Consider the following 104,016-nt stretch of genomic DNA (forward strand, 5'->3'; position numbering starts at 1 on the left):
GTGGGGGCAGATGATGCTGCGCTGCATGGAGCGTCCTTTGTGGAAGTTAGGGGCGCCGGAGCAGAACATGATGTCGTGTCTGCCCCCGGTAGCAGTAAATCTGCCTGCCGAGGGAAAGGAATTGGGGGGATTTCGTCTAGGAAAAGTACGAATCCGAGCGGAACGTGAAATGGATTCGGATACGAATGATGTTCAGAGCGTGGCGGCAATGTGCCGAAGGGAGATCGCACAATCAATTGGCCGCCAGATCGGGTCGTATACGACACGTCGAGCAGCAATCGCATGCAACGCCGCGCCCCGAACTCCGGACATGAAAAAACCCGCTTGCGCGGGTTTGATCATTGTCTGAGTCATGGTGCCCAGGAGAGGACTCGAACCTCCACGAAGTTGCCCCCGCTAGCACCTGAAGCTAGTGCGTCTACCAATTCCGCCACCTGGGCGACTCAGGAGGAGAATTTTGCAGGAAGCTTGGATATGTGTCAACACCATTTCACACATTTTTTTCTGCACCGGCTTCCGCGTCCACATCCAGATGCAGCAGCAGGCTGCGCATCGGCGGCGAGAGTGTTTTCCAGTCGGCAAACGCGGCGCACAGCCGGCGCTGTGCCCACGTGTTGCCGAGTGCAACGGCGACGATGCCGGTGGCCCGTCGGTGCTGCCGTGCGATCGTGCGTGGCGCGATGCCCACGCCGATGCCATGGCCCACCATCGTGCACAGGCCTTCGAAGGTCTTCATGCGGATGCGCACGTCGAGCGTGCGTCCGGCCTCTGCCGCCAGTTCTTCGATATAGGTCTGCAGTGCGTTGCCGTCGGCCAGCGCGACGAAGGTCTCGCCCAGCACATCGCTGAAGTCGAGTGAGCGCCGCGCGGCGAAGCGATGGCCGGCCGGCAGCAGCATCATCAATGGGTCTTCGGCAACGACATGACGGCGCAGCCCATCGGCGGGGACGGCGTCACTGATGATGCCGGCCTCTGCCTGGCCGGCACGGATCGCACGCACGACTTCATTGCTGGTGCGTTCGTGCAGTTCCACGCGCAGGCGAGGGCGTTCGGCTAGCCATGGGGCCAGTCGCGCGGGCAGATAGTTGGTCAATGCCGCGGTGTTGGCATACAGGTGCAGCGTACCGCGCGCGCCGTGGGCGAAGGCCTGCAGTTCGCCGCGCAGCTGTGCCTGCTGCTGCAGGATCAAGCGCGCGTGATGGGCCAGTGCGGCGCCCGCTTCGGTGAGGCTGACGCCGCGTGGGTGACGGGTCAGCAGCGCGGTGCCGGCGTCGGTCTCGATCGCGCGCAGGCGTTCGCTGGCCGAGCCCAGTGCCAGATTCGCCTCTACGGCGCCGGCGGTGATGCTGCCGGCGTCGGCCACCGCCAGGAACAGGCGCAGATCGGCAATGTCCAGGCGCATGTCGTGACCTCGCAACGCGGCCGCTGCCTTCGGAGCAGCCGAAGGGTATGGCGGGAATGCCGCATTGTGCGCTGATCGGCCGCCGGCTCCAATGAAGGCATGAACGAAACGATCTACTTCTATGGATTGCTGGCGGGGGTGTTCCTGTTGGCCGGGGTGGTCAAGGGCGTGACCGGCATGGGCCTGCCGACCGTGGCGATGGGGCTGCTGGGCGGCGCACTGTCGCCGGTTGCGGCGGCCTCGATGCTGTTCATTCCCACCTTTGTCACCAATGCCTGGCAGCTGCTGTCCGGGCCATCGGTGGGGCAGATCGTGCGGCGGCTGTGGCCGATGATGCTGGCGGTGGTGATCGCCACCCTCGGCGCCGCCGCGCTGCTGGTGCGGGTGGATCGTGATGTCTCGCGTGCCGCGTTGGGTGTGGCGCTGGTGGTCTACGCCGGGTACGCGTTGCTGGCGCCGGTGTTGCGGGTACCGGCTCGGCGCGAGCGCTGGCTCGGACCTCTGGTGGGCGCGATGTCCGGTGTGGTGACCGGCGCAACCGGCGTGTTCGTGATGCCGGCGGTGCCCTACCTGCAGTCGCTGGGCTTGCAGCGCGACGAGCTGGTGCAGGCGCTGGGGCTTGCATTCACGGTGTCCACGATCTCGCTGACCACAGGCCTGGTGCTGCACGGCGCTTTCGGCGTGCAGCAGCTCGGCCTGAGCGCGTTGGCGGTGGTGCCGTCGCTGGCCGGGATGTGGCTGGGGCAGGTGATCCGCCAGCGCATCAGTGCACGGGTATTCCGTGCCTGCTTCCTCGGCTTCCTGTTGCTGCTGGGCCTGGAGCTGGTGCTGCGTTCGTGGTGGTGATGCCGGCCGGACGCCAGACAAGAAAAAACCCGCTTTCGCGGGTGTTTTTCATTCTCGACATGGTGCCCAGGAGAGGACTCGAACCTCCACGAAGTTGCCCCCGCTAGCACCTGAAGCTAGTGCGTCTACCAATTCCGCCACCTGGGCGTCGAGGAGGAGAATTATGCGGTGCCGTGACGGAGGTGTCAACACCCTTGCGGATCCGGGGTCGGATCCTGTTTCGCATGCGAAACAGGCTCCGACCCCATGGGTCTCGCGCTGGGGTCAGAGCCCTTTCCTGTGGAAAGTGATCCGACCCTACTGCCGGCCGTCCCCCGGATCGCAGGCAAAAAAAATCCCCGCCGAAGCGAGGAGTTTTTTCGTTGGTGCCCAGAAGAGGACTCGAACCTCCACGGTTTTACCCGCTAGTACCTGAAACTAGTGCGTCTACCAATTCCGCCATCTGGGCGTTCCAGAGGCGCAATTGTGAAGATGAACCGGGGGGCTGTCAACGATTTCCTGAAAATTCTTAATGGGGAGGCTTCAACCGGTCTGCTGACCCGTTCTGCACGCCCGCAACGGCTACCATGGAGGGCGATGACTACCAAAAAACCAAGCAAGGGCGGGAGCAAGTCCCGCAGTGAAGCCCCCAACAAGGGCACCAAGCAGGGCACTGCCCGCAACAACAAGCCGGGCAAGCCGTTGCCGGGCTGGCTCCCCGCACTGGCCGAAGGCGGTGCACCGCCTCCAGGGCCTGGCCGCCGCAACGCAGAGGCACCTGGCCCCGCGCCGGGCCGCAAGCTGCCGCCGACGGGCAAGGTGATCGACGATCCCTATGCGTCCCGCGAAGCAGAAAAGTACGAACAACCCATCGCCAGCCGCGAGGCCATCCTGGCCCTGCTGGAGCGCTGCGAAGGGCCGCAGACCGCTGAAGAACTCGGTGCGCGCCTGGGCCTGACCGCACCGGACCGTGCCGAAGCGCTGTCGCGCCGGCTCGGCGCGATGGTCCGCGATGGCCAGCTGGTGCAGAACCGCCGCGGCGGTTTCGCGCCCATCCAGACCTTGAATCTGGTCACCGGCGTGGTGATCGCCAATCCGGAAGGGTTCGGCTTCCTGCGCCCGGTTGAAGGCGGCGACGACCTGTTCCTGCCGCCGTACGAAATGCGCAAGGTGATGCACGGCGACAAGGTGTTGGCCCGTGTCACCGGCATCGATCACCGCGGTCGTCGCGAAGGCAGCATCGCCCGTGTGCTTGAGCGCGGCATGACGCGCCTGATCGGCCGCTTCAGCGTCGAGATGGGCATCAACTACGTGGTGCCCGATGACAAGCGCATCCAGCGCAACGTGCAGGTACCGCCGGACCAGACCGGCGGCGCGCGCGATGGCCAGCTGGTCGTCTGCGAACTGACCCAGGCACCGGACAGCCGCCGCCCGCCGATCGGCCGCATCATCGCCGTGCTCGGCGACAAGCTGACCGCATCGCTGGTGGTGGAGACTGCGATTCACGGCCATGAGCTGCCGTTCGAGTTCCCGCAGGAGGTGCTGGACGAAGCCGCCTCGGTGCCGCTGGTGGTCGAGCCGGCGATGATCGGTGACCGCGTCGACCTGCGCAGCACGCCGCTGGTCACCATCGATGGCGAGGACGCCAAGGACTTCGACGACGCGGTGTACTGCGAGCCGAACGCCGATGGCTTCCGCCTGGTGGTCGCCATTGCCGACGTCTCCAACTATGTCCGTCCCGGCACGCCGCTGGATGATGAAGCGCAGAAGCGCGCCACCTCGGTGTACTTCCCGGGCTTCGTGGTGCCGATGCTGCCGGAAACGTTGTCCAACGGCATCTGCTCGCTGATGCCGAAGGTCGACCGCATGTGCTTTGTCTGCGACATGCAGATCGACCGCGAAGGCGTCGTCACCCACTCGCGCTTCTACGAAGCGGTGATGAATTCGCACGCGCGACTGACCTACACCCAGGTGTGGCAGGCGGTAGGCGAGGATGATGCCGGTGCCAAGGCGTTCATCGGCGACCTGCTGCCGCAGGTGCAGCGCTTGCACCAGCTGTACAAGGTGCTGTCCAAGGCGCGCACCAAGCGTGGCGCGATCGAGTTTGAAAGCAGCGAAGTCCGCTTCGTGCTCGACAATCGCGGCGAAGTCACCCAGGCCGGCATGCTGGTGCGCAACGATGCGCACAAGCTGATCGAAGAATGCATGATCGCGGCCAACGTGGAGGCGGCGAAGTATCTGTTGTCGCGCCATGTGCCGGCGCCTTACCGCGTGCATGAGAAGCCGCCGGAGACCAAGTACGCCGATCTGCTGGAATTCCTCAAGGAGTTCAAGCTGAGCCTGCCGCCGTGGTCGAAGGTGCGCCCGGGCGATTACACCAAGCTGCTGAAGAAGATCCGCGACCGTCCCGATGCCACGCTGCTGGAATCGGTGCTGCTGCGCAGCCAGAGCCTGGCCGTGTACAGCCCCGACAACAATGGTCACTTCGGCCTGGCGCTGGAGGCGTACGCGCACTTCACCTCACCGATCCGTCGTTACCCGGATCTGCTGGTGCATCGTGCGATCAAGCATGCGCTGTCGGGCAAGCCGCTGGACAAGTTCACCTACAACGCCCGCGAGATGGCCGCATTGGCTCTGCAGTGCTCTGAGCGTGAGCGTCGTGCCGATGAAGCCGAGCGCGAGGTGGATGAGCGTTACCGCGCGGCGTGGATGGAAAAGCACGTGGGTGGCCAGTTCGACGGCGTGATCAGCGGCGTGACCAGCTTCGGCCTGTTCGTGGAGCTGGCCGACTCGAAGGTACAGGGCCTGGTGCACGTGACCCAGCTGCCGCAGGACTATTACAAGTTCGACGCGACCCGCAAGACGTTGACCGGTGAGCGCCGTGGCAGCAGTTATCGGCTGGGGGACCAAGTGCGCATCCTGGTACTGAAGGCCAGCATGGAAGAGCGCAAGATCGACTTCCGTCTGGTCGAGCACAAGGGCGAGGAAGAAGAGGCAAGCCCGGCTCCGTTGCCCGAGCGTGGCAAGCCGGCCAAGCGCACGAAAAAGCAGTATTGAAAGGTGTGCCGACCAACGGTCGGCACCCACCTCACCCGGTAGGTGCCAACCGTTGGTTGGCACGACGTTTCGGAGGAAAGCTGCAATGCAGGGCCAACCCGAATACAGCGGCGGCTGCCAGTGCGGTGCGATCCGCTTCCAGGTGCGTGGCGTGCTGACCGACAGTTCGATCTGCCACTGCCGGATGTGCCAGAAGGCCTTCGGCGCGTACTACGCGCCGCTGGTCTCGGTGCGAGGCGTGCAGTTCAGCTGGACCCGCGGCCAACCGCGTTATTTCCAGTCGTCCAACGTGGTGCGGCGCGGGTTCTGCGCCGACTGCGGCACGCCGTTGACCTACGAAGCACCCGATGGCGTGGCGGTGGCCGCCGGTGCCTTCGATCAGCCTGAGCGCCTGCCGCCGACCATCCAGTATGGCGTCGAGCGCAAGCTGCCCTTCGTTGACGGGCTGGGCAGGCTGCCGGCACGCCGCACCGAGGAAGATGTCGCCGCGCTGGAGTTCCTGGCCACGATCGTGTCCCACCAGCACCCCGACCACGACACCCCGCACTGGCCGCCGCGCACGCGCGGGTAGCGCCGGGCCATGCCCGGCGGGGGCGTCGGACAACGGTCGCCGGGCATGGCCCGGCGCTACCGGCGAGCCGCCGCAGCGCCCGGCCCGCCGATGCTCTACCATAGCCACCCCCTTTCCGGTCCTGCCCGCATGAGCAAGAACAGCCAGTGGATCGTCGGCGTCAACGCCGTCGCCTCCTCCATCGAGAACGACGCCGAGAACGTCCGCGAAGTGCTGGTCGAGGCCGGTGCGAAAAACCCGCGCCTGACCGAGATCGAGGAAAACGCCCGCCGCAAGGGCATCGACGTGCGCAAGGTCAACAGCCAGGCGCTGGACGGCGTGGGCGGTTCGGTGCGCCACCAGGGCGTGGCCGCGCGTTATGCCGCCGCCCGCACCTACAACGAGAACGAGCTGGAAGGCCTGGTCACCGCTGCGGAAGGCAAGGCGCTGCTGCTGGTGCTGGATGAGGTGCAGGACCCGCACAACCTCGGCGCCTGCCTGCGCTCGGCCGCTGCGGCCGGTGCCACCGCCGTGATCATCCCCAAGGACAAGTCGGCCACGGTCAACGCCACCGTGCGCAAGACTTCGGCCGGCGCCGCCGACCGCATCCCGGTGGTGGCGGTGACCAACCTGTCGCGCTGCCTGAAGGACCTGCAGAAGCAGGGCGTCTGGATCTACGGCCTGGCCGGTGAGGCCACCGCGTCGCTGTACCAGCTGGACCTGAAGGGCAACATCGCCCTGGTGCTGGGCGGCGAAGCCGATGGCCTGCGCCGCCTGACCCGCGAGAACTGCGACGGTCTGGTCAAGATTCCGATGCCGGGCGAGATCGAGAGCCTGAACGTTTCGGTCGCTGCCGGCGTCAGCCTGTTCGAGGTCGTGCGCCAGCGCGGTTGATCGGCATCGCCGCAGCGTGATCGGGGGCAGATTCCTTTCCCTTGGGAAAGGGATCTCGCCCTTTCTTCTGCCGGACCCCCAATCCACGCATGGCGGGGATCTACCGTGTCGACCAAGGTCGACACCTACCGGGCAGGTGGTAGCCGCCAACCTTGGTTGGCGCTCCTGGTGCCTTACCCCGCGCTGCCGCCCAGTGCCTTGAACAGCGTCACGTCGTTGTTCAACTGGCTCTGCCGCACCCGCGCCAGTGACAGTTCCGCATCGCGCCGGGTCTGCTGTGCTTCCAGCCAGGTGCGCAGGTCGGTGGCGCCCACGCGATAGCGCACTTCCTGCGCGCGCTCCACTTCCACCGCTTCGTCATAAGACGCCTGCGAGGCAGTCACCTGGCGCAGCAGCTGCTCACGTGCGGACAGGGCGTTGTCCACCTCCGACAGCGCGGTGTACAGCGTCTTGCGGAAGTTGGTGGCAGCGATCTGGTAGTTGGTACCGGCCACGTCCGTATCCAGCTGCGCGCGCTGCAGGTTGAGGAAGGGCAGCGACAGGCCAGCGCCGAGCGTCGCCACCGGATTGCGCAGTAAGTCGCCCAGCGAGGTCGCGCTGGAACCCAGGCTGCCGGTAAGACTCAATGCCGGGTAGTACTGGGTAGCGGTCACCCGGATCGTCTTCAGGCTGTTGCGCAGCCGCAGTTCGGCTGCACGCAGGTCGGGCCGGCGACCGAGCAGGTCGGCCGGCAGGCCTTCGGCAATGGTCGGGCTCTGCGCCTCCAGCAGGTTCTGCGGTTCGTCCTGCTGCGGCCACGGCGTGCCATCCAGCAGCACGGTCAGCGCATTGCGCACTTCCACCCGCTGTTGCTCCAGCGCGCTCTGCGCCGAACGCTGCGACTGCAGGTTCTGCAGTGCCTGGCGTACTTCCAGCCGCGATACCGCACCGGCATCGAAGCGTGCCTGCACCAGTTCATGCGTGCGTTGCAGCCGCTCGAGGTTGGCCTGGCCGGTGGCGATGGACTGGTTGAGATAGGCCAGTGCCCAGTACTGGTTGATGACATCGCCGATCACCAGCAGGGCGGTGTTCTGCCGGTCTTCTTCGCTGGCGTCGGCTTCCCAGCGGGCGATGTCGCGCTGGGTGCGCAGGCGGCCCCACAGGTCGATTTCCCACCCCAGCGACACTCCGGTGGAATAGCTGCGGCGCCAGTCGTCGGCCTGGTCGGTGGCGCGGCTGCCACTGCCGCTCACGCCGGACGACGAAGGCTGCGGCCACAGCGCGTTGCTGGCCAGCCCGGCCTGCAGGCGTGCACGCTGCACGGCCAGGCCGGCAGCGCCGAGGTCACTGTTGGCGGTCAAGGCCTGCGCCACCAGGCGGTCCAGGCGCGCATCGCCGAAGCCGGTCCACCAGTTGTCGTTGCGGATGTCGCGGGCCGGGGTGTCCAGGCCACTGCGCGGGTCGTCGGCCGGCGCGTTGAGGGTCGCATCGCCACGACCATAGGTGGCGGCAACGCTGGGGTCTTCAACCGGATAGCGGCCTACCGAAGCGCAGGCGGAGAGTGCAAGCAGCACGGCGCCGGCCAGCAGCAGGCGCGAGGGAGTGGGGAAGGGCAGTCGGGTCATCATCTTCATTCGCGGGCCAGGGCCTCCACCGGGTCGAGCTGGGCGGCACTGCGTGCCGGCAGGAAGCCGAACGCCACGCCGATCAGGGTCGAGCAGGCGAAGGCGGCAATGATGGAAGCGGTGGAGAACAGCACCTGGAAATCGCTGGCGAAACGGCCGATCAATACGCCCATCAACAATGCCAGGCCGATGCCGAGCAGTCCGCCGAGCAGGCACACCAGCACCGCTTCGATCAGGAACTGCTGGCGGATATCGCTCTGCCGCGCACCCACCGCCATGCGCACGCCGATCTCGCGGGTACGCTCGGTGACCGAGACCAGCATGATGTTCATCACGCCGATGCCACCGACCAGCAGCGCGATGGCGGCGATGGCGCCGATCAGCAGGGTCATCGTGCGCGTGGTCTGTTCGATGGTGTCGCGGATCTCGGCGCTGTTGCTGAGGAAGAAGTCCTCGGTGCCGTGGCGCATGGTCAGCAGCCGGGTGATCGCTTCCTGCGCCGCATCCATCGGCGTTTCATCGTTCACCCGCACGGTGATGCTGGAAACGTGGCTCTGCCCGAGCATGCGCGACATCACCGTGGTGTAGGGCACGAACACGCTCAGGCTGGTGCTGCCGCCGAAACCGAAGCTCTGCTTCTTGGCCACCCCGACCACGCGCACCGGTACGTTGCCCAGCAGGATCACCTGGCCGATCGGGTCGCTGTCAGGGAAGAACTGGGTCCTGGTGTTCTCATCGATCACCGCCACCTGGCCGAGTCCCTTCACCGCATCGGTGTCGAAGAAGCTGCCGCTGAGCAGGCTCACGCCCTTCACCCGGAAGTACTGCTCGCCGACGCCGCTGATCTGCGCGGTGGCCGACTGGTTGCGGTAGCGCGCGGTGACCGAGCTGGACACGCTGGGGGTGGCGCTGTCGACGTAGCTCTGCCGTGACAGAGCATCGGCATCGCTGGCCTTGAGGGTCTGCACCCGCGCCGAACGCATGTCGCCGAATCCGCGACCGGGGTAGACGTCGATGGTGTTGGTACCCAGTGCGCTGATGTTCTGCAGGATCTGCTGCTGCGAGCCATTGCCCAGCGCCACCACCGATACCACCGAAGCGATGCCGATGATGATGCCGAGCATGGTCAGGAAGGTACGCAGGCGGTGGGCGTTCATCGCCAGCAGGGCCATCCGGAACGCTTCGGTGAAGCGGTCGCGGGCAGCCTGCCAGCTGCTGCCATGGGCGACGCCCGCGCTTGGTTCGCGCTGCGCACGGTAGCTGGGCGCGGCCGGATTGGCGCGGTCGGCGATGATCTCGCCGTCGCGGATCTCGATGATGCGCTGTGCGTGCTCGGCCACGCTCATGTCGTGGGTGACGATGATGATGGTATGACCTTCGGCATGCAGCTCGCCGAGGATGGCCATCACCTCTTCGCCGGATTTCGTATCGAGGGCGCCGGTCGGTTCGTCGGCCAGGATCACCTCGCCACCGTTCATCAACGCACGCGCGATCGACACGCGCTGCTGCTGGCCACCGGACAGCTGCCCGGGCTTGTGGTGCATGCGGTCGGCCAGGCCGAGGCGCTGCAGCAGCTGCTCGGCACGCGCGGTGCGCACCGGGCCGGGGCTGCCGGCATAGACCGCCGGCACGGCCACATTGCCGCGCGCGTCGAGATCGCCCAGCAGGTGGTAGCGCTGGAAGATGAAACCGAAGTGCTCGCGGCGCAGCTCGGCCAGCTCGTCGGGCGCCATTTTCCCGGTTTCGCGGCCCGCCACCTGGTAGCTGCCACGGGTCGGGCGGTCCAGGCAGCCGAGGATGTTCATCAGCGTGGACTTGCCCGAGCCGGACTGGCCGACGATGGCCACCATCTCACCAGCATGGATGTCCAGGTTGACGTCGCGCAGCACGGCGATGACGTCCTCGCCGGCCGGGAATTCGCGTCGCAGGTCGCGCAGGCGCAGCAGCGGCGCCGTCGTGCTCATCGGCGCCCCATGCCCGGGCCGCCGACCCGCATCTGCATGCCGCCACGGTTGCCGCCGCCCGCGGCCGCTGCAGCGCCGCCTTCGCCGACCACCACGCGCTCGCCTTCCTTCAGGCCGGACAGGACCTCGACGTTGGCGCCGTTGTTGATGCCGACCTTGATCTTGCGCGGCTGCGGCTGGCCCTTGTCATCGACCACCCGCACGATGCGCTCGCCGTCGCGCGACTTCGGGCCCAGTGCAACGGCCGGCACCATCAGCACGCCCTTGGCCTGCTTGAGCAGCACCGATACCTGTGCGGTCATGTCGATGCGCAGGGTGCCATCGGGGTTTTCGACGTCGAACAACGCGTTGTAGTAGACCGCGCTGCTGGAGCTGGAACTGGACGAACTGCTGGAACTGGACGAGCTCTCGTTGGCGATCGACGCCGGCGCCGGATTGATCTGCCGCAGCGTGGCGTGGTACTTGCGGTCCGGGTCGCCCAGCGTGGTGAAGTACACCGGCATGCCGGCCTTGATCTTGACCACGTCGGCCTCGGAGACCTCGGCGTTGACGGTCACCACGTCCAGCCGCGCCAGCATCACGATGGTCGGTGCGGTCTGGTTGGCGTTCACCGTGCGGCCTTCCTCGGCCACCACCGCCACCACGGTGCCATCCATCGGCGCGACGATGCGGGTATAGGCCAGGTTGGCACGGGCGGTGCCCAGCTCGGTTTCGCGGCCCTTGATCTGCGCCTCGTAGGACTGCAGCTGCGCACGCGCGGTCTTCAGCTGGGCCTCGGCGGCATCGTATTCCTGGCGCGAGGTGGCCTCGGCCGCCAGCATCTGCTGCTGGCGTGCGAACTCCAGCTCAGCCTGGCGCAGGGTGGCCTGCTGCACCGCGCGCTGCGCGGTCACCTGGTCCAGCGAAGCCTGTGCGTTGAGCACCTGGTTCTGCTGGGTGGTGGCGTCGATCTCGGCGATCAGGTCGCCTTCCTTCACCGTATCGCCCAGCTGCACCTTCAGCGACTTGATCTGGCCGGAAGCCTGCGCACCGACGCTGACCAGCTTGTAGGCGTCGATCACGCCGGTCGCTTCCACCGTCTGCTCGATGTCGCCGCGGCTGACCGGGGTGGTCGCCAGGGCCGGTGCGGCCGGCTTGCGCAGCAGCCACCAGGCGGACACGGCGGCGATCAGGACAAGCAGGGCGATCAACATCAGGCGACCCTTGCGGGTCGCGGGCAACAGGCGGGAGATCACGTGGCGGCTTCACTCTGGGGGCCGCAGTGGCGGCGTTGGCGGGCATTGTGAAGATCGAGCGACGCTGTGCTCAATCCTCGGGGTGTGTCTCTATGTAACACTGTCTGCGAGACGGCGTATCAGCAGGTATCCCGCACTGCGGGGGATACAGTGGTACGCATTGGCCTGGATGCGGTTCAGCTGCCGACACGGGATGATTCGCGACATGGAGACTGAAAACCCGATGCACCGTTTGCTGATCGTCGATGACGACAACGATATCCGCACGCTGCTGGCCGAGCAGCTCGGCCGCGCTGGCTACCAGGTCAGCACCGCCGCCGATGGCACCAGCATGCGCCAGCTGCTGGAACGCGAGCACGTGGACCTGATCGTGCTCGACCTCAACCTGCCACGCGAAGATGGCCTGACCCTGTGCCGCGACCTTCGCGCGCGCTCGAACACGCCGGTGATCATGCTCACCGCGCGTGCCGAGCCGATCGACCGCGTGCTCGGCCTGGAAATGGGCGCCGATGACTATCTGGCCAAGCCGTTCGAACCGCGCGAACTGCTGGCGCGCATCCGCAACGTGCTGCGCCGTACCGAAGCGCTGCCGGCCAACCTGGAACCGCTGGCGGTGCGCCGTGCGCGTTTCTCGCGCTGGATCTTCGACCTGGAGCATCGCCACCTGGTCGACCCTGACGGGCGCGTGGTGGTGCTGTCCGGCGCCGAGTTCCGCCTGCTGCGGGTGTTCATCGCCCATGCCAACAAGGTGCTCTCGCGCGAGCAGCTGGTGGCCCTCAGCAGCGGCCGCAACTATGAAGCGCAGGACCGGGCGATCGACCTGCAGGTCAGCCGGCTGCGCAACAAGCTGGCCGACGATGGTGGCCCCGACGGCCTGATCAAGACCGTGCGCAACGAAGGCTACGTGCTGGCCTCGGCCGTCAACCTGGAATAAGCCGCGATGAAGCGCCTGCGCCACTTCCTGTCCTCGATGGTCGGACGGCTGTTCGTGATCCTGCTGCTGGGCATGAGCGTGGCCGCGATCGGCGCGACAATGCTGGCCAGTTCCAAGCGGCAGCAGGAATTCGAGCGGCAGAACCTGAACCGCATCGCCGACCGCCTGCAGGGCTACATCAACCTGCTCGACGGCAACCCGGAACTGCGCGAGCGGCTGTTGGAGATCGGTGGCCCCAGCGTGCGCGCACTGCAGCCCGGCGCGCGCATCGGGCGCGCCGACAAGGCGCTGATGGAAGTGCTGGAGGACCGCCCCGGCCCGGTGTCACGGGCACATGTGCACTTTGCCTCGTTCCGTTCGTGCATTCCCAAGCTGCAGGACCTGCTGCCACCGCCACCGCCGGGCCACCACAAGCCGCCACGCGAGCGCGATCCCACCTTCATCCCACCCAAGTGCCGGGCGGTGGACGTGGTGCTCAACGACGGCACGCTGCTGAAGCTCGCCCTGGATTCACCGGCGATCGCGCACAACGGCATCCTCGCCGTGGACCCGCTGTTCCTGACCCTGCTGGTGCTGGCCATTGCCGTGTTGGCGTACGTGGTCGCGCGCATGGCCAGCGCGCCACTGCAGGAGCTGGCGGCAGCGGCCGAGGACCTGGGCGATGACCTGCAGCGGGCGCCACTGCCACTGCGCGGGCCACGCGAGGTGCAGCGCGCCGCCGAGGCCTTCAATGCCATGCAGCATCGGCTGCAGCGCCACCTGGCCGAACGTACGCAGATGCTGGCGGCGATCACCCACGACCTGCAGACGCCGCTGACCCGGCTGCGCCTGCGTTTGGAAAACGTGACCGACGAGACCCTGCGCGAGCGCCTGATCGGCGACCTGGCCGCGATGCAGGCGCTGGTACGCGAGGGTCTGGAACTGGCCCGAAGTGCGGAGAGTGCCGAACAGCGCGCCGCGCTGGACCTGGATTCGCTGCTGGAGAGCATCGTCGAGGACACTGCCGAGGACGGCGCCGACGTCGTCTTCGAAGGCCGCAGCGGCGCTGTGCTGATGCTGCGCCCGTTGGCGATGCATCGCCTGTTCTCCAACCTGGTGGACAACGCGGTGATGTACGCACAACGCGCCCGGGTACGTGTCGAGCGCGGCGAGGGCACGATCACGGTGGTCATCGCCGATGACGGTCCTGGGCTGGCGGATGACCAGCTGGAAGCGGTGTTCGACCCGTTCGTGCGGGTGGAGACCTCACGTTCGCGCGAGACCGGCGGTGCCGGCCTGGGCCTGACCATCGCCCGCGCGCTGGCCGAAAAGGATGGCGGCCGACTGTGGTTGCGCAACCGCCCCGAAGGTGGGCTGGAAGCGGTGGTGCAGTGGTCCACCAGCGCCGAGGCGCGGTAGCAGCGGCAATCCCTGTCCAAGGCCCGGTTGCGCCGGGCGCGGTGACGCCGAAGACAGGGTTTGCCCTATCATCTGCGTACTTCCCCATTCTTCGTCCGATGAGCCTGCCCGTTCCTGCCGGCATGCCGCCCTGTGCGGTGCGGCCATTCCTGTTCGCGTCTGCCGGCACCACCGGCATCCGCAGCTGGCCGCCGCCGCTGCGCTGATGGGCGGACAGGGGGCGGAAAGGCGCCGGGCGGGGCGCCACGCGGAACGGATCGGTCGCCTGCTGCGACGGGGCATGCTGTGGCTGCTGCTGGCGATAGCCGCGCCGCTGGCCGCGCAGAGTGGCGCACCGCCGCTGCGCGACTACGCCATCGATGTGTGGACCTCGCGCAATGGTCTTCCGCACAACTCGCTGCGCGACATCGCGCAGACCCCGGAAGGCCACCTGTGGTTCGCCACCTGGGAAGGCCTGGTGCGCTACAACGGCCTGGATTTCACCGTGTTCGACCGCAGCACGCGGCCGGGGCTGCGCGACAACGGCATCGGCGCGCTGCTGGTCGACCCGCATGGCGGGCTGTGGATCAGCGACTCGCGCGGCAATGTCAGCCACCGCGGCAATGATGGCCAGTGGCGGGTCTGGGAGCATCAACCGGATACGCCGCAGGTGCTGATCCAGTCCATGCAGATGGACAGCCAGGGGCGCCTGTGGCTGCTGTATGAAGGCAAGGGCATCGGCTATCTGACGCCGGACAAGGGCATCGTCTACCAGCGCCCACCGCCGGACCTGCCGCTGGCGATGAGCTTCACCAAGATGGCGGTCGATGCGCAGGACCGGGTCTGGATCGGCACCCTCGACGGCCTGGTGCTGCGTGACAACGACGGCGTGCTGCAGCGCGCGCCGGCGGCGTGGGGCGTGGACAAGGGCCTGTCGTGGCCCTACCGCGCACCCGATGGCGCGCTGTGGATTGTCGCGGGCGAGCGCCTGTACCGGGTGGAGGATGATCGCCTGGTGCTGGTGCACCGGCTGCCTGGCCAGCTGCACTTGACCGCGATGCTGCAGGACCGCCATGGCGACCTGTGGCTGGGCACCGAGAACCAGGGCCTGCTGCGCATTTCGGCGCATGGCCTGGAGCGCCTGCCGGCCGGTCTGAACCTGCCCGGCGGGCGTGTGGTCAGCCTGCGCGAGGATGCCGAGGGCAGCATCTGGGTGGGTGCCAACGGCGGCCTGTACCGTCTGCGCGAAACCCTGTTCAGCAGCTACACCGAGCGCGATGGCCTCAGCGGCGACTACGTGCGCACGGTGCTGGAAGACCGTGACCGCCACCTGTGGGTGGGCAGTGCCAGCGGCCTGGACCTGCAGACTGCTGACGGTCGATTCCGCGCGATGCCGCTGCACAACCGCGGTGGCAAGGCGCCCTCGGTACTGAGCCTGGCCCAGGATGCCGGCGGCGATCTGTGGGTGGGAACCTTCGGCGACGGCATCTACCGGTTGCGCGCCGACGGACGGCTTCGCCACAACTACGCTGCGGCCGATGGCCTGCCCGGCGGCAACATCCGCGCGATCAGCATCGCCCCTGACGGCGTGGTCTGGGCGGGGACGCAGAAGGGCGTGGTCCGCATCGAGGGTGACGAGGTAAGTGTGCCCACGGTTCCCGGCATGCCGGCGGGCCTGACCACCGCGCTGGAACACGATCACCAGGGGAATCTGTGGATCGGCACCATCGAAGGCGTCCGCGTGCTGCGTGGTGATCGCGTGCAGTCGATCGACCTGGCGCCGCTGGGCGGTGGCCGCAGCGTGTTCGGCTTCCACCAGATCGGCGATGCGATGTGGATCAGCAGTGACCGTGGGCTGTACCGCTGGCAGCGCGGCACGCTGGCGCGCGTGGGCCTGGAGCAGGGCATGCCGGTGGATGCGGTGTTCCAGCTGGTGCCCGACCGGCTGGGCAATGTGTGGATCAGCAGCAACCGCGGTGTGCTGCGTACCGATATGGCAACGCTCAACGCCGTGGCCGACGGACGCGCGCCGCGGGTAACCGTGGAGCGTTACAACGAAATCGACGGCATGGCCAATGCGCAGGCCAACGGCAGCTCCGGACCCTCGGCGATCCTGCGCCAGGACGGCACGTTCTGGGTGGTGACCGCCGGTGGCCTGAGCACGGTCGATCCGCAGCGGCTGCAGCGCTTCCGCGAGCGTCCGGCGCCGCCTGCGGCGATCGAGAACGTACAGGTGGACGGTGCGCCGGTGCACTGGGAAGGCCGCGAGCGCAACCTGATTCCCGGTGGGCGACGGCTTGCGGTGAGCTACGTGGGCCTGAGCTATCTGATGTCCGACCGCATCCGCTACCGCACGCGGCTGGAGGGTCTGGACAACGGCTGGGTGGAGCGTGGCCCGCAGCGCAGCGTGGAGTTCGTCGGCCTGCCGCCGGGCGACTACACGCTGCACGTGGCCGCTTCGCACCCGGGCGGCAGCTGGGGCCATCAGGAAGCGGTGTGGAGCTTCACTGTCGAACCGTTCTGGTGGCAGCGGCGCAGCGTGCAGGCGCTGACCGGGCTGGTGCTGCTGGCCGCGCTGGTAGCGCTGTACCGCTTCCTGCTGCAGCAGTACAAGGCCAGCAACCTGCGCCTGGCACGGCGCGTGGATGAGGCAACCTTCGACCTGCAGGCGCAGACCGTGCACCTGCAGGCGTTGAACCAGGAAAAGACCGAGCTGGCCGAGCGCCTGGCGCGGCAGGCCGAGGCATTCGAACGACAGGCCCGCGAGGACGCGCTGACCCGGTTGGCCAATCGTCGCGGTTTCGACGAGGCGCTGGCCCGCGATTTCGCCCGCGCCCAGCGCAGCGGCCACCCGCTGTGCCTGGTGGTGCTGGACATCGACCACTTCAAGGACGTCAACGACCAGCACAGCCACAGCGTTGGTGATGCGGTACTGGTGGAAGTGGCCCAGGTGATCGCAGCGGCCAGTCGCGATTCGGACCTGCCGGCACGCACCGGCGGCGAAGAATTCGCGCTGCTGCTCAACGACACCCGGCTGGAGGAGGCAGCGCAACTGTGCGCGCGCCTGCGTGGCCTGTTCCATGACCACCCGGACTGGGCCGGCATACCGGGCCTGCGGGTGACCTTCAGTGCCGGCCTGGCGGAACTGGATGGCGACGACCGCACCCCGGCGCTGCTGTACCAGCGCGCCGACCGTGCGCTGTACCGCGCGAAGAGCGACGGCCGCGATCGTACGAGTATCGGTTGATCAAGTGCGAAGCATCCACGCATGGCGTGGATCTACTGGAGTGCCGTACCAACGGTCGGCACCCATCGAGCGCAGCGACCCGCTGTTGCCCCCGCTTTTATGATCTTTCCGTGGCGCCCAGGAAACTGTCCTTGGCCGGGCGGGTGGGCTGCGCAGGGGCGTGAGCCGCATGGATGCGGCGACCGAGCTTACAGGGATGTACTTGCAGCGTCCCCTGCGCAGTCCACCCGCCCGGCCTTGCGCCGAATCGCTGTCAGCCCGCCACGAGGGGCTCCGCCGTTGGCCGCCTTACCGCGGCCAGGCGTTGGCGATCGTGCAGAACAACCGCGCCGTCTGCTCGGTGTCGTACACCGCGCTGTGCGCCTCGTTGGCATCCCAGCCCAGCCCGGCCGCCGTGGCCGCGCGCGCCAGCACGGTCTGACCGTAGGCGATACCCGCCAGGGTGACCGTATCGAACACGCTGAACGGATGGAACGGATTGCGCTTGTGCCCGGTACGGGCGACGGCCGCGTTGACGAAGCCCAGGTCGAAATGGGCGTTGTGGCCGACCAGGATCGCGCGCTGGCAGCCGTACTTCTTCATCGCCGCACGCACCGGAGTGAAGACATGATCCAGCGCCGCCTTCTCTTCCTTGGCCAGCCGGAACGGATGGTCGAGGATGATGCCGGTCACTTCCAGCGACTTCGGGTCGATCTCCAGCCCTTCGGCCGGCACCACGTGGGCGCTGGCGGTCTGGCCGGGGTAGAGCAGGCCGTTCTCGTCCATCTCGATCGGCACGGCGGCGATTTCCAGCAGTGCATTGCGCTGGCTGTCGAAGCCGCCGGTTTCAACATCCACCACCACCGGCAGGAAGCCGCGGAAGCGTTGTGACATCGCGCGCTGCGCCTGGGGTACGTCGGAAACAGGGGCGGCGGCAGGTGCGGAAGTGGGGTCAGTCATGTGCGGATTCTAGCAGAGCGACCCTGAGCGCCCGGGATCCTGGTAGGTGCCAACCTTGGTTGGCACACTGTGCGCCGACCAAGGTCGGCGTCTACCGGACCGCGGGCTGCGCCGTGGGGGCCGACGGATACCACCGCTGCAGCACGGCATCCACGCTCAGGCGCCCGGCGCCGGTGAACAGCAGCGGCAGCAGCATCGCCATGAACAGCAGCGGCAGTTTGAAGTTGCCAAAGCCCTGGTCGCTGATCGCGTAGCCCATCGCCAGATCGCCCAGCGAGCCCCATTCGGCCGGCCAGTGCACCGCGTACGTTGCCACGACCGTCAGCACCAGCAGGCTGGCGGCGGCGAAACGGGTACCGAAGCCGAGCAGCAGGCAGGCTGCGCCCAGCAGCTCGAACCAGGTGGCCAACTGCCAGTTCAGCGCAGCGGGCAACTGGTCGAAGGGGAACGGGAACGCGCCCTGCAGGTCGGCGAACCAGTTCTCGCCGTGCAGCTTCTCGCGCCCGGATTCGAAGAATTCCCAGGCAAGCAGCAGGCGCAGGCCAAGCGGGGCCAACCACGGGGCGAAACGGTCCAGCTGGCCGCGGGTTGCGGCCAGGATCGGGGTCTTCATCGGTGAATCTCCTGGAAGGGGCGTCAGGGTGAAGCGGAGAGCGGACCGATCACGCCGGCACGCAGGAACTGCTGCAGCAGTTGCGCACCCGGGGCGGCCAGGGTCTCGGGATCGAGGTGGTGCAGGACGGCCAGTTGCTGCAGCTGTTGTTGGCCGGTGGCCCCGGGCGCCTCGCCGATCAGCGTCAGCAGATGCACCGCCAGGCTGGTCAGGGTGGCAAAGCGCACTGCGCCATCGGCATCGCGCCGTACCAGCAGGCCGGTGGGCTCTGCTGGCGGTTGCGACGCTGCATCGTCGTTACCCAGTTGATGCACCGGCCAGCGATACAGCAGCGGCCAGGCCAGTGGCGAGCGCTGCAACGGTACTTGCAACGGATCGATGTCGCCCGGTTCCGGCAGCGGATCAGCCTGCAGCTGGTACAGCGCAGTCTCCACCCACTCGTAATGGGCCAGCTCGGCCAGTGCCGGATGCGGCAGTTCCGGTTGCACCTGCAGCCACTGCACGAACTCGGCAGCCAGCTCGGTGAACAACGGGGTGTGGCAACGGTGGCTGGCGAAATAGTGGCGCACCAGCGCACTCCAGGCCGGTTCGCCCAGCAGGCGCACGCAGACCGGGAAGCCGTTGCTCAACAATCCCAGCAGATTGTTGAACAGCAGGCGTTCGTACACCGCCACCCGGCGCGGGTCCATGCCGGGCGGCGCCGGCACCTGCGCCGGATCGCGCAGGTGTGCGGTGAACGCGTGCTGCTGCGCGCGCAGTCGTTCGGGAGCATCAGCCATGGGCGGCTCCAGCATGCACGGCCTGCAGGCGGTGGATGGTCTGCAGTTCGCCGCGCAGCTCGGCGTAAGGCGGGAAATTGAAGTCGCGTTCGAGCAGGGTAGGGCGTGGGCCGATGCGCGCGTAGGTGCGCGCCAGCAGATCCCACACCGGGTCGATCACCGGGCTGCCGTGGGTGTCGATCTTCAGGTCCGGAGCTTCGTCCAGATGCCCGGCCACGTGCAGGCAGACGATGCGCTGCGCGGGCAGGCCGGCAATGAACGTATCGGCGTCGTAGCCGTGGTTGCAGGCATTGACGTACACGTTGTTGACGTCCAGCAGCAGATCGCAGTCGGCTTCGGCCAGTACCGCATTGGTGAAGGCCAGTTCATCCATCATCGGCTCCGGCGCCACGTAGTACGACACGTTTTCCACGGCGATGCGGCGGCCGAGGATGTCCTGCACGCGGGCGATGCGTGCAGCGGTGTGGCGTACCGCTTCATCGGTGAATGGAATCGGCAGCAGGTCGTACAGATGGCCCTCGTCGCTGCAGTAGCTGAGGTGTTCGCTGTACAGCGGCACCCGGTGTTGCTCAAGAAAGGCACCCACCTGTGCCAGCAGCTGGGTATCCAGCGCTGCGCTGCCACCCAGTGACAACGACAGGCCGTGGCAGCTCAACGGATGGCGCGTGGCCAGTTCGGCCAGCGCGTCACCGGCGGGGCCGCCTACACCGATCCAGTTCTCCGGCGCGCACTCGAGGAAATCGAAATCGCCGGCGGGTGCGTCGCGCAGGTCCTGCAGCAGGGCGCGGCGCAGGCCCAGGCCCACGGCCGCCGCGGGAAGCGGCGACCGCGGGTGGACGACGCCGGCGCGGAGGTCAGTGCTTGCCACCGCACTTGCCTTCGCCGCACTTGCCTTCGGCCGACTTCTTGTCGCCGCCGGTCTTGGCCTTGGCATCGCCAGCCTTGCCCTTGTCGGCGCCACACTTGCCTTCACCACACTTGCCTTCGGCGGTTTTGCCTGCCGCAGCATGATCGCCGGCCTTGCCCTTGTCGGCGCCACACTTGCCTTCACCACATTTGCCTTCGGCGGTCTTGCCGGCCGCCTGGCCAGCTACCAGGTAACCCTGGGCGAGGTCGCTCATGCTCAGCGCCGAGGCGCTGGAAGCCATGCCCAGGCCAGCGGCCAGGGCGGTAGCGGTCAGCAGGGACAGGGTCTTGTTGGAACTGCTCATCGGTCGAACTCCTTGGGTGGTGGGCGGGTGCCCGTGGTGAAGCGATGGTGCAGCGATCCTACTCAACGAATCCTCGCCGGGAATTCAAATTTTCGTGAGAAGTATTACAACGCCAACAAAAAGGCCGCTGTCGCGAGGACAGCGGCCACCCTGGAGTCGAATCCGGTGTTGCAGTGCAGTATCAGATATCGCCGGCGCTGGAGGTCTCGTCGCGCTTCTGGCGCGGCGGCAGCGGCTGCTCGCCGTGCACCAGGAACCACACGTTCTCGGCGATGTTGGTGGCGTGGTCGCCCACGCGCTCCAGGTTCTTGGCCATGAACAGCAGGTGGGTGCACGGGGTGATGTTGCGCGGGTCTTCCATCATGTAGGTCAGCAGCTCGCGGAACAGCGCGGTGTACTGCGCATCCAGGCGGGCGTCGTCCTCGCGCAGTTCCAGCGCGGCATCGGCATCGTTGTCGCGGTAGGCGGCGATGGCGCGGCGGACCTGCTGTGCGGCCAGACGGCCCAGGGCACGCAGGCCCTGGATCTGCGGCAGCGGCGGCACCTTGCCCAGTGCGATGGAGCGCTTGGCGACGTTGGCCGCGTAGTCGCCGATGCGTTCGATGTCGGCTGGAATGCGCAGGCCGGCGAGGATCTCGCGCAGGTCGCGTGCCATCGGGCCACGCAGCGCCAGGCGCATCACGTCGTGGCTGATCTGCTGTTCCAGCGCATCGATCGCTTCATCGTTGGCGATGATGCGATGGGCGGCGTTCTCGTCGCGCTTCTCGATGACGTCCATCGACGCCTCCAGCTGGGCGACGGCCATCTCGCCCATGCGCACGATTTCGGCCACCAGGCGCTGCTGCTCTTCGTCGTAGCTTTTGACGATGTGGTCGTTGGGAAGGTTCATGTTCTGCAATCCAGGTAGAGCCAGGCCGCGCCTGGCTGGGACATGTGGCGAAGCGTCAGCGCCGATCAGCCAAAGCGACCGGTGATGTAATCCTCGGTCTGCTGCTTGGACGGCTGCGAGAAGATCACGTCGGTGCGGTCGTGCTCGATCAGGTCGCCCAGGTACATGAAGGCGGTGTAATCGGACACGCGTGCGGCCTGCTGCATGTTGTGGGTGACGATCACGATGGTGTACTCGTGCTTCAGTTCTTCCACCAGCTGCTCGATGCGGCTGGTGGAGATCGGGTCCAGCGCCGAGGTCGGCTCGTCCAGCAGCAGCACCGACGGGCGCAGGGCCACGGCACGGGCGATGCACAGACGCTGCTGCTGGCCACCAGACAGGCCCAGCGCGCTCTGGTTGAGCTTGTCCTTCACTTCGTCCCACAGTGCGCCCTGGCGCAGTGCGTGCTCGACACGGTCGGCCATGTCCGCCTTGGACAGTTTTTCGTGGTGGCGGATGCCGTAGGCCACGTTCTCGAAGATGGTCATCGGGAACGGCACCGGCTTCTGGAACACCATGCCGACCTTGCTGCGCAGGCGGTTCATCGGGTACTTCGGCGACAGGATGTTCTCGCCGTCGAGGATCACTTCACCGCGCGCTTCCAGCTTCGGATACAGCGCGTAGATGCGGTTGAAGATGCGCAGCAGGGTCGACTTGCCGCAACCGGAGGGACCGATCAGCGCGGTCACGCGCTTTTCCGGGATCTCCAGGTTGATGCCCTTCAGGGCGTGGAACTTGTCGTAGTAGAAGTCCAGTCCACGCGCGGCGAGCTTGACCGGTGCCGGAGCGTGCAGGTTCTCGTGCGAGGCCGGCACCACGATGCGCTGCATCGGCACGGCGTTGGAAAGGTCGTTCATGGCGGTATCCACGGAAAGGTCAGTCATGGGAGATACGGTTGCGCAGCAGGATGCCGCGCGCAGAGAGGCTGACCAGCAGCACGAACACGGTCAGCACCAGCGCGCCGGCCCAGGCCAGCACCTGCCAGGATTCATACGGGCTGCCGGCGAACTGGTTCATCACCACCGGTACCGAGGCCATCGGCTGGAACACGTTGCTGTTCCAGTACTGGTTGCCGAAGGCGGTGAACAGCAGCGGTGCGGTCTCGCCGGAAATGCGTGCCAGTGCCAGCAGGATGCCGGTGATGATGCCGGCCGACGCACTGCGGTACAGCACCTGCACGATCACCTTCCACTGCGGGATGCCCAGCGACAGGGCGGCTTCGCGCATCTGCGAAGGCACCAGGCGCAGCATCTCGTCGGTGGTACGCACCACCACCGGCAGCACGATGAAGGCCAGCGACAGCGCACCTGCGAAGGCGGAGAAGCTGCCGCCGGTCTGCATCACGTACAGGGTGTAGACGAACAGGCCCAGCACGATGGACGGCGCCGACAGCAGGATGTCGTTGACGAAGCGGACCACGGTGCCGGCCTTGCGGGCGTTGCCGTACTCGGCCAGCCAGGTGCCGGCGAGCACACCCAGCGGGGTGCCGATGCCGATCGCCAGCGCACACATCACCGCACTGCCGAAGAAGGCGTTGGCCAGACCGCCTTCCTGCATCGGCGGCGGCGTCATCTTGGTGAACAGATCCAGGTTGATGCCGGCCAGGCCCTTGGAGGCCAGGGTGAACAGGATCCAGCCGAGGAAGAACAGGCCGAACAGCGCAGTGACGCAGGACATCGCGATGGCGATGACATTGCCGATGCGGCGGCGCAGGTACAGGGAGTCAGCGGTGCTGGACATCAGTTGCCCTCCTTGCGGGACAGGCGCATCAGCATCAGGCGGGCGATGGCGAGCACCACGAAGGTGACGATGAAGAGGACGAAGCCGAGCAGCAGCAACGCCGAGCGGTAGGTTTCAGTGGCTTCGCCGAAGTCGTTGGCGATCAGCGCGGCGATGGTGGTGCCCGGTTCCAGCAGCGACGGCGACAGGCGCACGCTGTTGCCGATCACGAAGGCCACCGCCATCGTCTCGCCCAGTGCGCGGCCGAGGCCGAGGAACACGCCACCGATCACCGCCGAGCGGGTGTAGGGCAGCACGATGTCCCAGCTCACTTCCCACTTGGTGGAACCCAGCGCGTAGGCCGATTCCTTCAGGCGGGTCGGCACGGTCAGGAACACTTCGCGCATCACCGAGGAGATGAAGGGGATGACCATGATCGCCAGCACGAAGCCGGCGGTGAGCATGCCGATGCCCAGCGGCGGGCCCTGGAACACCGGGCCGATGATCGGCCATTCGCCCAAGGTTTCGTTGAGGAACGGGGTGACGTACTCGGTCATCACCGGCACCAGCACGAACAGGCCCCACATGCCGTAGATGATCGAGGGAATGCCCGCCAGCAGTTCGATGGCGGTACCGACCGGGCCCCGCAGCCAGCGCGGTGCCACTTCGGTGAGGAAGAAGGCGATGCCGAAGCTGACCGGCACGGCGATGACCATCGCGATCAGCGCGGTGACCAGGGTGCCGTAGATCGGGGCGAGGGCGCCGAACTTGTTTTCGACCGGATTCCAGTCGGAAGAGAAGAAGAAGCTCAGGCCCTGCATCTGCAGGGCATGGCGACCACCCCACAGCATCGACAGTGCGGCGCAGGCCAGTGCGATCAGGACGAAGATGACGGTGCCGACCAGCACCCATCGGAACAGTTTGTCGTTGCGGGCATCACGCGTATCACGCGTGGACGGGGCGGCTACAGGCTGGGCGATGGCATTCATGGGGACGGCAGGGCCAGGAAGGGGCGGGGCAGCACGATGTTCAGGAGACGGTGCCCGCACGTGGCGGGCACCGTCGGGTCCATCACTTCAGTTCGGTCGCCCAGTAGGCTTCGATCTGCTTGACCAGCTCGGCCGGCAGCGGCACGTAGTGCAGTTCGTTGGCCTGGGTCTGGCCGCTTTCGAAAGCCCACTTGAAGAAGGCCAGTGCATCCTGGTTGCGCTTGGCATCCTTCGGCTTCTTCTGCATCAGCATGAAGTTGGTGGCAGTGATCGGCCACGCCTGCTCGCCCGGTGCGTTGGTGATGACCAGGTTGAAGTCCTTGGCGCTGGCCCAGTCGGCGCTGGCAGCAGCGGCGGCGAAGGTTTCAGCGTTCGGCTGCACCCAGGTGCCGGCGGCGTTCTGCAGCGAGGCGTACGGCATCGCGTTCTGCAGGGCGTAGGCCAGTTCGACGTAGCCGATCGAACCCTTGATCTGCTTCACGTACGAGGCGACGCCTTCATTGCCCTTGCCACCCACGCCGTCCGGCCATTGCACCGAGGTGCCTTCGCCGACCTTGCTCTTCCACTCCGGGCTGACCTTGGACAGGTAGTTGGAGAAGTTGAAGGTGGTGCCCGAACCGTCCGAACGGTGGACGATGGTGATCTTGCCGTCCGGCAGGGTCACGCCCGGGTTGGCGGCGACGATGGCCGGGTCGTTCCAGGTCTTGACCTTGCCCAGGAAGATGTCGGCGAGCAGGGCGCCACTGAGGCGCAGCTTGCCGGCTTCCAGGCCGTCGATGTTGACCACCGGCACCACGCCGCCGATGGCCGACGGGAACTGGGCCAGGCCGGCCTGGGCCAGCTCGTCGCTGCTCAGCGGCTTGTCGGACGAACCGAAATCAACGGTACCGGCCTTGATCTGGGCGATGCCACCACCGGAACCGATCGACTGGTAGTTGATCTTGGCGCCGGTGGCGGTGTTGTAGTCGGCCGACCACTTGGACACCAGCGGGAAGATGAAGGAGGCGCCAGCACCGGAGACCTCAGCGGTCACCTTGTCGCCGGCAGCGGCCGGAGCAGCGGCGCCGTCAGCGGCCGGCTGCTGTGCGGCCTGCTTGTCGCCACCGCAGGCAGACAAGCCCAGGGCGATGGCCAGGGAAAGGGCGGCAAGGCTGGCCGAGTGCAGTTTCATGGTCACTCCATAGCGGGGTAGAGCCGACGGTGTCGGCGGATGCGGCTATGAAATGATGTTTTTGTTACAACCGTATGACGTCCATGACAGAGGTGTCCTGGATCACGTTCTGGCAAGGGTTTCGGGGGATTCACGGTTGGCCGCCGGGCCGGCTGACGGCGCCAACTGCGCGTCTGCGCGGTTCCCGGGCCGTTGCTCTTGCTCCTGCTCCTGCCTTCCATGACCCCACCGTGCCCCCGATGGACTGTCGGAAGGCGGTGGGCCGGGCTGCGCAGGACCGTCCACGGCATGGATGCCGTGGCCGAGCCCCCACGGACGGGTTCACGGCGTGTCCTGTGCAGCCCGGCCCATCGCCGCAACAACACATCAACGCAGGCGCAGCGCCTTTCACGACCAACCGCACAAAAAAGAAGAGCGCCAGACCCCGAAGGATCCAGCGCCCGGTGGGGCCGGCGGGGGAGAGAGGACCCGCCGACCCCGTTCCTGCGGGGGAACGCCTTGCAACGAAACTCAGTACTTCAGGTTCTGCGTCCAGTAGGTCTCGATCTGGCGCACCAGTGCGTCCGGCAGCGGCACGTAGTCCAGCTGCTTGGCCTGCGCATCGCCATTCCTGTAGACCCAGCGGAAGAACTCCTGGGTGGCCTTGGCGCCAGCCACGTTCTTCGGCTGCTTGCGCACCAGGATGAAGTTGGTGGCGGTGATCGGCCATGCGTCAGCGCCCGGGGCGTTGGTCATCACCAGGTAGAAGTCACGGGCGTTGGCCCAGTCGGCGCTGGCCGCGGCGGCCGAGAACGAGGCGTCCGACGGCTGCACGATCTTGCCAGCCGCGTTCTTCATCGCCGCGTAGGACATCTTGTTCTGCAGCGCGTAGGACAGTTCGACGTAGCCGATGCCGCCCTTGATCTGCTTCACGTAGGCAGCAACGCCTTCGTTGCCCTTGCCGCCGATGCCGGCCGGCCACTGCACCGAGGTGCCTTCACCGACCTTGCTCTTCCACTCCGGGCTGACCTTGGACAGGTAGTTGACGAAGTTGAAGGTGGTGCCCGAGCCGTCCGAACGATGGACAATGGTGATCTTGCCGCTGGGCAGGGTCAGGCCGCTGTTGAGGGCGGCGATGGCCGGGTCGTTCCAGGTGGTGATCTTGCCCAGGAAGATGTTGGCCAGGGTCGGACCGTCCAGCTTCAGCGCGCCCGGGGCGACGCCCGCGACGTTGATCACCGGCACCACGCCGCCGATCACCGACGGGAACTGGGCCAGGCCGGCGGCAGCCAGCTCTTCCGGCTTCAGCGGCGCATCGGACGAACCGAAGTCCACGGTCGCGGCCTTGATCTGGGCGATACCACCGCCGGAACCGATCGACTGGTAGTTGACCTTCTTGCCGGTGGCGGTGCTGTAGTCGGCCGACCACTTGGACATCACCGGGTAGATGAACGAAGCGCCCGCGCCGGTGACATCGGCGGCGTTGGCGGCGAACACGGACGACGCGGCCAGAATGGCGACGGCGGCGCGCGACTTGAAGGCGTGGATCACGGGAGAGACTCCTGGGGTGGTCGAGGGGCGGCTGCCCGACGTTTCGGTGCACATTCCATAACGGTTCCATGACACGCCCGCGTCTGTCATATGACGCGGACGTGACAGCCGTCATGGCGGTGCTCCGGCCTCCCTTTCAGAGCCCGCGCAACGCCTCCGGAACGGCATAGCGGCCGTCGCTGGGCAGCAGTGTCCAGCGCTGCGCAGGAGCCGTCGTGTCGGTTGCATGGCAGTCATCACCCGCAGCGACGCTGATCGTATCGGTGCGCTTTTCGCGCACCAGGATCGGTGCCAGGCCAGGGCGAGTGCTACTGCCCATTTCCAGCGTGCGCTCGAAGCGGCTGAACTCGCCGGCGCAGCGCGTATCCCATTCGCCGCGACTGCCGCTGACGGCCAGCGGGGCAAGCACCCGGCGCAGCTGTCGGCCATTGCGCACGAACAACTGCAGTTCGGTCTGTGCGAACGGGTTGGGGCCTGAGCTGCCGCTGTAGTCCATGCGCACGCCAAACGCGCGGGTGGCCGGATCCAGTTGCCAGCGTGCGGTGTCCAGGCTGAGTCCGGTGAAGCGCAGCGCATCGCTGCTGACCGCATCGGCCACGCGGGTCCAGGCCAGCGGCTGGCCACTGGCGGTGTCGATCAGCAGCAGGTCCAGGTCGCCACCGCGCACGTCTTCCGAGGCGGGCTCGGTCCATTGCGCGACGGCCAGCAGGGTCGTGCCGGGTTGTGCGGGCCACGCACGGCAGGCGCTGCTGTCGGCATCGGTGAAGCGTGCCGTCACTGGCAAGGCGCCAGCCGGCAACTGCCGATACGCGGCCTCGCGCACGGCCTCTGCATCGTCACAGGCGAGCGCGGTGACGGGCAGCGCGGTGAGCAGGGCAGCGCACAGCAGGCGGCGCAGGCGGAGGGAAGGGGGCATCCCGAAGGTCCATGTCGACAGGGCAGGGCATCATCGCGCGCCTACCGCCTGCCCACAACGACGAAGGCACGGCCGGAGCCGTGCCTTCGTTCGAACGCGTGCTTCCGGTCTTACCAGAAGAACTGCGCGCGGGCTTCCAGGATGTTCGGATCGTCGTTGACGAAGCCACGGGCGGTCGAGCTGTACTTCTTGCTGTCGACCATCACGTAGTTGAGCATCAGCTTGAAGTTCGAGCGCCAGTACCAGTTGGCGCCGACGGTCCAGATGTCCATCTTGCCGCCGAGCACGCCATCGACGATCGGCGGACGGCCGGCCACCGGGTTGGCGGCGAGGTTGCCGTCGTTCAGATCCATGTGGTCATAGCGCACGCCCAGCTGCCACTGGCCACCGGCCGGGTTGTTCGGCAGGCCGGTGCCCGGGGTGCCGCCCTTGTAGCTCCAGGTTTCGCCGGTGACGTTCCACACGCCGCTGACGTAGTAGCCGTCACTGGTGTAGTTGTCGTTGGCCATGCGCTTGGCCTTGCTGGTGTAGTACTCGGCCTGGGCCTTGAACGGACCCTGGAAGTACATCGCTTCGGCACCGATGGTGCTTACCCGGTCGGTGTCGACCAGGTTGCCGCTGTCGACCAGGCGCGCGGTGGCCAGGTCAGCGTTCGGGCGGGCACGCACGCGCAGGGTGTCTGCGTCGGTGTCGTAGTTCACGTAGCTCAGGCCGAAGTGCAGGACCTGGCCCTTCTCGTTGATCGGGGCCCAGGTACCACGTGCGCCGTAGCCGCTGCCGTGGGCCAGGTTGCGGGTCAGTTCGCGGCCGAAGGCGCTGGCGGTGACCGACCAGTTGTCCTGGCCGTAGCTGTACGCGCCGCCGAGGCGACGGGCGATGGCATAGGTGTTGGTGACCGCAGCCTTGGAGATGAAGTCGTTGTTCTTGGTGCTGGACAGCTCTTCCAGGCTGTTGGGCTGCTTGAACTGGCCGACCTGGATGAAGTGGTTGGCGTTGCCCAGCAGCTTGTACTTCACGTTGGTGTCGAGGAACTTGTCGGCCTTGGCGTCATAGCCGACCACCCACTCCACGTTGCCCGGGCCCTTGCCCTTCAGCACCAGCTCGGCGCGACGCAGTTCGAACTCGCTGTTCTTGCCGTTGCCGGCGTCACCGCCGTTGAGGTCCACGACGTCATTGTCGTACCAGTTGCCGTCGGCCTGGACCAGGCCTTCGAAGGTGATTTCCGAACCGCCGATCACATCGATGGCGACTTCGGCGTGGGCGGCCGGCACATACAGCGCAGCAGCCACGGCGACCGTCAGGAGTTGGTGATGCAGTTTCATGGAGAGGAGCCTTGCAGGCAGGTGGGAAGATGCGCGCAGGCTAAAACGTGAAGATTGCGTAAATGTGACAGTTCGCGCACGGCCGCGATCCGCCGCAGGCCCCGTCACGGCTGGGCCTGCCATTGAAACCGGTTACGTATGACGCCCGGATTGCGCCCCGGTTGCAGTAGATCCACGCCATGCGTGGATGGTTTTTCCGTGCATCCACGCCATGCGCGGATGCCGCCATCACTCGGCGAGGGTCTTGTCCTTGAACCGGCAAAGATCGGCAATCACGCACCCAGGGCAATCCGGTTTGCGTGCTTTGCACACGTACCGTCCGTGCAGGATCAGCCAGTGGTGCGCATCCAGCAGGAACTCGGCGGGAATCGCTTTGACCAATCGGTCTTCGACCTCGCGCACGTTCTTTCCTGGCGCAAGTCCAGTGCGGTTGGCGACACGGAAGATATGCGTGTCCACCGCCATCACCGGTTCGCCGAAGGCGGTGTTGAGCACCACGTTGGCAGTCTTGCGACCGACACCGGGCAGGGCCTCCAGTGCATTGCGGTCGCGTGGCACTTCGCCGCCGTGCTTCTCCAGCAGCAGCGCGCAGGTGGCGATCACGTTCTTCGCCTTTGCGTTGAACAGGCCGATGGTGGCGATGTACTTCTTCAGTCCCTCTTCGCCCAGGGCTAGGATCTTCGCCGGCGTGTTGGCAACCGGGAACAGGCGACGGGTGGCCTTGTTGACGCCGACGTCGGTGGCCTGCGCCGACAGTGCGACCGCCACCAGCAGTTCGAACGGCGAACTGTATTCAAGCTCGGTCTTCGGATGCGGGTTGAGTTCGCGCAGGCGGGTGAACATTTCCACCACGTCGGCACGCGGCATCGTACCGCCGCGGCGCGCAGGTGCGCGCGCGGTCTTCTTCGCGGTCGCCATTACTGCTCCTTGCCGGCGGCGCGGGCCTTGGCCCGGGCGAGGATGGCGGCCGCTGCGGCAGGCAGGGCGGGTTTTGCGGCCGGCGCCGGGGCGGGCGTGCGACGCGCATCACGCTCGGCCTCGCGTCGGGCCAGGCGCACCGCGCGTGCGCGGAAACGTTCGCGCGCGGCCCAGGCACGCTGCAGTTGCAGCTGCATCTGGCAGAGGCGGTCCGGCAGGTCTGGATGGTCGGGCAGCAGCCGGTCATCGCCAGCGCGCACGACGTAGTCCATCAGTCCAGCCTGCAGCGCGCCATCGGGATCGTCTGCCTGGACCCGGGCGAACAGCAGCACGGGGTTGGGTCGGGATGCCATGGCGTCAGCGGTTCTGGAAAGCGGGGGGACGGCGCTGCAGGAAGGCGTTGGTGCCTTCGCGCATGTCTTCAGTGGCGAACAGCAGGCCGAACTGCGCACTTTCATATTCCAGGCCGGCGTCCAGGCTGCATTCGCCACCCACGTGCACCGCATCGAGCAGGCCACGCAGCGCCAGCGGCGCCGACTGTGCCAGCTGCCGGGCCAGGGCCTGCACGCGGGCGTCGAGCTCGGCGGCAGGCACCACTTCGTTGACGATGCCCAGGGCCAGCGCGCGTGCGGCATCGATCGGGGTGCCCAGCAGGCACAGCTCCAGCGTGGCCGCGCGTCCACACAGGCGCAGCAGGCGCTGGCTGCCGCCGAAGCCGGGAATCAGGCCGAGATTGATCTCCGGCTGGCCGACCTTGGCGGAATCGGCCGCAATGCGCAGGTGGCAGGCCATGGCCAGCTCCAGCCCGCCGCCCAGCGCAAAACCGTTCACGCGGGCGATCACCGGCTTGGGCATGCGTTCGATGCGGCGCATCAGCGCCTGGCCGAGCAGGGAGAAGTCACGTCCCTGAACCGCGCTCAATGTGTTCATTTCCGCGATGTCGGCCCCCGCCACGAAGGCCTTGGGGCCGGCGCCGGTCAGCACCACCACCCGTACCGCCGGATCGGCGGCGGCGTCGCTGAACGCCTCGGCCAGAGCCTGCAGGGTCGCGGCATTGAGGGCGTTGAGCTTGTCCGGTCGCTGCACGGTAATGGTGCGGATGGCGCCGTCGTCGCTGATGGCGACCGGGTGGGGAGCGGGGGCCTCGGCCACGGGAAACTCCTGGAACGTTAAAAAAAAGTGAGATTGAACTCTGTAAACGCAGACAGGTCATAGCCTGCGTGGTGAGTAGCGGTTACACGTTGTGGCCGTTATCCTAACCCGTCGCCTCAGGGCGGCGCAGAACGTCCCTGAGTTACCACCCCTGGAGAACTGTTTGATGAAGTTGCGTTCTATCGCGGTCGCCGTCGCGGCCCTGGCCCTGACGGGCAATGCCTTCGCCCAGGACATCGCGTCCGAGAAGGGCAAGCTGAGCTACTACTTCGGTTACGACTACGGCAACAACCTGGCGGAGCTGACTGGTCGCGGTGAGCAGCTGGACATCAACTCGGTGGTGAAGGGTCTGCAGGACGCCTACGCCAAGAAGCAGCCGGCGATCACCGCCGAGCAGCTGAAGCCGGCCGTTGAAGCGTTCCAGAAGCGCGAGCAGGGCCGTGCCCAGGCCGCCAAGGCCGAGTACGAAAAGGCTGCTGCCGACAACAAGACCAAGAGCGATCAGTTCATGGCGCAGAACAAGGCAAAGGCGGGCGTGCAGACCCTGCCGAGCGGCGTTCAGTACCGTGTGATCGAAGCCGGCAAGGGTGCCAAGCCGACCCAGGCCAGCACCGTGCAGCTGGAAGTGGCCGGTCCGTTCCCGTACGGCCAGCGCCCGACCGAGGCTCGTCCGGCCCAGCAGATTCCGTCGATCAAGGTCAGCGAAGTCGAAATGAAGGCCATGCGCGAGACCCTGCTGCAGATGCCGGCTGGCTCGAAGTGGGAAGTGTCCCTGCCGCCGGATCAGGCCTATGGCGCCGACCCGCGCACCCCGTTCCCGCCGAACGTGGCTGTGCAGTTCGAGATCAAGCTGATCAGCGTCAAGTAAGAAGAAACAGCGTCAACATCAACGCGCCGGTGATTCCACCGGCGCGTTTTTGTTTCTGCGGTACGCAGCAGCCGTGCGGGCCCATCCCAAATCCGGCCCATTCGCGCTACTGTTGACCGGTGCAAATAATGGAAGAAACGGCGCGTGCTGTCGCAAGCCCCTGCATCAACGTGTGCAAGCTGGATCGCAACCGGCTGTGCGCCGGCTGCGGGCGGCATATCGACGAAATCGCACGGTGGTCGTCGATGAGCGACAGCGAGCGCACCCACATCCTGCAGCGCGTGCTGCCACTGCGCCAACAGCTGCAGCAGTCGCTGCGAGGCTCGTTGGCCGATCACGAGCGCCTGCTGCGCGCGCTGCATCCGCTGGCCGAGCCGCCGGCAGGTGACGGCTGGAACCGCAGTGAACTGGATGATCTGCTGCCCCCGGGCCCACCGGTCGAGGCGGCCGTGCTGGCCGGCATCGTCCCGCGCGCCAACGGTGCGCAGGTGATCCTGACCCGGCGTACCGAAACCCTGCGGCAACATGGTGGCCAGGTCGGTTTTCCCGGTGGCCGTACCGAGCCGGATGATCGTGATGCGCTGGCCGCAGCACTGCGCGAAAGCCAGGAAGAAATCGCATTGGCGCCGACGCAGGTGCAGGCACTGGGTTATCTCGATCCGTTCGTGACCATCACCGGCTACCGGGTCACCCCGGTGGTAGCGGTGATCGATCCGGATTTCGTGGCGGTACCGCAGCCCAGCGAAGTGGCCGAGGTGTTCGAAGTGCCGCTGGACTATCTGATGGCCGCCGACAACCTGCGCCAGGTCGAAATCAACCATCGCGGCCGCGTCCGCCATGTCCTCGAATACGGCTGGCCCGGCCAGCGCATCTGGGGCGCCACTGCGGCCATCCTGTACAACCTGCGTCGCCGCCTGGAGCAAGTGCAATGAAGCCGACCGATCCGCCGTGGACCACCCTCGTCGATGTTGCGACCCTGGCTGCGGTGCTGGGCGATGGGGTACGCGTGGTCGATGCCCGCGCGACCGCAAGCACTGCCGTACGCGTGGTCGATGCACGTGCATCGCTCGCCGATCCGCAGGCGGGCAATGGCCTCTATGCGCAGGGACACATTCCCGGTGCGGTGCATGCCGATCTCAACCGCGACCTGTCCGACCTGACGCGGGTCGGACATGGGCGCCACCCGTTGCCGGACAGCGATGCGTTCGCCACACGGCTGGGGCAATGGGGCATCGGCCCCGACACGCAGGTGGTGGTGTATGACGGCAGCGATGGCAGCATGGCCGCCGCGCGCCTGTGGTGGCTGCTGCGCCTGATCGGGCACACGAAGGTGGCTGTCCTTGATGGCGGCATCGCTGCCTGGCAGACCGCCGGCCAGCCGCTGGCGACCGGCAGCAGCGAGGTCGCGGCGTTGCCCGCATATCCGGGGCGTTTCGATACCAGCCAGATTGCCAGCGCTGAAGAGGTCGAGTCGCGCCTGAAGCATGCTCCGGGCTGGCTGGTCGACGCCCGCGCAGGCGAGCGTTTCCGTGGCGAGGTGGAGCCGCTGGACCCGGTCGCCGGCCATGTGCCGGGGGCAGTCAATCGACCGTTCGCATTGAACGTGCTGGACGGCCGACTGCGCGACGCACAGGAACTGCGCGCCGAACTGCAGGGCGTGATCGGCAACCAGGACCCGCAGCGCGTGGTCCTGATGTGTGGCTCGGGTGTGACCGCCTGCCATCTGCTGCTGGCGATGGAAAGTGCGGGCCTGTCCGGCGCACGCATCTATGCCGATTCCTGGAGTGGCTGGGTCAGCGACAGCAGCCGCCCGGTGGCTACCGGCGCCTGAGCGAAGCGGGCAGATCGATTTGACGTTCATCCACGCATGGCGTGGATCTACTGGCCACCGGTTCATATCCGGGGCAGAGCCCCCTGAGTCAGGGGGCGGCCGCGAAGCGGCGGGGGTGTGGGAGCTGGTAAGTGGGGCCCGCGGTTCGCGCAGCGAAGCGTGGGAGCGACAGCGCGTATGCGATGGCGTGTACCCAGGGCGCAGCCCTGCCGATCACCCCAGCGGCTGCAGCGGCACCTTGGCCAGGATCCGCGGCCACGGGAACAACGGGCCCGGATCGCGCTTGCGCGCCACGGTCACGGCAGGGTCGTCACTGGCAGGTACCTGCTCCAGGTCCAACTGGTCGTGGCCGGCGATCTGCCGCAGCGACGGGTACTGCAGCACCAGCGCCTGCAGCAACCGCTCCAACGCCAGCAACTGCGCTTCGGTATACGGCTCGTCCATTGCCTGATGGCGGCTGTCGAGCCAGTGCGGGTAGCGCCCCGAATTGACCAGTTCGATGCCCACCGAATCGGCATTCATGCCGCGCACGTGGTGGGCGATGCGCTCCGGCGCCACGTACTGCACCACGCTGCCGTCGCGGTCGATGTAGAAATGCCCGCTGTTGCCGGCACCGCTGTCGTACAGCACGCGCTCGCCGTACTCGCGGGCGGTGGCCAGGTCGGGCAGTTCGGTGCAGTGGATCACCACCATCGCCAGGCTGGATGGATCGCGCATGGGCAGGCGGTCGTGGTAGGGCAGCGGCTGCAGCTGCAGGCCGGGCAGGAGCGGGTTGGGCATGTGGCGATGCTAGCATTGCCGAATGAAACTGCCTTCCTTTCTGCTGTCGGTCCGCTCCGTGGGAGCGCACGCATGAGCCGCGGTCACTGCATCCTGTCGCACGGTTTCGAGAGCGGCCCGGAGGCGACCAAGGTCACCGCCCTGGCCGAGGTCGCCGAGCGCCTGGGCTGGACCCATGAGCGCCCCGATTACACCGACCTGGACGCGATGAGCGAGGTCAGCCGCGTTGGCGACGTGCGCACCCGCCTGCAGCGCCTGATCGAGCGCACGGCCGCTGCCGCCGCGCAGGGTCCGGTGGTGCTGGCCGGCTCCAGCCTGGGCGCCTACATCTCCGCCATTGCCTCGCTGCAGGTGCCGGTGGCCGGCCTGTTCCTGATGGTGCCGCCAACCACCATGGGCCCGATGCCGGCGTTGGATGCCGCGCCGGTGCCGACCACGGTGGTACAGGCGTGGCATGACGAGGTGGTGCCGGCCGCCGGGGTCATCGCCTGGGCGCAGGCGCGCTCGGCGCAGCTGCTGCTGGTGGACGACGGCCATCGCCTGGAAAACCACGTCGAGGCCTCCGCGCAGGCCTTTGAGCGCCTGCTGCGGCAGCTGTGAAGCCCGGGCGCACGGCGCGCCCGCCCGCATTGACTACAATGGCAGCCCCGCCGCCCCTGGCGCGGGCCTGCCGGCCGTGCCTACGGCCCTCCCTTCCGAATGGCCCGGCTCCCTGCCGTGCCTGACCACCTGCGAACCGATCCCGTGAAATTTTTTGTCTCCTGCGCCAAGGGCCTGGAATACCTGCTTGCCGATGAGCTGTCGGCCCTCGGCCTGGAAAAGGCCACTGCCACCATCGCCGGCGTCAATGCCGATGGCGAACTGGAGCAGGCGCTGCGGATCGTCATGTGGTCGCGGCTGGCCAGCCGCGTGCTGTGGCCGATCGACGAATTCGAATGCCCGGACGAGCAGGCGCTGTATGACGGCGTGCGTGCGCTGCCGTGGCACGAGCACATCAAGCCGGAGATGACCCTGGCGGTGGACGCGCATGTGTCCGGCGACAAGATCACCCATGCCCGTTTCGCCGCGCAGCGGATCAAGGACGCCATCGTCGACCGCATGCGTGACGAAGGGCTCGAACGCCCCTCGGTCAACACCGATCTGCCAGACGTGCGCGTCAACCTGTCGCTGCGCAAGGGCCGCGCCTCGCTGTCGATCGACCTTGGGGGTGGCCCGCTGCACCGCCGCGGCTGGCGTGGTGCAGCGCATGACGCGCCGTTGAAGGAAAACCTGGCTGCCGCGCTGCTGATGCGTGCGCAGTGGCCGCGCCTGCATGCTGCCGGTGGCGGCCTGCTGGATCCGATGTGCGGCAGCGGCACCCTGCTGATCGAAGGCGCGCTGATGGCCGCCGACGTCGCCCCCGGCCTGATGCGCCATGGCAGCCTGCCGCCGAGCCGCTGGCTGGGCTTCGACAAGGCGGCCTGGAAAACCATCCAGAGCGAAGCGCGTGATCGCGAAGCGGCCGGCCTGGCTGCGCTGAAGCCGGTCGTCCACGGCAGCGACATCGATCCGGTGGCGATCCAGGCGGCGCGCGAGAACGCGGAAGTGGCCGGCGTCGCCCATGCCATCCGCTTCACCCGCGCCGATGTGGCCGACCTGCCCACCCCGGAGCAGGAGATCGGCGCGGTGGTCTGCAACCCACCGTATGACGAACGCCTGGCGGCCGATCCGGCGCTGTACCGCAAGCTCGGCAATGCCCTGCAGAAGGCGGTGCCGCAGTGGCGTGCCAGCCTGCTGTGCGGCAATGACGAACTGGCCTTCGCCACCGGCCTGCGTGCCGGCAAGAAATACCAGATGTTCAATGGTGCACTGGAATGTGCACTGATCGTCTGTGATCCGATCGCGGTGCCGGGTCGCGATCCGGCACAGGTGCGCGAGCTGAGCGAAGGCGCGCAGATGGTGGCCAACCGCCTGCGCAAGAACCTGAAGAAGTTCAAGAGCTGGCGTGCCCGCGAGAACATCACCTGTTTCCGCGCCTACGACGCCGATCTGCCGGAGTACGCGGCCGCCATCGACGTCTACGAGGAAGACGGCGGCCAGCGCCGCACCTTCCTGCACGTGCAGGAATACGCTGCACCGGCCGCGATTCCCGAGAACGACGTGCGCCGCCGCCGCAATGAACTGCTGGCTGCTGCGCGCGAGGTGTTCGGCGTACCGCCGGAACAGGTGTCGATGAAGTCGCGCGAACGTGGCAAGGGCGGCAGCAAGTACGGCCGTTTCGAGCAGCGTGATGAGTTCCTCGTGGTACGCGAGAACAACGCGCTGCTGCAGGTGAACCTGTTCGATTACCTCGATACCGGCCTGTTCCTCGACCATCGCCCGCTGCGTCGCCTGATGGCCGAGCAGGCGCGCGGCAAGCGCTTCCTCAACCTGTTCTGCTACACCGGCGTGGCCAGTGTGCAGGCGGCGGTGGCCGGTGCGGCCAGCACCACCAGCGTCGACCTGTCGGCCACCTACCTGCAGTGGTGCTACGACAACCTGGCCTTGAACGGGCAGGGCGGCAATCAGCACCTGCTGGTGCAGGCCGATGCGATGGCATGGCTGGAAGGCGATCGCGGCCAGTACGACGTGATCTTCTGCGACCCGCCGACGTTCTCCAACTCGGCCCGCGCCGAGGACTTCGACGTGCAGCGCGAACAGGTAAAGATGCTGCGTGCGGCCGTCGCACGACTGGCACCGGGTGGCGTGCTGTACTTCTCCAACAACTTCCGCCGCTTCAAGCTGGAAGAGAACGCCATCGCCGAATTCGCCCAATGCCGCGAGATCAGCGCCAGCACGATCGGCCCGGATTTCGAGCGCAACGCACGCATCCATCGTGCGTGGGAGCTGAAGCGCCTGGCGTGACGCGTCGCCGGGCATGGCCCGGCGCTACCCATGTGCGCGCAGAACGGTAGCGCCGGGCCATGCCCGGCGAGCGTGGGTCCGGTAGATCCACGCCATGCGTGGATGCGGTCCGCCGCACGGGTTACAACAACGCCACCACCAGCCCGATAACCGGCAACCCGATCGCCAGCGGTGCGATCCATTTCGGCCGGTACGGATACAGCGCGAACGCCAGCACGATTCCACCCAGCGTAAGCGCGCCGAGCCACAGCACCGGGCCCATCGCCCAGCCCTGGTCGACCACGCACAGGGCGAACGCCACGGTCAGCAGCACCCAGCCCAGCACCCGCCATTGCGTGCGCCGTACCGGTGACGCCGCGGCCTTGCCGTGCAGTTCCTGCTGGTGCTTTTCCATCGCCAGCGACAGCGCGGTGAACGCTGTGAACGACAACCCCAGTACCAGCAGCATCATGCGCTGGCCTCCGCTTCCACTGCATCGGCCGGTGCCTTCGTCGCTGCAGCGGCCGCCGCGCGCTTCTTCTTCTCGGCGGCAGTCAGCGGTGGCGTCCAGCGCTGCATGCGCCAGCCGCACAGGGCCAGCATCGCGCCGAAGGCGATCATCGACAGGTCGAAACCGGCCAATGCCCAGTCACCGTTGAACAGGGTCACGCCCAGGTGTGCGTGGGTGGTCAGCGCGTTCACCAGCGGGATCAGCGCGAACGCGGCCGCGCCGATGTACAGCTGCCACGCCCACATCATCCGCTTGGGCCAGATGAAGGCCGCCAGCAGCGAGGCGCCCCACGCGTAGAAGAATACGTTCGCCTCGGCGTTGGAGCGCTCGGCCAGGCCCAGCGGCAGCAGCCGGTTGCCCCAGAAATAGGCGGCAAAGGCGATCGGCAGGCCGGCCACGGCGCCGATGTTCAGTGCATCGACCAGGCGCAGGCCGAAGCCGGTGCGGCCGCTCTTGGCATGCTTCGGGCGCTCCTTCACCGCCCACAGCACCACGCCGCTGGCCACCATCAGGCAGCCGGTCAGGCCGGACAGGAAGAACAGGGCGCGTACGCCCCAATCGGCGAAGCGTGCCAGGTGCAGGCCGTACAGCACGCCACGGGTGGCGGTGGCGCCACCGGAAGGCGGGGTTTCCTGCAGCAGCGCGCCACTGACCATGTCATAGCGCAGCGCGGGCGTATCGATGGACAAACGCTTGCCGTCACGCTGGCGGATGTCGATCACCGCATTGGCAGCACCGGGGTTGGCAACGCTGAAACCAGCGACCTCGGTTCCGTGCCAGTGCGTGCGGGCACTTTCCAGCAGCTGCCGCAACGGCAGCGGTGCGGCCTTGCCTTCGGCAGGCGCGGTGACTTCGGGCAGGCCACCGAAGGCCTCCGCGTAGAAGGCATCCTGATCGGTACCGTAGGCCGCGTTCACTCCCCACGGCAGGTACATGATCATCAACGTGACGATGCCGGTGTAGGTGATCATCGCGTGGTAGGGCAGGGCCATCACCGCGCTGACGTTGTGGAAGTCCAGCCACGAGCGCAGACCCTTGTCCTTCCGGAAGGTGAAGAAGTCCTTGAAGATCTTCTTGTGGGTGATCACGCCGGTGATGATCGCCACCAGCATGAACATCGCGCAGAAGCCCACCAGGTAGCGCGCCCACAGTACCGGGATGTAATGCAGGTCGAAGTGCAGGCGGTAGAAGAAGTCGCCGCCACGGGTCTCGCGGGCCTTCAGCTCGGTGCCGGTGTTGGGGTCCAGGGTGGCATCGCCGAAGGCGCCGCGGCGGCCCTTGCTCGGATCGGCCAGTGCCTCTGGCAACCGCCAGAACATCTGCATGGCCGGATTGCGTGGCTGCGGCAGGGTGACGAACCAGCTCTCGGCCTGGGGGGCATTGGCCAGCAGGTAGTCGGCCGCGCGCTGCGCCGCTTCGTCGGTGCTGACCGCGCTGCGCGGCAGTTCCGGGCGCATCCAGCGGCTGATTTCCTCGCGGTAGTAGCTGGCAGTGCCGGCCATGAAGATCAGCAGCAGCAGCCAGCCGACCAGCAGGCCGGTCCAGGTGTGCAGCCAGGCCATGGATTGGCGGAATCCATTCTTCATGCCCACGCTCCCAGCAGGCGCGAAATGCAGGCCATCAGCAGGGTGGGGGCGAGAATGCCGACCCAGGCGCGCAGCGCACTGCGGGTGGCGAACGCCCACAGCGCCGCACAGGCGGCGACCAGGATCGCCAGCAGCATGCCGGTCAATACGGCCTGGCCGCGCGCGCCCGGCAGGGCCAGCGCGCAGAACACGGTGGTCATCGAGGCAAGCGCGTAGCCGCCGAAGATGGCGGCCAGCGATCGGGACAGCACGCCCCATCGCGGGTTGGCGAAGATGGTGCTGAGGCGGGGGCTGGCGGTTGCGGGCGAGCGGTCCACGGCGGTCCTGCAGATTGAATGAAAGAGGACCGGCGCACCGAAGCGCGCCGGGGTTGGCCATCCGTGGCCGGGGCCGGTCGCAGAACCGGCCCATCCATCAGATCGTCAGAGCTTCCAGCGCAGCGTCATCATCACGTTGCGCGGTTCGCCCCAGTACACGCCGTCGTAGAAACCGACGCGGTTGTAGTACTTCTTGTCCAGCAGGTTGTTCACGTTCACCTGGGCGCTGAAGTTCTCGTTGAAGCGATAGCCGGCCGACAGGTTGAGCAGGTAGATGTCACCTTGTTCGATCGCCACGCGGTCGCGCTTGCCGCTGACCAGGAAGTCCTCGCGCGGCTTGTTGCTCAGGCTCCAGATGCCGCTCTGCCAGGTCGCGCCGCCACCGATCCAGAAGCGGCCTTCGGCACCACCCGGGCGCCAGCTGGCGTTGAGGCGGAACAGATCGACCGGAACGGTGGTGTTCTGGCGAACGCCCAGCGCATTGCGGCTGACGGTATGGGTGAACCCGGTCGACAGGTTCCAGTGCTCGCCCAGGCTGCCCTGTGCTTCGATTTCCCAGCCCTTCACCTTGTTGCCCTTGCCGGTGGAGCGGTAGGCACTGATGCCACCGGGCAACGAGTTTTCCGGCACCGAATCATCGAGCTCGGCGACGTTGTCCTTCTCGCCCTTGAACACCGCGACCGAGGTGTTGAGCAGGCCATCGAAGAACTCGGCCTTGAGCCCGGCTTCCCACATGTCACCGACGACCGGTTCGAGGTAGTTGTTGGCCTTGTCGCGGTAGTTCTGCGGCTGGAAGATGTCGGTGTAGCTGACGTAGCCGCTGAAGTAACGGTTGAAGTCGTAGATGAAGCCCGCGTACGGGGTGAGCGAGTCGTCCGGCTTGTAGCCACCGCGGGTGGTACCGGTCAGGCGGCCGGCGGCGTCGTGGGTGTAGTTCCAGCTGCGCGTTTCCCAGCTGCCGTAGCGGGCGCCGAGCACGGCGGTCAGCGGCTCGGCCAGCTGCAGGCGTGCGGCCAGGTAGGCGGCACGCTGGCGCAGTTCGTCTTCCGAGGCGAGATAGCCCAGGCGGGTGACCTGCAGCGGCGCGACGTCGCCGTTCCAGCTGCGCCAGTCTGGCACACGTTCGTAGTTGGCCGGATAAGCGGCGGTTTCACTCGCAGGCACTTCGCCCTTGCGCACCGACTGGCCGAAGCCGAACACCAGCTCGTGTTCGCGGCCGAACAACTGGAACGGACCGCCGACGTTGAAGTCGAACACCTGCATGTCGCCGTTTTCACCGAAGCTGCCGAAGAAGGCAGAGATGCCGCTGCCGTCGGCACGCGGGTAACCGGACGCGCCATACCAGACCGCGCCGTCGGTCTCGCGCTTGGAGCGGGTGTAGGCGAATTTCGCGGCCCAGCCATGGCCCAGCTGCTGTTCAAGGCGGGCGAAGGCGCTCTTTTCGATGATCGGCCAGCTGCTCCAGCGCGCCGACAGGTTGGTCGAGCGCGGCAGGTTGGCCGGCTTGCCATCGGCGCCCCAGTACGGCACCACGCCCCAGGTCACGCCCGTGGTGCGCGGCGACTGGTACTCATAGCCGGCTTCCAGCAGGGTGGTGTCGGTGATGTCGGCCTGGACGATGCCGTAGAAGACGTCCTTGTCCAGCTTGTACACATCGCGGAACGAATCGCTCTGCTGCTTGGCAGCGACCACGCGGGCGCGGATGCGGCCATCCAGGGCGATGGGACCGCCGAGGTCGGCTTCCAGGCGCTGGTTGCCCCAGCGGCCGAGCGTCAGGTTGGCGCTCATCTGGAACGTATCGGTGGGGCGCTTGCGGACGAAGTTGATGGTGCCCGACGGATCACCGGCACCGGTGGTCAGGCCGGTGGCACCACGCACCACTTCGATGCGGTCGTAGATCACGCTGTCGGTGTTGGTCTTGATGTAGCCACCGAAGGTGTTGAGCATGCCATCGACCTGGAAATTGGTGATGTTGTACCCGCGCGAAACGTAGTTGATGCGTTCGCTGTCGGTGACCGACACCGCTACGCCGGTGACCTGGCCCATCACATCGGACAGGGAGAACAGGCCCATGTCGTCCAGCCGCTGCCGGGTCACCACGGTCATCGACTGCGGGGTGTGGCGCAGTGACAGGCCGAGCTTGGTTGCGGTGCTGGCCCGCTTGACGGTGTAGCTGTCGGCAATGTCGCCATCGGCAGTGACCTGGACGGTGTCCAGGGTGCGCGCAGAGGGGTCGGCAGAACCTTCCTCAGCGTGTGCCAACGGTGCGATCAACAGTGCGGTCACGGCCAGGGCCAGCAGGGTTGGACGGGGAGTAGTCAGGAGCGATGCCATCGGTGCGATTCCATGCAGGACAAAAAACAGGCGATGGCAAACGCACCCATGGCAGCCATGCGCTCCGCGCACGTCGCCCAGCGTGATTCCCATCGACGGTGCGCCACCTGCGGCAGGCAGGCGACCCAGTGGTCGGGGGATGTACACGGGCGAAGGGGCGGGTGGGCGCGTGCTTCCGTGCCCCGCTTGGCTAAGCGTACAACCGATCAGTAAATGATAGGCATTCGCATTTCGTTAAGCAAGCGTGACAGCCTCGGTCATCCACGCATGGCGTGGATCTACTGGCCAGGGCTCCGGAATCTCAGCCTAGAACCGGAACAGCACCGTGGCGGCATGCAGCAGCAGGCCGATCAGGCCGCCCACCAGGGTGCCGTTGAAGCGGATGAACTGCAGGTCGCGGCCCACGCTCAGTTCCAGCTGCTCGACCAGGTGGCGCTCGTCCCAGCTCTTCACGGTCTGCGCGATATGGGTGGTGACGCCCTCGCGCAGGCGCCCGGTGAGGCGCTGTGCGCCTTCCAGCAGGTGCTGGTTCAATGCCTCGCGCAACGCCGGGTCCGATTGCAGGCTGTCACCCAGCGAGGCCAGGCTGCGCTGCAGATGACCGACCAGGGCCGAATCCTCACGCTGCAGATCGCCGCGCAGGCTGGCATGGATGCGCGACCACAGGCCCTGTACGTACTCCTGCAGGGCAGGGTGGTCGATCATTTCCTGCTTGAGCTGCTCGATGCGCTCGGCCAGCGCCGGGTCTTCGCGCAGGCGCTGCACGTAGTTGCCCAGCCATTGTTCGTAATCCTGGCGCAGCGGATGCTGCGGCTCGGCCAGCACCTGCTGCAGTTCTTCCAGCACCGCCCGGGCCAGGCGTTCGGCAAGGTTGTCGCCGATCTCATCAATCGGCTTGATCCAGTTCACCGTGCTCGACAGTGTCGGCCATTCACGCTGGATGTAGCGCACGATCAGCTGCGAAGCGCGTTCCTTCACTTCCGGCTGTTCCAGCCAACGCCCCAACCGTTGCAGGCCTTCGTCCAGCACCCGCTGGTGGCGGCCATCGGCGGTCAGCAGGCCCAGCAGTTCGCCGGCGGTGGCCGCGGCATTCCACTGCCGCAGCTGCTGCACCACGAAGCTGTGCAGCTGCCGCCGCACCGCAGCTTCATCGAAGAAGTCCAGCGCCTGCAGTGCCCAGCCACGGGCCATGTCGGCCAGCATCCGTGACCGCGCGGGATCGGCCAGCCAGCTGCCGAGGCGGCTGGCCGGGTCGAACACCTGCAGCTTGGCCAGCAGCACCGTCGGTTCCAGGAACTGGTCGCGCACGAACAGGGCCAGGCTGTCGCCGATGCGTTCCTTGCTGCGCGGAATGATCGCCGTATGCGGAATCGGCAGGCCCATCGGCCGCCGGAACAGGGCGACTACCGCGAACCAGTCCGCGAGTGCGCCGACGGCGGCAGCCTCGCAGAAGGCCGAGACCCAGGCCCAGATGCCGCGCTCACCCTGCCAGTGGCTGACCGCGAAGCCGGCCAGCATAAACAGCAACAGGCCAAGGGCGAGGGCTTTCAGGCGCCGCAGCTGAGCGCGGCGCGGATCGATGGCAGACGTCATGCCTGAAGTCTACCCGCAGGCCGGTGACGCCTACCTGTAGAGCCGAGCCCATGCTCGGCTGCTCTTTGCCGCGCGCAAGGCAGCCGAGCATGGGCTCGGCTCTACAGCGGCGTGACGCGATCGGTTACAGCGCTTCCAGCTGCTTGCGCAGGTGGGCCAGCTGTGCGCGCAGGGTGTCGTTCTCGCGGGTCAGGTTCACCACGCGACGGCGCAGCGCCGGGGCATCCTCGCCCAGCTGCTCCAGCGCAGCCAGTACCTCGGCATCGCGGCTGGCGATCTCATCCTCGTTGGCTTCTTCGAAGTCCATTTCCGGCGACTCCGTTTCCGGCTTCGGCGCGCGCGGCTTGCGCTTGGATTCACGCACACGCTTTGCAGCCTGCTTCAGCTCATCCTTGCCACCGGCGGCAGCGGCGCGCTGCTCTTCTTCCGGCAGGTCAGCCACGGCAGCAGCGGCGCTGATCGAGATCATGCCGGCCTTCACCGCTTCCACCACCTCGGCGGCGGCCTGGGCGTGGATGCGCTCGATCATGCCGACCTGGCTGGTGCTCAGCTTGGCTTCGCGGGCCAGTTCGGCACGGCTGATCTTCGGCGCCGGTTCCCACGGCGGGCTGTCCTCGCCGGCCTCGTCGGCAGGCTCGGCGGTGCCATCACTTTCCCGCTGCAGCTGCGCCTGCTCGACCTGCTTGCGCGCGGACAGGATGTCGCGCTTGCGCAGGGCCAGCACGCCGCGCTGGAAATCGGAGACGCTGCGCCGGCCCAGGTGCTGCTCGATCATCCACAGGTGCACGTCTTCCATGCTCTGGAAGCGGGTGTTCTGCACGGTATTGAACGGCAGGCCATGCTTCTGGCAGATGCCGTAACGGTTGTGTCCATCCACCAGCACCTCGCCCCACAGCACCAGCGCATCGCGGCAGCCTTCGGCGAGGATGCTGCGCTCCAGCGCCTCGTGTTCGTCCGCGGTGAGCGGGTCGATGTAGGCCTTGAGTTCTTCTTTGACGACGATGTTCATGGGCACGGCAACGGGCAGGAGCGGAACCGACCATTGTACCCGCTCGCCACCACCGTCCCGACCTCAGGCGGTGGCCCGGATCATCTCGCCCAGGGTGCCGGTGATCTGGTCGATCTGTGCCTTGTCCACGATCAGCGGCGGTGACAACGCGATGATGTCGCCGGTACAGCGCACCAGCAGGCGCCCGTCATGGAAGCAGCGGCGGAACACCTCGTAGCCACGGCTGCCGGGGGCGTCCTTGCGCGGCGCCAGCTCCACCGCACCGACCAGGCCGAAGTTGCGGATGTCGATCACGTTCGGCAGCCCCTGCAGGGCATGCAGGCGCTCCTGCCAGTACTCGCCCAGTTCGATCGCACGCTCGAACAGGCGTTCCTCGGCGTAGACGTCCAGCGTGGCCAGCGCCGCCGCGCAGGCCAAGGGGTGGCCCGAATAGGTATAGCCATGGAACAGCTCGATGGCCTGTGGCGGACCCTGCATGAAGCTGGCATGCACGCTGTCGCCGACCAGCACGCCACCCAGCGGCACCGCGCCGTTGCTGGCGCCCTTGGCAAAGGTCAGCAGATCCGGGGTGACCCCGAAACGCTGTGCGGCGAATGCCATGCCGACCCGGCCGAACCCGGTGATGACTTCATCGAACACCAGCAGGATGCCGTGCTGGTCGCAGATCTCGCGCAGGCGCTGCAGATACCCCGGTGCCGGCAGGATCACACCGGCCGACCCAGCAATGGGCTCGACGAACACGGCGGCAATGGTGGAGGGATCGTGCAGGGCGATCAGCCGTTCCAGATCGTCGGCCAGCTCGGCCCCCTGGCGCGGCAGGCCCTTGCTGAAGGCATTGCGTGACAGGTCCAGCGTATGCCGCAGGTAGTCCACGCCGCCCAGCTGCAGGCCGAACTGGCGGCGGTTGTTGGGCAGCCCGCCCAAGGCCATGCCGCCGAAGCCGACCCCGTGGTAGGCCTTCTCGCGGCTGATGAAACGCGTGCGTTGGCCTTCGCCACGCAGGCGGTGGTGGGCCAGCACGATCTTCATCGCCGAATCCACTGCCTCCGAGCCCGAGCTGGTGAAGAACACGTGGTTCAGCCCGGCCGGAGCCAGCGCCGCCAGTCGCTGCGCCAGGGCGAAGGCCGGCGGCGAACCCATCTGGAAGGCGGGCGAGTAATCGAGCGTGGCGGCCTGCTCGGCGATCGCGTCGACGATGCGCCGGCGCGCATGCCCTGCATTGCAGCACCACAGGCCAGCGGTGCCATCAAGGATGGCGCGCCCATCCACGTCTTCGTAGTGCATGCCCTCGGCGCGCACCAGCATGCGCGGCGCGCCCTTGTACTGGCGGTTGGCAGTGAACGGCATCCAGTACGCGTCCAGTGAATCGGGGCGCTGGGTGGCCAGGTCGTGCAGGTCGCTTGCAGGGGTTTTCATGCCGGCTCCATCGGGTCCGATGGTTGTGACTCTAGCGCAGCTGCGTCACGGATCTGTCGGCGGGCACGGCCCGGTACGGGCGGGATGTGCACGTCACGGCCCGGTAGCAGCCGCGTCGGTATAACAGCGGACAGTCGATACGCGGAGGACCCCATGACCCACTTCCCCGACCGCAGCCACTGGCAGGCCCTGTCCCGCCGCGTGGCGATTCCCGGACAAGCGTTCATCGATGGCCGTTACATGGATGCCGCCAGCGGCGCGCGCTTTGATTGCATCAGCCCGATCGACGGGCGCGTACTGGGCGCAGTGGCCGACTGTGATGCGCAGGACGTGGAGCGTGCAGTGGCCTCGGCGCGCCGCGCGTTCGAGGCAGGCCACTGGTCACAGGCCAGCCCCGCCCATCGCAAGCGCGTGCTGCTGGCACTGGCCACACTGGTGGAGACGCATGCTGATGAGCTGGCTCTGCTGGAAACGCTGGACATGGGCAAGCCGATCCGCGATGCGCGCCGCATCGACCTGCCCGGCGTGGTGCGCTGCCTGACCTGGACCGCCGAAGCGGTGGACAAGCTGTACGGTGAAATCGCGCCCACCGGCCCGCACGAGCTGGGTCTGGTCACGCGCGAGGCCGCAGGCGTGGTGGCGGCCATCGTGCCGTGGAATTTTCCGCTGCTGATGGCCTGCTGGAAGATCGCGCCAGCCTTGGCGATGGGAAATTCGGTGGTACTCAAGCCCTCCGAGCGCTCGCCGCTGAGTGCGTTGCGGTTGGCCGCACTGGCGGCCGAAGCGGGATTGCCCGAGGGCGTACTGAACGTGCTGCCGGGCCACGGTTCACGCGTGGGTGAGCCGCTTGCCCTGCACATGGATGTGGACGTGCTGGCCTTCACCGGCTCCACCGCTACCGGCGCGAAGCTGCTGGAGTACGCCGGCCGTTCCAACCTCAAGCGGGTGTGGCTGGAATGTGGTGGCAAGAGCCCGCACGTGGTGTTCGCCGATGCGCCGGACCTGGATGCGGCGGCCAAGGGCGTGGCGCAGGGCATCTTCTTCAACCAAGGTGAGGTATGCACGGCCGGTTCGCGGTTGCTGGTGCAGCGTTCGATCCGCGATGACTTCGTGCACCAGGTGATCGCCTATGGCCAGCGCATGCAGCCCCGCCATCCGCTGGAGGCAGATGCCCCGATGGGGGCGTTGGTCGATGCCGCGCACGTGGATAAGGTGCTGGCCGACATCGCCCGGGCCGAAGCCGATGGCGCGCGGCTGTTGCTGGGCGGCCAGCGTGCCGAGGTGGAGGCGGGCGGTTGCTATGTGCAGCCGACGGTGTTCGACCAGGTGCGGCCGGAGCAGGCGCTGGCCCGCGAGGAAGTGTTCGGCCCGGTGCTGGCGGTGCTTGGCTTCGACGACGAAGCCGAGGCCGTGCGCGTGGCCAACGACAGCCGCTACGGGCTGGCCGCCGGCCTGTGGACGCGGGATCTCGGTCGCGCCCATCGCGTGGCCCGCCAACTGCGTGCGGGCAGCGTGTGGGTGAACGGCTGGGACGGCGGTGACATGACGGCGCCGTTCGGCGGCTACAAGCAGTCCGGCAACGGCCGCGACAAATCGCTGCACGCCTTCGACAAGTACAGCGAGATGAAGGCCACCTGGATCCAGTTGTAGCGACGAGTTCTTCTGTAGAGCCGAGCCCATGCTCGGCTGCTCTTCGCCAAACGCAGCCGAGCATGGGCTCGGCTCTACAATGGTATGGCGGCTACCGGCAGCGGGCACTCACCTGCAGCACCGCCGCACGCAGCAGATCCCGGTCTGCTTCATCGACGGCATTCTGGAAATAGTCCATGTCCTGCTTGCCAAGCTCGCACGGGTCGACGATGTATCCAGGGGGCCACAAACCCAGCAACTGGGCCACACCATGCACGATCTGCTCCGGGGTCATCTGCCGGCGGATGCGGAAGTAGTTGCGGCTCGGCGCGAATGCCGGGTGCACCTCGCGGCGGCCGATCAAGCGGGGAGCGACACCTGCGGCGCTGATGCCGTCACCACCGTCGATACCGCCCGCAGGCAGACCCAGGATCAGTGGCGCCGCAGCAGTCGGCTCATCCACGGCAGGCAGGGCGGTATTTGCCTGTGCAGCCGGGGCAGGGCGGGGCATCACCGATGCGGCCGGACGCGTCATCGGCGTTGAGGGCATGGCGGGCTGTTGGGGCATCGGCATCGGCTGTTCCGGTGGCAGCCAGCGCAACGAAATCCGTGGTCCGTCGTCGCTACGCAGTTCGATCCGGCCGTTGCCCAGCAGCCACAGCGCCAGCACGCCGTGCACCAGCAGCACTACCAGCCAGGCCGCCAAGCGCGGCAGCTTCGGGGAATCGGACCACGGCAACGCGACTGCAGCCATCGGCAAGGCATCCATGCGGGAACCGGTGGCGCAGCCTAGCGGGCGGCTGGAAAAATTTCGTTGGCATCGGTGTCGGCTGAAACCATCGCCCCGTACAGCCACTGCCCCGTGGCAGAATCGGTCGATCCGCCGTTACCCGCCTTGCCGATGTCGACGATCGCCGCTGCCGCGCCACCCGTGAATTCTCCCCGCCGTGTCCTGCTGGCCAGCCTGATCGGCACCACCATCGAGTTCTTCGACTTCTACATCTACGCCACCGCCGCGGTGTTGGTGTTCCCGCACCTGTTCTTCCCGGAAAGCAGCGACCAGGCCGCATTGCTGCAGTCCCTGGCGACCTTCGCGGTGGCCTTCATCGCGCGCCCGGTCGGCTCGGCGGTGTTCGGCCACTTCGGTGACCGCATCGGCCGCAAGGCCACCCTGGTGGCCGCGCTGCTGACCATGGGCCTGTCCACGGTCGCCATCGGCCTGTTGCCGACCCACGCGCAGATCGGCCTGTGGGCGCCGGCGCTGCTGGCCCTGTGCCGCTTCGGCCAGGGTCTGGGCCTGGGAGGCGAGTGGGGTGGGGCGGTGCTGCTTGCCACCGAGAACGCGCCGCCGGGCAAGCGCGCCTGGTACGGCATGTTCCCGCAGTTGGGTGCACCGATCGGCTTCCTGCTGTCAGCAGGCATCTTCCTGCTGCTCGGTCGCTGCCTGGGCCAGGACGATTTCCTGCAATGGGGCTGGCGCATTCCGTTCGTTGCCAGCGCGCTGCTGGTTGGCCTGGGGCTGTGGGTGCGCCTGAACATCCACGAGACGCCGGATTTCAAGCGCGCGCTGGAGCGCAAGGCGCCGCTGCGCCTGCCGATGTGGACCGTGCTGCGCGACCATCCGCTGCCGATGCTGCTGGGCACGCTGGGCGCGTTCGCCACCTTCGTGCTGTTCTACCTGATGACGGTGTTCAGCCTCGGCCACGGCACCGCCGTGCTCGGCTACAGCCGCGAGCAGTTCCTGCTGATGCAGATGGTGGCGATGCTGTTCTTCGCCGCCGGCATCCCGTTGTCGGCACGTTACGGCGACCGCTGGGGAACGCGCCGCACGATGGCCATTGCCAGTCTGCTGATCATCGGCTTCGGTGTGCTGTTCGCCCCGTTGTTCCAGCCCGGCAGCCCGTGGCTGGTGCTGACATTCCTGTGCCTGGGCCTGTTCCTGATGGGGCTGACCTACGGCCCCTGCGGCACCTTCCTCGCCGAGATCTACCCGGTGGAAGTGCGCTACACCGGTGCTTCGCTGTCGTTCAACCTGGCGGGCATTCTTGGGGCAGCCCCGGCACCGTACCTGGCCACCTGGCTGGCCGAGCGTTATGGGCTGGTCGCGGTCGGCTACTACCTGTGCCTGACCGCAGTGATCACCCTGTGCGCGCTGCTCGCCCTGCAGCGCCGCCAGCGCTGATCAGCCGAAGAAGCGCTTGAGCGTGCGGCCCAGCCAGCCGCCGCTCTGGTGTTCGCGGGCAAACTGGTTCAGATGCTGCTTGACCTGTTCGGCATAGGCCTGGTCGTCGCCGCGGATGTGGTTGAACAACCAGCGCGAGAGCATGGTGCGCAGCTCGTCGCTGATGTCCTCACCGGCCTGGAAGCGCATGCGGTATTCCGATACCCGCTTGATGAAGACCTCATGCACGCGCTTGTGCGCGGCGCAGAACGGATAGCCCGCTTCTTCCATCAGCTCTTCTTCGAATGCGAAGTGGGACATGGTGTAGTCCACCACCTCGTCGATCACTTCGCCCACCGCCGCCCGCTGCAGGCTGGTCTGCGCCACGTGCAGGTGGTTGAGCATTTCGATGATGCGGCGGTGTTGCTGATCGATCACATCGATGCCGATGTTCAGATCGTCCTGCCAGACCAGTAGTGCCATCCCCGGCTCCCCTTCATGCTGATGTCGGGGCCGACTGTAGAGCCGCCGCCCGCAGGCGGCGTTGATCTGGATCAAAGCATGCCGGTCAGGACAGCGCAGCCTCACGCGGACGCAACGGGCTGGCCACCGTGGTGCAGCTGACCCGGTTGCGGCCGCCGGCCTTGGCCAGGTACAGCTGGCGATCGGCCTCGGAAATCAGCCGGTGCAGCGCATCGCGCTGCGGACGCAGGCAGCACAGGCCGATGCTGACCGTCATGCGCAGGGTGGCGCTGCCGATGTCCACTTCCAGCGCGGCGATGCGCTGGCGCAGCTCCTCGAAATAGAGCAGCGCTTCGTCCTGTTCCATGTCCGGCACCAGCAGGCAGAATTCCTCGCCGCCGAAGCGCGCGATCAGGTCCTGGCTGCGCGCGTGGTCGCCGACGGCACGGGCTACCGCACGCAGCGCATCGTCACCGGCTTCGTGGCCGTGGGTGTCGTTGATGTGCTTGAAATGGTCGATGTCGATCATCGCCACCGCCACGCACTGGCCGTGCAGCTGCAGCTGCGGCAGCTGGCGCTGGCTCTGTTCCAGGAAGCAGCGGCGGTTGGGCAGGCCGGTGAGGAAATCGCGGGTGGCCAGGTCCTGCAGCGTGCCGATCAGCTCCAGCTGGTCGACGTTCTGCGACACACGGCAGAAGAACTCTTCGCGCGAGAAGGGCTTGCGCAGGAAGTCATTGGCACCGTTCTTCAGGAAACGCGGGATCAGCGACGCATCGGTATTGCCGGAAATGCCGATCACCGCCACCTTGTCGCGCGAACGCAGGGTGCGCAGGCGACGGGTGAACTCCACGCCCTGCATGCCCGGCATTTCCTGGTCGACTACGGCCAGGCGGATCGCCGGGTGCGCCTCGATCGCCGCCAGGCCTTCGTTGCCATCGGCCGCTTCGTACACCTCGTGACCGTACATGCGCAGCAGGGCGGCGGCATAGCCACGCGCGGACGGCGAGTCGTCCACCACCAGCGCGGCGATGCGCCGGTTGCGCTCCAGGCGCTGCACCAGCCAGACCAGGTAATCGATGCTGCCCGGGGTGTTCTTCAGTACGTAGTCGATGATCTGCTGCTGCAGTACACGCTTGCGCAGGTCCTCGTCATACACACCGCTGACCACCACTGTGGGCAGGTTACGCTTGAGGAAGAACTCGACCACCGCGTCGCGGTCACCATCGGCCAGCACCAGCCCGGTCAGGACCAGGAACCAGCCGCCTTCTTCACTGAGCAGGCGATCGGCTTCGGCCAGCGAGCTGGCCACCACCACCGGCAGCTCCAGGCGTTGTTCGATTGCTTCGCGCAGCATGCCGGTGAACGCGCGCGAGTTTTCCACCAGCAGGATCCGCTGAGGCAGGGGATCGGTCAGGTCGCCATCCAGAGCGGCCTGCGACAGGACGGGCATGATGCGGTGGCTCATGTGGGAAAGTCTTGGCACGGATAGCGGCGGTTTCGGGCGTAACTTTAGGACGAAAACGTCCATGCCCGTCGCTTGGCCAATTGATTGGACAGGAAGCGGTTAGTATCTGCTGGAGGTTCCCGACGTTAACTTCGACCTGGAGGTCATTGTGCGATTTTCATGTTTTGGTGCGGCTACTGGATTTCTGATGCTTGCCGCTGCCCCGGCAATCGCGGGCGGTCCGTCGGATTTCCATGGAAAGCCATTGGCTACGGCTGGATTGGGGCAGGCCAGTCCGGCCGCGATCAATCTCAGCCAGGACCCCAGCTGGCAGCTGTATGGATTCCAGCGTGACGGCATCACCTATCTGCAGGTGAATGACCTGCTCGGAAATGTGCAGCTGATCATCGGCAATGCAGGAGGTACCTACTGGGTGTTGCCGGCAGGCAACAACGCGGCCCGGGTTTCGCTGCCCCAGCAGCAGATCCAGATTCCGGCAGGTGCCAGTCGCTCGCAGATCTACAGCGGCAGTGATTTCTCGCTGGTGCGCTATCGCAGTGGCGGCGACGTCATCTGGTCGGTGGAAACACCGTAAAGACGGTGAAATGCGCAGCGGCGTCGGGATCTCCCACGCCGCTGCGTTTGCCGCGATGGTTGTGGCCGAAGCACGATATGCGGCAAGGGAGGCCCTCGGCGGATACCGGCCGTCAGGTCTGGGTCTGCGAGTTTCCCTGCCCGAAGGCCGTCACGTGATCCATTGGGTTGAACGACGCCAGGCCGAGGGCAGCGGAATCACCCGTTTCCACCATCGCCATCCGTATCCGGTTCCGATGGCACTGCACCGTTCCACCATAGGCAATCGTCCGGCCAGCCAATCGCTCCACTGTGGCGGTGACGGTGGACGGTGCCAGGCTGCGATATGAATCCAGCAGTGCGACCGTCATCAGGATGCCGCGGCGTCCGCCTGCCTGGCCGCAACGCACGCGGATGCGGATCTGGCCTGATTCGCTGTTGATCAACAGTGAAACCGCATCGGTGAGGGCGCGATAGGCGGCCAGCTGAAGGCCCACACTGAGCTGACAGGGATCGCCGAGCAGGCGAGGGCGCATCACCCGATGGCTCAGGTCCCAGGTTTCACGTACGCCGCCGGCCTGGAGGGCGACATAGAGCCCAAGATGTTCCAGCGCAGCGGGGTAGACCATGCTGGTCTGTTCCCGGAACTGTCGCGAATGGACCGAGGCCATGTGCAGGAGACTGTTCGCTATCGTGGGATGGCCCTGAGCATTGAGCCAGTTCACCACCTCGCTGAGCGAGGTGTCGATGCCGTCCCCCAGTTTCCTCAGGTGCCGGGCGCGCTCGCGAAGATCAAGCTCGCTTGCCACCAATGAATTGCGCGCATGCTTGAGCGCGTCTCTTTCACCTACTTCGCCCAATCGCGAACGGTGGTAGTAGTGGGTAATGCGCGACCCCAGTACCAGCAGTGCAGCGCCGGTGACCGCCATGATCTGCTGGGTCGCGAAGGCGGCTGGATCGAATGCTCCCGTGTAGGGACTGGGCGTGGTCAGGCCGATGATCAGGTTGAGCGAGGGCACTCCGATCGCCGCACCTCGCCAGCCATACAGGCAGGTAAGCACCACGACCGGCAGCGCCATCAGCAGCTGCATCGACGTCTTGGCGTTGACTTCGTCCAAGGGCAGCTGTGCGGCATACAGGCCAATCATCGCCATCATCGTCAGGGCGGCGAGTGCAGGCGGGGCGAAGCCTGACGTCCACCGGGCGTTGCTGGTCCGTCGTGTCCACAGCAACGCGAGCGGCGCAAGGGTCAGAATGCCGATGAAGTCGCCAACGACCAAGCGCGCGATGCTGGCAAGTACCGGCATCTCCGGGGGTGTCGGCCACAGAAGGTGTGCCAGCACCAGATTGAGCGCCGTGACCACCAGCGCCGAAGCCGCTGCGACTGAAATCAGCCACGCATTCTTCGTGGTCACCATCATCTTCCGGTGCAGATGCACGATCAGCATCACGGCAGGCATCAGCAGTGCCGAACCCAGCACGATCCAGGTCAGCCCGTACTTCTCGATCATTGGCACGCGCATCTGCGCAAAGTAGGCATATTCGCCCAGCAGCAGATACGGCCACCAGCGAGGGGGGAACAACAACACTGCAGCGACGCGGACGCCGGCGGGCAGATAGAACTGGTCGAGCGACAACTGGCGCGACGCCCAGCATGCGACGGCGTACAGCAGCGCAAGGACCAGCCCCGCCGGGCGGATACGCAACTTCAACTGCAGGCCTTCATTCCACCAGTTCAATCGCACTACCCCTTCACAGTACGTTCCCTGTCAGCATCCATTCGCCGCGGGACCCGGTTCTTAACGACGGTATCGACACGCGTTCGATTATGCAATCGCCTCAGTGGTCTGCCCGACAAGTGGGAAAGTCATCACATGATTACCTGCGGCGACGAGTTTCACAGTTTTCGGGGGACGGTAGATTCAGCTCGCTTCCCGATGACTCACCACAGCGCATCCCGCAGTTTGTACCAGGACATGGCCGCCACCAGCAGCGGCATGCGCAGCAGCCGTCCGCCGGGGAAGGGCGCATGTTGCAGGCGCTGGAACACGTCCAGACGCTCGCTCTGGCCCGAAATCGCGGCGGCAATGACCTCGCCGGCCAGCCCGGCCGCTGCCACACCATGGCCGGAGAAGCCCTGCGCGAAGTACAGATTTCCGTCCAGCCGGCCCCAATGCGGGGCGCGATTGCGGGTGATGTCCACATACCCGCCCCAGACCTGCTGCAGCGGGATGTCGGCCAACTGCGGGAACACCTGGTGCATGCGCCGCTGCATCACCCGGTGCAGGCCGGGCGGGGGCAGCGCGGAATAGCTGGCACGGCCGCCGAACAACAGGCGGTGGTCATGGCTGAGCCGGAAATAGTCCAGCGCCCAGGCGGTATCGGAGACCGCCATGTTGTTGCCGATCAGGGCGCGGGCGCGCTCGGCACCCAGCGGCGCGCTGGCGCCGATATAGGTGCCGACCGGCATGATGCGCCGTTCCAGCTCAGGCACCAGCCCCTGCAGCAGGGCGTTGCCGGCCACCACCAGCTGCGGCGCGCGCACGCTGCCGTGGTCGGTGTGCAGCACCGCGTTTGCACCACGTTGAATGCGCGTTACCGGCGACTGTTCGTGGATGACCACTCCGGCCGCGCGCGCGGCATCGGCCAGCCCGCGGGCGTAGGCCAGCGGATGCAGGTGCGCGCTGAGCGGGTCGAACATCGCCGCGCGGTAGCGCGGGCTGTCCAGCTGCACGCGCAGGGTATCGCGCGGCCACCACTGCATCGGATAGTCGTAGTGCTTCTGCAGATGCTCGCAGTTGGCGCGCAGGTCCTGCTCGTGGCGTGCGCGGATGGCGACGGTGGCGTGGCCCTGCACCCAATGGCAATCGATGCGATGCCGGTCGATGCGCGCGCGCATCGTCTGAACCGCTTCGCGCGACCAGTCGAACAGGTGGCGTGCATCCTCGCGGCCGAGCTGGCGTTCCAGCTCGTCGACTTCGCAGCCGTAGCCGACCAGCGCCTGGCCACCATTCCGGCCCGAGGCTCCCCAGCCGATCCGCTGCGCCTCCAGCACCACCACCCGCTGGCCGCGCAGGGCCAGTTCCAGTGCGGCGGTGAGGCCGGTGTAACCGGCGCCCAGTATCGCGACATCGGCCTGCAGTTCACCGCGCAGCGGCGGCAGCGCGGCCGGTTCGGGCAGGCTGCTGGCGTACCAGCTGGGCGGGAAGGCGGCGCTCACCGGCGGCCTCGCAGAAGCGGGAAAGGGCGTCGGAGCGGGGGAGGACGGTCGGGCTTCACGCCGATAGTTTGGCCCAAGCGGAGCGCCCGTGGTGTGACGGCAGCGGCTTGCCGTTGCCGGTGCCGGGCGGGTAACGTGATTGCACGCCAAGGAGTTTTCCCCATGCGCCGCCTGCCCTGGGTGGGCCTGCCCACCGACAGCACCGTGCTCGGCCATCATCGTTTCGCGGTGGCCGGGGAAAAGTATGTGCGTGCCTTGGTTGACGCTGCGCAGGCAACGCCACTGGTGCTGCCGAGCCTGCAGCCGCCGCTGCCGGCACGCGACTGGTTGCAGGGCCTGGATGGCCTGCTGTTGACCGGCGCGGTCAGCAACATCGAGCCACAGCATTACGAAGGGGGCCGCAGCTGGGAAGGCAACCTGCACGACCCGGCCCGCGATGCCACGGCGTTCGCCCTGCTGCACGATGCGCTGGCGATGGATCTGCCGGTGCTGGCGATCTGCCGCGGCTTCCAGGAATTGAATGTGGCGCTCGGCGGCACGCTTCATCCGCAGGTGCATGCAGTGCCTGGCCTGAGCGACCATCGCGAAGACCTGCAGGCGCCGGTGGACGTCCAATATGGGCCCGCTCATGCGATCACCCTGTCCGATGGCGGTTGGCTGGCACAGTGGTCTGCCGGCGATCGGGTGCAGGTCAATTCGGTGCACGGGCAGGGCATCGCGAAATTGGCCGACGGCCTGCAGATCGAGGCCTGGGCCGATGATGGCCTGGTTGAAGCGGCACGCAGCCCGCGCCATCGATTCGTGCTCGGCGTACAGTGGCACCCGGAGTGGCGGGTCATGCAGACGCCGCTCTATCACGCTATTTTCCGTGCGTTCGGCCAAGCTTGCCGGCAGCACCAACAGAATCGACTGGAATCCCCATGAGTTCGCGAACGCGCCCGCGCAAGACGGCTACGCCCACGCCACCGCAGGAAAGCAGCCTGCTGCGCTGGCTGAAGGAGCGGCGCATCACCGAGGTCGAATGCCTGGTTCCGGACATCACCGGCAATGCGCGCGGCAAGATCATCCCGGCTGACAAGTTCTCGCACGATTACGGCACGCGCCTGCCGGAGGGCATCTTCGCGACCACGGTCACCGGCGAATTCCCGGACGATTACTACGACCTGACCTCGCCGTCGGACTCGGACATGATCCTGCGCCCCGACCCGGATACCGTGCGCATGGTGCCGTGGGCGACCGACCCGACCGCGCAGGTCATCCACGACTGCTACACCAAGAACGGCGAGCCGCACGAACTGGCCCCGCGCAACGTGCTGCGCCGGGTGCTGGATGCCTACACCGAGCTCGGCCTGCGACCGGTGGTCGCGCCCGAGCTGGAATTCTTCCTGGTGCAGAAGAACACCGATCCGGATTTCCCGCTGCTGCCCCCGGCGGGCCGCTCGGGGCGCCCGGAAACGGCGCGGCAGTCGTACTCGATCGACGCGGTCAACGAGTTCGACCCGATCCTCGACCTGATGTACGACTACTGCGACGCGATGAAGCTGGACGTGGACACGCTGATCCACGAATCCGGCGCAGCGCAGCTGGAGGTCAACTTCACCCACGCCAATGCGATGGATCTGGCCGACCAGGTGTTCCTGTTCAAGCGCACCATGCGCGAGTCGGCGATGCGCCACGGGGTGTATGCCACCTTCCTGGCCAAGCCGATGGAGAACGAGCCGGGCAGTGCGATGCACATCCACCAGAGCCTGCTGCGGATCAGTGATGGCCAGAACGTGTTCACCGGCGAGCACGGCGGTGAGGATTTCAGCCCGCTGTTCGCCCACTACCTGGCTGGCCTGCAGAAATATGTGCCGATGGCCATGGCGTTCTTCGCGCCGAACGTGAATTCCTACCGGCGCCTGGTGTTCGGCGAAGTCTCGCCGAGCAACGTGCACTGGGGCTTCGACAACCGCACCTGTGGCCTGCGGGTACCGTTGGATACGCCGGAGAACATGCGGGTGGAAAGCCGCTTCGCCGGTTCCGATGCCAACCCCTATCTGGCGATGGCCGCAACCCTGGCCTGTGGCCTGCTCGGCATCCGCGAGCGCCTGGCGCCGGACGCGCCGGTGACCGGCAGCGCCAAGGAGCTGGGCTATGACCTGCCGCGTTCGCTGGGTGAAGCACTGGACGGGCTGGAGCAGTGCAGCGAGCTGCAGGCACTGCTCGGCGAGCGCTTCTGCCGCGCCTACATCTCGGTCAAGCGCAAGGAATACGAGACCTTCTTCCGCGTGATCAGTTCGTGGGAACGCGAGTTCCTGCTGCTGAACGTGTGAAGGCCGCGAATAGAAAAATCCGCCGCCGGGGGGTAGGCTGGCACCCGTCGCCGGCCCGGCCGGCCCCCCTTTCCGCATTCTGGAGCACCCGATGAAGCTGCGTATCCTCACGCTCGGCCTGGCCTCCGCCATGCTTTCCGCCTGTGGCGGCGGCAACGGCGGCGGACAGGACAGCAAGGTCCTGAACGTCTACAACTACAGCGACTACATCGCCGAAGACACCATCCCGAACTTCGAGAAGCAGAGCGGGATCAAGGTCACCTACGATGTGTTCGACAGTGACGAGATGGTCGAGACCAAGCTGCTGGCCGGCAACAGCGGCTACGACGTGGTGGTGCCGACGCTGAACTTCTTCGGTCGGCAGATCCAGGCCGGTGTGTTCCTGCCGCTGGACAAGTCGAAGATCCCGAACCTGGCCAACCTCGACCCGGCGGTGATGAAGCGTATCGCCACCCAGGATCCGGGCAACCAGTACGGCGTGCCGTACATGATCGGCACCACCGGCATCGGCTACAACGTGGACATGCTGAAGGAGCGTTTCGGTGGCAGCGCCGACATCGCCAACAGCTGGGACCTGGTGTTCAAGCCGGAAAACATCAGCAAGATGAAGGACTGCGGCGTGACCATCCTGGACACGCCGGCGGACATGATTCCGATCGCGCTGCACTACCTTGGCCTGGATCCGCACAGCGGCGATCCGGCCGACCTGCAGAAGGCGGCCGACCTGCTGAAGTCGATCCGCCCGTACGTGCAGAACTTCCACTCCTCGCAGTACGTCGGCTCGCTGGCCAACGGCGGCACCTGCCTGGTGGTGGGCTGGTCGGGTGACATCATCCAGGCCCGCGATCGCGCGGCCGAAGCCAGCAATGGCGTGCACGTGGCCTATTCGATTCCCAAGGAAGGCGCGCCGCAGTGGTTCGACATGCTGGCCATCCCGAAGGATGCCAAGCATCCGGAAGCGGCCTACGCGTTCATCAACTACCTGCTGGAACCGAAGGTGGCCGCGGCCAACACCAACTTCATCCACTACGGCAACCCGGTACCGACCGCGACGCCGCTGGTGGACGAGGCGATCCGCACCGACCCCACCATCTACCCGCCGGCCGACGTGGCCGCGAAGATGTTCACCTATTCGATCAACACGCCGGAGACCGACAAGCTCTACACCCGGCTGTGGACCGAGGTGAAGACCGGCAGGTAAGGGCCGGCTGGCAGGTGGGTGCCGACCGTTGGTCGGCACGCTTTCCCGGCAGGGCCGACCAACGGTCGGCCCCCACCAGATCTGCAGATCCCCCCGGCCCGGTGGGTGCCGCCCGTCGGCCGGCACGCACTTGCGGCCCCCGGCCGTTAGAATGGCCGCCGCTGTCCACCGCCCGCTCCCGGAGCCCCCATGCCCGTTGAAGCCCAGCCGGAAGCCGCCGTCGTCGAAGCGACCGGTGTGCCCGGCTATCTCTCCATTCGTGATCTGCGCAAGGAATTCGATGGCTTCGTCGCCGTCGATGACGTCAACCTGGACGTCCGCAAGGGCGAGATATTCGCCCTGCTGGGCGGCTCGGGCAGCGGTAAATCGACCCTGCTGCGCTGCCTGGGTGGGTTCGAGACGCCCACCAAGGGCAGCATCACCGTCGATGGCCAGCGGATGGATGCGCTGCCGCCGTACCAGCGGCCGGTCAACATGATGTTCCAGTCCTACGCGCTGTTCCCGCACATGACGGTCGAGCAGAACATCGCCTTCGGCCTGAAGCAGGATGGGCTGGGCAAGGACGCGATCAGCAAGCGTGTCGGCGAGATGCTGGACCTGGTGCAGATGGGCCACCTGGGCAAGCGCAAGCCGCACCAGTTGTCCGGCGGCCAGCAGCAGCGCGTGGCGCTGGCGCGGTCACTGGCCAAGGGGCCCAAGCTGTTGCTGCTGGACGAACCGATGGGCGCACTGGACAAGAAGCTGCGCTCGCAGATGCAGCTGGAACTGGTCAGCATCATCGAATCCTCGGGCGTGACCTGCGTGATGGTCACCCACGACCAGGAAGAGGCGATGACCATGGCCACGCGCATCGCGGTGATGGACGCCGGCTGGATCCAGCAGGTCGGCAAGCCCGATGAGGTCTACGAGCAGCCGGCCAACCGCTTCGTCGCCGAGTTCATCGGTTCGGTGAACCTGTTCGACGGCGTGATCGACGAGGACCTGCCCGAATACGTGACCGTGCGGTCGCCGCTGTTCCCGGCGCCGGTCTACATCGCCCACGGCATCACCTGCTATGAAGGGCAGCCGGTCGCGTTCGCGCTGCGCCCGGAAAAAGTGATGATCGGCAAGGACGAGCCGGAAGGGCACACCAACAAGGCGCAGGGCGTGATCGAGGACATCGCCTACTTCGGCAGTCATTCGGTCTACCACGTGCGCCTGCCTAGCGGTGCCAAGGTGCTGGCCAACTTCGCCAACTCGCAGCGCTGGGCCAGCGATGGCCTGACCTGGGGCGACGAGGTGTGGGTGCACTGGCGTGACAACGACGGCGTGGTGCTGACCTCATGAGCGCCGCCGGCCTGAAGCGCTGGCTGCCGGGCATGCGTGCCACGGTGATCGGCATTCCGTACCTGTGGCTGCTGCTGTTCTTCGCCGTGCCGTTCCTGATCGTGCTGATGATCAGTTTCTCGCACAGCCGGGTCGGCTCGCCGCCGTACACCTGGCTGCTGCAGTACGTCGATGGCGGCCTGTCGCTGAAGCTCAACCTCGAGAACTACCTGGCGCTGTTCCGTGATTCGATCTATGCGCAGGCGTTCCTGAGCTCGATCAAGATCGCCGCGATCTCGACCTTCCTCACCCTGCTGATCGGCTATCCGATGGCCTATGCCATCGCCCGCCTGTCGCCGGCCGCGCGCAACGTGGCGATGATGCTGGTGGTGCTGCCTTCGTGGACCTCGTTCCTGATCCGCGTCTACGCCTGGAAGGCGATCCTGGACCGCAACGGCCTGCTCGACCAGTTCCTGCAGTACACCGGCCTGCAGACGCTGATGACCAACATGGGCCTGCCCAAGCTGCAGCTGATCGATACCCCGACCGCCGCCTATATCGGCATCGTGTACTGCTATCTGCCGTTCATGGTGCTGCCGCTGTATGCCAACCTGGTCAAGCATGACCACCGCCTGCTGGAAGCGGCCTACGATCTCGGTGCCAAGCCGTGGCAGGCATTCCTGCGCATCACCCTGCCGCTGTCGAAGGCGGGCATCATCGCCGGCTGCATGCTGGTGATGATTCCAGCGATCGGCGAATTCGTGATCCCGGAAATGCTCGGTGGCTCGGAAACGCTGATGGTTGGTCGCCAGCTGTGGAACGAGTTCTTCAACAACCGCAACTGGCCAGGCGCCTCTGCGATGGCGGTGGCGATGATCCTGCTGCTGCTGGTGCCGATCCTGCTGTTCAACCGATCCCAGCAGCGACTGCTGGAAGGGAAGCAGGCATGAGCCCACGTTCTGCCAAGGGGCTGGGGCTGGGCGTGCTGCTGCTCGGCTTCGCCTTCCTGTACCTGCCGATCCTGCTGTTGATGTTCTATTCGTTCAACAGCTCGCGCTTGGCCATGGTCTGGGCCGGGTTCTCCACCCGCGCCTACAGCGATCTGTTTGCGGACCGCGCGCTGATGGATGCGATGTGGACCAGCCTGGTGGTCGCGTTCTGGACCGCCTGTACCGCCACCGTGCTCGGCACGCTGGCGGCAATGGTGATGACCCGCTTCAAGCGCTTCCGCGGCAAGCCGTTCTTCGGTGCGCTGGTGACCGCGCCGCTGGTTATGCCGGACGTGATACTCGGCTTTTCGTTGATGGCACTGTTGGCCTCGATGGGCGCGATTCCGGGCTTCCCGGCGCGCGGCCTGGCCACCATCTGGATCGCCCACGTCACCTTCACCCTGTGCTTCGTCACCGTGGTGGTGTCCTCGCGCCTGCAGGAGATGGACCTGTCGCTGGAAGAGGCGGCGATGGACCTCGGCGCGAGCCGGCTGACCGTGTTCGGCCGCATCACCCTGCCGATCATCGCGCCGGCGCTGGTGGCCGGCTGGCTGCTCGCTTTCACCCTGTCGCTGGACGACGTGGTGGTGGCCAGCTTCGTCGCCACGCCGGGCTCGACCACGCTGCCGATGAAGGTGTTCGCCTCGGTGCGCATGGGCATCAGCCCGAAGATCAATGCGCTGGCCACGCTGCTGGTGTCGGCGGTGTCGATTGCGGCGGTGATCGGCTGGTATATCAATGCGCGTGCCGAGAAACGACGCCAGCGCGACCTGCAGCTGGCACGCCAGGACAACGGCTGAGCCGGCAACATCCGGCTCACGGCCGCCGGCGCACAATGGGGGTCACCCTGATGGAGACCCCCAATGACCGTCGAGATCATCAACCCGGCCACTGGCCAGGTGACCTACCGCCATGAGCTGATGGACGCCGCTGCCATCGAGCAGCGCCTGCAGGCGGCGGCCGATGCATTCCCGCGCTGGGCCGAGCGCTCGCTGCAGGAACGTGGCGCGATCCTCAAGCAGATCGCTGGCCAGCTGCGTGCGCGCCGCGACGACCTGCAGCAGGCCATGACCAGCGAAATGGGCAAGCTGAAGGCCGAAGCCCTGGCCGAAGTGGAAAAGTGCGCGACCACCTGTGAGTTCTATGCCGACCACGCCGCCGACTACCTGAAGCCGCAACTGATCGATACCGAGGCGCAGCGCAGCTACGTGCGCTATGAGCCGATCGGCTGCGTGTTCGCGGTGATGCCGTGGAATTTCCCGATCTGGCAGGTGTTCCGCTTCCTTGCTCCGGCGTTCATGGCCGGCAACGTGGCGCTGCTCAAGCACGCCAGCAACGTGCCGCAGTGCGCCGACCTGATCCTGGCGGTGTGCCGCGATGGCGGCCTGCCTGACGGCGTGTTCGACGTGCTGCACATCGACAACGACCAGGCTGCCGAGGTGCTGCGCGATGCACGGGTGAAGGCCGTGACCCTGACCGGCAGCGAGCGGGCAGGGCGCTCGATCGCATCCAACGCCGGCAGCCAGTTGAAGAAGTCGGTGATGGAGCTGGGCGGCAGCGACGCCTTCGTGGTGCTCGATGATGCCGACCTGGACAAGGCGGTGGCCGCCGCGGTGAAGTCGCGCTTCGACAACAGTGGCCAGACCTGCATTGCCGCCAAGCGGTTCATCGTGGTGGACGCGGTGGCCGATGAATTCACCCGGCGCTTCGTCGAGGCCGCAGGCGAGCGCCAGTACGGCGACCCGAACGAGCGCGGCACTACGTTGGCGCCGATGGCCCGTGCCGACCTGCGCGACGAACTGCACAAGCAGGTGCAGGCCAGCGTCGCCAAAGGTGCGCGCGTGCTGATCGGCGGCGAACCGATCGCCGGTTCGCATGCGGGCTACCCGGCCAGCGTGCTCGACCAGGTGGGGCCGGGCATGCCGGCCTATGACGAAGAGCTGTTCGGGCCGGTCGCCGCCGTCATCCGGGTCAAGGATGAAGCCGAGGCGCTGCGCGTGGCCAACGACACCCGCTTCGGCCTCGGCGGCAGCGTGTGGACGCGCGACCCGGTACGCGGTGAGTCCTTCGCCCAGCGCATGGAATGCGGCGCGGCGTTCGTCAACGCCATCGTCAAGAGCGACGCGCGGTTGCCGTTCGGTGGCAGCAAGGAATCAGGTTTCGGCCGCGAGCTGGCCGACCACGGCATCCATGAGTTCATGAACATCAAGACCATCTACGTGGCTTGATGCACCTGCCTGTGTAGAGCCGAGCCCATGCTCGGCTGCTCTTTGCCGGGAACAGCCGAGCGTGGGCTCGGCTCTACAAAAAAGCGGGTTACAACCACTTCACCCGCTTGAACAGCCGGTACAGGCCGACGCAGATGCCACCGACGCCGACGATCATCAGCGGGTAGGCCCACGGCTGGTTCAATTCCGGCATGTGGCTGAAATTCATGCCGTACCAGCTGGTGATCAAGGTCGGTGCGGCCAGCAGCGCGGCCCATGCACCCAGCCGCTTCACCGTCTCGCCCTGGGCCAGCGTCACCAGTGACAGGTTCACGCTCAAGGCCGTGCCCAGCATCTCGCGCAGGGTGTCGATCACATCGCTGATGCGCACCGCATGGTCGTGCACGTCGCGGATATACAGCTTCACTTCGTCCGGGAACAGTTCGCCCTGGTAGCGGCGCAGCTGCGCCAGTACATCCTGCAGTGGCGCCACCGCCATCCGCATCTTGTTCAACTCGCGCTTGAGCTCATACAGGCGCACCACCGTGCTGCGCTTGTAGCTGTCGGCGAAGATGTCCTTCTCCAGCAGCTCCAGGGTGTCGCGGAAACGGTTGGTGATGGGCAGGTAGTTGTCCACTACGAAGTCGGCCACGGCGTACAGGCAGTACGACGGCCCCATCTTCAGCAGTTGCGGCTCGCGCTCGACGCGTGCGCGCACCGGCGCGTACGACAGCGAGGCGCCATGGCGCACGGTCACCAGGAACCGTGGGCCGAGGAAGGCATGGGTTTCGCCGTACTGGATGCGCTCGTCGACCATCTGCGCGGTGGTCACCACCACGAACAACGAGTTGCCGTAGGCCTCCACCTTGGGGCGCTGGTGCGCGTTGCGTGCATCCTCGACCGCCAGGTCGTGCAGGCAGAATTCTTCCTGCAGCTTCAGCAGTACGTCTTCGTTCGGGTCGTACAGGCCGACCCAGACGAAACCGTTGTTGCTGGCGATGACATCGCTGATGGCATCCAGGCTGATGTCGTGGCGTTTGCCGTCGTCATCGTAGTGGACGCAGTTGATGACGCAGGTGGGATTGGCTGCGGCGGAGGCGGCAGCAGGGGCGGGCAATGAGGCGGGCAATGACATGCCCGCCATCGTGCGTCAGTGCTGCGTTTCCGACAAGTGAGGACGACGCCCCAGCACCCAGGCCAGCGCTGCGTGGACCGGCAGCAGCAGCACGATCCACTGCACGTTGTACTGCGCCTGCAGGCTCAGCCAATGCAGCACCAGGGCGGCCACGGCCTGTACCGCCACCAGCCACAGCACGATCCTGAACATGCGGCCGGGCACGCGCCGCCGCAGCAGGCTGATCGCCCCCGGCAGCAACAGCAGGCACAGCGGCGACAGCAGCAGCAGGTTGCGGTTGGCCCAGGCGGCGTAGTGCGTGCTGAAGCCCCACAGGAACACCAGCAGGCCGCCGGCGATCGTGCACAGCAGCCACAGCGGCAAGGCCAGGCCGGCCAGCAGGCGCGGACGGTTGCGCAGCGCCAGCACGCCCGCCGCGATCACCAGGCCACACAGCAGCCACGGCCACCAGCGGCGCGCGAATTCCTTGGGCTCGGGGTCGATGCGGTGCGGCAGCAGTTCCTGCTCGGACTGCACCAGCGGGCGGCCGTCGCTGTTACGGGCTTGGCGCAGGGCGTCGGCCAGGCGCATCGGCACGAAGGCTTCCTGCCAGCGCGACAGCGGCTGGTCGGCAAACGGACCCAGGCCGATATCGAAGCCCAGCCACATCCACGTGGCCGGAGACGCCAGGCGAACCGACTCGCTGCGATAGGTGTTGCCGCGCGAACGGCCGGACAGCTGCGAGTGCAGCCCGCCCCCCAACGCCTTGTCGAGGGTGTCGCGCACCATCGTCGCGCAGTTGGCGGTGTAGTAATCGTAGTGGTAGCGCGCGTTTTCCGGCTTGGCCCGTTCGGCCAGGTCGGCAGCCAGCGAGCGTGCCTGGTCCGGGGTGATATCCAGCCACTGTACGCTGGCACCGCGGCCGGTCTCGTCGTAGTACGACAGGTCCTGCTGCAGCGGCAGGGCCACCAGGTAATACATCATGTCGCCACGTACGAAGCGGCCGATGAAATCCTGTTCGGACGGATCGAAGTAGCCGAAGTTGTACGAGATCGCCTCGCCGCTCACCGGGTCCAGCACGACGATGGCATCGTGGCCGAAGCGCTCGAAGAACACGGTGCCCGGCTGCATGGTGACCACGCCGACACGCGGGGCAGGGGCATCGCTGGCCGTCGAAACGGTCGGCGCCGCCGCCTGCGCGAATGCAGCCGGTGCCAGGGTCGTGGCCAGCACGCACAACGCCAGCCACAGGGTCAGGATCAGGATCAGGCTACGGTGCTTCAAGCGTCGTCCTGCGCGTCCGGTGCCAGCACCGTTACATGGAAAGCCTGGACCCGGCGCGCATCGGCGCGGGCCACACGGAACATGAAGCGGTCCAACGCCAGCTCATCGCCGACTTCCGGCAGATGGCCGACGGCTTCGGTCACCAGGCCGCCGATGGTGTCGTAGTCCTCATCGGAGAAGGTGGCACCGAAGCGCTCGTTGAAATCGCCGATCGGCGTGAGCGCATCCACCACGTACTGGCCATCGGCCTGGATGGCGATCTGCGCCGAGAAATCCTCGGCCTCGTCGTGCTCGTCGTCGATGTCGCCGACGATCTGCTCCAGCACGTCTTCGATGGTGACCAGGCCGGCGACGCCGCCGTACTCGTCCACCACGATCGCCATGTGGTTGCGCGACAGGCGGAACTCCTTCAACAGCACGTTGAGCTTCTTCGCTTCCGGAATCAGCACCGCCGGGCGCAGCAGTTCACGTACGTTGCCCGGACCATTGTCGGCAACCACGCCGCGCAGCAGGTCCTTGGCCAGCAGCACGCCGAGGATGTCGTCCTTGTTCTCGCCATGCACCGGGAAGCGCGAATGGCCGGACTCGACCACCTGCTTCATCAGCTCCAGGAAGGGCGCCTCCACCGGCAGCGAGACCATCTGCGAACGCGAGATCATCACGTCGCCCACGGTCAGCTCGGCTACCGAAATGGCACCTTCCATCATCTTCAGGGTATCGGCGGCGATCAACCCTTCTTCCTGCGCGGTGTGCAGGACAGCGACCAGCTCGTCGCGGGTGTGGGGTTCGCCGGAAAAAGCGGACGTCAGGCGTTCAAGCCAGCCGCGCTTCTTTTCACTGTGCTCCACGGAGGAGCTACTACTGTCGTCTTCTGACATCTCTGGAAAAAAGGCACCCGGCAGGCCGGGCGATGGCTCCAGTCTAGCAGGATGTGGGGGCCTGTCAGTGACCCTCGCCAGCCGGGGCGGCGGCGGCCGGGCCCTCGTCCTCGGCCGGCAGGTCCAGGCTGTAGGTGCAGCCGGCCAGGGTCTTGCCCGGGTGGCTGGCGACGGTGGATACGCTGAGGATGATCGACTCGATCTGTGCCTCGCCGGACTTCGGGTCGGTCACATCGCGGCTGACCAGCTCGCGCCCGGCCATGAACTTGCCGTCCTGGTCGTAGCCGGTCTCCAGGGCCAACTGCGTGGCCAGCGGCCGCGGGTCGGACTGGTCGAGCACGGCCATGATGCTGGCGCCGGCCACGGCCACGCGCTCGGTCTGCTGGCCGAACACGGTGATCGGGCTGGCCAGCCGGTACTCGCTCATGAACTGGTTGCCCTGCGGCAGCGGCTGCAGGCCGTGGGCCACCGCCTTCAGCGGATCGGCCAGCAGGGGTGCCAGCGCGGCATGCTCGGCCACGCCCTGGCGGCACTCGATCAGTGCAGGCAGGTCCAGCGGCGCGGCGGAAGCGGTGGCGGCAAGCAGGAGCGGCAGGAGCAGGAAGGTACGCAGCAGCACAAGCGAGGTTCCGTGGTAGAGCCGAGCCCGTGCTCGGCTGCTTTTGGGTCGGGTCTGCGGGGAGCAGGGCGTACCACGGCCGAGCATGGGCTCGGTCACGCAGCGCCTGGCCAGGTGTCAGCGCTCGCCGGCGTAGGGATCGTCGATGCCGAGCTCGGCCAGGATCTCGCGCTCCAGCTGTTCCATTGCCTCGGCTTCCTTGTCGTCCTCGTGGTCCCAGCCGAGCAGGTGCAGCACGCCGTGCACGGTCAGGTGCGCGTAGTGGGCATTGAGCGCCTTGCTCTGCTCGTCGGCTTCACGGGCCACTACCGGCGCGCAGATCACCAGGTCGCCCAGCAGCGGGAACTTGACGCCCTTGGGCAGGCCCTCCGGCACGTCCGCCGGGAAGCTGAGCACGTTGGTAGCGTAGTCCTTGCCCCGGTAATGCCGGTTCAGGGATTGGCCTTCCTTGCTGTCGACCACGCGGATGGCGAGGTCGGCCTCGCGGATGCGACCCTTCAGCGCGGCCGCGACCCACTTGCGGAAGCTGACGGCCGAGGGCAGGCCGGCACGCGGCAGGGCATAGCTGACGGCGACATCCAGTCGCACGGGACCACGGGTCATGGAGTCGCTCCAGGTTGGATCTGATGCAGGTCGCGGCGGTCGTAGGCGCTGACGATGCGCGCCACCAGTGGGTGGCGGACCACGTCGCGGGCTTCGAAGAAGGTGAAGCTGACGCCCTCCACATCGCGCAGTACGTCGATGGCATCGCGCAGGCCCGACTTCACATGCTTGGGCAGGTCGGTCTGGGTCAGATCGCCGGTGACCACCGCAGTCGAGCCGAAGCCCAGTCGGGTCAGGAACATCTTCATCTGTTCGATGGTGGTGTTCTGCGCTTCATCCAGGATCACGAACGCATCGTTGAGCGTGCGGCCGCGCATGTAGGCCAGCGGCGCAATCTCGATGACGTTCTTTTCCAGCAGCTTGAGCACCTTCTCCACACCCAGCATTTCATACAGGGCGTCGTACAGCGGTCGCAGGTACGGGTCGACCTTCTGGCTCAGGTCGCCGGGCAGGAAGCCCAGCTTCTCGCCGGCCTCAACCGCCGGACGCACCAGGATCAGGCGCTGCACGCGCGATTCGTTCAGTGCTTCCACCGCACTGGCCACGGCCAGGAAGGTCTTGCCGGTGCCAGCCGGGCCGATACCGAAGTTGATGTCGTGGCTGACGATCTGGTGCAGATAGCGGCTCTGGTTGGAACCGCGCCCGCGCACGGTTCCGCGCTTGACCTTGATTGCCACGTCCTGCGCTTCGTAGGAGCGATCGGCGATCTGTTCGATGTTCGCCGCGTTCAGGCGCAGGTGGATGCCGTGGCTGTCGAAGGTGGTCTCGGCGGCCTCTTCATACAGCGCCTCGATCAGCTTCTGCGCCTCGGCGCTGGCCTCGGCCGGCCCGCTGATGCGGAACACGAAGCCGCGGTTGGCGATTTCCACGCCAAGCTTCAGTTCGATCTGGCGAAGGTGGCCGTCGAACGGGCCGCACAGGTTGGCCAGCTGCGCGTTGTCTTCCGGCGACAGGGTGAAGTCTCGATGCTCGATGCTTTTCATTGCTTGGGGTGGGGCGGGGTCGCCGTCCACCGCGATGGAGTCAGGGACGACAAGGGTAACGCGCAAGGCGGCAGGACGACAGTTCTCCACACCGGGTGTGGACCGGCGCCAAAGAAACCTGTGGATAGTCCTTCGCAGCGCTTGTGCCACAAGGAAGATGATGCGGTGGTGAAAATTGCGCCAGTGCCCGCGGGGTTCTCCACATGTGGTGTGGACGGTGTTGCCGCGAACCTGTGGATAGGTGGCAGCGAGCCTTGCGGCAGTGGCGTTGCCGGCGGGTGATCAATTATTGACCAGCCCTGTTCTGGATCATTGCGGGTGCACAGGGAGCATGGCACCGTGGCGCCATCGGAGGAGGTGGCGCATGGCCGTGGGCACGTGGATGCGCAGGATGGGGCTGCTGGGCAGCTGCCTGCTGGCGGGCTGCGGCGAAGCACCGCCGGCGGCACTGGGTACGCTTGAATGGGACCGGATCAGCGTGCCCGCACCGGCGGCGGAAGTGATCAGTGCCGTTGACGTGCGCGAAGGGCAGGCGGTCAAGGCCGGCGAGCTGCTGATGCGCCTGGATCCTGCCCGTGGCGCCGCCCAGTTCGACGCCGCACAGGCCGAAACCGCCCGCGTGCAGGCACAGCTTGAAGAACTGCAGGTGGGCCCGCGTCCTGAGCAGATCGCCCAGGCGCAGGCACAGCTCACGGCGCTGCGCGCGCAGGCGGCTGAAGCCACTGCGTACTACCGCCGGGTGCAACCGCTGGCCCGGCAGAGGTTGGTCGCTGCTGCCGACCTGGACCGGGCCCGCGCGGCCGCCGACAACGCCGTGGCCAGCGTGCGCGCTGCCGAACAGGCGTGGCTGGAGCTGCAGCGCGGCAACCGTCGTGAGGACATTGCCCAGGGTCAGGCCGCCTCCCGGGCAACGCAGGCACAGGAGGTGGTGCAGGCCGTCAACCTGCAGAAGCTGCAGCTGCGTGCGCCGCGCGATGGCGTGGTCGATGCGTTGCCGTACCGGCAGGGCGACCAGGCACCGATCGGTGCGCCATTGGTGGTGATGCTGGTGGGCGAACGCCCGTATGCGCGCGTGTATCTGCCGCAGCCATTGCGCCTGCGGGTGAAGGTGGGGCAGGGAGCGCAGGTGCAGCTGGATGGTGCCAACACCGTGCTGAAGGGGCATGTGCGGTCGATCCGCAGCGAGCCTTCCTTTACGCCGTATTACGCGCTGACCGGTGATGACGTCTCGCGGCTGAGCTACCTGGCCGAGATCGAGCTGGACGACAGTGCCGACATGCAGGCGCTGCCCGCCGGGCTGCCGGTGCAGGTGCGCTTCTGAATCCTGTCGATGACATTGCCGTGCGTGCGCAGGGCCTGAGCCGCCGTTTCGGCGAGCTGCTGGCAGTGGACAACGTCGATCTGCAGGTGCCGCGAGGGCAGGTATACGGCTTCCTCGGCCCGAACGGCTCGGGCAAGTCGACCACCATCCGCATGCTGTGCGGACTGCTTGAACCAAGCGCTGGCGAGATCGAAGTGCTGGGCCTGGCGATCCCGGCACAGGCCGAAGCGCTGCGCCGCCGCATCGGCTACATGACCCAGCGCTTTTCGTTGTACGAAGACCTGTCGGTGCGGGAGAACCTGGAATTCCTGGCCGCCATCCAGGATCTACCGAGGGCGCAAGCACGGCAACGGGTCGACGCGCTGCTGCAGCAGTACCGTCTGCAGGACCGCCAGGTGCAGTTGGCCGGCACCCTCAGCGGCGGGCAGAAGCAGCGGCTGGCGCTGGCCGGTGCGGTGATCCATGCGCCGGAACTGCTGTTCCTCGATGAGCCGACCAGTGCGGTCGATCCTGAGTCGCGGCGCGATTTCTGGGAGGCGCTGTTCGAACTCGCCGATGCCGGCACCACGGTGCTGGTGTCCACCCACTACATGGACGAGGCCGAACGCTGCCATCGGCTGGCGATCCTAGATCGCGGTGCCCTGGTGGCCGATGGAACCCCGGCCGAGCTGTGCGCGCAGCTGCAGGGCCGTACCCTGAAGGTCACCGCCTCGCAGCCCCGGCAGGCCAGCCGCGCGCTGGCGGCGTTGCCGGGTGTGCTCAGCGTGGCCCAGATCGGCACCGAACTGCGCGTGCTGTGCAGCGAGGGTGCGGCCGATACCAGCGTGTTGGCGCAGGCACTTGCCGCCGCCGATCCGCAGGCCAGCATCGAACCGGTGGCACCCAACCTGGAAGACGTATTCGTTGCCGCCACCCGTGGCCGTGGTCGGGAGCCGGCCGCATGAGCGTGCGACGGCTATGGGCGATCATGCTCAAGGAGCTGCGGCAACTGCGCCGTGACCGCATCACCCTGGCGATGATCGTTGGCATCCCGGTGATGCAGCTGCTGCTGTTCGGCTATGCGATCAACCTCAACCTGCGGCACCTGGATGCCGGTATCGCCGATCAGGCCAACAGTGCGGCGTCGCGCGCGCTGGTACAGGACATGGTCGCCACCGGCGTGATCACACCGCGCGCGCAGGCCTATACGCCCGATCAACTGATGGAGGCGTTGCGACGGGGCCGGATCAGCGTGGGCATCGTCATTCCCTCCGATTTCGAGCGACGCCGCTACGAAGGCCGCGAAGCGGTGCAGGTGCTGGTCGACGGCAGCGACACGGTGGTGCAGAGTGCGGCGATCCAGCTGGCGCAGGTGCCGCTGGACACGCGTCCGGCCAGCAACGCGCGACCACTGCGCGAAGGCAGCATCGCCAGCGGGCAGGTGAGCGTCATCAGTTTCTACAACCCGCAACGGCGCTCAGCGGTGAACATCGTGCCCGGCCTGATCGGGGTGATCCTGACCATGACCCTGGTGATGTTCACCGCAGTGGCGGTGGTACGCGAACGCGAGCGCGGCAACATGGAACTGCTGATCGCCACGCCGGTATCGCGCAGCGAACTGATGGTCGGCAAGGTGTTGCCCTATGCGGCGATCGGTCTGCTGCAGACCACGCTGGTGCTGCTGCTGGGAACCTGGTTGTTCGAGGTTCCGATTCGCGGCAGCCTGCTGGATGTCTACCTGGCCGCCGTGCTGCTGGTGCTGGCCAACCTGGCGCTGGGCCTGCTGATTTCCACGCGCGCACGCTCGCAGTTCCAGGCCATGCAGATGACCCTGTTCCTGTTCCTGCCGTCGATCCTGTTGTCAGGTTTCATGTTCCCGTTCGCCGGCATGCCCAGGCCGGTGCAGTGGCTGGCGGAAGTACTGCCGCTCACCCATTTCCTGCGCCTGGTGCGCGGCATCATGCTGCGCGGGGCCTCGCTGTGGGAGCTGTGGCCGGACGCACTGGCACTGCTGGTGTTCATCGTGGCGATGATGACCCTGGCGATCCTGCGTTTCCGCAAACGCCTGGACTGAAGCATGCCGACCAACGGTCGGCATCCACCTCGGTAGTGCCCGCCGCTGGCCGGCATCAATGCGGTGGGTGCCGACCGTTGGTCGGCACTCCTTATTCCGCCACCACGCGGCCGCGCAGCGAATTGGTCAGCGCTTCAGTGATCACCACGTCCACGAACTGGCCGATCAGGCGCGGGTGCGCCGGGAAGTTCACCGAACGCATGTTCTCGGTCTTGCCGGTCAGTTCATTCGGGTTCTTGCGTGAAGGACCTTCAACCAGCACGGCCTGTACGCTGCCGACCATCTTCTCGGAGATGCTTGCAGCGTGCGCGTTGATGCGTTCCTGCAGGCGCGACAGGCGAGCGTGTTTTTCCGCATCGCTGATCGTGTCTTCCAGGTCCGCTGCCGGGGTGCCCGGCCGACGCGAATAGATGAAGGAGAAGCTGTGGTCGAAGCCGATGTCCTCGATCAGTTTCATGGTCTTCTCGAAATCCGCATCGGTCTCGCCGGGGAAACCGACGATGAAGTCCGAACTGATCGAGATGTCCGGACGTACCGCACGCAGCTTGCGGATCTTCGACTTGAATTCCAGTGCGGTGTAACCGCGCTTCATCGCCGACAGCACGCGGTCGCTGCCAGCCTGCACCGGCAGGTGCAAGAAGTTGGCCAGCTGCGGCACATCGCGGAACGCATCGATCAGCGAATCGCTGAACTCCAGCGGGTGCGAGGTGGTGAAGCGGATGCGGCCAACGCCATCGATCTCGGCGATGGTGCGGATCAGCAGGCCCAGGTCGGCGAGCTCGCCATCGCCATACGGCCCGCGGTAGGCGTTGACGTTCTGGCCGAGCAGGTTGATCTCGCGCACGCCCTGCGAAGCAAGCTGTGCCACTTCCACCACCACGTCCTCGAACGGGCGGCTGACTTCGGTACCGCGCGTGTAGGGCACCACGCAGAACGAGCAGTACTTGGAGCAGCCTTCCATGATCGACACGAACGCCGACGCGCCATCGGCACGTGGTTCGGGCATGCGATCGAACTTCTCGATTTCCGGGAAACTGATGTCCACCTGCGGGCGCTGCTGTTCGCGACGGGCGCGGATCAGTTCCGGCAGGCGATGCAGCGTCTGCGGGCCGAACACCAGGTCGACGAACGGCGCACGCTTGATGATCGCCTCGCCTTCCTGCGACGCCACGCAACCGCCGACGCCGATGATGACCTCACGGCCCTGGTTCTTCAGGCTCTTCCAGATGCCCAGCTGGCTGAACACCTTCTCCTGCGCCTTTTCGCGGATCGAGCAGGTGTTGACCAGGATGACGTCGGCGTCTTCCGGGCGATCGGTCAGTTCCAGGCCATCACTGGCGGCGAGCACGTCGGCCATCTTGGCCGAGTCGTACTCGTTCATCTGGCAACCGTGGGTCTTGATGTACAGCTTGCCTTTCACCTGGTCGGGCTTGCGCGGACCGGCGGGCAGGGCAACGAGCGGGGTACCGCCCGGCGTGGCGGGCGGAAAGACGTCTGGCGTCCCGGTCATGGCGCTTAATCCATTCGGGTGGCGGGAAAGGGGGCGATTCTACCCGCATCCTGCGCCACCCGCCGCGCCCTTGTAGAGCCGAGCCCACGCTCGGCTGCTCTTCCCGCTTGCCATGCATGGGGCAGCCAGGCACGGCCTGGCTCTACTGAAACCAGCCGAGCGTGGGCTCGGCTCTACAAAGGAAACCCTGCGAATGCCTTACGCCGCGATCAGCTCGGCATCGATCTGCCGCGAACGATCAAACGCGGTCATCGCGCTCATCCGTTCGATGTAGGCGGCCGTCGCCGGTGCTGGCTGCACCAGGCCGAACGCACTGGTCCATGCCAGTGCATTGCCCCACAACACGTCTGCCGCACTCATCACCTCGCCCAGCAGATACGGCCCCTGCGCCAGCTGTGCTTCGATCACCTGCAGCACCGTATCGGCGTCGTTGTAGGGCGACATCGCATGCGGCGGCGGGTCGCGACGCATCGCCCGGTCGATCATCGCCGGCTCGAAGCAGGCGCCGTAGAAGGCCATCCAGCGCAGATAGGGGCCGCGCAGGGCGTCGCCGATCGGTGGTGCCAGCCCGGCTTCCGGGTACAGGTCGGCCAGGTACAGGTAGATCGCCACCTGCTCGGTCACCAGAGCGCCGTTGTGCACGATGGCCGGCACCTTGCCCATCGGATTGATCGCCAGGTAGGCCGGGGCCAGGTTGGCGCCAGCCTTCAGGTCCAGCACCTGCATGCGGTAGTCGGCGCCCAGTGCTTCAAGCAGGGCCACCGCGCCGCTCGAGCGTGAACGGGCGGCGTGGTAGAGGGTGATCTGGCGTGACGTCATGGCATTGCTCCTTGCAGGTGGTGGTGAAGTGGGGCCCATGCTGGGGCACAATTGCGGACGACTTCTGTCCGCGATCCGTCATGCGCCATACCGCCCATCGTCTGCTTCGCCTGATCTCGCTGCTGCAGGCCCGCCGCCACTGGTCCGGTGCCGAGCTCGCCGAGCGCATGGGGGTGGATCGGCGCAGCATCCGCCGCGATGTCGAACGCCTGCGCGAGCTGGGATATCCGGTGCAGGCGTCGGCCGGCGTAGGCGGGGGCTACCGGCTGGGCGCGGGGGCACCGGTGCTGCCGATGCTGCTGGACGAGGAAGAGGCCACCACGCTGGCGATTGCCCTGCGCGCAGCGTCGGCTACGGTCTCCGGCATCGATGACACCGCACGCGGCCTGCTGTCCAAGCTCGACCCGCTGGTGCCGGCGCGTCGCCGCCAGCAGGCCGGCGAAGTGCATGCGGCCACTGCGACCCTGTCCGATCTGCCATCCACCGATGCGCGCCTGCTCGGGCGGCTGGCCCAGCACTGCCGGCAGGCCGCGCGGCTGGCCTTCGAATACCGCAGCGCGCAGGACGCGGTGACGCAACGGCAAGTCGAGGCCCAGCACCTGGTCAACTACGGGCGGCGCTGGTATCTGCTGGCCTGGGACCTGGGCCGGCAGGACTGGCGCACGCTGCGCGTGGACCGGATGGGGGCGGTGCGGCACCTGCCCGAACCCGGCCTGCACCGGCGAACCCCGGCGCCGCCCGATGTGATGGTGCGGCAGGCGGTCAGCCAGGCGCCGTTCGCGCTGCAGGCCATCCTGCGCCTGGCCGGCAGTGAAGCGGAGCTGGCCGGCCGCATTCCGCCCTGGTGCGGCGTGCTCGAGGCTGACGGCGCAGACCATTGTCTGTTGCGGATGGGTGCGGAAAGCCGCGGCATGATGCTGGCGCAGATCCTCAGCCTGGATCGCCTGCCGGTGGCACTGTGGACCACGCCGGCCGAGCTGCGCGAGGAGCTGGCCCAGCGTCTGACCGGGCTCAGCCAGGTACTGGCCGTGCCCGCGGTCACGGTCTGAGCCGTCGCCCTTGGCAAGCCGCAGCGAAGCTGGGACACTCGCGGCCATGAAGGGGAGACTGGGGACAACGGCGATCATCATCGCTGCGCTGACCGCTGCGCCGGCCAGCGCCGGCACCCTGTACAAGTGCCTTGGCGCCGACGGGGTCACCAGCTATGTCAGCAAGCGGGTGGCCGGTGCCCAATGCAGCACCATCAGCTACACCCGCAGCGCGGGCAGGGCGGTGCGTGCCCCGGTCGCCACTTCGGTGCCGGTGCCAGCACCTGCTGCAGTGGTGGCCAGTGCCGAGCGTAATCCGGTCGCGGTTGCCGCCAGCGCTGCCAGTCCCGCTGTCGCACCGACTCCGGTACCCGCGGCAGCGTCCACGCCGGGCGCTCCACGCGGCGGCAAGATGGTCAGCGGACAGGTCTATTCGTACATGCAGGACGGGGTGCGCCACTACACCAGTGCACGCCCGACCCAGGTCGCCAACCTCGGCCCGGTACGGACCATCCGCTACAGCTTCATGGAGCGCTGCTACGCCTGCGGGGTCAATCCACGCGTCGATTTCGGCAGCGTGCGCCTGAACACCACGGCCTTCCAGAGCGAGATCACCTCGGCTGCACGCGAATTCGGGGTGGAAGAGGCGGTGGTTCGCGCGATCATCCACGCCGAATCGGCCTACAACCCGACCGCGCTCAGCCGTGCCGGTGCGCAGGGCCTGATGCAGCTGATGCCGCCCACCGCCGCGCGCTTCGGCGTCAGCGATTCCTACGACGCCGGGCAGAACATCCGTGGCGGCGTGCAGTACCTGGCGTGGTTGTTGAAGCGCTTCAAAGGTGATCTGACCCTGGCCGCGGCCGGTTACAACGCTGGCGAAGGCGCGGTCGATCGCCATGGAGGCGTGCCACCCTACAGCGAGACCCAGTATTACGTGCGAAGGGTAGGGCAGCTGGCCGAGCGTTACCGCACCGCCCTGACCCATCAGTAGGTGCCGACCGTTGGTCGGCACACCTTCAAGCGGGTAGGTGCCAACTGTCAGTCGGCACACCTTGAAAAGAGTTGTTGCAATGCGTTGTGTGGCGCGCGACGGTTCCGCTACACTCGACCGAGATTCAATGCGGCTCTGGCCCCCACCGGAACCGCTGGCAGCCTTAAAGCTACCTAATCAATATCGGAGTGCCGGATGGCCAACGATGGGGTACACGATCCAGTCAACACCGGACGTCGGCGTTTTCTTACTGCCACCACAGCCGTGGTGGGCGCCGTCGGCGTCGGATTCACCGCAGTTCCTTTCATCAAATCCTGGAACCCCAGTGCCCGCGCCAAGCTTGCCGGCGCACCGGTGGTGGCCGACATCAGCGCCCTGCAGGAAGGCCAACGCCTGATCGTGGAATGGCGTGGCCAGCCGATCTGGATCGTCAAACGGTCCAAGGCGATCCTCGATGCGCTGCACGGGCTGGATGGCCGCTTGAAGGACCCCGAGTCCGGCGAGAAGGACCAGCAGCCGGAGTACGTGCTCAAGCAGAACCCCGAGCTGCGCTCGATCAAGCCCGAGATCTCGGTGCTGGTCGGTCTGTGCACGCACCTGGGCTGCTCGCCGGAAATGGTGGGTGAAATCCGCCCCGAGCCCTACGACCCACAGTGGAAGGGCGGCTATTTCTGCCCCTGCCACAAGTCGCGCTTCGACATGTCCGGCCGCGTCTTCAAGGACGTGCCCGCACCCATCAACCTGAAGGTGCCCGCGCACCACTACCAGGACGACAACACCATCATCATCGGTGTCGATCCGCAGGGGGCTGCCTGATGTCCAACATCCTCAGCCGTACCGCCACCGGCGTGGCCGACTGGGTCAATGCCCGCGCGCCGGGGTTGATGCCGATCTACCGCAAGCATGTCAGCGAGTACTACGCGCCGAAGAACTTCAACATCTGGTACTACTTCGGCTCGCTGGCGCTGCTGGTGCTGGTCAACCAGATCGTCACCGGCATCTTCCTGACCATGCACTACAAGACGAATGCCGCCGAAGCATTCGCCTCCATCGAATACATCATGCGTGACGTGGAGTGGGGCTGGCTGATCCGCTACATGCACTCCACCGGTGCCTCGCTGTTCTTCATCGTGGTCTACCTGCACATGTTCCGCGGGTTGCTGTATGGCAGCTACCAGAAGCCACGTGAACTGGTGTGGATCCTGGGCATGCTGATCTACCTGGTGCTGATGGCCGAGGCCTTCATGGGCTACGTGCTGCCGTGGGGCCAGATGTCGTTCTGGGGCGCCAAGGTGATCATCTCGCTGTTCGGCGCCATTCCAGTGATCGGCAACGGCCTCACCGAATGGATCATGGGCGATTACCTGCCCAGCGACGCCACGCTCAACCGCTTCTTCGCACTGCACGTGATCGCGCTGCCGCTGGTGCTGTTGCTGCTGGTGGTGCTGCACCTGGGTGCGCTGCATGAAGTGGGATCGAACAATCCCGATGGCGTGGAGATCAAGAAGGGGCCGAAGGGCAACCGCTGGTCACCGAATGCGCCGACCGACGGGATTCCGTTCCATCCCTATTACACGCTCAAGGATGGTGTCGGTGCGGGCTTCCTGCTGGCCATCGCGGCCTTCATCATCTTCTTCGCGCCGGCCTTCGGTGGCCTGTTCCTGGAACACGACAACTTCACCGAAGCCAACCGCCTGGTCACCCCCGAGCACATCAAGCCGGTCTGGTACTACACGCCGTACTACGCGATGTTGCGGGTGGTGCCGAACAAGCTGGGCGGCGTGATCGTGATGTTCTCGGCCATCGCCATCCTGTTCCTGGTGCCCTGGCTCGACCGCGCCAAGGTCAAGTCCTACCGCTACCGCGGCTGGCTGTCGCGCGGCCTGCTGGGCATGTTCGTGGTGTGCTTCGCGTGGTTGATGGTGATCGGCTCCGGTCCTGGTACCGATGCGCACGAGACCTATGTCGGGCGGGTGCTGACCTTCCTGTACTTCGCCTTCTTCATCACCATGCCGATATGGACAAGGCTGGACAAGACCAAGCCGGTACCGGAGAGGGTGACCACGCATGACTGAGCGCTGGATGGTCCGGCTGGCCCTGGCGGCCGCCCTGATGCTGGGCAGTACCCTGGCCATGGCCGCCGAGGGCGGCACCAAGCTCCTGCAGGCCGGCAACGACCTGGGTGACCGGGCGTCGCTGCAGCGCGGCGCCCAGCTGTACATGAACTACTGCAGCGGCTGCCACGCATTGAAGTACCTGCGCTATTCGCGGATGGGCGAGGACCTGGGGCTGAGCGAGGAAGAGGTGATGAACAACCTCAACTTCACCGGCTCGGCGATCGGCGATCCGGTGCCGGTGGCAATGCCCAAGGAGCAGGCCGAAAAGTGGTTCGGCAAGATGCCGCCCGACCTGAGCCTGATTTCGCGGGTACGCGGCAGCGACTGGATCTACACCTACCTGAAGTCGTTCTACCTGGACAGCAGCCGCCCGCTGGGCTGGAACAACGCGCTGTTCGCCAATGCATCCATGCCCAATCCGTTGTGGGAGATGCAGGGCCTGCAGCACGCAGTGCATGGCAAGGCCGAAGCGCCGGGCATGGACCCGCCGGTGACCGGCCTGCGCATTGAAAGTCCGGGCTCGGTCGATGCGGGCCAGTACGACCAGGCCGTGCGCGACATCACCAACTTCCTCGAATACGCCGGCGAACCGGCCGCGCTGAAGCGGCAGCAGCTCGGTGTCTGGGTGATCCTGTTCCTGGCCCTGCTGACCTTCCTGGTGTACCTGCTGAAGAAGGAATACTGGAAGGACGTGCACTGATCCAGAGCCGGCCATTGCATCGGGCCTATTGGCTTTTGTGATGGTCGGTTGCACACTCGGGGAGGAGTCGACCGCCAGCACGGTGCTGGCGGCGCCGATGCGGCAGGCGGTCTCCTGTCGTAGGAGAGCCTTTGATGGCGGCGAGCGTACGCATGCGCAATACACTGACGCTGTTTTCCTCGAACGACGATGTACTGTGCCACCGTGTGCGCCTGGTGCTGGCGGCCAAGGGCGTGAGCTTCGACTTCGTTCCGGTCGATCCACAGAACCCGCCGGAAGACCTGATCGATCTCAATCCGTACCATTCGGTGCCGACCCTGGTCGAGCGCGAGCTGGTGCTGTACGCCGCGTCGGTGGTCAGCGAGTATCTGGACGAGCGCTATCCGCACCCGCCGCTGATGCCGGTTGACCCGCTGTCGCGCGCGCGCATCCGCCTGGCCATGCTGCGTATCGAGCATGACTGGGTGCCGCAGGTGCAGGCGATCCAGCTGGGCAACAAGACCCAGGCAGAGGCAGGGCGCAAGCGGCTGAAGGAACTGCTGACGGCCTCGCTGCCGTTGTTCAAGGCCAGCAAGTTCTTCCTCAACCCGGAAATGAGCCTGGCCGACTGCGCGATGGCGCCGATCATCTGGCGCCTGCAATCGCTGGACGTGCCGTTGCCGAAGGACAGCAAGGCCATCGAGGACTATGGCAACCGGATCTTCCGCCACCCCGGTTTCGTCCGCAGCCTGACCGATCAGGAAAAGAAACTGCGCGATCTGCCGGGCTGATCCGGCATCCGCTTTCCCGTCTGCACGCCGACCGGCGTGCAGGCGATCCGCCCCGGCAGGGGCGTCGGGCGCTACACTTCACGCATGACCGAAGACTTCTTCCACATGACCAGCCACCGCCCGTACCTGTTGCGGGCACTGGTGGAATGGATCAACGACAACCAGCTGACTCCGCACATCCTGGTCGACGCCGGCGTTCCCGGCGTGCAGGTTCCGCCTTCGGCCGTCAAGGACGGCCGGGTGGTGCTCAACATCGCCGAGCGCGCAGTCGTGCGGCTGGTGATCGACAACGAGTCGGTGAGCTTCTCGGCGCGCTTCTCCGGTACCAGCTATCCGGTGCAGGTGCCGATCAGCGCGGTGCTGGCGGTGTATGCCCGCGAAACCGGGCAGGGCATGGCGCTGCCGGACGACATTCCCGGTGGCGAGCCGGCGCAGGCCAGTGATGAGCTGCTGCACGACGATCAGCAGACGCCGCCTGACGACACGCCGCCCGCTGGTCCGCCGCCCAAGGGCCGCCCGACCCTGCGCGTGGTCAAGTAGTTTCCGCAGCTTTTCATCCACGCATGGCGTGGATCTACCGGCGCGATATCCAGTAGATCCACGCCATGCGTGGATGCTTCTGCTCACACATCCTCGGCATCTTCATTGTCGGTGCGGATCTGGCTGATCCGCGCCGCGCCCGGGCCGGTGAAGGAAATCAGCTGGTCGCCGCGCAGCACCATGCGGCCGACATGGCGATCGATGCCGTCGTAGGAATACTCGAACTTGAAGGTGCGCTCGAAACCGAGCCGGCCATCTTCCCCGCGCGACAGCCGCAGGCCCGTGGCGTGCACCGCCTGGTCCAGCCACTGCACATCGGCGGCGCGGCAGGCATTGCGGCCCAGTTCAACCGCACGTTCGGCGGCCGAACGCGCTGCGTTCCAGAAGAAGTAGACGATACCGCCGGCAATCAGCAGGATCAGCAGGGTGGGCATGGCTTCAGCCGTCAGGTGTCGATCCGCCAAAGATGGCGACGAATGGCGACCGGATCAAGCTGCATGTGCTCAGCGATCGCTGCCAGTCTCCGTTGCCGGCTGCAGCGGTACCGGTGTCGGTGCCGCGGGTACCGCCGAGGGACGCGGTGCAGTGGCATTCAACTGCAGCAGTGCGGCCCAGTCCTGCCGGTTGAAGCTGCACTCGTCCTCGCGACCCGGTGTGCAGGTCGGGTCGATGCCGGTGGTGTCGCGCTCGCGCGGCGGCGGCAGCTTGATCATGCCGGTGCGATCCAGTTGCAGCAGGCGCATCGCCACGGTGTTCATGACATTGCCGCCCACCAGATAAAGCGTCTGGTCGCCACCGAGGTTGGCAGCCACCACCACTTCGCAATGCGACTTCCAATGGCCGACCGAGCCGTTGCCCAAGGCCTGCACCAATCCGCTGTAGCTGAGTGTGCTGCTGCGGTCGCGCAGGAAGCACAGCAGGTCGCCCGGTGCCGGCTTGGCGGTGGCCGGGTCCACCAGGCGGTAGGGCACGCCGGAAGGGCCTGCCTGGTAGGCGGCGCGGATGTAGTCGATATGGCGTGGGGAGGTATTGAAACCGGGTACGCCGGCACGCACCATCACCCAGGAAATGAACGCCGCAGACCACGGATTGTCGATCAGGAACGCGCGGCAATCGCTGTCGGTGTAGCGCGTTCCCAGCGGGGCCAGGCAACTGCTGGCACCGGGCTGGCTGCCCAATGCATTCAGCGTGCCGCTTTCGCGCCAGTAGCTGCTGACCCGTTGCCAGGCGATCAGGCCATTGTCGGCCAGATGATCGCTCTCGGCCTCGGTGACACTGAGACTGGCGGCGCGGCCGTCACGGTCGATGAAGGGGCGGAACCAGAGGCGATGCTCGTTGCAGGCAGTGTTGCGGATGGCGATCGCCAAAGGGCTCAGGCCGAAACGCGGGGGTACATCGCAGGCTTCGACGGCGGCGGCCGAGAAGGGCGCTGCGGCCAGCAGCAGGCAGGCAGGCAAGAGCATCCGGCGCATGCGCGGCTCCTGTGGGGGATGGTCGCAGCGTCGCAGCGCTGTTGTGAACGCCGGGTGTGAGAGCGGTAGTGCCGGCCGCTGGCCGGCAACATCACGATCCGCGAATCCACCCTCAACCTGGCGGTGGACCCAGCTTCAACGACAGATCAATGGCCTGCACGTGCTTGGTCAGGCCGCCGATGGAAATGCAGTCCACGCCATCTTCAGCGATCGAACGCAGGCCGCCGAGGCCGACGCTGCCGGACACTTCCAGAGGAATGCGGCCTTCGGTGATGCGCACCGCTTCGCGCCGCAGCTCCGGGCTGAAGTCGTCCAGCAGGATGCGTTCACAGCCGGCCTGCAGCGCCTGCCGCAGCTGTTCCAGGTCCTCGACCTCGACCACCAGTGGCAGTTGCGGCCATTGCCGGCGGGCGGCCGACACCGCGGCAGCCAGTGAACTGGCCGCGCGGATGTGGTTCTCCTTCAGCATCACCGTGTCGTACAGGCCGAAGCGATGGTTGTCACCGCCGCCGCAACGCACCGCGTACTTCTGCGCCAGGCGCAGGCCGGGCAGGGTCTTGCGGGTATCGAGGATGCGCGTGCCTGTCCCTTCCACCGCAGCCACATAGCGGGCTGTGGTGGTGGCGGTGCCGGACAGGGTCTGTAGGAAATTCAGCGAGGTGCGTTCGGCGCTGACCAGACTGCGGCTGCGCCCCTGCAGCAGCGCCAGCACGGTACCGGCGCTGACATGGTCGCCTTCGGCTACACGCCACTCGATCTGCACGTCGGCATCGAGCGCGCGATGGGTGGCATCGAACCACGGGCGGCCCGCGATCACCGCATCCTGCTTGCACAGCAGGTAGGCGCTGTCGGGCTGGTCGGGCAGCAGGGCGGCGGTAACGTCACCGCTGCCCAGGTCCTCGGCCAACGCGCGCGCGACATCGGCCGCGACGACGGCTGGATCCGGCGTCGGCAGCGCGTTCATGCGGTCGGGAAGTCGGCGATCTGTGCGGTCGGGATGGCCTCTTCGGCCAGCAGCACCGGAATACCGTCGTCGACGCGGAATACCTGCTTGCGGTCGCGGGTGACCAGGGCTTCGCGCAGTGGCTGCGCCAGCGGGTTGCCATCGGCGCGGTTGACGGAACCGGCGGCGATCGCCCGGTTGAGGGCTTCCAGGCCCTTGCCATCCAGCAGGGACAGGGGCTGGCGGGTATCGGGCGACACCAGCAGGTCGAGCAGCTTGCGATCCATGGTTCTTCGTCTTGCGTGGAAGATGGCTAGAATACGTCTTTAAGGCAGGTGACGGCCAATGACCCCCAACCCGATCGCGCCGCTTGTCGGCATCGTCATGGGTTCCCGCTCCGACTGGGAAACCATGCAGCACGCCGCCCAGAAGCTTGAAGCCCTGGGTGTTCCGTTCGAAGTGAAGGTGGTGTCCGCGCATCGGACGCCGGATGTGTTGTTCAGTTATGCCGAGCAGGCGGGTTCGCGCGGGCTGCGCGCGATCATTGCCGGCGCCGGCGGTGCCGCGCATCTGCCGGGCATGATCGCGGCCAAGACCGCAGTGCCGGTGCTGGGCGTGCCGGTGCAGTCCAAGGCCCTCAATGGCATGGATTCGCTGCTGTCGATCGTGCAGATGCCGGCCGGCATCCCGGTCGCCACCTTCGCCATCGGCAATGCCGGCGCCTCCAATGCCGCGCTGTTCGCCGCGGCGATGCTGGCCAGCGACCAGCCGGCGATCGGCCAGGCGCTCGATGCTTTCCGCGCGCGCCAGACCGAAGACGTGATGGCCCACGACGATCCGCGCCAATGAGCCTGACCGTCGGCATCCTCGGCGGCGGTCAGCTCGCCCGCATGATGGTCCTGGCTGGTGCGCCGCTGGGACTGCGCTTCGAACTGTACGATCCGGCGGCCGATGCCTGCAGCGGCCCGCTGGCGCCGCTCACCGTCGGCGCATTCGATGATCGGCAGGCGCTGGCGGACTTCGCTGCCAAAGTCGATGTGGTGACTTTCGATTTCGAGAACGTGCCGGCTGACAGCGCGCAATGGCTGGCCGACCGCGTGCCGGTCTACCCGCCGCCGTCGGCGCTGGCCGTGGCCCAGGACCGGTTGAGCGAGAAGACCCTGTTCCAGCAGCTGGGTATCCCGCTGCCGGCGTTCGCCGATATCCGCAGCCGCGACGAACTGGCCGCCAAGGCCGCCGAATTCGGTCTGCCGTGCATCCTCAAGACCCGCCGCCTGGGCTACGACGGCAAGGGCCAGTTCCGCCTGCGCAGCGAAGCGGACATCGATGCGGCTTGGCAGGCGCTGGGTGCGCAGGTCGAGCGCACCGGCCTGATCCTCGAGGGCTTCGTCGCCTTCCAGCGCGAAGTCAGCGTGGTGGCCGTGCGCGGTCGCGATGGCAGCTTCCAGGCCTGGCCGGTCACCGGCAACTGGCATGTCGACGGTGTGCTTTCGGCCAGCGTGGCACCGGCGGTGCTGTCCGCTGCCGAGCACGAAGCGGCGATCGGCTATGCCCAGCGTGTCGCCGAGCACCTGCAGTACGTGGGTGTGTTCGCGTTGGAGCTGTTCTGCCGCGACGGTGAACTGCTGGCCAACGAGATGGCGCCGCGTGTGCACAACTCCGGTCACTGGACCATCGAAGGCAGCGAAACCTCGCAGTTCGAGAACCACCTGCGCGCGGTGCTCGGTCTGCCGCTGGGCAGTACCCGCATGCTTGGCCATGCCTGCATGCTGAACTGGCTGGGGGCGATGCCTGACCCGACGCCGGTGCTGCAGCAGGCCAGCGGCCATTGGCACGACTACGGCAAGGAATCGCGTGATGGCCGTAAGGTCGGTCACGCCACCCTGCGCGATGATGATGCCGGTGCACTGGCCGATGCGTTGGTGCAGGTTGGGCTGGAACTGGACCGTCAGGCCCAGGTGGCTCCAGCGGTGCACGCGCTGCGCAACGGCTGATCAAACGGGGCCGGCCGGCGGACGCCGCTGATCCAGGTAGTGCCGGCCGCTGGCCGGCAATGCCCACCAAGGTGGGCAGCTACCAGAGCGGTGCCCACCAAGGTAGGCATCCACCACGGCGCGGCGTGATGCCGGTAGCGCCGGGCCATGCCCGGCGGATGCCCGTCCGTATCAGCGCAGCTGGCTCTCGGCGAACTCCCAGTTCACCAGTTGCCAGAATGCTTCCAGATAACGCGCACGATCATTCTGGTAGTCGGTGTAGTACGCGTGCTCCCAGACATCGCAGCACAGCAGTGGCGTGCTGTCGCCGGTGAGCGGCGTGCCCGCGTTGCGCGTCGCCTGCAGGCCGAGCTGCCCACCCGGGTGCTGTACCAGCCACACCCAGCCGGAGCCGAACAGGCCAAGCGCGGTCCGGTTGAACTCTTCGCGAAGACGCTGGCCGTCGCCGAACTGGCGTTTGACCAGTTCGCCCAGGCGGCCCTGCGGTTCGCCACCGCCACGCGGGCGCAGGCACTGCCAGTAGAAGCCGTGGTTCCAGGCCTGGGCAGCGGCATCGAACAGCGCGCCCTGGGCGTGGCGGACGATGTCCTCCAGCGTGGCTTCTTCCCATTCGGTGCCGACGATGGCGGCATTGACCGCGTCGACGTAGGCGCGATGGTGGCGGCTGTGATGCAGTTCCACGGTCTGTGCCGACAGGTGCGGCTGCAGGGACGAGGGCAGGTAGGGCAGGGCGGGCAATTCGACGGGCATGGACGGGTTCGTGGCCAGGGGGCGGCGGCAGCCGGTACCATCGGCTTACAATGGGGCTACCGTGGGCAGTCTAGCCGACCATCACGGTTGGTTTGTCCGGCGACGCAAGGAGTGAGGTGTGGCGGTAATGCAGCAAATCCAGGCCGAGGTGGATCGTTACCCGCTCGTGCTGTTCATGAAGGGCACCCCGCAATACCCCATGTGCGGCTATTCCAGCCGCGCCGTGCAGGCCTTGATGGCCGCAGGTGCCGTGGCGCTGCGCACGGTCAATGTGCTGGAAGAGCCCGAGATCCGCGCCAACCTGCCGCGCTTCTCCAATCTGCCCACCTTCCCGCAGCTGTTCATCAACGGTGAGTTGATCGGCGGCTGTGACATCGTCATGGAACTGTTCGAAGCCGGCGAGCTCAAGCGCATCGTCGAAGAGGCTGCGCAGGGATGAGCGCCTGGCCATCGACGTCACCGGCAGACGGGGCGCTCGATGGCCGCCCGTTGCAGGATCGCGTGGTGCTCGTTGCCGGCGCCGGTGGTGGGCTGGGGAGTGCCGCCGCTGTGGCTGCCGCCGAGGCGGGAGCGACCGTGGTCCTGTTGGGGCGCAAGCCACGACGGCTGGACCGGGTCTACGCCCAGGTGCAGGCGGTCGGGCCGGAACCCCTGTTGTACCCGTTGGACCTGGAAGGTGCAGGTCCTGACGACTATGCCGAACTGGCCCAGGCCGTGGCGCAGGAGCTGGGACGTCTTGATGGCCTGCTGGTCTGTGCAGCGCACTTTCCCGGCCTGACCCCGTTCGAGCTGGCCGACCCGGCCAGTTTCGCCCGTGCCGTGCACGTCACCCTGACCGCTCCTGCCTGGCTGGCCCAGGCCTGCCTGCCGTTGCTGCGCCAGCGTGAAGACGCGGCACTGGTATTCACCGTGGATGCCCCTGAGCGGGTGGGGCAGGCGTACTGGGGCGGCTATGGCGCCGCCCAGCACGGTCTGCGCGGGCTGATCGGCAGCCTGCATGACGAGCTGGCCCGCAGCCCGGTGCGGGTAAGTGGCCTTTACCCCGGACCCTTGCGTACTGCCCTGCGGGCGCGGGCCTATTCGATCGACCAGGACCCGGCCGCGCGTGGCCCGGAGGCTGCCGCTGCGGCGGCCGTGACCCTGTTGTCCCCCGCTGGACAGGCGTGGCGGGGGCAGGTGTTCGATGCGGGCAATCCGCCATCGACGGGTGAAGACGTTCGTAAGGCGGAATGAAGATCCCGTCACGATAGCGTTGCGATCCGGTGCCGTTTGTCGCACAACCGTCACATTGAAAGCGTAGCGTGTTAATCTAGTGTTAACCGTTGCGGCAGCTGCCGTTCACGGTAGGGAACCCCAGATAAATGTCCGAACAGCCGCCCGCAAGGCTGCTTGGATGCGCTTTTTTTCCGCCATCGCCAACTCGCATCGAGGCTACCGAACAATGACTCACCCATTCCGGATGTCCAAGCTCACCCTTGGTCTCGTGGCTGCGCTCGCCGCCGCTCCCGCCTTCGCCCAGAGCACCTCTGCCGGTGTCGGCGGCCAGGTCGTGTCCCGCGCCGGCCAGCCCGTCGCCGGTGCTGAAGTCACCATCACCCACACCGAGTCGGGCACCGTTTCGCGTGCGACCACCGATGCGGCGGGTCGTTACAACGCGCGCGGCCTGCGCGTGGGTGGTCCGTACTCGATCACCATCACCAAGCCGGGTGAAGGTACCAAGACCGAAGATGGCGTCTACCTGGGCGTGAACCAGACCGGCACCATCAACGCCACCTTGGCCGGCGACCTCGCCGCGACCAACCTGGACACCGTGCAGGTCACCGCTGTCGGCGGCGGCTCGGAAGTGTTCAGCGCCACCAAGATGGGTTCGGGCACCAACATCAGCCAGCAGCAGATCGAAGTTGCGCCGTCCATCGGCGGCAACATCCAGGATCTGATGCGTCTGGATCCGCGCGTGACCTTCATCGATCGCGCCTCGGGCTCGATCTCGGCCGGCGGCCAGAACCCGCGCTTCAACTCGATCAGCATCGACGGCGTTTCGGCCAGCGATACCTTCGGCCTGGAAGGCAACAACATGCCGACCCGCCGCCAGCCGGTCGCGATGGAAGCCATCGAAGCGCTGGACATCAACCTGTCCAACTACGACGTCAGCATCGCTGCCGCTGCCGGCGCTACCGTCAACGCGGTGACCAAGTCGGGTACCAATGAATTCCACGGTTCGGTGTACGGCACCTACCGTGACGGCGACTGGTTCGGTGACAACCCGGAAGGCCAGCCGTTCAATGGCTTCACCAAGGAAAAGACCTACGGCATGACCGTCGGTGGTCCGATCGTCAAGGACAAGCTGTTCTTCTTCGCCAACTACGAGAAGTTTGAGCAGTCCGCTCCGGGTGCCGACCTGTCGACCACCCCGCTGGGCAAGGCCAATGGCCAGTTCACCCTGGCTGACGTGACCCGTGCGCAGCAGATCGCGCAGGGCTACGGCATCGACGCCGGTGGCATCGAAAGCAACGGCGACACCAGCATGGAAGAGTACGCGCTGAAGCTGGACTGGAACATCAGCGACAACCACCGTGCCAACATCCGCTACAGCAAGATCGACCAGAGCAAGCTGCGCATCAACGGCATGACCACGAGCTCGGCGTCGCTGAACTCGTACTGGTACCAGCACAACAAGACCAACGAGAGCTACGTCGCCCAGCTGTTCAGCGACTGGACCGACACCTTCTCCACCGAGTTCAAGGCCTCGTACCGCGAGTTCTCGGCGATCCGCGCGGTCAATACCAACGCCCCGAGCGTGCGCATCTATTTCGATGGCACCACGGCTGCACCGTCGGGTGACTCGCTGTACCTCGGCACCGAAGTCAACTCGCAGGACAACATCCTGACCACCAAGGCGTGGAACTACTACGGTGCAGGTACCCTGACCCTGGGTAACCACGACGTGAAGTTCGGTGCCTCGTACGACACCAACGACATCTACAACTACTACGGTGCCAACTCGTGGGGTGCCTACACCTTCTACGGTCTGGACAATTTCGCTGCCGGCCGCTGGAGCACCTACGATTACGCCCCGGAGCGCACCCCGGGTTCGATCGCAGCTGATTACAAGTACAGCAACCTGGCCCTCTTCGTGCAGGACACCTGGTACGTCAACAGCAACCTGACCCTGACCCTGGGTCTGCGCGCCGACCGTCCGGACACCAGCCCGAACCCGACCTACAACGCTGCTGCGTCGAACTTCTTCGGCTACAACAACAGCAAGGTCTTCGAGAGCAAGTTCCTGGTACAGCCGCGCTTCGGCTTCAACTACACCTTCGACACCGAGCGTCCGACCCAGCTGCGCGGTGGCGTGGGCCTGTTCCAGGGTGATTCCCCGCAGGTGTGGCTGAGCAACAGCTACTCGGCGACCGGCTTCAACACCACCGTCTACAGCCTGCGCTCCGACGCCTACAACGCTGGTCTGAAGTTCAACGGCGACAAGGACAGCCAGCCGGTACCGACCGGCCCGGGCTCCACCCAGCAGAACGTCAACTTCGTCGGCAATGACTTCAAGCTGCCGTCGATCTACAAGGCCAACCTGGCCTTCGACCATGAAACCCCGTGGTACGGCATCGTGGCCTCGGCCGAACTGCTGGTCACCAAGGTCAAGGACGGCCTGTTCTACCAGAACCTGAACCTGGGTCCGGTGCAGTACCAGGGTCCGGACGGCCGTGACATGTACTACGCGCAGAACAAGGTCGGCGCGTGGGCCAACGGCGACGCGCGCGTGCAGCGCAACAAGAACTACAACAACGTCTACCTGATCAACAACACCGACAAGGGCCGCACTTCGCAGTTCACCGCGTCGCTGTCCAAGCCGTGGAGCGACACCAGCGACTGGTCCTGGAACATCGGCTACACCTACACCGATGCCACCGAAGTCGGCTCGCTGACCAGCTCCACCGCCAGCTCGGGCTGGAACTACCAGTACGCCTTCGACGCCAACAGCCCGGTCGAGAACACCTCGCGCTACCAGATCCGCGATCGCCTGTCGGGCTCGCTGAACTGGAAGCACAAGTTCTTCGGTGACTACGAGACCAAGATCGGTCTGGTGTACGAAGGCCGCAGCGGTCGTCCGTACAGCTACGTGTACGCCAACGACGCCAATGGCGATGGCCGTTCGGCCAACGACCTGTTCTATGTGCCGAAGGGCCCGGGCGATGTGCTGTTCGGTACCCTGGCTGCCAATGGCCAGTTCACCGCCAACGCGCAGATGGAGAAGGACTTCTTCACCTGGCTGGCCGCCAATCCGGACCTGGCCAAGTACGCAGGCAGCTCGGCGCCGGCCAACGGCTTCCGCAGCGGCTGGATCAACACCTTCGACATCCGTATCAGCCAGCAGCTGCCGGGCTTCATGAAGGGTCACAAGTCGGAGATCTGGCTGGATATCCAGAACGTCGGCAACATGATCAACAAGGACTGGGGCAACATCTACGACTACGGCTTCTTCGCCGACAGCCGCGTTGCCACCCTGCAGGGCATGCACCAGGGCAAGTACGTGTACAACTACCGCGGTGCGGATACCCCGACCGTCGCCAACGCCGACGCCGATGGCTTCGACGTGGGTGTGTCGCAGTGGTCGCTGCAGCTGGGCTTCCGCTACCAGTTCTGATGAACTGACGTAGCAACAGCTGTGCACGGAAACGGCCGGGGAAACCCGGCCGTTTTCCGTTCAGGCGAAAGTCCTTGCGGGGGTGCCGGCATCGGCGTAGCATCCAGACACGTGCGCGGCGCAGATGCCGCCGAAGCGGTCCCGAAGCGGCGAACGCGGGACGCACCTATCCAACGGTCGGGCTTCCCGGCCGTTTTGCTTTTTAAGGGGGCGGCAGTACAGTCGGACACCTTAAAGGAAGCAGAAAAGTGGATATGACAACGAACGAAAAGGCAGCGCGGACGCTGCCGGTGCAGGACGCGCGGATCTACCCGCGTGGTGGCCTGGATGTGCTGTCGCGGGCCGAGGTTGCGCGCCTGCGCGATGCCTCCGGCGGCGGCATGCACGAGCTGCTGCGCCGCTGCGCGCTGGCCGTGCTGACCAGTGGCAGTGCTTCCGATGATCCGCGCGCGGCGCGCGATCTCTATCCTGACTTCGACATCCAGGTGGCGCAGCAGGATCGCGGCGTGCGCATCGACCTGGCCAATGCGCCGGCGATGGCGTTCGTCGATGGCGAAATCATCCGCGGTGTCGCCGAACTGTTGTTTGCGGTGGTCCGCGACCTGGCTTACATGGCCATCGAGATGGGCCCGGCCTACGCGGCTGAGCTGGAGTCGTCCGAGGGCATCACCAATGCGGTGTTCGGGCTGCTGCGCAATGCGCGCATCCTCAACCCGGGTGACCCGAACCTGGTGGTCTGCTGGGGCGGCCACTCGATCTCGCGCGACGAGTACCTGTACACCAAGCAGGTCGGTTACGAGCTGGGCTTGCGCGGCCTGGACATCTGCACCGGCTGCGGCCCGGGCGCGATGAAGGGCCCGATGAAGGGCGCCACCATCGCCCATGCCAAGCAGCGCCGGACGGTGACGCGCTACATCGGCCTGACCGAGCCGGGCATCATCGCCGCCGAGTCGCCGAACCCGATCGTCAACCACCTGGTGATCATGCCGGACATCGAGAAGCGCCTTGAGGCCTTCGTCCGCATCGGCCACGGCATCATCGTGTTCGCCGGTGGCGTGGGTACTGCCGAGGAAATCCTGTACCTGCTCGGCATCCTGCTGCGCGAGGAGAACAAGGATCTGCCGTTCCCGCTGATCCTGACCGGCCCGACCGTTGCCGCGCCGTACTTCGAGCAGATCGACCGCTTCATCCGCCTGACCCTGGGCGACGCTGCGGCAGAGCGCTACGAAATCGTCATCGGCGACCCGGTGGCGGTGGCCAAGAAGATGTCGGCCGGCATCAAGCGCGTGCGTGAGCATCGCCTGGCGCAGAAGGACTCGTTCTTCTTCAACTGGTCCATCGAGATTCCGTGGGAGTATCAGCAGCCGTTCGTACCGACCCACGAAGCGATGGCGGCGCTGGACCTGCACCACGGGCGCGCACCGCACGCGCTGGCCGCCGACCTGCGCCGGGCGTTCTCGGGCATCGTCGCCGGCAACGTGAAGGAAGACGGCATGCGCCGCATCGAGGAGTTCGGGCCGTTCCAGATCCATGGCGACCCCGACATGATGCAGGCCCTGGACGCGCTGCTGCGTGCCTTCGTCGAGCAGCGCCGGATGAAGATCTCCGGCGAGTACCAGCCCTGCTACCAGGTGCTGGCGTAAGCGAGGCGAGGGCAGCTGGACGGCGCGGCGGGGACCGCGCCGGACCGGCCGGGGCAGGGCGGGTCGTCAAGCCTTTGACGCCCGTCGCCCGGATCTGACCGTTCATCCTGCCGCCGCTTGCCGGCGGCAGGCCGGTGCGCCATCGTGGCCACCAACACGCTGGGGAGCGTCCAATGTCATCGCGCCGGTCCAATGGCTTCACGCTGGTCGAACTGATGGTCACCATTGCGGTGGTCGCCATTCTCGGCACCATTGCGTTTCCGAGCTTCCAGAGCACGATCCGCTCCAACCGGATCGCTACCGCCGGCAATGAAATCACCGGCCTGTTGTCGCTCGCCCGCAGCGAAGCGGTCCGTAACAAGAGGGGAGGCGGCATCTGCGGCAGCTCCAACGGCACCAGCTGCGATAACTCCTGGTCCTCGGGCATGCTGGCCTGGGCCGACGTCAATGGCGATGGCAGCAAGGGCAGCGATGAAACCGTGCTCCGTTTCGTCGCCGTCAGCGCAGATTCGGTCACGGTCACCGGTCCGGGTGCCGTGGTCAGCTTCGACAACCGGGGGCGACGCCGCGCGGCCACGACCCAGGAAATCGTGCTGCAGCCGGTCAAGTGCGGCAGCGATACCCTTCGGCGCACCCTGACCATCAACGCGGCTGGCCAGATCACTTCCACCAAGGCTGCCTGCCAATGACTCGTCGTCTCCCTTCTTTTTCGCGGCGGCAGGCGGGTTTCAGCTTGCTCGAAGTGCTGATCGCCATCCTCGTACTCGCGTTCGGCCTGCTGGGCTTCGCCCTGCTGCAGACCATGAATGTACGTTTCGTGCAGAGCTCGAACTACCGTACGCAGGCGACCAACCTGGCTTATGACCTGCTCGACCAGATGCGCAGCAACCGCTACCAGGCCGGTTGGTACACCAATGCCGCGTTCGCAGCCAATTCGATCAAGGCCAGCAGCTGCACTCGTGTCTTGGGTGCTGACCAGGGTGTGGCCAGCAACATCACCCGCTGGCAGTGCCAGGTCGTGCAGGCGCTTGGCGAAGGCGCGAGCGCCACCGTGCAGAACGCCAATGGTCGGGTAACGGTGGGCATCACCTGGGGAGATCAGCGCTGGGATCCCCAGAATCCGGATGCACAGACCACCTTCACTCTGGTGTCGCAGCTATGAGTTGCTCTCCTTCATTCCGCCGCCAGGCGGCCGGCCTCTCGCTCATCGAAATGATGGTGGCCATGGTCATTGGCCTGGTGCTGATGCTGGGTGTGGTGCAGGTGTTCCTTGCTTCCCGCGTTGCGTCGCGGCTGGCTGAAGGCAATGCCCGGGCCCAGGAAAATGGCCGCTTTGCCTTGGAGTTCCTGCAGCGTGACATCCGCATGGCGGGCCACTTCGGCTGCGTGAACGACCAAGCGCATTTCGTCCGTGGTGAGGGCGATCCGACCGTTGACACTGGTGCGGTCACCGGTTCAGGGGATCCGCTGGATTTCAGCGTCAGCATCCAAGGTTATGAAGCACCCAACACCGCACCGGGAGCCACCCTGACACTGGGTGCCGGCTGGGCGACGCCGACCGGTCTGCCTGCGGCGATCACCGCGCTCAAACCACGCGGTGGCAGCGACATCCTCGTGCTGCGCTACCTGGCCAGCGAAGGTGTGCCGGTAACCTCGCTGCTGCCGAGCGCCAACAGCGTGGTGGGCTTCGACGGTACCGCCGGGACGCGCCTCCTCGAGGGGGGCGTCAGCGCCCCCAATCTGTTCGGCGTGGCCGACTGCAGCCACGTCAATGTGTTCAAGGGCACCTACGCCGCAGGAAAAGTGACTGCCGCAGGCTCCAACCTGAACCGCTACACGGTGCAACCCACCGGCCAGACCATGATCTATCGAGCCGAATCGGTGGTGTACTTCGTGGGGACCTCGGGCACCACCGGTGAACCGGCGTTGATGCGCGCTCGTTCCGATGGCAACAACGGTTACAGCGCAGCCGAGGAGCTCGTTGAGGGCATCGAGAGCATGCAGTTGCTGTTCGGTCTGGACAGCAATGCCGACATCACATCTGCCTCGCCGCCGACCGGCAACATCACGACGCAGGCCATCGCCAGTGGCGTGACCACCGCCGCCAATGCCGCAGGCGCCGGACAGTGGCGGCGTGTCGGCCAGGTGCAGGTCGGCATCCTGGCCCGCAGCCCTCAACCTTCCCAGGCCGAGGCGCCGACCGACGCAGTCAACTATCCGCGTGCGCTGGGCGTGGGCTTCGCGCCGGCGGCGCAGAGCGATACACGCTACCGCGCCACCTACGAATCCACCATCGCCCTGCGCAATCGCCTCTTCGGGAACTGACGCCATGAACACTCGACCCCGTATGCGTCCGATGCCGCGCCAGCAGCGCGGTGCCGTGCTGTATGTGGCGCTGATCATGCTGATCCTGCTGGCGCTGATCGGTATCGCTGGCATGCAGGTGGCGGGCATGCAGGAAAAGATGGCCGCCAACTACCGTGCGACCAACGTCGCCTTCCAGAACGCGGAGGGTGTGACCCGGCGCAGCGAGATGGCGATCGAGAGCATCGCCAACCGTACAGCCGCCGCCAGCAATGCGCCCCTGGTGGCGACCGATATCCAGGAAAACTGCGACATCGCCTTCGATCCGGTGGCCTGGGGGCGCGCGCGCCCGCTGACGACTGCCCAGGCAGTCAACGTGCGTCGCATCGATTCCTGCGTCATCGGTGGCGGGTCACTGTCGATGGGCAAGCCGCTCGACCCGGTTACTCCGATCTACCAGATCACCACCTTCGCCACCGATACCCCGACGGACTCCTCGTCTACGGCATCGGTCGATACCATCTTCAAGCTCTGAGGCCGCCGGCATGTCCCGTCGTACTTCCCGGATCATCGCCGCGTCCGCGCTCGCCATGCTTGGTGCCGGCGGCTACTTCGCCTACAACCTGTTCGCCGCACAGGGGCAGGGTGACCTGGCGCAGGCGCCGCTGAACAACACTACGTCGATCCAGCCAGCCTTCATCATGGCAGTGGATGATTCCAACTCGATGACGTTCGAGCGCATCTTCCGCGGTGGCGACGGCCGGATGCAGTGGAATGGAAGCAGCTTCTTCAGCTCGGCCGGCGTGTTCTACAACGTGGGCGAGGGCTGCTCGAACAACTCCACCGATTGCTATCTCTACCTGTTCCCGCATGCGAACTTCAATACGTCCTACTCGCCCGGGCGCGCCATTCCACCGATCGATGCGTTCGGTTTTGCCCGCTCGCCGACCTACAACGCCGGTTACTACAATCCGGCGGTGACTTATGAGCCGTGGAGTCTGCCGCAGCGTGATGCCAACAACGCCACTCTCTGGCAGCCGGCGTCCTTCGGTGCGGCGCGCGTGGATCCGCGCGATTCGACGTTGTATGGCAGTGATTTCTACACGGGCTACAACACGGTGTACGACCTTGCCTACCGGCAGGTCAATGGTGAAGCCTTCCAGTTCCTGAGCGGCATGACCATTCCGTCCGGTACCCGATACCGTTCCAACGGCCGCAGCTGCAATTCGAACAGCAGCAATGGCCTGCCCAGCTCCGGCAACAACTGGACCAATCTGGGCAGTGACGTGACGGTGCGTGCGGACTGCACGGTGCAGATCGCCTACGTGCCCGCCACCTTCTACCTGCCGGTCGATCAGGCCGCGCCCGCAGGCTATCTCACCAGCGATGCCAACCGGCCGATCGTCAGCGACGCCTGTGGCCCCGGCTGCAACATGCGCCGGTACCAGATCCTGCCGGAGAACTACGGAGCAAATACGACGCAGCTGGCGGATGCGCAGAAGAACTTCGCCAACTGGTTCCAATACCACCGCAACCGCATCCTGTCGATGGTGGGTTCGTCCTCGCATGCCATGTTCGGCGTGGAGAACATGCGGGTGGGTTACTTCACCATCAACAACCGCCAAGACGTGACGATGTATGACGTCGCGACCCAGCGTCCAGATCTGTTCGGGCAGATCTACCGGCTCAAGCCCAACGGCGGTACGCCGAACCGTCAGGCCGTGGCTTTCCTGGGCGAGCAGTTCCGCCGTACCGACGCCGGGGCTCCGGTGATCCGCGCCTGCCAGAAGAACGGCGGAATGCTGTTCACCGACGGCTACACCAACGTCAACAACTCTGCTGGCGGTTACGGCAACGCTGACTCGGCAGGCGGCACCCACTTCCCCGGTGCGCCCTTTGCTGATGGCTACAGCAATACCATCGCCGATATTGCCGCTTCCTATTACGCAGGGCCCTCGACGCCATTGCGGTCGGGTAGCAGTTTCCAGGCCGGGCTCGTGCCCGTGCCGGAGCAGTGCAAATCGCTCAGCCAGACGTCGCCGGACTGGAAGCGCCTGGACTGCCAGACCAACCTGCACATGAACTTCTACGGCGTCACTCTCGGTGCGCAGGGCCTGATTTACGAGGTCAACCAGGCCGCGACCAGTGATCCTTACGCCAATCCGCCAAGCTGGAATTCCAATGGCGATCCGCTCAGTGATGACGATGGCCGCGTGATCGATGAACTTTGGCATGCGGCGATCAACAGCCGTGGTGAATTCATCAACGCGAAGACGCCCTCGGACGTGACAGATGCAATGCGTCGTGTGCTCTCTGCGGTCGGTTCGGGTTCCTCGCCGTCCGGCACGTTTGCCCTCAGCGGCGCGCGTATCGGCGCCGGTTCGCTGACGGTCACACCGATGTACGACGTGCAGAACAATGGCACGGACTGGTACAGCCGCCTGACGGCAAGCAGTGTGTCGGTGAATCCGACCACCCGTGAAGCCCAGTATTCGACGATGTGGGAGGCCAGTGCGCAGATTCCGGCCGCTGCTGCACGCAACGTGTATTTCGACGATGGCAGCAGCGTGCGTAGATTTGACACCAGCACGGTTACGCTGGCTGGGCTGTGTGGGCTGTCCAATAGTCTGTATCCGTCACAGTCGATCTGTACGACGGCCAACCTGACGGCGCTGGGGGCCACTGCCGCATCGGCAGCCAATTATCTTCTGGGCGATACCTCGGGCGAGGTGCGCAACAACGGCAAACTGCGCGACCGTACCACCGTGCTGGGCGACATCGTCAATTCGACCCCGGTCATCAGTGCGCCGGTCGACGACTTCGGCTACCGGGCCCTGGGCGGTACGCTGGCCTCCAGCTACATCACCTACCTGAACTCCAAGCGCTCCAACAATCGCTATGTGGTCTATGCGGGCGCCAATGACGGCATGCTGCATGCCTTCGATGGCGGAATGGACGCGGCGGGTACCATCGGCGGCAATGGTGGTCGCGAACTGTTCGGCTACATCCCGGCCACGTCTTACGGGCACATGGGCAACCTGCTGCTGCCGTATGACCCGGCCAAGAAGAACGCACAGCCGTTCGTTCACAAGTACTTCGTGGATGGGCCGCTGACCGTTGGCGATACTTTCTATGGCACGTCCTGGCACACGACACTGGTGGGTAGTACCGGCGCCGGTGGTCGCGGTGTATTCGCGCTGGATGTGACCACGCCGGGCAGCTTCGCGGCCGGCAATCGCCTCTGGGAGATCAATGATCTGGCGGGTGATGCGGCCGTCCGCGCAAACATCGGACACGTTCTGGGCAAGCCGGTGATCGTGCCGGTACGTGCAGCTGACGGCACGGTCAGCTGGAAGGCAATCTTCGGCAACGGCTATTCCAGTGCCAGTGGCAAAGCGGTGCTGTTCGTGGTCGACATCGGCACCGGCGCGCCCACGGTGCGCATGATCGAGGCCAGCGAAGCCAACTCGACGATTGCCGGGCGCAATGGCCTTGGCAACGTCGTGGTCCTTGATCGTGTCAACAATATGGTCACTGACCCGGCAACGGGTGCGCCGGCGCGCGTGCGCGACGGATACGCCGATACCGTGTACGCGGCCGACCTGAAGGGCGCAGTGTGGAAGTTTGATCTGCTGTCCAGTGCCACCTCGGTGACCGTACCGGTGTTCACTACCGGTACTTTCGTACAGAGCGGCTCGACCTATCGCCAGCCCATCACCGGCGGCCTGCAGGTTGCGTCGGGTGAAGCAGGGGGCGTGCTGGTGATGTTCGGTACCGGTAGCTTCTCGTTCAACGATGACACCTTGCCGGTGTCCTATACGCAGGTACAGAGCCTCTATGGGTTCAACGACCAGGTCAATGGCGCGGTGACCACGACGTTGACGCGCGCCAACCTCACCGCCAATTCCGTGGTGACCAACGGCAGCTCACGCACGCTGCAGGTGGGTACGCGACCGGCAGCGTCGGTCGGCTGGTATGTGGATCTTCCGGCCGGTGAACGCTCGGTAGGCTATCCGGAGCTCGCTTCGGGCATCCTGTTCATCCCGACCTACGCGCCACAGGAAGTCACCAGCGGCTGCAGCACCTCGGGTGCGAACTGGCTGTTTGGCCTGAATCCCCGCAGTGGCATCGCCGGGCTCTCCGGCGCCCGTTCGGGGTCTCCAACGGGCATTTCGGCAGCCTCGGGCACCGCGGCGATCGCGTTGGCAACCTCGGGTACCGCACCGATCAAGGATGTGGGCGTGTCCGTCGTGCCGCGCCTGCAACCGCCCACCAATCCAGGCAGTGGCGCCGAGGTTCCGGGTGTGCCGCCGGGAGCGGGTTGCTGGATGGCCGTCAGCGTTTCCGGCGCTCCCCCCCTGTACGTACCGTATCCCTGTGGCCGCCAGTCCTGGCGCCAGATCCAGTAAGCAATGGAGATTCCCGCGATGTCACCGAGTCTTTCCCGGATGCCGGCCCCCCGTTCCCTGCTGGTGCGTGCGCCCGGATTCACCCTGATCGAGCTGATGATCGTAGTGGCCGTGGTGGCCATCCTGGCAGCCGTGGCCTATCCGTCCTACGCCGACCAGGTGCGGAAGTCGCGCCGGGCACAGGCCAAGGCAGACCTGGTGGAATACGCGCAGTCGGCCGAGCGTTCGCACACCACCAACAACACGTATGCCAATTTCCGTTTCAGCAATGGAGCGACCTCCATCCAGTCGCCGCGCGAAGGCGGGACGGCGTACTACACCGTCAGCATCCAGGCGGCGCAGGGGACGTTCACATTGACGGCGGCTCCGCAGGGTACGCAGACCAAGGACAAATGCGGCACGCTCACCGTGAACCAGGCCAATGTGAAGACGCCGGCCGCGTCGACGGTGGCCGGCTGCTGGTGATGGCTGCGCAGGGTGTTGCATCTCTGTGAATCAGCTACTAGAATGCGCGTCCCCGCCCGAATAGCTCAGCCGGTTAGAGCACTTGACTGTTAATCAGGGGGTCGTTGGTTCGAGTCCAACTTCGGGCGCCAGATCCTGCAGAAGCCGCGAGAAATCGCGGCTTCTGCTTTTCTGCGGGCACGCGATGGCAGGGTGAGCGCGGCGCAGTTCAGCAAGGTGCCTGTTCGGTCGAGCGTAGCGAGCGTACGCGGCCGGTGTTGCTGACCACGACTTCAGCACGTATCTGCCCATGCTGGCAGATGACGATGCGGGCGTTGCTGCCAGCACTGCGTCCATTCGCGCGGAACACGATCTGTGGACGGCCATGGGTGGCAAACGCACTCAGTGAGCGGTGGCTGTCCAGTACCCGGGCGGCCAGTGGTTCAGGCGCCGACGCCTCTGCGCCGCGCCAGCGCTCCGGAAGAAGTAACCAGCCGCGACCCCAGTTGTCTCCGCAGGTGCGGCCGTCGTCGCTGGGGCAGGCCACAACGGCCTGGCGACGGTCAAGCGCAGTGCTGCGTGCCAGATTCATCGCGCTGTGCAGCTGCAGCCGCAACTGATCCGATCGAAGGCGATCCAACATGTCGCTGGCCGGAGCGAACGCCACGCTCGCGAGAATTGCCAGGACGGCAACAGTGACCAGTATTTCCGTGAGGGTATGGCCGCGAAGTCGGAACATCTGCATGGCGGGGTCCAAAGGCTGGCAAGTGCCCAGCCTCCGCTGCGCTGCGGGGTTCCGCTATCGGTGCACCCCCTTCCCTGAATCAGAATCTCCATCAACCGGCCGTCACCAATGCGGCCGCTATACTCAACCTTCCCGAGACCTGGCAGCACCATGAGCGACAGTTTTCAACTTGTCTCGCCGTATTCGCCGGCGGGCGACCAACCCGATGCCATCGCCAAGCTGACCAGCAATTTCGAGGCTGGCGTGGCCAAGCAGACCCTGCTGGGCGTGACCGGCTCGGGCAAGACCTACACCATCGCCAACGTCATCCAGCAGATCCAGAAGCCGACGCTGATCATGGCGCCGAACAAGACCCTGGCCGCGCAGCTGTACGGTGAGTTCAAGGCGTTCTTCCCGCACAACGCGGTGGAGTACTTCGTCAGCTATTACGACTACTACCAGCCGGAAGCCTACGTGCCGTCGTCGGACACCTTCATCGAGAAGGACAGTTCGATCAACGAGCACATCGAGCAGATGCGGCTGGCGGCGACCAAGACTCTGCTGTCGCGACCGGATGCGATCGTGGTGGCGACCGTGTCGGCCATCTACGGCCTGGGCGCACCGGAAGACTACCTGTCGCTGCGCCTGATCCTGTCCAAGGGCGAGCGCATCGACCAGCGCGACCTGATCAATCATCTGACCCAGCTGCAGTACACGCGCAATGAGTACGAACTGCAGCGCGGTACCTTCCGCGTGCGTGGTGAAGTGATCGACGTGTTCCCGGCAGAATCGGACAGTGAGGCCCTGCGCATCGAACTGTTCGATGGCGAGGTGGAAAAGATCACTATGTTCGATCCGCTCACCGGCGAGACCATGCGCAACCTGATGCGCTTCACGGTGTACCCGAAGACCCACTACGCCACCACGCGCGAACGGGTGCTGGCAGCGGTGGAGACCATCAAGGTCGAGCTGAAGGAGCGGCTGGAGCAGCTGTACGCGCAGAACAAGCTGGTCGAGGCGCAGCGCCTGGCCCAGCGCACCCAGTTCGACCTCGAAATGATGGCCGAAGTGGGCTTCTGCAATGGCATCGAGAACTACTCGCGGCATTTGACCGGCAAGAACGCGGGCGAGCCGCCGCCGACCCTGTTCGATTACCTGCCGGCCGATGCGTTGCTGGTGATCGACGAATCGCACGTGACCATTCCGCAGATCGGCGCGATGTTCAAGGGCGACCGTTCGCGCAAGGAAACCCTGGTTGAGTTCGGCTTCCGGCTGCCGTCGGCGCTGGACAACCGTCCGCTGCGTTTCGAGGAATGGGAGGCGCGCTGCCCGCGCAGCATCTACGTGTCGGCGACGCCGGGCCCTTACGAATTCCGTGAGGCCGGTGAGGACATGGCCGAGCTGGTGGTGCGCCCGACCGGCCTGATCGATCCGGTGGTGGAGATCCGCCCGGTCGGCACCCAGGTCGATGACCTGATGAGCGAGGCCAACGAGCGGATCAAGGCCGGTGACCGCGTGCTGGTCACTACCCTGACCAAGCGCATGGCCGAGAACCTCACCGAGTATCTGACCGAGCACGGCATCCGCGTGCGCTACCTGCACTCGGACATCGATACCGTCGAGCGCGTGGAGATCATCCGCGACCTGCGCCTGGGCAAGTTCGATGTGCTGGTCGGCATCAACCTGCTGCGCGAGGGGTTGGACATGCCCGAGGTCTCGCTGGTGGCGATCCTGGATGCGGACAAGGAGGGCTTCCTGCGCTCGACTGGTTCGTTGATCCAGACCATCGGCCGTGCGGCCCGCAACGTGCGCGGCAAGGCGATTCTGTATGCGGACAGGATCACCCGTTCGATGCAGGCGGCGATTGACGAGACCGACCGTCGTCGCGCCAAGCAGGTCGAGTACAACCAGGAACACGGCATCATTCCGCGCTCGGTCCTGCGGCCGATTGTCGACGTGCTGGAAGGCGCGCGTTCGGATGCTGCCGAGAAGGAAGCCAAGAAGGGCAAGGGCAAGGGGCGGGCGGGTGTGGCCGAAGACACGGCCGACTACCGTTCGCTCAGCCCGGCGCAGTTGGCCGCTCGCCTCAAGGCCCTGGAGCAGCGGATGTACCAGCATGCCAAGGACCTGGAATTCGAGGATGCCGCCCGGGTCCGCGACCAGATCAGGCAGCTGAAGGAAGCCAGCCTGGGCTGAACGCGGTAAAGCGGCTTTTCTTCACAAAAGTATTGCGCTTGCCGGTCGTCGTCCGTAATATACGCGGCCTGCACCGACGCAATCGCGGCGCTGCAGAAGCAACAAACGGGCGGTTAGCTCAGCGGTAGAGCACTACCTTGACATGGTAGGGGTCACAGGTTCGAACCCTGTACCGCCCACCACCGGTTCCCGGCATCGCCGGAGCAGCGGTGGACACGATGAAAGCCGGCCTTGGGCCGGTTTTTTTGTGCCTGCAATTCGCGCTCGTCTGCGCCTGGCCGGTTGCTGTCATCGTCAACCGCGTTGCTCGACACTGGCGCTGCGCTGCAGCTGCCAATGACCATCCACGCGCTGCCACAGCTGCATGAGGCCGCGGGAGTGCGTTTGCCCGCGCTGTCCCGCAGGCGCTTCAGCGTGGGCCACCTGCAGTACGCGGTCCGCACTCAAGCGCAGGATCTGCACGCTCTGGCTGTCCGTCTGGCCGTGCGTGTCTGGCTCGCTGGCGGCACGCTGGGCATCGGCCTGCAGGATCTGCAATCGCAGCGAATCGCTTCCGGTGTCGGCGTCACGGTTGCATAGACCGGCCATCAACAGCAGCAAGGCAAGCATCGGCATGGCACGGTGCTCCGGAGAAGGGAGTCCAGCGTTGCACTGCGGCCTGCGGTGTGAAACCGGTATCCGACGAAGGCGGGAAAAGTGCGTGCCAACGAGAGCCAGCAAGGATGAATCCGGGCTGGGTCGGGGCAGCTGCAGGTCACTGCCATGAAAAAGGCCGGGCCGCCTGTGAAGGCAGTCCGGCCCGTTTGCCCGGAAGTGACCCCGTTGGCCGGGAAGCCTGGGCTCAGGTCACGACATGGCTGGAACCTTCAAGCAGGCTCAGAGCGGATCGCAGCACAGGCGAGGACCGGACCAATGCCCTGAACCGCCATACGGGCAACCCGGGGTGAACTCGCAGCCCGGTGCGAACCCGGCCTTGGCCGGCGTGGCGAAGGCCTGAGCGGCACCGAATGACATGGCGGCAACCACGACGATGCCGGCAATGGACGAGAACAGCTTTTTCTTTCCGATCATCTGTATCGCCTTTGCAGAGCGTCGAGGTGGATCACATGGGATCGCAGCAGACCAGCAGGCCGTGAGAGCCGGCATTGCCGTACGGGCAGCTGGGATGTTCCTTGCAGCCCGGTGCGAAGCCGGTCTTCACTGGAGTGGCGAAGGCCTGAGCGGCACCGAATGACATGGCGGCAACCACGACGATGCCGGCAAT

General features: G+C 66.2%; 95 protein-coding genes and 5 tRNA genes (1 of these 100 only partly in view). 47 read left to right on the forward strand and 53 right to left on the reverse strand.

Features of this window, described 5'->3' with window-relative positions; translation table 11 throughout:
- The 3 genes from HFK18_RS02665 to HFK18_RS02675 form a co-directional block, all read right to left on the reverse strand.
- Nucleotides 1-27: the 5' portion of a hypothetical protein gene (locus HFK18_RS02665; RefSeq protein ID WP_180164193.1), read on the reverse strand. It extends 252 nt beyond the left edge of the window; only the first 27 of its 279 coding nucleotides appear in the window; it begins with the start codon at nt 25-27; its stop codon lies off the left edge, out of view.
- Nucleotides 28-353: 326 nt separating this feature from the next.
- A tRNA-Leu gene (locus HFK18_RS02670) sits at nt 354-440 on the reverse strand.
- 50 nt (nt 441-490) lie between these two features.
- Nucleotides 491-1,402, reverse strand: a complete 912-nt coding sequence (locus tag HFK18_RS02675) for a LysR substrate-binding domain-containing protein (protein WP_180164195.1) — start codon at nt 1,400-1,402, stop codon at nt 491-493.
- Between the two features lie 99 nt (nt 1,403-1,501).
- On the opposite strand from HFK18_RS02675, the gene HFK18_RS02680 reads away from it, so the two are divergent.
- Nucleotides 1,502-2,248 (forward strand): sulfite exporter TauE/SafE family protein, encoded by a 747-nt coding sequence (locus HFK18_RS02680; RefSeq protein WP_180164197.1) that lies wholly within the window; start codon nt 1,502-1,504, stop codon nt 2,246-2,248.
- Between the two features lie 60 nt (nt 2,249-2,308).
- Here HFK18_RS02680 and HFK18_RS02685 read toward each other — a convergent pair.
- Together HFK18_RS02685 and HFK18_RS02690 are read right to left on the reverse strand one after the other, a co-directional pair.
- Nucleotides 2,309-2,395 (reverse strand) — tRNA-Leu (locus HFK18_RS02685).
- Between the two features lie 216 nt (nt 2,396-2,611).
- Nucleotides 2,612-2,696 (reverse strand) — tRNA-Leu (locus HFK18_RS02690).
- Nucleotides 2,697-2,824: 128 nt separating this feature from the next.
- Between HFK18_RS02690 and rnr the strand changes: the two genes are divergently transcribed.
- The 3 genes from rnr to rlmB all read left to right on the forward strand — a co-directional run bounded on the left by rnr (nt 2,825) and on the right by rlmB (nt 6,728).
- Nucleotides 2,825-5,284, forward strand: a complete 2,460-nt coding sequence (gene rnr / locus HFK18_RS02695; protein WP_180164199.1) for a ribonuclease R — start codon at nt 2,825-2,827, stop codon at nt 5,282-5,284.
- Nucleotides 5,285-5,369: 85 nt separating this feature from the next.
- Nucleotides 5,370-5,855, forward strand: coding sequence for a GFA family protein (locus tag HFK18_RS02700; RefSeq protein WP_180164201.1), 486 nt, complete (start codon nt 5,370-5,372; stop codon nt 5,853-5,855).
- 129 nt (nt 5,856-5,984) lie between these two features.
- Nucleotides 5,985-6,728, forward strand: a complete 744-nt coding sequence (rlmB, locus tag HFK18_RS02705) for a 23S rRNA (guanosine(2251)-2'-O)-methyltransferase RlmB (RefSeq protein WP_089239900.1) — start codon at nt 5,985-5,987, stop codon at nt 6,726-6,728.
- A gap of 173 nt (nt 6,729-6,901) precedes the next feature.
- Here the strand turns inward: rlmB and HFK18_RS02710 are convergent, their stop codons facing one another.
- From HFK18_RS02710 to HFK18_RS02720, 3 genes are read right to left on the reverse strand one after another with little or no spacing between them, the layout of a single operon-like run.
- The gene (locus tag HFK18_RS02710; RefSeq protein WP_180164203.1) at nt 6,902-8,341 is read right to left on the reverse strand and encodes a TolC family protein; all 1,440 of its coding nucleotides are present in this window, start codon (nt 8,339-8,341) and stop codon (nt 6,902-6,904) included.
- Nucleotides 8,338-10,296, reverse strand: a complete 1,959-nt coding sequence (locus tag HFK18_RS02715) for a MacB family efflux pump subunit (RefSeq protein WP_100552038.1) — start codon at nt 10,294-10,296, stop codon at nt 8,338-8,340. Before HFK18_RS02715 ends, HFK18_RS02710 begins: the two co-directional genes overlap by 4 nt.
- Entirely contained in the window at nt 10,293-11,531 is a 1,239-nt protein-coding gene (locus HFK18_RS02720) for an efflux RND transporter periplasmic adaptor subunit (RefSeq protein WP_180164205.1), read from the reverse strand. The genes HFK18_RS02715 and HFK18_RS02720 overlap by 4 nt, the downstream gene beginning before the upstream one ends.
- 205 nt (nt 11,532-11,736) lie before the next feature.
- On the opposite strand from HFK18_RS02720, the gene HFK18_RS02725 reads away from it, so the two are divergent.
- The 3 genes from HFK18_RS02725 to HFK18_RS02735 all read left to right on the forward strand — a co-directional run bounded on the left by HFK18_RS02725 (nt 11,737) and on the right by HFK18_RS02735 (nt 17,089).
- The gene (locus HFK18_RS02725) at nt 11,737-12,465 is read left to right on the forward strand and encodes a response regulator (RefSeq protein ID WP_025875399.1); all 729 of its coding nucleotides are present in this window, start codon (nt 11,737-11,739) and stop codon (nt 12,463-12,465) included.
- Between the two features lie 6 nt (nt 12,466-12,471).
- Nucleotides 12,472-13,863 (forward strand): ATP-binding protein, encoded by a 1,392-nt coding sequence (locus HFK18_RS02730; RefSeq protein ID WP_099819977.1) that lies wholly within the window; start codon nt 12,472-12,474, stop codon nt 13,861-13,863.
- A gap of 280 nt (nt 13,864-14,143) precedes the next feature.
- Nucleotides 14,144-17,089 (forward strand): ligand-binding sensor domain-containing diguanylate cyclase, encoded by a 2,946-nt coding sequence (locus tag HFK18_RS02735; RefSeq protein WP_257216040.1) that lies wholly within the window; start codon nt 14,144-14,146, stop codon nt 17,087-17,089.
- Between the two features lie 288 nt (nt 17,090-17,377).
- On the opposite strand, the gene rnt is transcribed toward HFK18_RS02735, so the two are convergent.
- The 16 genes from rnt to HFK18_RS02815 form a co-directional block, all read right to left on the reverse strand.
- Nucleotides 17,378-17,962, reverse strand: a complete 585-nt coding sequence (rnt, locus tag HFK18_RS02740) for a ribonuclease T (RefSeq protein WP_032951815.1) — start codon at nt 17,960-17,962, stop codon at nt 17,378-17,380.
- Nucleotides 17,963-18,119: 157 nt separating this feature from the next.
- Nucleotides 18,120-18,641 (reverse strand): DoxX family protein, encoded by a 522-nt coding sequence (locus tag HFK18_RS02745; RefSeq protein ID WP_180164209.1) that lies wholly within the window; start codon nt 18,639-18,641, stop codon nt 18,120-18,122.
- Nucleotides 18,642-18,664: 23 nt separating this feature from the next.
- Entirely contained in the window at nt 18,665-19,420 is a 756-nt protein-coding gene (locus tag HFK18_RS02750; protein ID WP_180164211.1) for a putative DNA-binding domain-containing protein, read from the reverse strand.
- A complete protein-coding gene (locus HFK18_RS02755; protein ID WP_180164213.1) occupies nt 19,413-20,288 on the reverse strand; it encodes a DUF692 domain-containing protein in 876 nt (291 codons plus the stop codon). The genes HFK18_RS02750 and HFK18_RS02755 overlap by 8 nt, the downstream gene beginning before the upstream one ends.
- On the reverse strand, nt 20,275-20,631 hold the full coding sequence (locus HFK18_RS02760; protein WP_180164215.1) for a hypothetical protein: 357 nt from the start codon (nt 20,629-20,631) through the stop codon (nt 20,275-20,277). The genes HFK18_RS02755 and HFK18_RS02760 overlap by 14 nt, the downstream gene beginning before the upstream one ends.
- 181 nt (nt 20,632-20,812) lie before the next feature.
- Entirely contained in the window at nt 20,813-21,520 is a 708-nt protein-coding gene (gene phoU, locus HFK18_RS02765) for a phosphate signaling complex protein PhoU (protein ID WP_049465163.1), read from the reverse strand.
- A gap of 65 nt (nt 21,521-21,585) precedes the next feature.
- Complete coding sequence (gene pstB / locus HFK18_RS02770) at nt 21,586-22,416, reverse strand: phosphate ABC transporter ATP-binding protein PstB (protein WP_180164217.1); 831 nt, start codon at nt 22,414-22,416, stop codon at nt 21,586-21,588.
- Nucleotides 22,417-22,435: 19 nt separating this feature from the next.
- On the reverse strand, nt 22,436-23,299 hold the full coding sequence (pstA, locus tag HFK18_RS02775) for a phosphate ABC transporter permease PstA (protein ID WP_180164219.1): 864 nt from the start codon (nt 23,297-23,299) through the stop codon (nt 22,436-22,438).
- Entirely contained in the window at nt 23,299-24,267 is a 969-nt protein-coding gene (pstC, locus tag HFK18_RS02780; protein WP_025875378.1) for a phosphate ABC transporter permease subunit PstC, read from the reverse strand. The genes pstA and pstC overlap by 1 nt, the downstream gene beginning before the upstream one ends.
- Nucleotides 24,268-24,349: 82 nt before the next feature.
- Complete coding sequence (gene pstS / locus HFK18_RS02785) at nt 24,350-25,438, reverse strand: phosphate ABC transporter substrate-binding protein PstS (RefSeq protein WP_180164220.1); 1,089 nt, start codon at nt 25,436-25,438, stop codon at nt 24,350-24,352.
- A 510-nt stretch (nt 25,439-25,948) separates the two neighbouring features.
- Nucleotides 25,949-26,968: a phosphate ABC transporter substrate-binding protein PstS gene (gene pstS / locus HFK18_RS02790; protein WP_180164222.1), complete on the reverse strand. Its 1,020-nt coding sequence runs from the start codon at nt 26,966-26,968 to the stop codon at nt 25,949-25,951.
- 136 nt (nt 26,969-27,104) lie between these two features.
- Complete coding sequence (locus HFK18_RS02795) at nt 27,105-27,884, reverse strand: hypothetical protein (protein ID WP_180164224.1); 780 nt, start codon at nt 27,882-27,884, stop codon at nt 27,105-27,107.
- Nucleotides 27,885-27,994: 110 nt separating this feature from the next.
- A complete protein-coding gene (locus HFK18_RS02800; RefSeq protein WP_180164226.1) occupies nt 27,995-29,206 on the reverse strand; it encodes an OprO/OprP family phosphate-selective porin in 1,212 nt (403 codons plus the stop codon).
- Between the two features lie 228 nt (nt 29,207-29,434).
- The gene (gene nth, locus HFK18_RS02805) at nt 29,435-30,124 is read right to left on the reverse strand and encodes an endonuclease III (RefSeq protein ID WP_180164228.1); all 690 of its coding nucleotides are present in this window, start codon (nt 30,122-30,124) and stop codon (nt 29,435-29,437) included.
- A complete protein-coding gene (locus tag HFK18_RS02810; RefSeq protein WP_180164230.1) occupies nt 30,124-30,477 on the reverse strand; it encodes a hypothetical protein in 354 nt (117 codons plus the stop codon). The genes nth and HFK18_RS02810 overlap by 1 nt, the downstream gene beginning before the upstream one ends.
- Nucleotides 30,478-30,481: 4 nt before the next feature.
- On the reverse strand, nt 30,482-31,276 hold the full coding sequence (locus tag HFK18_RS02815) for an enoyl-CoA hydratase-related protein (RefSeq protein WP_180164232.1): 795 nt from the start codon (nt 31,274-31,276) through the stop codon (nt 30,482-30,484).
- A gap of 166 nt (nt 31,277-31,442) precedes the next feature.
- Between HFK18_RS02815 and HFK18_RS02820 the strand changes: the two genes are divergently transcribed.
- The 3 genes from HFK18_RS02820 (at nt 31,443) to HFK18_RS02830 (ending at nt 33,975) form a co-directional block, all read left to right on the forward strand.
- Nucleotides 31,443-32,144, forward strand: coding sequence for an FKBP-type peptidyl-prolyl cis-trans isomerase N-terminal domain-containing protein (locus HFK18_RS02820; protein WP_089239934.1), 702 nt, complete (start codon nt 31,443-31,445; stop codon nt 32,142-32,144).
- A gap of 128 nt (nt 32,145-32,272) precedes the next feature.
- Complete coding sequence (locus HFK18_RS02825; protein WP_100464395.1) at nt 32,273-33,076, forward strand: CoA pyrophosphatase; 804 nt, start codon at nt 32,273-32,275, stop codon at nt 33,074-33,076.
- Nucleotides 33,073-33,975: a sulfurtransferase gene (locus HFK18_RS02830; RefSeq protein ID WP_180164234.1), complete on the forward strand. Its 903-nt coding sequence runs from the start codon at nt 33,073-33,075 to the stop codon at nt 33,973-33,975. Before HFK18_RS02825 ends, HFK18_RS02830 begins: the two co-directional genes overlap by 4 nt.
- A gap of 213 nt (nt 33,976-34,188) precedes the next feature.
- On the opposite strand, the gene HFK18_RS02835 is transcribed toward HFK18_RS02830, so the two are convergent.
- Nucleotides 34,189-34,755 (reverse strand): N-acetylmuramoyl-L-alanine amidase, encoded by a 567-nt coding sequence (locus tag HFK18_RS02835; RefSeq protein WP_180164236.1) that lies wholly within the window; start codon nt 34,753-34,755, stop codon nt 34,189-34,191.
- 72 nt (nt 34,756-34,827) lie between these two features.
- On the opposite strand from HFK18_RS02835, the gene HFK18_RS02840 reads away from it, so the two are divergent.
- Nucleotides 34,828-35,355: a hypothetical protein gene (locus HFK18_RS02840; RefSeq protein WP_180164238.1), complete on the forward strand. Its 528-nt coding sequence runs from the start codon at nt 34,828-34,830 to the stop codon at nt 35,353-35,355.
- A 144-nt stretch (nt 35,356-35,499) separates the two neighbouring features.
- Complete coding sequence (gene rlmKL / locus HFK18_RS02845) at nt 35,500-37,638, forward strand: bifunctional 23S rRNA (guanine(2069)-N(7))-methyltransferase RlmK/23S rRNA (guanine(2445)-N(2))-methyltransferase RlmL (RefSeq protein WP_180164240.1); 2,139 nt, start codon at nt 35,500-35,502, stop codon at nt 37,636-37,638.
- A 121-nt stretch (nt 37,639-37,759) separates the two neighbouring features.
- Here rlmKL and HFK18_RS02850 read toward each other — a convergent pair whose 3' ends face one another.
- From HFK18_RS02850 to HFK18_RS02880, 7 genes are all read right to left on the reverse strand, one after another.
- Complete coding sequence (locus HFK18_RS02850) at nt 37,760-38,089, reverse strand: DUF3325 domain-containing protein (protein ID WP_180164242.1); 330 nt, start codon at nt 38,087-38,089, stop codon at nt 37,760-37,762.
- Nucleotides 38,086-39,714, reverse strand: coding sequence for a PepSY-associated TM helix domain-containing protein (locus HFK18_RS02855; RefSeq protein WP_180164244.1), 1,629 nt, complete (start codon nt 39,712-39,714; stop codon nt 38,086-38,088). Before HFK18_RS02855 ends, HFK18_RS02850 begins: the two co-directional genes overlap by 4 nt.
- Nucleotides 39,711-40,031, reverse strand: coding sequence for a DUF3649 domain-containing protein (locus tag HFK18_RS21635; RefSeq protein WP_180164246.1), 321 nt, complete (start codon nt 40,029-40,031; stop codon nt 39,711-39,713). The genes HFK18_RS02855 and HFK18_RS21635 overlap by 4 nt, the downstream gene beginning before the upstream one ends.
- 105 nt (nt 40,032-40,136) lie before the next feature.
- Nucleotides 40,137-42,365: a TonB-dependent siderophore receptor gene (locus tag HFK18_RS02865; protein WP_180164248.1), complete on the reverse strand. Its 2,229-nt coding sequence runs from the start codon at nt 42,363-42,365 to the stop codon at nt 40,137-40,139.
- Nucleotides 42,366-42,671: 306 nt separating this feature from the next.
- Complete coding sequence (locus HFK18_RS02870; protein WP_180164250.1) at nt 42,672-43,958, reverse strand: DUF445 family protein; 1,287 nt, start codon at nt 43,956-43,958, stop codon at nt 42,672-42,674.
- Between the two features lie 124 nt (nt 43,959-44,082).
- Nucleotides 44,083-44,967, reverse strand: a complete 885-nt coding sequence (locus HFK18_RS02875; RefSeq protein WP_099819997.1) for a plasmid replication/partition related protein — start codon at nt 44,965-44,967, stop codon at nt 44,083-44,085.
- Between the two features lie 63 nt (nt 44,968-45,030).
- Nucleotides 45,031-46,383 carry an aspartate aminotransferase family protein gene (locus HFK18_RS02880; RefSeq protein WP_176021199.1) on the reverse strand — a complete coding sequence of 451 codons (1,353 nt, stop codon included), beginning with the start codon at nt 46,381-46,383 and terminating at the stop codon, nt 45,031-45,033.
- Between the two features lie 153 nt (nt 46,384-46,536).
- On the opposite strand from HFK18_RS02880, the gene HFK18_RS02885 reads away from it, so the two are divergent.
- Nucleotides 46,537-48,033, forward strand: coding sequence for an aldehyde dehydrogenase (locus HFK18_RS02885; RefSeq protein ID WP_180164252.1), 1,497 nt, complete (start codon nt 46,537-46,539; stop codon nt 48,031-48,033).
- 91 nt (nt 48,034-48,124) lie between these two features.
- Here the strand turns inward: HFK18_RS02885 and HFK18_RS02890 are convergent, their stop codons facing one another.
- On the reverse strand, nt 48,125-48,766 hold the full coding sequence (locus HFK18_RS02890) for a hypothetical protein (RefSeq protein WP_180164254.1): 642 nt from the start codon (nt 48,764-48,766) through the stop codon (nt 48,125-48,127).
- A gap of 147 nt (nt 48,767-48,913) precedes the next feature.
- Between HFK18_RS02890 and HFK18_RS02895 the strand changes: the two genes are divergently transcribed.
- The gene (locus tag HFK18_RS02895; protein ID WP_180164330.1) at nt 48,914-50,194 is read left to right on the forward strand and encodes an MFS transporter; all 1,281 of its coding nucleotides are present in this window, start codon (nt 48,914-48,916) and stop codon (nt 50,192-50,194) included.
- Here HFK18_RS02895 and HFK18_RS02900 read toward each other — a convergent pair whose 3' ends face one another.
- On the reverse strand, nt 50,195-50,656 hold the full coding sequence (locus HFK18_RS02900; protein WP_025875341.1) for a bacteriohemerythrin: 462 nt from the start codon (nt 50,654-50,656) through the stop codon (nt 50,195-50,197).
- Between the two features lie 85 nt (nt 50,657-50,741).
- Entirely contained in the window at nt 50,742-52,085 is a 1,344-nt protein-coding gene (locus HFK18_RS02905; RefSeq protein ID WP_180164332.1) for a diguanylate cyclase, read from the reverse strand.
- A gap of 202 nt (nt 52,086-52,287) precedes the next feature.
- Here HFK18_RS02905 and HFK18_RS02910 point away from each other — a divergent pair, with 202 nt between their 5' ends.
- A complete protein-coding gene (locus tag HFK18_RS02910) occupies nt 52,288-52,674 on the forward strand; it encodes a hypothetical protein (protein WP_223880014.1) in 387 nt (128 codons plus the stop codon).
- 112 nt (nt 52,675-52,786) lie between these two features.
- Here the strand turns inward: HFK18_RS02910 and HFK18_RS02915 are convergent, their stop codons facing one another.
- Complete coding sequence (locus HFK18_RS02915; RefSeq protein WP_286041398.1) at nt 52,787-54,397, reverse strand: MASE1 domain-containing protein; 1,611 nt, start codon at nt 54,395-54,397, stop codon at nt 52,787-52,789.
- A 197-nt stretch (nt 54,398-54,594) separates the two neighbouring features.
- On the reverse strand, nt 54,595-55,833 hold the full coding sequence (locus HFK18_RS02920; protein WP_218946526.1) for an FAD-binding oxidoreductase: 1,239 nt from the start codon (nt 55,831-55,833) through the stop codon (nt 54,595-54,597).
- A gap of 201 nt (nt 55,834-56,034) precedes the next feature.
- Here HFK18_RS02920 and HFK18_RS02925 point away from each other — a divergent pair, with 201 nt between their 5' ends.
- The 7 genes from HFK18_RS02925 (at nt 56,035) to HFK18_RS02955 (ending at nt 63,910) form a co-directional block, all read left to right on the forward strand.
- Complete coding sequence (locus HFK18_RS02925; protein WP_180164259.1) at nt 56,035-56,796, forward strand: gamma-glutamyl-gamma-aminobutyrate hydrolase family protein; 762 nt, start codon at nt 56,035-56,037, stop codon at nt 56,794-56,796.
- A complete protein-coding gene (locus tag HFK18_RS02930) occupies nt 56,793-58,187 on the forward strand; it encodes a glutamine synthetase family protein (protein ID WP_089239973.1) in 1,395 nt (464 codons plus the stop codon). Before HFK18_RS02925 ends, HFK18_RS02930 begins: the two co-directional genes overlap by 4 nt.
- Nucleotides 58,188-58,278: 91 nt before the next feature.
- Nucleotides 58,279-59,388 (forward strand): polyamine ABC transporter substrate-binding protein, encoded by a 1,110-nt coding sequence (locus HFK18_RS02935; protein WP_180164261.1) that lies wholly within the window; start codon nt 58,279-58,281, stop codon nt 59,386-59,388.
- 189 nt (nt 59,389-59,577) lie between these two features.
- Nucleotides 59,578-60,714, forward strand: coding sequence for a polyamine ABC transporter ATP-binding protein (gene potA / locus HFK18_RS02940; protein WP_099820006.1), 1,137 nt, complete (start codon nt 59,578-59,580; stop codon nt 60,712-60,714).
- Nucleotides 60,711-61,643, forward strand: coding sequence for an ABC transporter permease subunit (locus tag HFK18_RS02945; protein WP_180164263.1), 933 nt, complete (start codon nt 60,711-60,713; stop codon nt 61,641-61,643). The genes potA and HFK18_RS02945 overlap by 4 nt, the downstream gene beginning before the upstream one ends.
- A complete protein-coding gene (locus HFK18_RS02950) occupies nt 61,640-62,482 on the forward strand; it encodes an ABC transporter permease subunit (RefSeq protein ID WP_100464457.1) in 843 nt (280 codons plus the stop codon). Before HFK18_RS02945 ends, HFK18_RS02950 begins: the two co-directional genes overlap by 4 nt.
- Before the next feature lie 63 nt (nt 62,483-62,545).
- Nucleotides 62,546-63,910 carry an NAD-dependent succinate-semialdehyde dehydrogenase gene (locus HFK18_RS02955; RefSeq protein WP_180164265.1) on the forward strand — a complete coding sequence of 455 codons (1,365 nt, stop codon included), beginning with the start codon at nt 62,546-62,548 and terminating at the stop codon, nt 63,908-63,910.
- A gap of 88 nt (nt 63,911-63,998) precedes the next feature.
- Here the strand turns inward: HFK18_RS02955 and HFK18_RS02960 are convergent, their stop codons facing one another.
- The 6 genes from HFK18_RS02960 to HFK18_RS02985 form a co-directional block, all read right to left on the reverse strand.
- Entirely contained in the window at nt 63,999-65,033 is a 1,035-nt protein-coding gene (locus tag HFK18_RS02960; RefSeq protein ID WP_089239983.1) for a magnesium and cobalt transport protein CorA, read from the reverse strand.
- 6 nt (nt 65,034-65,039) lie between these two features.
- The gene (locus tag HFK18_RS02965; RefSeq protein WP_180164267.1) at nt 65,040-66,287 is read right to left on the reverse strand and encodes a DUF4105 domain-containing protein; all 1,248 of its coding nucleotides are present in this window, start codon (nt 66,285-66,287) and stop codon (nt 65,040-65,042) included.
- Entirely contained in the window at nt 66,284-67,165 is an 882-nt protein-coding gene (locus HFK18_RS02970; protein ID WP_089239987.1) for a transporter associated domain-containing protein, read from the reverse strand. Before HFK18_RS02970 ends, HFK18_RS02965 begins: the two co-directional genes overlap by 4 nt.
- A 64-nt stretch (nt 67,166-67,229) precedes the next feature.
- Complete coding sequence (locus HFK18_RS02975) at nt 67,230-67,781, reverse strand: hypothetical protein (protein WP_180164334.1); 552 nt, start codon at nt 67,779-67,781, stop codon at nt 67,230-67,232.
- Between the two features lie 120 nt (nt 67,782-67,901).
- Nucleotides 67,902-68,387 (reverse strand): rRNA maturation RNase YbeY, encoded by a 486-nt coding sequence (ybeY, locus tag HFK18_RS02980; protein ID WP_100552066.1) that lies wholly within the window; start codon nt 68,385-68,387, stop codon nt 67,902-67,904.
- A complete protein-coding gene (locus tag HFK18_RS02985) occupies nt 68,384-69,370 on the reverse strand; it encodes a PhoH family protein (RefSeq protein WP_180164269.1) in 987 nt (328 codons plus the stop codon). Before HFK18_RS02985 ends, ybeY begins: the two co-directional genes overlap by 4 nt.
- Before the next feature lie 364 nt (nt 69,371-69,734).
- Here HFK18_RS02985 and HFK18_RS02990 point away from each other — a divergent pair, with 364 nt between their 5' ends.
- The 3 genes from HFK18_RS02990 to HFK18_RS03000 are packed head-to-tail and all read left to right on the forward strand — an operon-like array spanning nt 69,735 to nt 72,744.
- Nucleotides 69,735-70,691 carry an HlyD family efflux transporter periplasmic adaptor subunit gene (locus HFK18_RS02990; RefSeq protein ID WP_180164271.1) on the forward strand — a complete coding sequence of 319 codons (957 nt, stop codon included), beginning with the start codon at nt 69,735-69,737 and terminating at the stop codon, nt 70,689-70,691.
- Between the two features lie 20 nt (nt 70,692-70,711).
- Nucleotides 70,712-71,635: an ABC transporter ATP-binding protein gene (locus HFK18_RS02995; protein WP_180164273.1), complete on the forward strand. Its 924-nt coding sequence runs from the start codon at nt 70,712-70,714 to the stop codon at nt 71,633-71,635.
- Entirely contained in the window at nt 71,632-72,744 is a 1,113-nt protein-coding gene (locus tag HFK18_RS03000; protein WP_180164275.1) for an ABC transporter permease, read from the forward strand. Before HFK18_RS02995 ends, HFK18_RS03000 begins: the two co-directional genes overlap by 4 nt.
- Before the next feature lie 91 nt (nt 72,745-72,835).
- Here HFK18_RS03000 and miaB read toward each other — a convergent pair whose 3' ends face one another.
- Complete coding sequence (gene miaB, locus HFK18_RS03005; RefSeq protein ID WP_180164277.1) at nt 72,836-74,254, reverse strand: tRNA (N6-isopentenyl adenosine(37)-C2)-methylthiotransferase MiaB; 1,419 nt, start codon at nt 74,252-74,254, stop codon at nt 72,836-72,838.
- A 198-nt stretch (nt 74,255-74,452) separates the two neighbouring features.
- Nucleotides 74,453-75,073 (reverse strand): glutathione S-transferase family protein, encoded by a 621-nt coding sequence (locus tag HFK18_RS03010; protein ID WP_105163793.1) that lies wholly within the window; start codon nt 75,071-75,073, stop codon nt 74,453-74,455.
- Between the two features lie 80 nt (nt 75,074-75,153).
- Here HFK18_RS03010 and HFK18_RS03015 point away from each other — a divergent pair, with 80 nt between their 5' ends.
- The 7 genes from HFK18_RS03015 (at nt 75,154) to HFK18_RS03045 (ending at nt 81,219) form a co-directional block, all read left to right on the forward strand.
- Nucleotides 75,154-76,122, forward strand: a complete 969-nt coding sequence (locus tag HFK18_RS03015; protein ID WP_180164280.1) for a WYL domain-containing protein — start codon at nt 75,154-75,156, stop codon at nt 76,120-76,122.
- 46 nt (nt 76,123-76,168) lie between these two features.
- Complete coding sequence (locus HFK18_RS03020) at nt 76,169-77,092, forward strand: lytic transglycosylase domain-containing protein (RefSeq protein WP_180164282.1); 924 nt, start codon at nt 76,169-76,171, stop codon at nt 77,090-77,092.
- A 195-nt stretch (nt 77,093-77,287) separates the two neighbouring features.
- A complete protein-coding gene (gene petA / locus HFK18_RS03025; RefSeq protein WP_025875286.1) occupies nt 77,288-77,908 on the forward strand; it encodes a ubiquinol-cytochrome c reductase iron-sulfur subunit in 621 nt (206 codons plus the stop codon).
- The gene (locus tag HFK18_RS03030) at nt 77,908-79,167 is read left to right on the forward strand and encodes a cytochrome bc complex cytochrome b subunit (RefSeq protein WP_180164284.1); all 1,260 of its coding nucleotides are present in this window, start codon (nt 77,908-77,910) and stop codon (nt 79,165-79,167) included. The genes petA and HFK18_RS03030 overlap by 1 nt, the downstream gene beginning before the upstream one ends.
- Nucleotides 79,160-79,909, forward strand: coding sequence for a cytochrome c1 (locus HFK18_RS03035; protein ID WP_099820023.1), 750 nt, complete (start codon nt 79,160-79,162; stop codon nt 79,907-79,909). Before HFK18_RS03030 ends, HFK18_RS03035 begins: the two co-directional genes overlap by 8 nt.
- A 134-nt stretch (nt 79,910-80,043) precedes the next feature.
- On the forward strand, nt 80,044-80,679 hold the full coding sequence (locus HFK18_RS03040) for a glutathione S-transferase N-terminal domain-containing protein (RefSeq protein ID WP_089240017.1): 636 nt from the start codon (nt 80,044-80,046) through the stop codon (nt 80,677-80,679).
- Between the two features lie 84 nt (nt 80,680-80,763).
- Nucleotides 80,764-81,219 (forward strand): ClpXP protease specificity-enhancing factor, encoded by a 456-nt coding sequence (locus HFK18_RS03045; RefSeq protein WP_089240019.1) that lies wholly within the window; start codon nt 80,764-80,766, stop codon nt 81,217-81,219.
- Nucleotides 81,220-81,302: 83 nt separating this feature from the next.
- On the opposite strand, the gene HFK18_RS03050 is transcribed toward HFK18_RS03045, so the two are convergent.
- The 4 genes from HFK18_RS03050 to HFK18_RS03065 all read right to left on the reverse strand — a co-directional run bounded on the left by HFK18_RS03050 (nt 81,303) and on the right by HFK18_RS03065 (nt 83,921).
- Nucleotides 81,303-81,653 (reverse strand): DUF3301 domain-containing protein, encoded by a 351-nt coding sequence (locus HFK18_RS03050; protein ID WP_180164286.1) that lies wholly within the window; start codon nt 81,651-81,653, stop codon nt 81,303-81,305.
- 69 nt (nt 81,654-81,722) lie between these two features.
- A complete protein-coding gene (locus HFK18_RS03055; protein ID WP_180164288.1) occupies nt 81,723-82,691 on the reverse strand; it encodes a DUF2272 domain-containing protein in 969 nt (322 codons plus the stop codon).
- A 112-nt stretch (nt 82,692-82,803) separates the two neighbouring features.
- Nucleotides 82,804-83,655 (reverse strand): carboxylating nicotinate-nucleotide diphosphorylase, encoded by an 852-nt coding sequence (nadC, locus tag HFK18_RS03060; protein ID WP_180164289.1) that lies wholly within the window; start codon nt 83,653-83,655, stop codon nt 82,804-82,806.
- The gene (locus tag HFK18_RS03065; protein WP_099820028.1) at nt 83,652-83,921 is read right to left on the reverse strand and encodes a Trm112 family protein; all 270 of its coding nucleotides are present in this window, start codon (nt 83,919-83,921) and stop codon (nt 83,652-83,654) included. Before HFK18_RS03065 ends, nadC begins: the two co-directional genes overlap by 4 nt.
- 58 nt (nt 83,922-83,979) lie before the next feature.
- Between HFK18_RS03065 and purE the strand changes: the two genes are divergently transcribed.
- Nucleotides 83,980-84,483, forward strand: coding sequence for a 5-(carboxyamino)imidazole ribonucleotide mutase (purE, locus tag HFK18_RS03070; protein WP_099820029.1), 504 nt, complete (start codon nt 83,980-83,982; stop codon nt 84,481-84,483).
- The gene (locus HFK18_RS03075) at nt 84,480-85,628 is read left to right on the forward strand and encodes a 5-(carboxyamino)imidazole ribonucleotide synthase (RefSeq protein WP_100552078.1); all 1,149 of its coding nucleotides are present in this window, start codon (nt 84,480-84,482) and stop codon (nt 85,626-85,628) included. Before purE ends, HFK18_RS03075 begins: the two co-directional genes overlap by 4 nt.
- A gap of 171 nt (nt 85,629-85,799) precedes the next feature.
- Here HFK18_RS03075 and HFK18_RS03080 read toward each other — a convergent pair whose 3' ends face one another.
- Nucleotides 85,800-86,378 (reverse strand): superoxide dismutase, encoded by a 579-nt coding sequence (locus HFK18_RS03080; RefSeq protein ID WP_180164291.1) that lies wholly within the window; start codon nt 86,376-86,378, stop codon nt 85,800-85,802.
- Between the two features lie 118 nt (nt 86,379-86,496).
- Between HFK18_RS03080 and grxD the strand changes: the two genes are divergently transcribed.
- The 11 genes from grxD to HFK18_RS03135 all read left to right on the forward strand — a co-directional run bounded on the left by grxD (nt 86,497) and on the right by HFK18_RS03135 (nt 99,984).
- Nucleotides 86,497-86,817, forward strand: coding sequence for a Grx4 family monothiol glutaredoxin (gene grxD, locus HFK18_RS03085; RefSeq protein WP_025875264.1), 321 nt, complete (start codon nt 86,497-86,499; stop codon nt 86,815-86,817).
- Nucleotides 86,814-87,611, forward strand: coding sequence for an SDR family NAD(P)-dependent oxidoreductase (locus HFK18_RS03090; RefSeq protein ID WP_180164293.1), 798 nt, complete (start codon nt 86,814-86,816; stop codon nt 87,609-87,611). The genes grxD and HFK18_RS03090 overlap by 4 nt, the downstream gene beginning before the upstream one ends.
- Nucleotides 87,612-87,837: 226 nt before the next feature.
- Nucleotides 87,838-91,032, forward strand: a complete 3,195-nt coding sequence (locus HFK18_RS03095) for a carboxypeptidase regulatory-like domain-containing protein (protein WP_180164295.1) — start codon at nt 87,838-87,840, stop codon at nt 91,030-91,032.
- A gap of 254 nt (nt 91,033-91,286) precedes the next feature.
- The gene (ppnN, locus tag HFK18_RS03100; protein WP_089240035.1) at nt 91,287-92,675 is read left to right on the forward strand and encodes a nucleotide 5'-monophosphate nucleosidase PpnN; all 1,389 of its coding nucleotides are present in this window, start codon (nt 91,287-91,289) and stop codon (nt 92,673-92,675) included.
- Between the two features lie 173 nt (nt 92,676-92,848).
- Nucleotides 92,849-93,364, forward strand: a complete 516-nt coding sequence (locus tag HFK18_RS03105; protein WP_180164297.1) for a Tfp pilus assembly protein FimT/FimU — start codon at nt 92,849-92,851, stop codon at nt 93,362-93,364.
- A complete protein-coding gene (gene pilV, locus HFK18_RS03110; protein ID WP_100552083.1) occupies nt 93,361-93,837 on the forward strand; it encodes a type IV pilus modification protein PilV in 477 nt (158 codons plus the stop codon). Before HFK18_RS03105 ends, pilV begins: the two co-directional genes overlap by 4 nt.
- Nucleotides 93,834-95,000, forward strand: coding sequence for a PilW family protein (locus HFK18_RS03115; protein ID WP_180164298.1), 1,167 nt, complete (start codon nt 93,834-93,836; stop codon nt 94,998-95,000). The genes pilV and HFK18_RS03115 overlap by 4 nt, the downstream gene beginning before the upstream one ends.
- A gap of 4 nt (nt 95,001-95,004) precedes the next feature.
- Nucleotides 95,005-95,514: a PilX N-terminal domain-containing pilus assembly protein gene (locus HFK18_RS03120; protein WP_100552084.1), complete on the forward strand. Its 510-nt coding sequence runs from the start codon at nt 95,005-95,007 to the stop codon at nt 95,512-95,514.
- 10 nt (nt 95,515-95,524) lie between these two features.
- Nucleotides 95,525-99,388: a PilC/PilY family type IV pilus protein gene (locus HFK18_RS03125; protein ID WP_180164300.1), complete on the forward strand. Its 3,864-nt coding sequence runs from the start codon at nt 95,525-95,527 to the stop codon at nt 99,386-99,388.
- A gap of 39 nt (nt 99,389-99,427) precedes the next feature.
- On the forward strand, nt 99,428-99,853 hold the full coding sequence (locus HFK18_RS03130; RefSeq protein WP_269218791.1) for a type IV pilin protein: 426 nt from the start codon (nt 99,428-99,430) through the stop codon (nt 99,851-99,853).
- 54 nt (nt 99,854-99,907) lie between these two features.
- Nucleotides 99,908-99,984 (forward strand) — tRNA-Asn (locus tag HFK18_RS03135).
- Nucleotides 99,985-100,061: 77 nt separating this feature from the next.
- Here the strand turns inward: HFK18_RS03135 and HFK18_RS03140 are convergent.
- Nucleotides 100,062-100,577: a GspH/FimT family pseudopilin gene (locus HFK18_RS03140; protein WP_180164338.1), complete on the reverse strand. Its 516-nt coding sequence runs from the start codon at nt 100,575-100,577 to the stop codon at nt 100,062-100,064.
- A gap of 150 nt (nt 100,578-100,727) precedes the next feature.
- Here HFK18_RS03140 and uvrB point away from each other — a divergent pair, with 150 nt between their 5' ends.
- The gene (gene uvrB, locus HFK18_RS03145) at nt 100,728-102,752 is read left to right on the forward strand and encodes an excinuclease ABC subunit UvrB (RefSeq protein ID WP_180164302.1); all 2,025 of its coding nucleotides are present in this window, start codon (nt 100,728-100,730) and stop codon (nt 102,750-102,752) included.
- A 107-nt stretch (nt 102,753-102,859) separates the two neighbouring features.
- A tRNA-Val gene (locus HFK18_RS03150) sits at nt 102,860-102,934 on the forward strand.
- A gap of 112 nt (nt 102,935-103,046) precedes the next feature.
- Here HFK18_RS03150 and HFK18_RS03155 read toward each other — a convergent pair.
- Nucleotides 103,047-103,367 (reverse strand): hypothetical protein, encoded by a 321-nt coding sequence (locus HFK18_RS03155; protein WP_180164304.1) that lies wholly within the window; start codon nt 103,365-103,367, stop codon nt 103,047-103,049.
- A gap of 261 nt (nt 103,368-103,628) precedes the next feature.
- Complete coding sequence (locus tag HFK18_RS03160) at nt 103,629-103,823, reverse strand: hypothetical protein (RefSeq protein WP_099820043.1); 195 nt, start codon at nt 103,821-103,823, stop codon at nt 103,629-103,631.
- Between the last annotated feature and the right edge of the window lie 193 nt (nt 103,824-104,016).

The organism is Stenotrophomonas sp. SbOxS2 (genome assembly GCF_013416715.1).
GTDB classification, from domain to species: Bacteria; Pseudomonadota; Gammaproteobacteria; order Xanthomonadales; family Xanthomonadaceae; genus Stenotrophomonas; species Stenotrophomonas lactitubi.

What these genes read in the sequence shown, in the direction of transcription:
- HFK18_RS02675 (WP_180164195.1), bottom strand. Translation starts at nt 1,402, where the DNA reads ATGCGCCTGGACATTGCCGATCTGCGCCTGTTCCTGGCGGTGGCCGAC.
- HFK18_RS02680 (WP_180164197.1), top strand. Translation starts at nt 1,502, where the DNA reads ATGAACGAAACGATCTACTTCTATGGATTGCTGGCGGGGGTGTTCCTG.
- rnr (WP_180164199.1), top strand. Translation starts at nt 2,825, where the DNA reads ATGACTACCAAAAAACCAAGCAAGGGCGGGAGCAAGTCCCGCAGTGAA.
- HFK18_RS02700 (WP_180164201.1), top strand. Translation starts at nt 5,370, where the DNA reads ATGCAGGGCCAACCCGAATACAGCGGCGGCTGCCAGTGCGGTGCGATC.
- rlmB (WP_089239900.1), top strand. Translation starts at nt 5,985, where the DNA reads ATGAGCAAGAACAGCCAGTGGATCGTCGGCGTCAACGCCGTCGCCTCC.
- HFK18_RS02710 (WP_180164203.1), bottom strand. Translation starts at nt 8,341, where the DNA reads ATGAAGATGATGACCCGACTGCCCTTCCCCACTCCCTCGCGCCTGCTG.
- HFK18_RS02715 (WP_100552038.1), bottom strand. Translation starts at nt 10,296, where the DNA reads ATGAGCACGACGGCGCCGCTGCTGCGCCTGCGCGACCTGCGACGCGAA.
- HFK18_RS02725 (WP_025875399.1), top strand. Translation starts at nt 11,737, where the DNA reads ATGGAGACTGAAAACCCGATGCACCGTTTGCTGATCGTCGATGACGAC.
- HFK18_RS02730 (WP_099819977.1), top strand. Translation starts at nt 12,472, where the DNA reads ATGAAGCGCCTGCGCCACTTCCTGTCCTCGATGGTCGGACGGCTGTTC.
- HFK18_RS02735 (WP_257216040.1), top strand. Translation starts at nt 14,144, where the DNA reads ATGCTGTGGCTGCTGCTGGCGATAGCCGCGCCGCTGGCCGCGCAGAGT.
- rnt (WP_032951815.1), bottom strand. Translation starts at nt 17,962, where the DNA reads ATGTCACAACGCTTCCGCGGCTTCCTGCCGGTGGTGGTGGATGTTGAA.
- HFK18_RS02745 (WP_180164209.1), bottom strand. Translation starts at nt 18,641, where the DNA reads ATGAAGACCCCGATCCTGGCCGCAACCCGCGGCCAGCTGGACCGTTTC.
- HFK18_RS02750 (WP_180164211.1), bottom strand. Translation starts at nt 19,420, where the DNA reads ATGGCTGATGCTCCCGAACGACTGCGCGCGCAGCAGCACGCGTTCACC.
- HFK18_RS02760 (WP_180164215.1), bottom strand. Translation starts at nt 20,631, where the DNA reads ATGAGCAGTTCCAACAAGACCCTGTCCCTGCTGACCGCTACCGCCCTG.
- phoU (WP_049465163.1), bottom strand. Translation starts at nt 21,520, where the DNA reads ATGAACCTTCCCAACGACCACATCGTCAAAAGCTACGACGAAGAGCAG.
- pstB (WP_180164217.1), bottom strand. Translation starts at nt 22,416, where the DNA reads ATGAACGACCTTTCCAACGCCGTGCCGATGCAGCGCATCGTGGTGCCG.
- pstA (WP_180164219.1), bottom strand. Translation starts at nt 23,299, where the DNA reads ATGTCCAGCACCGCTGACTCCCTGTACCTGCGCCGCCGCATCGGCAAT.
- pstC (WP_025875378.1), bottom strand. Translation starts at nt 24,267, where the DNA reads ATGAATGCCATCGCCCAGCCTGTAGCCGCCCCGTCCACGCGTGATACG.
- pstS (WP_180164220.1), bottom strand. Translation starts at nt 25,438, where the DNA reads ATGAAACTGCACTCGGCCAGCCTTGCCGCCCTTTCCCTGGCCATCGCC.
- HFK18_RS02795 (WP_180164224.1), bottom strand. Translation starts at nt 27,884, where the DNA reads ATGCCCCCTTCCCTCCGCCTGCGCCGCCTGCTGTGCGCTGCCCTGCTC.
- HFK18_RS02800 (WP_180164226.1), bottom strand. Translation starts at nt 29,206, where the DNA reads ATGAAACTGCATCACCAACTCCTGACGGTCGCCGTGGCTGCTGCGCTG.
- nth (WP_180164228.1), bottom strand. Translation starts at nt 30,124, where the DNA reads ATGGCGACCGCGAAGAAGACCGCGCGCGCACCTGCGCGCCGCGGCGGT.
- HFK18_RS02810 (WP_180164230.1), bottom strand. Translation starts at nt 30,477, where the DNA reads ATGGCATCCCGACCCAACCCCGTGCTGCTGTTCGCCCGGGTCCAGGCA.
- HFK18_RS02820 (WP_089239934.1), top strand. Translation starts at nt 31,443, where the DNA reads ATGAAGTTGCGTTCTATCGCGGTCGCCGTCGCGGCCCTGGCCCTGACG.
- HFK18_RS02825 (WP_100464395.1), top strand. Translation starts at nt 32,273, where the DNA reads ATGGAAGAAACGGCGCGTGCTGTCGCAAGCCCCTGCATCAACGTGTGC.
- HFK18_RS02830 (WP_180164234.1), top strand. Translation starts at nt 33,073, where the DNA reads ATGAAGCCGACCGATCCGCCGTGGACCACCCTCGTCGATGTTGCGACC.
- HFK18_RS02835 (WP_180164236.1), bottom strand. Translation starts at nt 34,755, where the DNA reads ATGCCCAACCCGCTCCTGCCCGGCCTGCAGCTGCAGCCGCTGCCCTAC.
- HFK18_RS02840 (WP_180164238.1), top strand. Translation starts at nt 34,828, where the DNA reads ATGAGCCGCGGTCACTGCATCCTGTCGCACGGTTTCGAGAGCGGCCCG.
- HFK18_RS02850 (WP_180164242.1), bottom strand. Translation starts at nt 38,089, where the DNA reads ATGATGCTGCTGGTACTGGGGTTGTCGTTCACAGCGTTCACCGCGCTG.
- HFK18_RS02855 (WP_180164244.1), bottom strand. Translation starts at nt 39,714, where the DNA reads ATGAAGAATGGATTCCGCCAATCCATGGCCTGGCTGCACACCTGGACC.
- HFK18_RS02865 (WP_180164248.1), bottom strand. Translation starts at nt 42,365, where the DNA reads ATGGCATCGCTCCTGACTACTCCCCGTCCAACCCTGCTGGCCCTGGCC.
- HFK18_RS02870 (WP_180164250.1), bottom strand. Translation starts at nt 43,958, where the DNA reads ATGACGTCTGCCATCGATCCGCGCCGCGCTCAGCTGCGGCGCCTGAAA.
- HFK18_RS02875 (WP_099819997.1), bottom strand. Translation starts at nt 44,967, where the DNA reads ATGAACATCGTCGTCAAAGAAGAACTCAAGGCCTACATCGACCCGCTC.
- HFK18_RS02880 (WP_176021199.1), bottom strand. Translation starts at nt 46,383, where the DNA reads ATGAAAACCCCTGCAAGCGACCTGCACGACCTGGCCACCCAGCGCCCC.
- HFK18_RS02885 (WP_180164252.1), top strand. Translation starts at nt 46,537, where the DNA reads ATGACCCACTTCCCCGACCGCAGCCACTGGCAGGCCCTGTCCCGCCGC.
- HFK18_RS02890 (WP_180164254.1), bottom strand. Translation starts at nt 48,766, where the DNA reads ATGGCTGCAGTCGCGTTGCCGTGGTCCGATTCCCCGAAGCTGCCGCGC.
- HFK18_RS02895 (WP_180164330.1), top strand. Translation starts at nt 48,914, where the DNA reads ATGTCGACGATCGCCGCTGCCGCGCCACCCGTGAATTCTCCCCGCCGT.
- HFK18_RS02900 (WP_025875341.1), bottom strand. Translation starts at nt 50,656, where the DNA reads ATGGCACTACTGGTCTGGCAGGACGATCTGAACATCGGCATCGATGTG.
- HFK18_RS02905 (WP_180164332.1), bottom strand. Translation starts at nt 52,085, where the DNA reads ATGCCCGTCCTGTCGCAGGCCGCTCTGGATGGCGACCTGACCGATCCC.
- HFK18_RS02910 (WP_223880014.1), top strand. Translation starts at nt 52,288, where the DNA reads ATGCTTGCCGCTGCCCCGGCAATCGCGGGCGGTCCGTCGGATTTCCAT.
- HFK18_RS02925 (WP_180164259.1), top strand. Translation starts at nt 56,035, where the DNA reads ATGCGCCGCCTGCCCTGGGTGGGCCTGCCCACCGACAGCACCGTGCTC.
- HFK18_RS02930 (WP_089239973.1), top strand. Translation starts at nt 56,793, where the DNA reads ATGAGTTCGCGAACGCGCCCGCGCAAGACGGCTACGCCCACGCCACCG.
- HFK18_RS02935 (WP_180164261.1), top strand. Translation starts at nt 58,279, where the DNA reads ATGAAGCTGCGTATCCTCACGCTCGGCCTGGCCTCCGCCATGCTTTCC.
- potA (WP_099820006.1), top strand. Translation starts at nt 59,578, where the DNA reads ATGCCCGTTGAAGCCCAGCCGGAAGCCGCCGTCGTCGAAGCGACCGGT.
- HFK18_RS02945 (WP_180164263.1), top strand. Translation starts at nt 60,711, where the DNA reads ATGAGCGCCGCCGGCCTGAAGCGCTGGCTGCCGGGCATGCGTGCCACG.
- HFK18_RS02950 (WP_100464457.1), top strand. Translation starts at nt 61,640, where the DNA reads ATGAGCCCACGTTCTGCCAAGGGGCTGGGGCTGGGCGTGCTGCTGCTC.
- HFK18_RS02955 (WP_180164265.1), top strand. Translation starts at nt 62,546, where the DNA reads ATGACCGTCGAGATCATCAACCCGGCCACTGGCCAGGTGACCTACCGC.
- HFK18_RS02960 (WP_089239983.1), bottom strand. Translation starts at nt 65,033, where the DNA reads ATGGCGGGCATGTCATTGCCCGCCTCATTGCCCGCCCCTGCTGCCGCC.
- HFK18_RS02970 (WP_089239987.1), bottom strand. Translation starts at nt 67,165, where the DNA reads ATGTCAGAAGACGACAGTAGTAGCTCCTCCGTGGAGCACAGTGAAAAG.
- ybeY (WP_100552066.1), bottom strand. Translation starts at nt 68,387, where the DNA reads ATGACCCGTGGTCCCGTGCGACTGGATGTCGCCGTCAGCTATGCCCTG.
- HFK18_RS02985 (WP_180164269.1), bottom strand. Translation starts at nt 69,370, where the DNA reads ATGAAAAGCATCGAGCATCGAGACTTCACCCTGTCGCCGGAAGACAAC.
- HFK18_RS02990 (WP_180164271.1), top strand. Translation starts at nt 69,735, where the DNA reads ATGGCCGTGGGCACGTGGATGCGCAGGATGGGGCTGCTGGGCAGCTGC.
- HFK18_RS03000 (WP_180164275.1), top strand. Translation starts at nt 71,632, where the DNA reads ATGAGCGTGCGACGGCTATGGGCGATCATGCTCAAGGAGCTGCGGCAA.
- miaB (WP_180164277.1), bottom strand. Translation starts at nt 74,254, where the DNA reads ATGACCGGGACGCCAGACGTCTTTCCGCCCGCCACGCCGGGCGGTACC.
- HFK18_RS03010 (WP_105163793.1), bottom strand. Translation starts at nt 75,073, where the DNA reads ATGACGTCACGCCAGATCACCCTCTACCACGCCGCCCGTTCACGCTCG.
- HFK18_RS03015 (WP_180164280.1), top strand. Translation starts at nt 75,154, where the DNA reads ATGCGCCATACCGCCCATCGTCTGCTTCGCCTGATCTCGCTGCTGCAG.
- HFK18_RS03020 (WP_180164282.1), top strand. Translation starts at nt 76,169, where the DNA reads ATGAAGGGGAGACTGGGGACAACGGCGATCATCATCGCTGCGCTGACC.
- petA (WP_025875286.1), top strand. Translation starts at nt 77,288, where the DNA reads ATGGCCAACGATGGGGTACACGATCCAGTCAACACCGGACGTCGGCGT.
- HFK18_RS03030 (WP_180164284.1), top strand. Translation starts at nt 77,908, where the DNA reads ATGTCCAACATCCTCAGCCGTACCGCCACCGGCGTGGCCGACTGGGTC.
- HFK18_RS03035 (WP_099820023.1), top strand. Translation starts at nt 79,160, where the DNA reads ATGACTGAGCGCTGGATGGTCCGGCTGGCCCTGGCGGCCGCCCTGATG.
- HFK18_RS03040 (WP_089240017.1), top strand. Translation starts at nt 80,044, where the DNA reads ATGGCGGCGAGCGTACGCATGCGCAATACACTGACGCTGTTTTCCTCG.
- HFK18_RS03045 (WP_089240019.1), top strand. Translation starts at nt 80,764, where the DNA reads ATGACCGAAGACTTCTTCCACATGACCAGCCACCGCCCGTACCTGTTG.
- HFK18_RS03050 (WP_180164286.1), bottom strand. Translation starts at nt 81,653, where the DNA reads ATGCCCACCCTGCTGATCCTGCTGATTGCCGGCGGTATCGTCTACTTC.
- HFK18_RS03055 (WP_180164288.1), bottom strand. Translation starts at nt 82,691, where the DNA reads ATGCGCCGGATGCTCTTGCCTGCCTGCCTGCTGCTGGCCGCAGCGCCC.
- nadC (WP_180164289.1), bottom strand. Translation starts at nt 83,655, where the DNA reads ATGAACGCGCTGCCGACGCCGGATCCAGCCGTCGTCGCGGCCGATGTC.
- HFK18_RS03065 (WP_099820028.1), bottom strand. Translation starts at nt 83,921, where the DNA reads ATGGATCGCAAGCTGCTCGACCTGCTGGTGTCGCCCGATACCCGCCAG.
- purE (WP_099820029.1), top strand. Translation starts at nt 83,980, where the DNA reads ATGACCCCCAACCCGATCGCGCCGCTTGTCGGCATCGTCATGGGTTCC.
- HFK18_RS03075 (WP_100552078.1), top strand. Translation starts at nt 84,480, where the DNA reads ATGAGCCTGACCGTCGGCATCCTCGGCGGCGGTCAGCTCGCCCGCATG.
- HFK18_RS03080 (WP_180164291.1), bottom strand. Translation starts at nt 86,378, where the DNA reads ATGCCCGTCGAATTGCCCGCCCTGCCCTACCTGCCCTCGTCCCTGCAG.
- HFK18_RS03090 (WP_180164293.1), top strand. Translation starts at nt 86,814, where the DNA reads ATGAGCGCCTGGCCATCGACGTCACCGGCAGACGGGGCGCTCGATGGC.
- HFK18_RS03095 (WP_180164295.1), top strand. Translation starts at nt 87,838, where the DNA reads ATGTCCAAGCTCACCCTTGGTCTCGTGGCTGCGCTCGCCGCCGCTCCC.
- ppnN (WP_089240035.1), top strand. Translation starts at nt 91,287, where the DNA reads ATGACAACGAACGAAAAGGCAGCGCGGACGCTGCCGGTGCAGGACGCG.
- HFK18_RS03105 (WP_180164297.1), top strand. Translation starts at nt 92,849, where the DNA reads ATGTCATCGCGCCGGTCCAATGGCTTCACGCTGGTCGAACTGATGGTC.
- pilV (WP_100552083.1), top strand. Translation starts at nt 93,361, where the DNA reads ATGACTCGTCGTCTCCCTTCTTTTTCGCGGCGGCAGGCGGGTTTCAGC.
- HFK18_RS03115 (WP_180164298.1), top strand. Translation starts at nt 93,834, where the DNA reads ATGAGTTGCTCTCCTTCATTCCGCCGCCAGGCGGCCGGCCTCTCGCTC.
- HFK18_RS03120 (WP_100552084.1), top strand. Translation starts at nt 95,005, where the DNA reads ATGAACACTCGACCCCGTATGCGTCCGATGCCGCGCCAGCAGCGCGGT.
- HFK18_RS03125 (WP_180164300.1), top strand. Translation starts at nt 95,525, where the DNA reads ATGTCCCGTCGTACTTCCCGGATCATCGCCGCGTCCGCGCTCGCCATG.
- HFK18_RS03130 (WP_269218791.1), top strand. Translation starts at nt 99,428, where the DNA reads ATGCCGGCCCCCCGTTCCCTGCTGGTGCGTGCGCCCGGATTCACCCTG.
- HFK18_RS03140 (WP_180164338.1), bottom strand. Translation starts at nt 100,577, where the DNA reads ATGCAGATGTTCCGACTTCGCGGCCATACCCTCACGGAAATACTGGTC.
- uvrB (WP_180164302.1), top strand. Translation starts at nt 100,728, where the DNA reads ATGAGCGACAGTTTTCAACTTGTCTCGCCGTATTCGCCGGCGGGCGAC.
- HFK18_RS03155 (WP_180164304.1), bottom strand. Translation starts at nt 103,367, where the DNA reads ATGCCGATGCTTGCCTTGCTGCTGTTGATGGCCGGTCTATGCAACCGT.
- HFK18_RS03160 (WP_099820043.1), bottom strand. Translation starts at nt 103,823, where the DNA reads ATGATCGGAAAGAAAAAGCTGTTCTCGTCCATTGCCGGCATCGTCGTG.